Below are 111,698 nucleotides of genomic sequence, written 5' to 3'. Positions count from 1 at the left end.
TGGGAATGACGGAACAGATTATGCAGACGATGGCCCGCAACGGGCTGCGCATTACCGAGCAGCGCAAGACGCTGGTCAAGTTGTTCGATAGCGCCTCGGGGTACTTGACGCCAAAAGAAGTGTACGAGCATATGCATCGGGTGTACCCGGGCCTTAGCTTCGATACGGTGTATCGGAATTTGCGGCTGCTGCTGGACATGGACGTGGTGGAGCAGGTCATGTTCGAGGACGGCGTCAAGTTCAGGCTGAGCTGCGGGGAGCAGCATCACCATCATCATATGATTTGCCTGCAGTGCGAGAAGACGCTCCCGATCCGGTTCTGCCCGTTGTCGGAGACCGACGTGCCGGGAGATTTCGAGGTCGTCAAGCACAAATTCGAAGTGTTCGGCTATTGCGGAGATTGCAGGGAAGCGGCTGCCAGCGACGCTCCGGAAGTCCGATGAAGGCGGCTCGCCGGGCGCTGCAGGCGCCGATCCGCGTATATCGCAAGTTCATTTCACCGTTGAAGCCGCCTACGTGCCGCTTCCTGCCGACGTGTTCGGCCTACGCGCTGGAGGCGATCGAGGTGCACGGAGCGGCGAAGGGCTCGTATTTGGCGATCAAAAGAATCTGCAAATGCCATCCGTTCCATCCCGGCGGCTTCGATCCGGTTCCGGAGAGAAAGCCGGGACGGCAGGAACGGGATCGCGCCGACGCGGCGGAGAAGAGCGGGGCGACTTGACACGGCGGCCTTCGTTCGGGTATATTTTGCGGGAAGAGTCATATAACGTTTCCGATGAAGGGATAAGTACAGGGAACCGACTATCGCAGAGAGCCGGGAAAGCTGCGAACCGGCATAGGGCGGCCTTGGAAGATGGTCCTGGAGGAATCGCTTTTGAGTCGGGCGCGGCGAAGTGCCGGGCAGGCAAGGGAGCGACGCGGAGATCGGCGTTACCGGATCGGCTTAATGAGCTTTCGCGGGCATCTCCCGCGGGAGGAATTTGGGTGGTACCACGTGAGTCTGAGCTCTCGTCCCATACGGACGGGAGCTTTATGTTTTTTAAAACGACGAAGGAGATGAAGACTGTGACGAATACGGAAAAAACGTTCTACATTACGTCGCCGATCTACTATCCGAGCGACAAGCTGCACATCGGCCATGCGTACACGACGGTGGCGGGCGACGCGATGGCCCGCTACAAGCGGCTTCGGGGATACAGCGTGCGCTATTTGACAGGCACCGACGAGCATGGGCAGAAGATCGAAAGGAAGGCTCAGGAGGCGGGCAAAACGCCTCAGCAATTCGTCGACGACATCGTCGCCGGAATTCAGGAGCTGTGGAGAAAGCTGGAAATTTCCAACGACGACTTTATCCGCACGACCGAGCCGCGACATACGAAGGTCGTTCAGGACATCTTTGCGAAGCTGCTGGCCCAGGGCGATATCTACAAAGGGGAGTACGAGGGCTGGTACAGCATCCCGGACGAAACCTATTACACGGAATCGCAATTGGTCGACGTCGAGCGCAGCGCCGACGGAGCGGTGATCGGCGGGAAAAGCCCGGACAGCGGCCATCCGGTAGAGCTGGTCAAGGAAGAATGCTACTTCTTCCGGATGAGCCAATACGCCGACCGTCTGCTCCAATATTACGAGGACCACCCGGATTTCATCCAGCCGGAGTCCCGCAAGACGGAAATGATCAACAACTTCATCAAGCCCGGGCTGGAGGATCTGGCCGTCTCGCGGACGACGTTTAACTGGGGCGTTCCCGTTCCGGGCGATCCCAAGCACGTGATCTACGTCTGGATCGACGCGCTGTCCAATTATATTACCGCGCTCGGGTACGGCACGGACGCGGACGAAGCTTATCGCCGGTATTGGCCGGCCAACGTGCATCTTGTCGGCAAGGAAATCGTCCGCTTCCATACGATCTATTGGCCGATTATGCTGATGGCGCTTGGTCTTCCGTTGCCGCAAAAGGTGTTCGCCCATGGCTGGCTGCTCATGAAGGACGGGAAAATGTCCAAGTCCAAGGGCAATGTCGTCGATCCGGTGAAGCTGATCGATCGCTACGGGCTGGACGCCGTCCGCTATTATCTGCTGCGGGAGGTGCCGTTCGGCGCGGACGGAGCGTTTACGCCGGAAAATTTCGTCGAGCGGATCAATTACGATCTGGCGAACGATCTCGGCAATCTGTTGAACCGAACGGTGGCGATGATCGACAAGTATTTCGGCGGCGAAGTGCCGCCGTTCGGGCTGGGCGTCACGGAATTCGACGAGGACCTGGAGCGGACGGCGCTGGCCACTGTCGACAAGGTGGAGGCGGCGCTGGAAAATATGGAGTTTTCGGTCGCGCTGGCCGCCGTCTGGACGCTGGTCGGACGGACGAACAAGTACATCGACGAGACGAAGCCATGGACGCTGGCGAAGGAAGAGGCGGATCGGGCGGCGCTCGGCTCTGTCATGGGGCATCTGGCGGAAAGTTTGCGCTTCGTGTCGATTCTGATCCAGCCGTTCCTGACGCATTCGCCGCGCCGGATATGGGCGCAGCTGGGCGTGGCGGAAGGAGAGCTGACCGGGTGGGAGAGCCTGCGGACGTTCGGAGGGAAGCTGGCCGGCACGAAGATCAGCAAGGGCGATCCGATTTTCCCGCGTCTGGAGCTGGCCGAAGAGGTTGCCTGGATATCCGGCTCGATGGGCGGGGCAGCGCCTGCGGCGGGCGCCGCGGACGCGGCGAATGCCGCTGCTTCCGGCAAGCAGGCAGAGGCTGGTGCGGAGGAAGCGCCGGAGCTCGCCCCGGAAATTACGATCGACGAATTTATGAAAGTCGAGCTGCGCGTGGCGCAGGTGCTTGCCTGCGAGCCGGTTCCGAAGGCCGACAAGCTGCTTAAGCTCCAGCTCGATCTCGGCTTCGAGCGGCGCCAGGTCGTCTCCGGCATCGCCAAGTTTTATAAGCCGGAGGAGCTTGTCGGGCGCAAGGTCATCTGCGTGACGAACCTGAAGCCTGTCAAGCTGAGAGGCGAGCTGTCGCAGGGCATGATCCTCGCCGCCTCGCAGGGCGATCAATTGACGCTGGCCACCGTTCCGGACGGCATGCCCAACGGCGCGATCGTCAAATAAGACCCGGAAGCTCGTTCCCGCCGGGGGCTTCGGCAGAACGGCCGAACTGAAGTTGAAGCGAGCAGCGACATCTATCTTCCCGTCCTCGCGCGGCGGGAGATAGATGTTTTTGTCGTGGGCGCCCTAATGGGCGGATCCAAGAAAAACAAACGGTCGGCGCGGTGCGGCGAAGTCGAGGCGCGCCGTCTCGGTCGCGTCTCCGATTGCGTTGGTTGACAGAGGGCGGTCTGAAGCCTATAATCGATCTGTTAATAAAAGTGATTACGATTAAGGGAGTCTGCCATCATGAAATTAATACGATCGCGCAAGACGTTGTTGAGGATAGCGTTGGCCGCGACTATAGCTGCGCTGGCCGGATGCGGCCAAAACGGTTCGAATACGCAGGAAGAGGGCAAGGTGAACGTCGTGACGAGCTTCTACCCGCTCTACTTCTTCGCCAAGGAGATCGGCGGCGAGCACGCGAACGTTGTCAATCTGATCGCTGCGGGAGTCGAGCCGCACGAATGGACGCCGAAAAGCCGGGACCTCGACGCCGCCTCCAACGCCCAGCTGTTTCTCTACAACGGGGCCGGACTGGAGGGCTGGGTCGACAATTTCCTGAACGGGCTCGGCTCGGGAAGCCAGGTGCTGACCGTGGAGGCGAGCAAGGGCATCGAACTGATACAAGGCAATCCGGAGCATGGCCATGATCACGGAGATCATTCGGATGAGAATGCAGACGAGCACGCGGATGAGCATGCAGACGAGCACGCGGATGAACATGCAGACGAGCATGCGGACGAGAACGGCGAGGAAGGCGGCCACAGCCACTCCGGCCTGGACGTCGATCCGCATACCTGGACCAGCCCCCGGTCGGCGCTGGTGATGGCGGCTAACATTCGGGACGCGTTCGTGAAGGTGGATCCCGCCAACGAGTCCGCATACGAAAGCCGATATTCCGAATTGGAGAAAAAGCTTAAAGAACTGGACGATCAATTCACGCAAGGGCTGGCCGGCTACGAGCGCCGCGACATCGTCGTCTCCCATCAGGCGTTCGGCTACCTGTGCCGGGATTACCATCTGAATCAGATCGCGATTATGGGCCTGTCCCCGGAAGCGGAGCCGAGAGCGCAGGATCTGCTGGAGATCGCCAAGTTCGTGAAGGAGAACGGCATTCCGTATATTTTCTTCGAGGAGCTGGTGTCCGAGCAGCTCGCCGAAACGCTGGCTCGAGAGGCGAAGGTGGATACGCTCGTCCTGAATCCGATTGAAGGGCTGACCCCGGAGCAGGAGAAGGCGGGAGAGAATTATTTCACGCTCATGGAGCGCAATCTCGAGAACTTGCAGAAGGCGCTCCAGTAAACTAACATAAAGAGATTGGGAGCATCATCATTCGTGAAGGGAGGGTGTTCGAATGGACGCCGCGGCAAGCATAAACGAGACGAGCTGCCATCAGGAGATCGTAAGGCTGAACGGCGTGTCTTTCTCGTACGACAACCAGCCGATCTTGCAGGATGTGAGCTTTCGCATCATGGAACGGGATTTCGTCGGACTGATCGGCTCCAACGGCGCGGGCAAAACGACGCTGCTGCGGATGATCGTCGGCTTGACCCGTCCTCAGAAAGGGACGATCTCGCTGTTCGGAACGCCGGCCTCCCGATTCAAGGAGTGGAACCTGATCGGCTACGTGCCGCAGAGAAGCCACTTCAACCCGCTGTTTCCGGCTACGGTGAGAGAGGTCGTCCAGTCCGGAATGTTCGGCAGGAAGAAGCTGTTCCGCCGCATGTCGAAGGAGGATGTCGTCCGCTGCGAGGACGCGCTCCGGGCGCTGAAGATCGAGGATCTCGCCGACAAACGGATCGGAGCGCTGTCCGGCGGTCAGCAGCAGCGGGTGTTTCTGGCGCGCGCGCTGATCAACAACCCGAAGCTGCTTATTCTGGACGAGCCTCTCACCGGCATCGACATCGAGACGCAGCAGAACTTTTTTCACATGATCAAGCATATGCACCAGAGGCACAACATTACGTTCCTGATGGTGTCCCACGACATGGACATGGTGCGCTCGTACTTGGGCGAGGAGCCCAAGGAGCGAAGCGGGAAGCTCAGCTTCTATATTCGGCATTCGCACGACCTGGAGGACTGCCAAGGCACGGATTTGCTGCATTCGCTGCGGAAAGAAGGGTAACCGGGATTGGAACTTTTATCGGCTGAATTTTTTCAGAGAGCGTTGATCGGGGGCGCCCTGATCGCGATAACGGCTCCGCTTATGGGGCTGTTTCTCGTTCTCAGGCGGCTGGCGATGATCGGGGATACGCTCGCCCATGTGAGCATCGCGGGGGTGGCGCTCGGCTTTCTCATGAACGTCTATCCGGTCGCGATCGGCCTGCTGTTCGCGATTGCCGCTTCGTTCGCGATCGAGCTGCTGCGCCGGACTTACCGGACGTACGCGGAGCTGTCGATCGCGATTATTATGTCGGGGGGGATCGCGCTCGCCTCGCTTCTGTTCACGATGGGAAAAGGGTTTAATCTGAGCGTAACCTCCTACTTGTTCGGCAGCATCTATACGCTGACCGATACGGACATCTTCGTCATCCTCGGCGTGACGGCCATCGTGCTGTCGATGGTGCTGATTCACAAAAAGGAGCTGTTCCTGCTCACCTTCGACGAGGACGCCGCGGCGGTGAGCGGTTTGCCTCTGAAGTATTTTAATATTATGCTTAGTATATTGACCGCTCTCGTCATCAGCGCGGCGATCAAGATCGTCGGCGCCCTGCTCGTGTCGGCCCTGCTGACGATTCCGGCCGCGTGCAGTCTGGCGCTGTCCCGCAGCTTTAAGCAGGCCGTAATTCTTGTCGTCGTCATCGGAGAAGCGGCGGTGCTGGCCGGGCTGTGGATCGCCGGCGTCGCCAATCTCGCCCCGGGCGGAACGATCGTGCTGCTGCTTATCGCCGTTCTCGCGGTGTCCGTCGCATCGACGAAGCTAATTAGAACCTAGGTTCAGGAGGGATACGCAATGGCGGACTTAAACGTCGGGATCGCTTTCGCCGCTGGCTTGGCCTCATTTATTTCTCCTTGCTGCCTGCCCTTGTACCCGGCATATTTATCTTACATAACCGGCGTATCCGTCAATCAGATCAAGACGGATACGAGCCGAAGCATGCGGATGAAAACGATGAGCCATACGCTGTTCTTCATTCTCGGCTTTTCCGTCGTTTTCTTTGCTCTGGCCTACGGCGCCAACGCCTTTACCGATCTTTTCCGGGACTATCAGGATACGATCCGCAAGGTCTCGGCCATTTTTATCGTCCTGATGGGCTTGTTCCTGATGGGCATCTTCCAGCCGCAGCTGCTAATGAAGGAGCGCAAGCTGAACATGAAGTGGAAGCCGGGCGGCTATCTCGGCTCGTTCGTATTCGGCATCGGCTTCTCCGCCGGGTGGTCGCCTTGCGTCGGCCCGATTCTCGGTTCGATCCTGCTGCTTGCCGCCAGCAATCCCGGCACATGGGTCGGCCTTACGACGGCTTATTCGCTGGGCTTCGCTCTACCGTTCTTCATTCTCGCCTTTTTCCTGGGCACCGCGAGATGGATTCTGAAATATTCCAACGCGTTAATGAAGATCGGCGGCGCCATGATGATTTTGATGGGCGTGCTGCTGTTCACCGACCGAATGACGAAAATTACGATTTGGCTGCAGAGCATTACGCCGAAATGGCTGTTCGACATCATGTGAGGCTCCTCTCCGGAGCTTCAGGGGACCGTTCCGGCCGGCGCTCCGGGTCATCTTCCCGGAGCGCTTCCTTCTGCCGTGCGGAGGTCGTCCACGCGGCCACTTCGGACTTGCTCGGTTTGCGTCAAACGGTGTATGATATGGAAGGAAAGGGGGACTAGCGTTGCCTACCCCAAGTATGGAAGATTATTTGGAGAGGATATACCGCTTGATCGACGAGAAGGGCTACGCCCGCGTCTCCGACATCGCCGAAGGGCTGGAAGTGCATCCTTCTTCAGTGACAAAGATGATCCAGAAGCTGGACAAGGACAACTATTTGATTTACGAGAAATACAGGGGGCTTGTCCTGACGAACAAGGGCAAGAAGATCGGCAAGAGGCTGGTCGACCGGCATCATCTCCTGGAAACTTTCCTGACGCTCATCGGCGTTCAGGAGGATAAAATTTACGCCGACGTGGAAGGAATCGAGCACCATCTGAGCTGGGATTCCATCACGTGCATCGAATCGCTCGTCGAATATTTCAACCGCGATCCTTCCCGGGCGGAAGAGCTGGGGAAGATCAGGGCCGAGATGGACAGCGATTGATCGGCAGCGAGAATAGCGTATCCCGAGCGCGGCGCCCGCCGCCGCGCCCGGACCGAGCAGCCGCACCTGCGAACGGGGCGGCTGTTTTTCGATTGGCGCATCGCCGTCCTCCGGTGTTAGCGCCGCCGCCGGCCGCATATGGATGAATGGTGAGGCCGGCACGCTGCGGCGCGACTCGGCCGGCAGTCCGCGGGGAGGCGATGCGGTTGGAGACGATCGAGGTCAATGCGGTGTTCGAGGGCGGAGGCGTAAGGGGGATTGCGCTGGCGGGAGCGGTCCGTTCCGCCGAGAAGCGCGGCATCGTCTTCCGGCAAGTGGCGGGGACGTCGTCGGGGAGCATCGTGGCTGCGCTTCTGGCCGCCGGATACACCGCCGACGAGATGAAGTCGGCGATCGAGCAGACGCCGCTGCGCTCTCTTCTGTACAGAAGCCGATTGTTCGATCTGAAGCTCGTCGGACCGGCCTCGCGGATTTTCTGGCGCAAGGGGCTGTACTCCAGCAAGAAGCTGGAACAGTGGGTCGCCGGTCTGCTCGCGGTCAAAGGGGTTCGCACGTTCGGGGATTTGCCGGGAGGAAAGCTGCGAATTATCGCGTCGGACATTACGAACGGCCGATTGCTCGTTCTCCCCGGCGACATCGCCCAGTACGGCGTCTCTCCGGGCCGGTTTTCCGTCGCGAGGGCCGTTCGGATGAGCACAAGCATTCCCTACTTCTTCGATCCGGTCATTTTGCGCCAGCCTCACAAGCATCGCAAGCGGCAAGCGTCGCCCTCCAGGTTTTCCTATATCGTCGACGGCGGACTGCTCAGCAACTTTCCGCTATGGCTGTTCGAGAACGAGGCTTCGCCGGAAGCCGACGTCCCCGTCATCGGCTTCCAGCTGGTCGGCCGCTCCGACGCCCATCCTCGCCGGATCAGCGGCCCGATCTCGATGTTTCAAGCGATGTTCGAGACGATGCTCAGCGCGCACGACGAAAGATATATCGAGAGAAACAAGGAAATACGCACGATTAAAATTCCGACTATAGGGGTCGGCAGCACGCAGTTCCATCTTTCGCCGGAGAAAAGCGAGGCGCTGTACCGTTCGGGCCTGGAGGCGGGAGACCGCTTCTTCGGCAGCTGGGATCGCAAGCTCGGAACGCTGAAGATCACGATCGCGAGAAGATAGGGGGGAGCTCCCCCGGGGCACCGAAAAAAAGCCGCCGCAGCGGGCCGGAGCGCAAGTCTCCGGCCGCTGCGGCGGCTTTCGTTCAATGATAGCGCGGCGGCTCGTCGTCTCGGTTCTTCCGTCCTTCAATGACGGTGAACGGGGACGGCCGGCGCCGCTCCGTCTTGGAAGCGGCGCTGCGGAAATCCGGACGCGGCCGCTTAACGGGAGGCCGGCTGGGGCGGCCCGGCTTTCTCCACCTGTTCGGCGGAAATTTGTACAGCAGAAACACGATCGCCACGAGTCCCAAGGGAATCGCCCAGGATTCGACGGAACCCTGCAGGAGCGACGTAATCACACCGATCGCCATCAGCGCCAGCACGATGGCGAACCCAAACTGGATTCGGTTTCTCATGCGTCATCCTCCTCCCTTACGTCTTGTGCAGCACGAGCGGAGCAATCGTCAAGCCTGCTTGGCCAGCGCGATACGAGGATTGCCGAACTCGTTGTCGAGCTCTCTCATTCGGTTGAACGACGCGATGGACACGGCGACCTGCTCGTCGCTCGGCTCCTTCGTCGTCAGGAGCTGAAGCCATAAGCCCGGCGCTCCCAGCCATTTCAAGAAGGGAACGTCCCTCAGCGCGTTCGTCCATCTCAGCACCTCGTAAGAGACGCCGAGCACGACCGGAAGCAGCAGAATGCGCTGAAAAATACGCTCGGCCATCGAATCCCACGTGAAGAGGGAATAGATAACAACGCCGACGATTACCGTGAAAATGATAAAGCTGCTGCCGCATCTGTAGTGAAGCCGGCTGAACTTCTGAACGGCTTCGACGGTGAGCTCGGAGCCCGCTTCGTACGCGCTGATCACCTTGTGCTCCGCGCCATGGTACTGAAACAGCCTCTTGATCATCGGCGTCTGGGACATGAACCACAGATAGGCCAGCAGGAAAACGATTTTGATGACGCCTTCAAGCAGGTTGTGCATTATCTTATTCTCGAAGGCTTGACTAAAGATCAGCCCTTCGAGTAAAGCCGGCACAACCGTAAAAATTAATTTGCCTACGATAAAAGATAGTATGCCCACAACGGCGACGCCTAAAATCATCGTCAGATTCCAGCGGTCCTTTTCTTTTTCCTTCTCCTTCTGCTTCGCGGCCTCTTCCGGACCGGCTTCGTCCTCGGCGTAGGCTTCGGCGGAGTAGGTCAAATGCTGCGAGCCTTTGGCGGCCGATTCGACAATGCCGACGATGCCCCGGATAAACGGGATTTTCTTGATCTTGTTCAACGTCGGCGTCGGCTTCTTGGGCACTTCGAGAAACGTGATCTGCTGATCCTTCCGGCGGACCGCAGTCACGTGAACGTGCTTGCCGGCGAACATGACGCCTTCTATGACGGCCTGTCCTCCATAGATCGAGGGAGTTTCCTTTGACATGACGGTTCACCTGCTTTACGAATAACTCTGGGGGCAAGACAATTCAGGCCCCAAGTACTTCTATTTTACAGGATCGGGGCATAGAAAGCCACTGGGAATGGGAGCTTGACGGCGAGTAGCCCGGCTTGAGCGAGGCTATACTAACTCGGTATCCGGTCAACGAGGAGGAGATGAGACGTCATGACGTCCGGCCGCGAGCTTGAACATCGTCGGAGGGATCGGACCAGCGGGCCGGCTCCGACAAACCCGATCTTGTTCAGTCTGAAAATCGGCTTTTATGCCGGGATCATCTGGGGGCTGCTGCGCTGGCTGGCGACAGGGCTTCGCTTTACGAGCGTGGCGAACGCTTTCCTGCTCGACCCGTTCGTTCCTCGCGCCTGGCTCCATGGCTTTTACTGGCAGCTGGGGGGCTGGGCCGCTTTCGTCGCGATGTCGATATTGGCAGCGCTCGTCTATGTCGCGATTCTGGGCAGGCTGCAGGGGCCGTGGCCGGGGCTGGCGTTCGGAGCGGTCTGGTGGGCGCTCGTCTACGCTGCGGCGGGCCCTTACGTCGGAGCGCTTCCTCCGCTCAGCCGGATCGGCTGGGGCAGCATCGTCACCGACTTCTGCCTGTTCCTGCTGTGGGGGCTGTTTATCGGATATAGCATCGCGTTTGAGCTTCATAACGAAGCGGCCCGGGAGCCGGCCGAGCGCCGGTCTCCGCTGCCGTCCTCCTGACCTCCGCCGCCTCGGGCTTTCGCCGCCATTCGTCGATTTCCCGATCGTTGCGAATATGGTACAATGTCTGTTGTACTTTGGGTCAAGTCGGCCGTCTGGCCGACGCCGAGGAGCGGGAGGAGCTGGAACGGATGGCAAGCCTGTTAGTATTGAACGGCCCGAATTTGAACATGCTCGGCGTTCGCGAGCCGGGCGTCTACGGCGTCGCGACGCTGGCCGACATCGAGGAAAGGCTGAGGAAGCTGGGCGCTTCTATGGGCGTGGAGCTGAGCTTCTTCCAATCGAATCACGAAGGCGCCCTGCTCGATGAGATTCATGCCGCTTACGGCAAGCACGACGGCATTCTAATCAACCCGGGAGCGCTGACCCATACGAGCTATGCGCTGCGAGACGGATTGGCGGCCGTAGGACTTCCCGTCGTCGAGGTTCATCTCTCCAACATTCACAAGCGGGAGGCGTTCCGTCACACCTCGGTCACGGCGGCGGTGGCGCTCGGGCAGATCGCGGGATTCGGGCCGGACAGCTACGAGCTGGGGCTGCTGGCGCTATGTCGTCATCTACAGGGAGGAGTCCACAATGCCTAACTCGAGAGTGGTGCGGCTGAGAGAAGCGATCGCCGCAGCCGGAGCGTCTGCGCTTCTCGTCACGAACCGCCGCAACGTGCGTTACTTGACCGGGTTTACCGGGACGTCCGGAGCGGCGCTCATTACGGCGGATCAGGCCGCGCTCGTCACCGACTTCCGCTATACCGAGCAAGCGGCGCAGCAGGCGCAAGGCTTCCGAATCGTCAAGCATGGCGCGGACATGAACGTTACGATCGCCGAAATGCTGCGAGAGCGGAACGCGGAGCGGCTGCTGATCGAAGAGCAGGACGTTACATATGCGGCCTATCGGAAAATGGAAGACGCGTTCCGTCCGGTCGAGCTGCTGCCATCGGACGGCGTCGTCGAGAAGCTGAGAATGACGAAGGACGAGGGCGAGCTGGCGATTCTGCAGGAGGCGGCCGATCTGGCGGATCGCACCTTCGAGCATATTTTGGGCTATCTGAAGCCCGGCGCGACGGAGAGGTCGATCGCCCTGGAGATGGAGATGTTCATGCGCGCTCACGGCGCGGCCAGCTCCTCCTTCGACACGATCGTCGCGTCCGGCGAGCGCTCGGCTCTGCCGCACGGAGTTGCCAGCGACAAGGAGATCGGCAGGAACGAATTCGTCACGCTCGATTTCGGCGCGTACTACAAAGGGTACTGCTCCGACCTGACGCGCACCGTCGTCGTCGGCAAAGCTAGCGACAAGCATAAGGAAATCTACTCGATCGTGCGGGAAGCGCAGCAGCATGCGCTCGATCATCTGCGTCCGGGCATGACCGGCAAGGAAGGCGACGCCTTGACGAGAGATATCATCACACGGTATGGTTATGGGGAATATTTCGGTCACGGTACGGGACACGGAATCGGATTGGAGATTCACGAAGCGCCGCGGCTTTCGCTTACCGGCGATCTTGTGCTGGCGCCCGGCATGGTCGTCACGGTCGAGCCCGGCATCTATCTGCCCGGCTTCGGCGGGGTTCGAATCGAGGACGACGTCGTGATCACCGATCGCGGTATCCGCATTCTGACGAGCTCGCCCAAGCAGCTGATCGAGTTGGACTAATCAAGAGCAATGTCTCTACAGGAGGAGTATCGAAGTGATTTCTGTCAACGATTTTAAAACAGGCTTGACCATCGAACTGGACGGCGCCCCGTGCACCGTCATCGACTTCCAGCACGTCAAACCGGGCAAAGGCGCCGCCTTCGTGCGCTCCAAGCTCAAAAACCTGCGCAACGGCAACGTCGTCGAGAAAACGTTCCGCGCCGGCGAAACGGTCGTTCGCGCCCATGTCGAAAACCGCGCTGTGCAATATCTGTACAACTCCGGCAACGATTACACGTTTATGGACAACGAGACGTTCGATCAATTCGAGCTGTCCAAGTCGCAGCTGGAATGGGAAATCAACTTCCTGACGGAGAACATGACGGTCAACATCGCCAGCTACCAAGGCGAGATGATCGGCATCACGCTTCCGAACAGCGTCGATCTGAAAGTGGTGGAGACCGAACCGGGCATTAAAGGCAACACCGCGACCGGCGCGACGAAGAACGCCAAGCTGGAAACCGGCTTTAACGTGCAGGTTCCGCTGTTCATCAACGAGGGCGACGTATTGACGATCGATACCCGCGAAGGCAAATACGTATCCCGCGCATAAGCTGCGCGACGGTCCGAGATCCCCGATCCCGCCATCCGGCGATTCGGGGATTTTGATTTTTGTCGTCTTTTTTTGTCCTTTTTGGGCCAATGGACTTATGTTATAATATAATGCTGTATGCAGTTGTTCACTTATTAGCTAGGAAAGTTAACTGGGGGAGTGGCTACCGGTGTCATTGATAGTGATGAAATTCGGCGGAAGTTCCGTAGGCACGACGGAGCGGATGGGCCGGGTGGCGCAGCGGATCGTGGACAAAAAGCTGCAGGGCGACCGGGTCGTCGTCGTCGTGTCGGCGATGGGAGATACGACGGACGATCTGATCGATAAAGCGAACGACATTAACGCCAATCCGCCTGCGCGCGAGATGGATATGCTGCTGACGACGGGAGAGCAAATCTCCGTCGCCTTGTTGGCGATGGCGATTCATAAGCTCGGACATAGCGCCAAGTCCTACACGGGGTGGCAGGCCGGCATCGTGACCGAGCCGACCCACGGCAAAGCGAAGATCGCCGATATTTCTCCGGAGCGGATTTTCTCCTCGCTCGACGAAGGCCATATCGTGATCGTCGCCGGGTTCCAGGGAAGGACGGAGGACGGCGAGATTACGACGCTTGGCCGAGGCGGCTCGGATACGACCGCGGTCGCGCTGGCTGCGGCGCTGAAAGCCGATGTGTGCGAAATCTACACGGACGTGGACGGAATCTACTCGACCGATCCTCGCGTCGTGAAATGCGCGAGAAAGCTGGACGAGATTTCGTACGACGAGATGCTGGAGCTGGCCCATCTGGGAGCGGCCGTGCTTCATCCGCGCGCCGTCGAGTATGCGAAGCATTACAAGGTCAACCTGGTCGTACGTTCGAGCTTTACGAATAACGAAGGCACGCTCGTGAGGGAGGAAGCGCAAATGGAGCAAGGGATCGTCGTAAGAGGAATCGCATCGGAGAAAAACGTGGCCCGCATCAGCGTGATGGGCGTCGAGGACGTGCCGGGCGTGCTGGCGAAAATGTTCGGGGCGCTGGCCGACCACGGCATCGACGTGGACATTATCGTTCAAAGCGGCGTGCAGGACGGCAAAGCCGACTTCTCGTTCACGGTGTCGATGGCCGACCGGGCGAAGGCGCTCGACGTGCTGGCCGGCATCAAGGCGCAGGTGCCGTACCGCGATACGACGTACGAGGAAGGTCTGGTCAAAGTGTCGATCGTCGGAGCCGGCATGGTGTCCAATCCGGGCGTGGCCGCGCAAATGTTCGAGGCGATCTCGAGCGTCGGCGTGAGCATCAAAATGGTGAGCACTTCGGAGATCAAGGTGTCCTGCATCATCGCCGCGGAGTCGGTGCAAGAGGTCATCCGCGCGCTTCATACCGCATACGGGCTGGATACGACGGATACCGCATTCGTCGGCGGGCCGTCCGAGCGCCGTTAATCGCAGAGCTGTTAGGGTTGTTCCGAGGAGGAGCAGCCCTTTTTTTATTTCCCCGCCAGCAGCTGCACCAGCTTGACGATGACGGCGGTAATGCCGGCGGCCATGAGCGGACCGACGGGGATGCCGCGCAGCAGCACGACGCCTGCGATCGAGCCGATGACGATGCCGACGATCAGCTGCGGATCGGCCTTCAGCGTGTCGAGCCCCCTGCTGTTCAAGTAGGCGCCGATCGCGCCGCCGATCAGCGCCACCCAGCCGAGCCAGCCGGAGAAGGCTTCGAGGATGTCCTTGGGCTGAATTCGGCCGGAAGCGAAGGGTACGAGAACGGCGAGCGTCAGGAAGAGCAGTCCGAGCTCGATTCCTCTTCTTTCGATGGCGGGAAGATAGCGGTCGAGGTGAGTGAGCTTGACGATCAGCAGAATGCAGGCGGCCGTCGTAATGATCGACGAGCGGCCGATCAGCCCGATCACGATGAGCGCGACGAGCACCAATTCTCCGTATATCACCCGGGTCACGCTCCCACATAAGTCAGATGGTACACGATATGGAACAAGCCTCGCGTTTAGAACGCGAGGCTTGTTTGTCGTCGCCGATCAAGGGCGGCGTCAGATCATGTAATCGAGGTAGGGAGTCTTGTGCAGCTCGAACGTATCGGAACGGAGTCCCCGGCGCATCGTTTCGAGCGCGAGAACGTCCTGAATCGGGACGTTGCCGAGGTTGACGCCCGGGCCGATCGCCTTGAGCAGGGCGACTTGCTGCTCCTTCAGCGGAGCCTCCCACAAAATCCGATCCTGATTGGGCATCGCCTGCCGAATGCGGGCCAGATCCTCCTCCCGGCAAGCGCCGTTCTCGTCGAACAGCCCAACGCCGATGCCGGATTCCCTCGCCTCCACGGTGACCAGATCCGCCCCGCATTCGAAATCCTGTTCGGCGGTGGCGGCCAGGTCGTCGCAGTCGATTCGCGAGCCGGACTGCTTTTTGCCGTACTCCGTGAATACCTGCAGGCCGAGGCTTTTCGCTTCGCGGATCAGGTCGCTCCGCAAGCCGCGCTCCAGGTCGATCGTGCCGTCCGACACCTCAATTCCGGTAAACCGCATGGCCAGCACCTGGCGAAAAAAGCCCGGAACGACGTCGAGCTTCACCGCAGCCTCCAGCAAGGTGCCCCCCGGTATAACCGAGATTCCGTATTGCGCGGCCATGTCGATCTTCCGCTTCAGAATCGGCAGGGGATACAGCGGAGACGTGCCGAAGCCGAATTTGACGATATCGATATAATCTCCCGACAGACTTAGCAGATCTTCGAAGGCGTTCAGGCCCAAGCCTTTGTCCAGCACCATCGTGCGGCCCGTCAGGCGGGGCTTGGCGGCTCTTCGCCCGCTGGGATCGGTCAACAGAACGGGCCACTCCGACGGTAAGGTCGTATTCCGCATACTCAACTCTCCTCGTTCGCAGCAAGGTTTAATACCCGAGTAATATATGCGTTCGCCCAGAAAAGGGTGACGCTCCCGATTCTCCCAACTCTTTCAAAAATGTCTGCCGGATTGCCAACGAAAGAGACAAGTTATCGGGGAGGCCGGCATAAAGATAGTAGCGCGAAGACGACCGCGACTCGGCAAGGCAACGATAAGGAGGAATGTTCTGTGGACAAGGCGGCATTCAGCATGGCGATGCTGCGGGTGCTATCCGGCAGCGTCGAATTGATCGCCGCGATTATTATGCTTCGGCTTAACGACGTGCAGAAGGCGCTGGCGGTCAATTCGATGCTCGCGCTGGTCGGCCCGCTCATTCTGATCTCGACGACGACGATCGGCCTGGTCGGCTTGGCGGACAAGCTCTCGCCTTCCAAATTCGTCTGGATTCTCGCAGGCGTCGGCTGTTTGTTAATAGGAATCCTCAGAAAATGAGGCCTGCCGGAGCGTCGGCCAAGCAGGCATAATCCGGCGGTCCAAGCATACATATGAACAAGCAATAATCGATTACCGGCGAAGAGGGGGGTCAACTTGCCGCAACCGATCATGGAGCTGTTTCCGACTGCCTTGCGCTCGGTGCTGGAACGAATGCCCGAGCTCGCCAAGGAGTCGCTGGAAGAGATTCGCATTCGCGAGAGCCGGCCGCTGGAGGTCGGCTACGGAAACCGTTATTCGTTCGTCCGGGAGGACGGCTCGTTGACGGATCGCAGCGGGGAAGCCTATCTCCCGGGAAGGGACCCGTGCCGCGCGCTGCTGGAGCGAATTACGAACCATTCTATCTACGCAGCGGAGGAGGAGCTGCGCCGGGGGTACATGACCGTCTCCGGGGGCCATCGCATCGGCTTGGTCGGCCGCGCCGTGCTGGACGGAGGCGCCGTCTCCCATCTGAAGGATATCGCCGGCTTCAACGTCCGGATTGCGCGGGCGCGCGCCGGCTTCGGCGGGCAGGTGCTGCCCGGATTGCTGGATATGCGGGCCAGAACGATACGCCACACGCTGATCGTCTCCCCGCCCCAACAGGGCAAGACAACGCTGATCCGCGATCTGGCCCGCTGCATCAGCTCGGGGAGCTGGCATCATCCTGCCGCGCAAGGCTGGGGTAGCCGCAAAGTCGGCATCGTGGACGAGCGTTCGGAGATCGCCGCATGCGAGCGGGGGGTGCCGACCTTCGACCTGGGTCCCCGCTGCGACGTTCTGGACGCCTGTCCGAAGGCGGAAGGCATGATGATGATGCTCCGCTCGATGTCGCCGGAAGTGCTCGTCGTCGACGAGATCGGCAGGGCGGAGGACGCGGAGGCGATCCGCGAGGCGATCCATGCCGGGGTGCGCGTGCTGGCGACCGCCCATGCGGCCGATTTGGCCGACGTGCTGGCCAGGCCGGCGCTCGGCAAGCTGGCGGCGGAAGGGGTTTTCGGCGCTTACGTGTTCTTGTCCAAGTCGGGAGGCGGCGTGAAGCATCGGATCGTCCTGTCGCAGGAGGCGGAGCGCGAGGCTGTTCGCAACGGTTCGAGAACGGGCGCATCGCTGCCGAGAGACGCTCCCGTACGCGAAGCCGAACCGTCGGAGCGGGACAACGAGGGAGGGGCGCGGGGGGCGACGGCCCAGATGACGGTGAAGCCGCGTCCGATGCCGGTGATCCGATCCCCGAACGAAGGAAGGAGAGAGGGAGGCGGCCATGTTTAAGTTCATCGGCGTACTGCTCGTCCTGTTCGCAGGAACGATGATCGGGCTCGTGCAATCCGCCCGGTACTCGGCCAGGCCGCGGCAGATCCGCGAGCTGCTTCACGCGCTGCAGCGTCTGGAGACGGAGATCGGCTACGGCAGAACCCCGCTGCCCGAAGCGCTGGATCGAATCGCCGCCGCCGTTCCTAAGCCGCTGTCCGCGATGTTCGCGAGAATCTCGGGCTCGCTCTCGGGAGAGGAGGCGCGATCCGGGGAAACGGTGCGGGACTGCTGGGAGAAGGCGATCCACGAGTTCTGGCCGGCCACGGCGATGAAGCTCCCGGAGAAGGAAGCGGCGCTCAGACTCGGCGCGTCGCTCGGGGGGAGCGGCCGGGAGGATCAGCTCAAGCATCTGAGGCTCGCCTTCCATCAACTGCAGGCGGAGGAAGCGGCCGCCCGGGAGGATCAGCGCAAATACGAGAAGCTGAGCCGCAGCCTCGGCATGCTGGGGGCGGCGCTGGTCGTCATTCTGATGATTTAGACGGAGCGGGCAATTCCGGCCTGAAGCATTTCGTTGGAGAATTAGGAGGCCATAGCGATGAACATCGATATCAGCACCATCTTTCAAATCGCCGGCATCGGCATTATCGTGGCGATGATCCATACGGTGTTGAAGCAGATGGGCAAGGAAGATATGGCGCACTGGGTGACGCTGATCGGGTTCGTCGTCGTGCTGTTCATGGTCGTACGCATGCTTAACGACTTGTTTCAGGAAATCAAGACCATTTTCCTGTTCCAGTAGGTGGGATGGATGGACATACTTCAGATCGTCGGGATCGGCTTTCTGGCGACCGTGCTGATTCTAGTCATCCGCGAACAGAAGCCGATGTTCGCCTATCTGCTCGCCGCCTTCGTGGGGGTCGGGATCTTCCTCGCTTTCGTGGGAAAGATCGACGACGTCATCTCCGTGCTTGAGGAGCTTGCCGATCGGTCGGGCATTCCTTCGGTCTATCTGAAGACGATGCTGAAAATTATCGGCATCGCGTACGTCGCGGAATTCGGCGCCCAGATCGTCCGCGATGCGGGGCTGGAAAGCATCGCGACGAAAATTGAATTTGCCGGAAAAATGCTCATTCTCGTCATGGCGGTACCCATCATCAGCGTCATCGTCGAAACGGTGCTGAATCTGCTGCCGGCTTGACGGATGCCGATAGGGGAGGACAACGGGATGAGGCGAACGGGAAAGGGACTCGCGCTGTTGCTGCCGATGATGACGCTGCTCGTGTTCCTGTTCGCAGAAGCCGCGGTCGCCATGGCAAGCGCGGGGACGTCCGCGACCGGGGGGCAGCCGGCGGTCGAGGAGCCGGAACGGCTGTCCGACGATCTGGCGCGCCGACAGAGCGAGGAGCTTGAGCTGGGGCGCATTCAGCAGTACTGGAACAATCTGAAGTCGGAATACGGCGGATATTTTCCCGAGGGCAAGCTGCCGGAGCTGAAGCAGCTGATGTTTCCCGAAGGGGAAGGCATGAGCGTCGGACAGGTGCTGTCCGGCCTGGCGAAATTTTTCCTGCACGAGGTGCTTTACAGCGGGAAGCTGCTCGTGACGATCGTCCTGCTGACCGTGTTCACGATGCTGCTCGAGACGATGCAGAGCGCGTTCGAGCGGAACGCCGTCAGCAAGGTCGCCTACGGCATCGCTTATCTGGTCGTCATCATCCTGGCGGTGAACAGCTTCCGAACGGCGATCGTCTACGCGGCCGAGGCGATCGGCAACATGGTGCAGTTCATGCTGGCCATGGTGCCGCTGCTGCTGACGCTGCTGGCGGGCACCGGGGGGGTAACTTCGGTCGCCGTGCTCCACCCGCTTATCGTCTTCATGATTCATACGATCGGAACGCTTGTGCATCTGGTCGTGTTCCCGCTGCTGTTCTTCTCGGCGGTGCTTCATCTCGTGAGCGCGATGACCGAGAGGTACAAGGCGACGCAGCTTGCCAATCTGCTCCGCAATGCGGGCGTCGGGCTGCTCGGCATTCTGCTGACCGTCTTCCTCGGCGTGCTGTCGGTTCAGGGAGCGACCGGAGCGGTCGCGGACGGCGTGGCGCTCCGCACGGCGAAATTCGTTACCGGCAATTTCGTGCCGGTCGTCGGCAAGATGTTCTCCGACGCGACGGATACCGTCATGTCGGCCAGCCTGCTCGTCAAGAACGCAGTCGGGCTGGCGGGAGTCATCGTTCTGATCTTCCTGTGCGCTTTCCCCGCCTTGAAGATTCTGACGCTCGCGGTGATCTACAACCTGGCGGGGGCGGTCATGCAGCCGCTGGGCGATACGCCGATCGTTCACTGCCTGCAGACGATCGGCAAGACGCTGATCTACGTTTTCGCCGCGCTCGCCTCCGTCGGACTGATGTTTTTCCTGGCGGTGACGATCATTCTGACGGCGGGCAACGCCGCCCTGATGATTCGATGAGGAGGGAGGCGACCGCGGGATGGATATGATGGAGGGGTTGTCGGGCTGGCTCAGGCAAGTGATCGCGGTTATTCTGCTCGCATCGCTCATCGACTTGCTGCTGCCGAACCGGACGATGCAGCGCTACGTGAGGCTCGTCGCCGGACTGTTCATTCTGCTGACGGTGGCGACTCCGGTGATCCAATGGATCAAAGGAGATTTCGGCAGCAAGCTGTCGGAAGGACTGCAGGCGGTCGAGAGCACGCCGGCAGGCGCGCCAAGACAGCTGGCCATGATCGAGGCGGAAGGAGCGAAGCTGCGCGAGAGCCGGCTGGCGCAAGCGGCCGATCTGGCCGCCGCCAGGCTCGAGTCCGAGATCCGGAGCGAGGTGGAGCGGACGGGAGAACGAGCGGTTCGCCGGGTCGACGTCGATCTGGAGAAAGTGTCCGACGGCTCTCTGGCGGTCGCGAAGGTCTCGATCGAGCTGGAGCCGGACGCCGCGGCGCAAGCTGCGGAAGCCGGCGCGTCCGGCGCCGGCGGCGATCCGATCCGGGAGGTGGAAGTGGAAGCGGTGGCGGACGTCGAGATCGAAGTCGAGGTCGGGGGGGCGAAGACGCGGGGAGACGAGCCCAACCGCACCGTCATGGCCGGCGAAAACGGCGCCGACGGGGAGCTGGACCGGGCGACTCGAATGAGCGTCAAGTCGCTCGTATCGGAACGGTTCGGGCTCGCGCCGGGAATCGTCGAAGTCAAGCTGCCGGGCGAAGTCTAAGCTGCGCGGCAGACAGGTGAGGAGTGGTCTGTGACATGGCGAATTGGCTGGAGCGGCTCGAAGCCTACATTGGCGGAGGCTCGGGGGGCGCACGGAGAGTCAAGACGTTCCGCTGGCTAGTGCTGGTCGGGCTGATCGGCGCCGCCATGATGCTCGCGGCTTCCCTGATGAACATCAAGACGGTGGATCCCTCCAAGGCTCCGGACTTCTCGCCTCCGAGGGACGAGGATGTTCCGCAGCAGGAGACGTTCCTCGGAGGGGGGGACGACAAGGGCCTCACGACGTTCGCCGATATCGAAGCGGAGTTCGAGAGCCGGCTGAAAGGAATGCTGGAAAAAATCGTCGGAGTCGGCACCGTCGACATTCTCGTCACGGTCGATTCGACGGAAGAGACGGTCGTGCAGCTGAACGAGAAGCAGATGCAGACGATTACGGACGAGACAGACCGCAACGGCGCCAAACGGCACATTACGGACATTTCCAAGGACGGTCAGGTCGTGCTGTACGAGGTCTCGTCCGGCGTTCAGTCTCCGATCGTCGTGAAGAAGATCAAGCCGCGGATTCGCGGGGTGATGATCGTCGCCAAAGGCGCGGAGAACATCACGGTCAAGAAGCTGATCGCGGAGGCGGTATCCAGCGGGCTTGACGTGCCGATTCATCGCGTGTCCGTCGTCCCCCGCAAAACGTAACGTTCGCGTAACGAGTCCACAAAATATCGAAAAACCCGGGAGGAATGGAACAATGAACAACAAACGCCAAACGATCTGGCTCGTATCGATGCTTAGCCTGATGGTCATCCTGTCCGCCTATTATTTATTCAGCGAGGACGTTCCGTCCGCGAACAATGCCGCCGGCGGAACGAGCGGGATCGTCGAAGACGCCGGCAACACGCCCGTCATCGATCCGGACGGCGTCACGGTGACGCAGGTCGATCAGCTGACCGGGGATTCGGCCGACGCCGAGACGGGAGCGGCCGGATCGGACGGCGAGCTGTCGCCGGAGGATCAGGAGGTCATCCGGGGCATCGCCAACGCCGCCGGCAACGACCGGCTGGAGCAAATCGCCTACGAGCGCTTGAACAAGGTCAGCCAACGGGCGGAGGAGCTCAGCGCGATTATCGGCAATACGAAGGCGAGCCAGGAAGAGGCGACGGCCGCCGCCGAGGAGCTCGATCGTCTGGAGGACCTCGACGCCCGGATTACGAGCCTGCAGGAGAAGCTGCTTCAAGACTTCGACAACGCCGTCGTCGACGAGGTCGATTCCAAATTCAAAGTGATCGTGCTCAGCGACAAGCTCGAGAAGAAGCAGGCGATCGGCATTATCGACATGGCGACGAAAGAGCTTAACGTCGGACCCGAGCGGATCAGCGTCCAGTACGTGGATTGATCCGGAGATTGTCGCGGCAGGGAACTATAACGGAGGCAGGGCTGCCTCGGAAGCGGATCTCCGATCTGTTTTCCGGCAGCCCTCTTCGCGCTTGAGAGGGGCTTGGCGATCTGGGCCGGCGCGCCGCTGACCGGGGGCAAACCGCTGACCCTTTCCATTTCTAACGTTTATGGTATAATAATCCCGTTGTGGGCTCGAATAAGATTAGCTTACGAAGATACGTTCTTCAGACGGGGAAATTCCCGAATCAAGGAGTGACCAAGATGTTTAAGCTGAGCGAAATCAAAGAATTGATCAAATTGGTAGACCAAACGACCGTACAAGAATTGGAAATCGAAAACGAGGGCATGCGTCTGTCGATCCGCAAACCGGGCCGGACCGAAGTCGTCAACGTGCAAGCGCCTTCCTACCCTCCTACATATCTTCCTCAGACTCCGGTGGCGCAGACGGCTCCGGCTGCGGCGCACCCCGCGCCAGCCGAGGAGGCCAAAGCGGCCCCGGCGGCCGACACCTCCAATCTGCATCGGATCGTCTCGCCGATGGTCGGCACGTTCTATCGTTCGCCGTCGCCGGAAGCTCCGCCTTTCGTGAACATCGGCGACAAGGTCTCCGAGAAGACGGTCGTGTGCATTCTGGAAGCGATGAAGCTGATGAATCCTCTGGAAGCGGAAGTCAAAGGAGAAATCGTGGACATTCTCGTGGAGAACGGACAGCTTGTCGAGTTCGGCCAACCGCTATTCCTAGTAAAGCCGGAATAATCCCGAGGAGGACTTCGCTTTGAAATTTAACAAAATATTGGTTGCCAATCGCGGCGAGATCGCGGTGAGGATCATTCGCGCGTGCCGGGAGCTGGGCATTACGGCGGTCGCGGTTTATTCCGAAGCCGATCGGGAGTCTCTGCACGTGAGACTGGCCGACGAGGCGTATTGCATCGGCCCGACCGCGACCAAGGACAGCTACCTGAATTTGACGAATATTATGAGCGTGGCCACGTTGACAGAGTGCGACGCCATTCATCCGGGCTACGGATTTCTTTCGGAAAACGCCGATTTCGCGGAGATCTGCGAGTCGTGCAATATTACGTTCATCGGGCCTTCCTCCGAGGCGATCAGCCGCATGGGGGACAAGTCCGTCGCCAAGCAGACGATGAAGGACGCCGACGTTCCCGTCATTCCCGGCTCCGACGGCCTGCTGGAAGATCTGGACGACGCTATTCGCGTCGCCCGCGAGATCGGGTACCCGGTCATCATCAAGGCGACCGCCGGAGGCGGCGGGCGCGGCATCCGCATCGCGGAGAACGAGGAGACGCTGATTCGGGAAATCACGACCGCGCAGCAGGAGGCGGAAAAGGCGTTCGGCAACGCCGGCGTCTATCTGGAGAAGTATTTGACGGGGATGAAGCACGTCGAGATCCAGATTATCGCCGACAAGCACGGCAATGTGGCGCACCTCGGCGAGCGGGACTGCTCGGTGCAGCGCCGCCGCCAGAAGCTCGTCGAGGAAGCTCCGTGCGCGATTATGACGCCGGAGCTGCGCGAGCGCATGGGCCAGGCGTCCGTCCGCGCGGCGCGCGCCGTGAATTATTCCGGGGCCGGGACGATCGAATATTTGCTCGGACCGGACGGCAGCTTCTACTTTATGGAGATGAATACCCGCATCCAGGTCGAGCATCCCGTGACGGAGATGATTACCGGCATCGACTTGATCAAGGAAATGATCTCGATCGCCGAAGGTCATCCGCTCTCCTTCAAGCAGGAGGACGTGCGGCTCGACGGATGGTCGATCGAATGCCGGATTAACGCGGAGGACCCGGAACGCAACTTCATGCCATCCGCGGGCCGCGTCGGTTTCTATCTCCCGCCGGGAGGACCGGGCGTACGGGTGGACAGCGCGGTTTATCCGCAATACGTCATATCGCCGCATTACGATTCGATGGTCGCCAAGCTGATCGTCTGGGCGCCGACGCGCGAGGAAGCGATCGCGAGAACCCGACGCGCGCTGAGCGAATTCATCGTCGAGGGCGTGAAGACGACGATTCCGTTCCATCTGAAGCTGATGAATCACCCGCTCTTCAACAAAGGCACCTTCGACATCAAGTTCCTGGAGGAGCACGATCTGAATCTCGAACCTTGACCTGAGGATGTTGTCCTTCCGCTCTCGCGGAACAAAAAATCGGGCCAAGCGTTTGTCATAATAATCCGGGAATGCTATATTTATAAGTAGTGAAGGCGGACGCTCGGACTTACGCGAATAGGTCCGGGATATGGAGGTGGAACTGCGAAATGGAAATGATAGCCCCGGATTACGAAAAGACCGATCTCGGCACGATCGAGATCGCGCCGGAGGTCATCGAGGTGATCGCCGGATTGGCCACCGTAGAAGTGGACGGCGTCGCCGGCATGAGCGGGGGCCTGTCGTCCGGCATAGCTGAATTGCTCGGACGCAAAAACCTGTCCAAAGGCGTCAGGGTGGAGGTCGGGCAGCGCGAAGCTGCCGTAGACGTCTCGATCATCGTGCACTACGGCCGCAAAATTCCGGAAATTTCAAGCGAAATTCAACGGAACGTCAAGCGCTCGATCGAATCGATGACGGGATTGAACGTCGTGGAGGTCAACGTACATATTCATGACGTTCACTTCAAGACGAGCGAGAAACCAGAAGAAGAAGAAGCCCATGCACGTGTCCGATAACGGCTAGCCGCTCCTGTTGGTCAGCGGCGACGGGCAGCAGCTCCGATCTGCGGAAGACGGCCCTCTGACGAGAGTACCTGCGGGACAACTCTCGCAGAGGCCTTTTCGCGATCACGGAGCGCATCATTGTATCCGGGAACAGGGAGGGCTCATTCGTTGACTAAAGTGCTGGACAGGCTGCTTCTGTTATTGTACAGTTTGGCGATCGGCGTCGCTTCGATCGTGGCGATCGTAGCGGCTAGCGGGGGATTTTCCGAGGCGTGGCTCCGGGAGGTCGTATCCGATTTTACCGGCGGCGTACGGGCGGTACAGTGGACGGTGATCGCGGTGTCGATCCTGCTTCTGATCGTCAGTCTCCGCTTCCTGATCGTATCGGTTCGCAGAGACGGACATACCGCTCCGTCAATCAATCAACGGACGGAGCATGGAGATATTCGCATCTCGGTGGAGACGGTCGAGAATCTGGCGCTGAAGGCCGCGTCGCGGACGCGGGGCGTCAAGGATTTGCGCGCGCGCGTCAGAGTGTCCGAAGCGGGACTGGGCATTATGATTCGGGCTTTCGTGGACGGCGAAGGGTCGATCCCGGCATTGTCCGAGGAGATGCAGCGCACGGTCGCCCAGCAGGTGGAAGAGGCGACAGGGATTCCCATTGCCGAGGTATCGGTCTTTATCGCGAACGTGACGCAGGCGCCTGCTACCTTTAAGAGCCGCGTGGAATAGGAGGGTGGACCGCCTATGTGGAAAGCTTGGTTGGAAACCTACGGCGGCAGAATCGCAGGAATAGCGGCGGGTCTCTTGTTCGGCGTCATCTACTTGATCAGCGGATTTTGGGATATGCTGTTTTGCGCATTGCTCATTGGCATCGGTTATTGGATTGGCAAACAGAAGGATGAACGGCGGGGTCCGATCTTTCCGATCGAGAGATTGACGGAATGGATGTCCGACCGTTGGCCCTGGTCGCGATAATCCCTGCGAATGCATGGGATTTTTTGCACATTTACGGAAAAAATGTGAAGGCAGGGCGAACAGGGCTTCAACGACACGAAACATTCGGGAGGACTCATGAAGCGCAGACTGGCAAGGGAAATCGCGGTACAGAGCCTGTACCTGATCGAAATGAACGGAGTAACCGGGCTGGAAGCCGTGAACACGGTAATGGACGAAGCCCGTCAGGACAACGAAATCGGGACCGATGTGACGGAGCTCGGCAGCATCGACGCCTTTACGAGAGAGCTCGTTCAAGGCGTTCAGGACAAGCTGCAGGTGATCGATCAGCATCTGGCTGTCTATTTGACCGGATGGCAGGTGGACAGGCTTTCGCGGGTCGACCGGCAGATTTTGCGCCTCGCCGCTTACGAGATGCTGTACCGGGAGGACGTTCCTCCTAAAGTCGTCATCAACGAAGCGATCGAGCTGGCCAAGCATTTCGGCCGAGAAGAGAACGGCAAGTTCGTCAACGGGGTTCTCGGTCGGATGATGAAAGAGAGAGAAGCTAACAAATCCGAGGAGAGTGACCGGAAGTGAGCGCACAATTGATCGAAGGCAAAAAAATATCCGATTCGATCCGCGAGGAGATCAAGGCGGAGGCGGAGCGGCTGAAGGGAGAGGGCGTAACTCCGGGCCTCGTCGTCATCCTCGTCGGCGAGGATCCGGCTTCGCAAGTGTATGTCCGCAATAAGGCGAAAGCTTGCGAGCAGCTCGGGTATTATTCCGAGGTCGTCCGGCTGCCTGCCGAGACGACCCAGCAGGAGCTTCTGAGCTTAATCGCCCGCTACAACGAAGAGGCCAAGGTTCACGGCATTCTGGTGCAGCTTCCGCTGCCGAAGCATATCGAGGAGAAGGCGATCATCGACGCGATCGCGGTGGAGAAGGATGTGGACGGCTTTCATCCGGAGAGCGTCGGCAACCTGATGATCGGGGACGACACGCTGCTGCCCTGTACGCCCGCCGGCGTAATCGAGCTGCTCAAGCGGACGGGCAACGATCCGGCCGGCAAGCATGCCGTCGTTATCGGCCGCAGCAACATCGTCGGCAAGCCGGTCGCGATGCTGCTGCTTCGCGAGAACGCCACGGTGACGATCTGTCACTCGCGGACGCCGAATTTGCCGGAGATTTCCAGTCAGGCGGACATTCTGGTCGCAGCTGTCGGCGTGCCGAAGCTGGTGAAGAAGGAATGGATCAAGCCGGGCGCTGTCGTCATTGACGTCGGCGTCAACCGGCTTCCCGACGGCAAGCTGTGCGGCGACGTCGACTTCGACGACGCATTGCAGCGGGCGGGATGGATTACGCCGGTGCCGGGCGGCGTCGGACCGATGACGATTACGATGCTGATGGCCAACACGCTGAGGGCAGCCAAGCGCTCCCTCGCATAGGGGGCTTGCGGATGAGAGAACCGGCGCAAGCGTACACGATACGCGAGATTACCCGACGGATCAAGAGCAAGCTGGAAGGCGATTCCGGCCTGCAGGACGTCTGGCTGAGGGGCGAGATATCGAATTTCACGCTGCATTCCAGCGGTCATATGTATTTTACGCTGAAGGACGACGGAGCTCGCTTAAAATGCATTATGTTCGCGTCCTACAACCAGCGGCTGCCCTTTGCTCCCAAGAACGGCACGAAGGTGCTGGCTCGGGGAGGCATATCGGTCTACGAGCGGGACGGCCAATATCAGTTTTATGTCACTGCGATGCAGCCGGACGGCATCGGCAGCCTGTATCTCGCCTTCGAGCAGCTTAAGCGCAAGCTCGAGGAGGAAGGGCTGTTCCATCCGGAGAAGAAGCGGCCGCTGCCCCGATATCCGCGCACAGTCGGCGTTATTACTTCGCCTACGGGAGCTGCGGTCCGGGACATTCTGATTACGCTGGAACGGCGCAACCCCGGCGTGCATGTGCTGCTGTACCCGGTATCCGTCCAGGGAACCGGTGCGGCGCCTTCCATCGTCAGAGCCATTCAGGCGATGAACGAGCTGGGAGAGGCGGATCTGCTGATCGTCGGACGCGGAGGGGGATCGCTGGAGGAGCTGTGGGCGTTTAACGAGGAAGCGGTCGCCCGGGCCATCCGGGCTTCCGGCATCCCGGTCATCTCCGCGGTCGGCCACGAGACGGATTATACGATTTCGGACTTCGCCGCGGACGTGCGCGCCGCGACGCCAACCGCCGCCGCCGAGATCGCGGTTCGGCATATCGGTGAGCTGAGGCAGGAGCTGTCTCATCAGGAGCGGCGGATGGCCGGAGCGCTCCGAAGCCGGCTCGCTGCGGCCCGGGAGCGGTGGCAGCACGCGGCGCGGTCGCCTTATTTTACCCAGCCCCGGCGCAGCTTACTCGCCCAGGCGGAGAGGCTGGATCGGCTGAAGGAAGCGCTGCGTTACCGGATGAGGGCTGTGCAGAGCCGGGCGCAGGAGAGATGGACGCGGCTCGAGGGAAGTCTGCAGGCGGTCCGTCCGCGGCAGCAGGCCGTCCAGGCTCGCCAGAGGCTGACGGCTGCCTCGAAGGGGCTGGAGCTGGCCATGAACGCGATCGTTCGCGACAGAGCGGGCCGTTACGGCTCTGCGCTCAGGCAGCTGGATGCGCTCAGCCCGCTTAAGGTCATGGTTCGCGGCTACAGTCTGGCTTACGACGAGCAGGAGAAGAAGCTGATTCGGTCGATTCGCGAGGTACAACCGGGCGACCTCCTTCATCTTCGTCTATCCGACGGAAAATTGGATTGTCAAATATGGGGAATACACGGAGAGGAGCAAACGAATGGCTGACAACGGCGCAGAGAAAGCGGCAGCCGCGGAGAGCGGCGCTGCGGACATGTCGTTCGAGCTGGCCATGGAGAAGCTCGAGACGATCGTAGCCAAGCTGGAGAGCGGAGACGTGCCGTTGGAGACGGCGATCGAGCTGTTCCAGGAAGGAATGACGCTGTCCCGCCTGTGCGGGCAGAAGCTCGAGCAGGTCGAGCGCCGGATCGAAATGCTGGTGGAAGGCGATGCCGGCTGGCAGCGCAAGCCGTTCTCCGCAGGCAAGGAAGAGTAAGCTGCGGGCACGATTCGACTACAGACGCGTTGAAGAGCAGAGGGGTTATGACGTGAAGACTTCAGTGGAATTGCACACTTATTTGCAGGAGCAGCGGGAAAGGGTGGAAGCCGCGCTGCGGAGCGTCTTTCCGGCGAACTGGCCCGTCCCGGGCCGGCTGCGCGAAGCGATGGAGTATTCCTTGCTGGCCGGAGGCAAGCGGCTCCGGCCGATTCTGGCGCTGGCCGCCGCTGAAGCGGTGTCGGGCATGGAGGAGACGTCCGGCAAGGCGATGGCTTTCGCATGCGCGGTCGAGATGATTCATACCTATTCGCTCATTCATGACGATCTGCCCGCTATGGACAACGACGACTATCGTCGGGGCAGACCGACGAATCATAAAGTGTTCGGCGAGGCTATGGCGATTCTTGCCGGGGACGGCCTGCTTACGCACGCTTTTCACGTCGTCTCCCAGGCATCGGAAGCCGGCGTGCCCGCGGAGCGGGTGCTCGCCGTCGTCCGGGAGCTGTCCCGCTATGCGGGGCTGTCGGGCATGGTCGGCGGACAGGTGTCGGATATGCTCGGCGAGCAGGGGATAACGTCGCTTGATCAGCTCGAGCATATCCATCTGCACAAGACGAGCGACCTGATCGCCTTCTCGCTGCGTTCCGGCGGACATGCGGCGGAGGCCAACGAGCGCCAGCTGGAAGCGCTTGGCCGCTTCGGCCGCAATGTCGGCCTGGCGTTCCAGATCCAGGACGACATTCTCGACTTGACGGGGTCGGAGGAGAAGCTGGGCAAGCCGGTGAAGAGCGACGAGCGTCAGCAGAAGGTGACGTATCCGTACTTGCTCGGGCTGGACGAGAGCCGCAGACGCGTCTCCGAGCTGACGAGCGAGGCGGCCGACGCTCTGCTTCAAGCGGGACTGGCCAAGCCGGACCGGCTGCTGGAGATCGCGGGTTATTTGCTGAACCGGGACCACTGAATATGCGGATGCGAAAGCTCCGACCGGGAAGAACGCCAGGCGAGGCGCGATCTTCCGGTCGGGGCTTTTGGCTTTGTATGGCGGCTTGCGCCGCCAACGAGGAATTTGGGCATTGAATCGGGGTTATGGTATAATAGGTCTAATTATGGATGTGGGGAAAGCGGGGAACATGACTTGCTGCTCGAGCAAATCGACAGTCCGGATGACTTGAAAAAACTAGCGATACCCGAGCTTCCTCAGCTGGCGGAAGAAATTCGGCATTTTCTCATTCGGAAGCTGAGCGCGACCGGCGGGCATCTGGCGCCGAATCTCGGCGTCGTGGAGCTTACGCTGGCGCTTCATTATCACTACAACAGTCCATTGGACAAATTCGTATTCGACGTCGGTCATCAGGCTTACGTGCACAAGATGCTGACCGGACGTCAAGACCGGTTCGACACGTTGCGCCAGAAGGGCGGACTTTGCGGCTTCGTGAAGCGCAATGAAAGCGAGCACGACGTATGGGAGGCCGGACACAGCAGCACGTCCTTGTCCGCAGCGATGGGGATGGCTTTGGCGCGCGACTTGAAGGGCGCCTCCAACCGTGTCATCGCGATTATTGGCGACGGAGCGCTGACCGGCGGAATGGCGCTGGAGGCTTTGAACCATATCGGCCACGAGAAACGCAAGCTCATGGTCGTGCTGAACGATAACGAGATGTCCATCGCTCCTAACGTGGGAGCGATCCATAATTATTTGGGCAAGGTCAGAACGGAGAAAATATACCGCAAAACGAAGGACGAGCTGGACTGGCTGCTGCGCAAGGTGCCGGCGATCGGGGGCAAGCTGGCCCGCACAGCGGATCGCGTCAAGGACAGCCTGAAATATTTGATTGCGCCGGAAGGCGTGCTGTTCGAGGAATTCGGCTTGAAGTACTTCGGTCCCGTGGACGGACACGACGTCGGCAAGCTGCTGGAAGCGTTCAAGCAGGCGGATCAGGTCGACGGCCCCGTGCTGGTTCACGTGCTGACGACGAAGGGAAAGGGCTACTCTCCGGCCGAAGCCGATTCCCATAAGTGGCACGGTGTCTCGGGAGCGTACAAAATCGAGTCCGGACAGGTCGTGAAGCCGGTCGGCCCTCCGATGTACACGGAGGTGTTCGGACATACGCTGATCGAGCTCGCGGAGCAGGATGCGCGCATCGTCGCCATTACGCCCGCGATGCCGGGCGGCTCCGGGCTGCTGAAGTTCGCCGAGAGGTTTCCGGACCGGATGTACGACGTCGGGATTGCCGAGCAGCATGCCGGCACGATGTCCGCGGCGCTGGCGATGGAGGGAATGAAGCCGGTATTCGCCGTCTATTCGACATTTTTGCAGCGCGCCTACGACCAGGTCGTACACGATATTTGCCGGCAGAACCTGAACGTAATATTCGCCATCGATAGAGCCGGCTTTGTCGGCGCGGACGGCGAGACCCACCAGGGTGTATACGACATCGCGTTCTTGCGGCATATTCCGAACATCGTCATTATGATGCCCAAGGACGAGAACGAGCTGAGAAATATGCTGCGCACCGCCGTCGACTATGACGACGGTCCGATTGCCGTCCGATACCCGCGCATCGAAGGCGTCGGCGTTCCTTACGACGAGCGAATGACTCCGATCGAGATCGGAACGTGGGAAACGGTGCGAGAAGGCGATTATGCGGCGGTGCTGGCGATCGGGCCGATGGTGCAGGTAGCCGAGGAGGCCGCCGACTTGCTCAAGCGCGAAGGGATAAATGTTCGCGTCGTGAACGCCCGGTTCGTCAAGCCGCTGGACAGCCAAATGCTGCTGTCGCTGGCTAAGGAACGGCTCCCGATCATGGTCGTCGAAGAGGGCGCCGTACAGGGCGGCCTGGGCAGCGCGATTCTGGAATTCTACGCGCTTCAGGGCGTTCAGCCCGCAGCCGTCCATCTCGCCGGCATTCCGGACGTGTTCGTGGAGCATGCGACGGTGAAGGAGCAGCGCGAGGAAGTCGGGCTGACGGCGGAACATATCGCGAAGCGGCTGTCTTCGCTCGCGGTGCGCAAGCGGCAAAGGGCAACCTGATGGAGAAGGCGCAGGCAACTAAGGAGCGGCTCGATCTTCTGCTTGTCGAGCAGGGGTATTTCGAAAGCCGGGAAAAAGCGAAAGCCGCCATAATGGCAGGTCTCGTGCTGATCGGGACGGAGCGGGTCGACAAGGCGGGAACGAAGGTGCCGCGGAATGCGGCGATTACCGTCAAAGGCTCCGTACATCCCTACGTCAGCCGCGGCGGCTTAAAGCTCGAGAAGGCGATTCGCCATTTCGGGCTGAGCCTGCAGGGAGCGGTCATGCTCGACATCGGCGCCTCAACGGGCGGATTTACCGACTGCGCCCTGCAGAACGGAGCGGCCCGCGTCTACGCGGTCGACGTCGGGTACAACCAGCTGGACTGGTCCCTCCGCCAGGACGAGCGGGTTCAAGTGCTCGAGCGGACGAATTTCCGTCATATGACTGCAGATCAGCTCGACGGCCCGCTGCCGGGCTTCGCGACGATCGACGTCTCGTTCATCTCGCTGAAGCTGATTCTGCCGGTGCTGACCGGTCTGCTGCAGAGCGGCGGACATGCGATCGCCCTGATCAAGCCGCAGTTCGAAGCCGGGCGGGAGCATGTCGGCAAGTCGGGGGTCATCCGGGATCCGGCCGTTCACGCTCAAGTGCTGAAGGACGTGCTGGGGACGGCTCGAGAGCTGGGCTATGCGCTGCAAGGCTTAACGTATTCTCCGATCACCGGAGGAGAAGGAAACATCGAGTTTCTGGCTTATTGGCGGCTTGATCCGGCTGCCGGATCCGTTCCGCCGGATGCCGAGGGCGCGGGCGGACGCGACGAGCGCATCTCGAGCACGGTGGAGGAGGCCCACCGCGTTTTTCGCCGCAGCTCTTCATAATTCAAGTCATAAGCCATTGCCCGGACGACCCGGAGCTGCCGAAGAACGGCCTGAGGAATCGATCCGGGCCTCCGCGCATCTCCGGGTTTTCGCTTCAAGAGAGGAAAATTGGCGGTCGATCACGAAAAGGTAACAGCAAACGGGGCACCAGGTCCAGACAGCGCAGCTCACCGTAACGGAACGTTCGGGAGGCGGTTATGGGTAGCGTCGGAGATTGGGTCATTATGCTGATTGCGGCGGCGATCATGGTTTGGTGGGTCATCAGAAGGTTGGATCGCTGGCTTCACGAGCCTCCGGATGCGCGTCTTCGCAAGCTGGCGGCCGCAGGCGGAGTCGAGGAGGACGAGCATGTCGCTTTGTTGAGAGAGCATGGATTCCAGGCGCTGTCGGGCAAGCACCGCATTTCGCTGGGCGTGTCTGTCGATAACGGGCCGGTTATGCCGACGCGTCTGTATTTCGATTATTTGGCCGTTAAAGACCATCAATACTACTTGGTGAAGCTCGAACGGGCAAGGCAGCCGCTGGAGTGGACGCCGAGCGCATTGCGCGAGCGGCTGCTCGTCTACGCGCTGCTGTTCCCGGACTGCTACGGCATCGTGATCGTGCCGGCCCAGGAACGTCAAATCAAAATCGTTCGATTCAAAGTGGAGGCTGGCGAGAAATGAAAGGACAACGTCAACGCAAAATCCGCGAGCTGATCGGCTCGAGGGAAGTCGAGACGCAAGAGGAGCTCGTCGAAGCGCTAGGCTTGGAAGGAATGCAGGTGACCCAGGCGACGGTCTCGCGCGACATCAAGGAAATGCAGTTGATTAAAGTTCCGCTCGAAGACGGGCGTTACAAATATTCGATGCCTCAAGACCAGCGCTACAATCCCGCGCAGAAGCTGAAACGGGCGCTGCTCGACCATTATTTGGGGGCGGAAGCGGCCGATAACCTCGTCGTCCTGAAGTGCTTGCCGGGAACGGCGGGTACGATTGCGGCGCTGATCGACGGGATGGATTGGCCTGAAATTATCGGAACGATCGGCGGAGACGATACGACGCTGATCATCAGCCGAACGAAGAGCGACGGAGAAGCCTTGCTAAAGCGAATCAACGAGATGATGCAGTGACGAAACCAGTCGAGTCCAAGGGGGCTTATTATGCTGCGGGAATTAACGATTCATAATTTGGCTGTCATCGAGAACGTGTCTGTCGCCTTTCACGACGGGTTCCATGTTCTAACCGGGGAGACGGGCGCGGGAAAATCGATCGTCATAGACGCGCTGACTTTGGCCGCTGGCGGACGCGGCTCCGCCGAGATGATCCGCCACGGCTGCGACAAGGCGGATATCGAAGCGGTGTTCGATCTGGCGCCCGGGCATCCGGTGTGGGAGACGCTGAGCCGCTTGGGCATCGAGGCGGACCGGGAAGAGACGCTGTTGATTCGACGGGAGCTGCTTGCGCACGGCAAGTCGACGGCGAGAATTAACGGCCAGAGCGTCACGCTGACGATGCTGAAGGAGGTGGGCGAGCATCTCGTCAACATTCACGGTCAGCACGAGCACCAGTCGCTTCTGAAGACGGAGAAGCATCTAGAATGGCTCGATCTGTTCGCCGGAGAGGACATCCGCGGGGAGAAGACGGCTTATCGTCAGCTTTATCAGCAGTATGTAAGCGTCGGACGGGAGCGGCGCGAACTGGAGGAGAAGTCCAGGCAAGGCATACAGATGCTCGACCTGTACCGGTTCCAGCTGGAGGAGATCGCTGCGGCGCGGTTAAAGCCGGGCGAGGATGAATCCTTGACCGACGAGAGGCGCAAACTAGCCCATGCGGAGAAGCTGGCCGAAGCGGCGACGGAGGCTTACGACCTGCTGTACGGCGCGAAAGGGTTGTCGGCGCTGTCTCGGTCCTTGAGCCGTCTGCAGGACATTGTCAAGTTCGACCCCGAGGCGCTCCAGCCGATGATCGATCAACTGCAGAACGCCTACTACACCGCCGAGGACAGCGCTTATCAGCTTCGGGATTACAAGGAAAACATCGAATTTAATCCCGAGCGGCTCGCGGAGATCGAGCAGAGGCTCGACGTTCTGCACGGGTTAAAGCGCAAGTACGGCGAGACGATCGAGGATATTTTGAGCTATCGCGATAAAATTCAGGCCGAAGCGGAGCAGCTCGACCATCGCGAGGAGAGGCTCGAGAAGCTGTCTGAAGAGGAAGCCCGCCTCCGCAGCGAGCTGCAGGAACGGGCCGAGAAGCTGTCGGCGATTCGCAGAAGCGCGGCCAGAGTGCTGGCCGATCAGATCGAGCAGGAATTGGCCGAGCTGCAGATGGAGCGGTCCGTGTTCGAGGTCAAGCTCGGAACGACGGAGTTGACGGCTGCAGGCTTGGACACCGCCGAATTCGTGCTGTCGACGAATCCGGGCGAACCGCCGAAGCCGCTGGCGAAAATTGCGTCAGGAGGCGAAATGTCGCGCGTCATGCTGGCGCTGAAAGCGATATTCGCTCGCATCGACGAAATTCCGGTGCTCGTATTCGACGAAGTGGACACTGGCGTCAGCGGAAGAGCGGCGCAAGCGATCGCGGAGAAGCTGAGCTTGCTGTCTCGCCATTGTCAGGTGTTCGCCATTACCCATCTGCCTCAAGTGGCCTGTATGGCCGATCACCAATACGAGATCCGCAAGCAGGTAAACGAACAGTCCCGGACGCGCACGTCGGTCGCCGAGCTATCGCCGGAGCAGCGGGTCGAAGAGCTGGCGCGGATGCTCGGCGGAGTGGAAGTGACGGAAAAAACCCGGCATCACGCACAAGAAATGCTTAGTCTGGCGGAGATCCGAAAAAACGCGTAACGACGCGAAAAATCGATCGGGTAGGAAGCTTTTTGAGAACATAAAAGGGGCATGCCACGGTTACCTTATAGGTACGTTATCGGCGACATACAGAGAGCCGATTCAGACTGTAAGGGAGCGTGAGATCTTGTACCAGCAACACTCCAGAAGACGCCGCCGCATCGGTCTTGTAGTCGTTCTAATGCTGATCATCGCCGTCTGCTCGACCCCGTTTCAGCATTTCGCGGAGTTTCCGAATCGGGTCAGACTTTTTCAAGGACAGCCGGTTTCGCTGCATTACGCCATGCCCGTGCATGCCCAAGTCAGCCTGAATCCGCAAGTGGCCGCAGTTAACGGCAGCGAAGACGCATCGGTCCAAGTCGATCTCAGGCAGCCTTTATCCATTCAACCCAAATCGAGCGGCGTTACCCATCTGAAAATGAAGCTGTTCGGCAAAATCCCGTTCAAGACGGTTCGGCTTCAGGTCATTCCGGATTTGCGCGTTGTGCCTGGCGGTCAGACGATCGGCGTCAAGGTCAAATCCGCAGGCATCATGATCGTCGGCCATCATCTGGTCCATACGAAGAGCAGCTCGAAGGTGTCGCCGGGTGAAGAGGCTAAGCTAAGGCTCGGTGACCTGATCGTCGAGATTAACGGACAGCTCTGCGACGACATTTCCAAAATCGCCGCCTATTCGGAGGAAGCCGGACGCAGCGGAGAGCCACTGAAGCTGTTGGTGCAAAGAGGGAAGGAAAGATTCAGAACGACGATTACCCCCGCATACGACGAAGAGGATAAAGCGTGGCGGCTCGGTCTGTACATTCGGGACTCGGCGGCCGGCGTCGGAACGTTAACGTTCTACGCCCCGGATCAGGGCGTCTACGGCGCGCTCGGTCACGTCATTACCGATATGGATACGCAGACGCCGATCGTCGTCGGCAGCGGAGAAATTTTGCAGTCGAGCGTCTCCTCGATCAACAAAAGCCAAAACGGCGAGCCCGGCGAGAAAAGAGCGCATTTTCTGAAGGAAGGCCGCACATTGGGCAGTGTGGAGCGCAATACGCGCTTCGGTATTTTCGGCAAGATGAAGCAGCTTCCCGAGCACTCGTACCATCCGGAGCCGATCTCGGTCGCCTTTGCCGAGGAAGTAAAGGAAGGTCCGGCGCAGATTCTGACGGTGGTGGAGAAGCAGAAGGTCGAGAAGTTCGATATTCAGATCGTTCATGTGTCCAAGCAGTCGTCGCCGGCTACGAAAGGAATGGTCATCAAAATTACCGACCCGAAGCTGCTGGAAAGAACGGGAGGCATCGTGCAGGGCATGAGCGGCAGCCCGATTATCCAGAATGGCAAGCTGGTCGGAGCGGTCACCCACGTATTCGTCAACGATCCGTCTTCCGGGTACGGCTGCTTTATCGAATGGATGCTGCAGGACGCGGGCATTATGCTCGATCCCGAACAAACGATTTCTAAGGCGGTCTGACGCCTTAGATTTTGTTTGTTTGATCTAAAATCCGAACGATTGTCGAAAATGTACGAAACGAATCATCATTTGACGCGTTTTGACACAAATTATTAATTATATTCGATTTTCAATAATAAATAAAGAAAAATTTTTTAATCCAGAAGGAATACGCCGAGGGGATGTCGAAATTGGATTAACAGAGAAACGGTGAGCGTTTTTCGTCAATTTATTCTCGCATAGAGGAAAGGGAGGACCAGACATTGCCACGTATTGAAGTGTTCTTAGCAGACGACAACCGAGAATTTACAAACTTGTTATCGGAGTACATCCAAGAGCAGGATGATATGACGGTCATCGGTGTGGCGTACAACGGAGAAGAGGTCATCCGTCAGCTGGAAGAAACACGAATCGTACCGGATGTCATGATCCTTGATATTATTATGCCGCATCTGGACGGACTAGGCGTCCTGGAAAAGCTGCGGGATATGAATTTGTCCCCGATGCCCAAAATCATCATGCTCACAGCTTTCGGACAAGAGAACATTACGCAGCGTGCGGTGCAACTTGGCGCTTCTTACTACATACTCAAACCGTTCGATATGGATGTTCTGGCGAACCGGATCCGTCAGCTGGCCGGCAACGCAGCCGCTTCGTCGATCACGACGTCTTCCGTCCCCAGCGGAAGCGCAAGCCGCTCCAACGTCGTCCAGATCGGCAAGCCGAAAAATCTCGACGCCAACATCACGAGCATCATTCACGAAATCGGCGTTCCCGCGCACATTAAAGGGTATCAATATTTGCGGGAAGCGATCACGATGGTGTACAACAACATCGAAATTCTCGGCGCCATCACGAAGACGCTGTATCCGGCTATCGCCGAGAAGTTCAAGACGACGCCGAGCCGGGTTGAACGCGCCATCCGCCATGCGATTGAAGTCGCCTGGACGCGCGGCAACATCGACAGCATCAGCCACCTGTTCGGCTACACGATCAACATCGCGAAGTCGAAGCCGACCAATAGCGAATTCATCGCGATGGTCGCGGACAAGCTGCGGATCGAGCATAAGGTGAGCTGAACGTAGGCGCCGTAAGGAAAGGTCATTCAAACGCAGAGGAGCCGTGCGGCTAACACGACTCCCCGCAACAGCCGCTTTTTACGGGTGGTAGGCTCAATAGGCAATCCGGCGCAAATAAACCGATTCCTTGGTGAGGGCGGTTTATTTGCGTTTAAAGGACAGTATCGTAACGATCAGCGAACCGAACGTTAGCATAAGTATTAGTGCTTCAAATACTGTCACGGGCAGAGCGGCGATTGTGTCGCTCTTTTTGTTTTCCACGCGCGCTTTTTTTATGCCCGCAATAAGGGATTTACTCTGTGACTCTACTCTCGAGAACGGTCTCTGGCTGCCTTTTTTACGGAAGAGGAGTTTTCTTTATCTTAATTTAAAGTAGAAATATGAAAATTTATGTAGTAATTTGTCGAAGAATGTCGTACAACTGTGATTGTAGGCAGGTTTTTTTATGATCCGTTACGGCAAAGGGGTGGATAGGGAATCGCGGTTTCGTTTAAGGGGAGGCGCATTCTTTTTTTGGGATGAGGATGAGGAAGGGCAAAGCATCTCAACCGTTAAAGGAAAGGGGGCGACAGGATGAATCCGACTGCTCGGGAGCAGTATATCGAATTTGGCATCGGCGAGGAGTTTTACGCCATTCGCATTTCCGACATTCACGAAATTATTAAAATGCAGGAGATTACAGAAATCCCTCATTGCCGGGACTACGTGCAAGGTGTCATCAACCTGCGAGGGAAGATTATTCCGGTGATCAGTTTGCGGAGTCTGTTCGGACTGGCTCCCCAATCCGTCACGAAATCGACCCGAATTATCGTCGTTGCGCATTTCGAAGAGTCTGTCGGCATCATCGTGGACAAGGTGAGCAAGGTGGCCACTTTCGCCGATATTCAAGATCCTCCGGATCGGGTCGGCGGTTTGGACGGAGGCTACTTCACCGGAATCGGCATCGCGGATTCCCGACTGGTCGGCATTCTCAAGCTGGACGAAGTGCTCCTGAGAGAATAAGTGGAGGAGCGAATGTCTGACATGCTGGAGGACAAAGAGCTTGATTCGGCAAAGAGCAAGGGACAGAGCGTGCGCGTCAACGTAGACAAGCTTGAGCAGATGATGAATAGGGTCGGAGAGCTCGTCATCGATCAGACCCGCATCCGGCAGTTGGAGGCGGATATTCGGCGACAGGAAGGGGCAAGCGACGCCATCGAGGAGTTGAGACACCTCGCCGGCCGCTTGACGAGAGTGATCGGCGATCTCCAGAATACCGTCATGAGAATTCGTATGATTCCGCTGGACCAGTTGTTCAGCCGATTCCCTCGAATGGTGAGGGACTTGGCCCGCGCTTCGGGCAAGGAGGTCGAACTGATCGTCGAGGGAGGCGAGACGGAACTGGACCGTACGCTGCTCGAAGAGATCGGAGATCCGTTCTTCCGCTTGATTCGTCACGCGATTGAGAAGGGGATCGAGATTCCGGAGAAGCGTCTGGCTGCCGGGAAGCCGGCCAAGGGCGCGCTTCGCATTCGCGCGGGTTATGAGGACAATCAGGTGGTCGTCATCGTTGAGGATGACGGCGCGGGCCTCGATCCGGACCGATTAAAGCGGATGGCGGTCGAGCAAGGACTCCTTGCCGAGGAAGGCGCGGCAGGTCTTGGCGAGCACGAAGCGCTGGAGCTGATCTTCCATCCGGGCCTGACCACGGCTTCGCTGAGCGGCGACGAAGCGCCGGGCGGAAGCCAGGGGTTGGACAGCGTCAGGGCCGGGATCGAAAGGATCAACGGGAAGGTCCAGGTCGACTCGAGGCGCGGAGTTGGAACCAAATTCAGCGTGAGGCTGCCGATTACGCTCACGATTATTCAGGGGCTGCTGGTGGAGGTCGCCGACCGGCCTTATGTCGTTCCGATGAATCAGGTATCGGAAATTGTGCGCATCCAGGCCGAATCCGTCGTCACGGTCCAAGGCCTGCCGGTCATCACGCTGCGCAATAAGGTCGTTCCGCTCGTATGGCTGCACGACTATTTGGGCTTTGCCCGCGATTCCTTGCGCGGCCGGCAGATGTCGGTTTTAGTCGTCGGACATGCGGCGGAACGGGTAGCTGTCGTCGTGGACAGGTTAAACGGCAATCAGGATGTCGTCGTCAAAACGCTGGGCGCGTTCATCGGTCAGCCGGAAGGCGTAGCCGGGGCGACTCTACTCGGCAACGGGAAAGTGGCCTTTATTCTCGATCTGGAGGATGTTGTCGCACAGCTCGGTTTCTACCGGTAATTCCGATTGTATTAAAGACCATTCAACTTATGAGGTGACCGTCATGAAATGGTTCTACAACCTGAAGACAAGCGTCAAACTGATATCGGCCTTTCTCGTGATCGCGGCTATCATGGCTTTCATCGGCTTTTACGGCTTAAACAATCTGGGCAAAATCAACAATCGGCTGAACGATATGTACAGCAACCAACTCGTTGCCGTTAAATCTCTCGTGGAGGCGCAAGCTAATCTGAACGAGATGAGAAATAGCCTTCGAAAGCTGTATATGGTGGATAGGGCAGACCAGATCGATCAGGCTAAGGCGACGGTCAATAGCGCTATGGAGGCGGTCAAGAGCAGCATAGAGACGTTTCGTCAAACCGAGCTGACCACGAATTCGCAGGAGGCGCTTCGGCCGTATGATGCAGCCTGGCAAGATTACGTTAATCTGTTCATGCAGACCGTGGAGCTTAAGGATGCGAATCGTCTGGAGGATATGGAGATTCTAATCGACGGCGACTTAACGGTCGAATCGCTCGAGCTTCAGGCCACATTGAAAAAACTGATCGATATCAACATCAAGGAAGCGGAGCAAGCGCGTTCCAACGGGCAAGAGGTTTACTCTTCGTCAAGTACGGTCACAATCATTATCGTGGTCGCCGCCACGATTCTCAGCATTCTATTCGGTTACGCCATATCGCAAGTAATCGCCAGACCGCTCCGGAAGGTCGTTAACCTGGTCACGCAGGTGGCGGACGGCGATCTGCGCAACACGATCAACTTGCAGACCAAGGATGAGATCGGAGCTTTGAGCGGGTCGATCGATCAGATGGTGATCAACCTTCGCGGAATTGCAACGAACATCACCAATCACTCTCACAGTCTGTCTGCCGCCGCTCAGCAAATCTCCGCAAGCACGGAGGAAATTGCCAGCAGCAGCTCCAATCAGGCAAGCTCGGCGCAGATGATCAGCGAGCTGTTCAACGAGCTGTCGATCGCCATTCATTCCGTCGCCCAAAATACGGATCAGGCGTCCGATCTGTCGGAGAAGACGATGAGAGTCGCCAGCGAAGGAAATGAAATTATCCGCTCCTCGATGGAGAGCATGAATGAAGTCAGCGGTAAAATGTCTCGCCTGGAGGACGACTCCCAGCGCATCGGGGAAATCATCGAAGTGATAGAGGACATCGCCGATCAGACGAATCTGTTGGCCCTTAATGCGGCGATCGAAGCGGCTCGGGCAGGAGAGCAAGGGAGAGGCTTCGCGGTCGTGGCCGACGAGGTGCGCAAGCTGGCGGAGCGAAGCGCGGAAGCGACCAAACAGATCACCGGAATTATTCGCGTGATGCAGGAGAATACGCAGAAGAGCGTCCAAGCGGTCGAGGAAAGCGTGAATTACTCCAAGAGAACGGGAGAATCGTTCATGCAGATCGCCAGCATGGTCAACGAAGCCGGGCAGAAGGTGTCCGAGATCGCGGCTGCGAGCGAAGAACAAGCGGCGCAATCGTCCACCGTGCTAACTTCCGTCGAGAGCATCTCGGCCGCTACGGAAGAAGCGGCGGCGGCAAGCCAAGAGACGGCGGCGACCGCTCAATCGCTCACTCATCTGGCGAGCGACCTGCAGGCGTCGGTATCGATTTTCAAAATAGACTAAGGCGGAACGCAAGGACTGTCCTGAAGGGTTATCATTTCCCTTCGGACAGTCCTGCGATGCTTTTAAGGCTGCAGCATTTTCACGATTTCGTCCATCTGCTGACTGATGGCGAGCATGAGGAAGTAGGGGAGAAGTCCCTGAGCGGTAATCCGCTGAGGGCACAAGCTCAAACACATGACGCTTGCGGTTGAAATAGACATTGGCTCTGCCCTCGGTGTAGAGCAGCAGGGCGCACTCGGTTTTGACCGTAACGGGGCAACTGAGAACGGACGCTCCGAAGGAGCGGGATGCAGGGCTAATCGCTCAGCCGAATGACGACCGAGTCGCCGCTGGACGGAACGATCCGCATCCCCAGTTCCGTCGCTTCCGCTTGCCCGTCTTCGACGGAAGCGACTGCGGAAATTCCCCGCAAGACGAGACTCCAGCCTTTCGCTTTTCCCTCCGACTCAAGCTTGATTTCATTTCCCCGGCGGCTGGCCGAGACGGAAAAACGGATTTTACCTTCTGTATCCGGAACTAATGCCGATGCTGTCGATCTGTCCTGCAGCGCAAACAAGTGCAGAGTTACTCCGTCCGTATAATCGTAGTCCGGACGCGTATCCTCGCTGCCGACCGGAATGAGGCGGTTCTCTCGGACGTACAAGGGGAGGCTGAAATAATCGTAGCGTTCGTTTCTCCAGCCTCCTCCCTGTACCTGCTCGCCGCTCAAGAAATGAGTCCACGTCCCCCGGGGCAAGTAGTAGAAGGATTGACCTTCCGAATTAAAGATCGGCGCGACCAGCAGCGAATCTCCGAGCATATATTGGCGATCGAGATAGTCGCAGGCCGGATCGTCGCCGAATTCGAGCACCATCGCCCTCATCAGCGGAAGACCGGCTTCGGAAGTCGAAGCCGCCTGTCCGAACAAATACGGCATCAGTCGAAGCTTCAGCTTGGTGAAGAAGCGAAGGACGTCGACGGCTTCTTCGTCATAGAGCCAAGGAACGCGATAGGACGTGCTTCCGTGAAGCCGGCTATGGCTGGATAACAAGCCGAATTGCACCCATCGCTTATACAAATCCGGAGATGAGCTTTGCTCGAAGCCGCCGATGTCGTGGCTCCAGAAGCCGAAGCCGGACAGGCCGAGCGACAACCCTCCGCGCAAGCTCTCGGCCATCGATTCGTAAGTCGCCTCGCAATCTCCGCCCCAGTGGACGGGGAAGCGCTGCCCGCCCGCCGTAGCCGAGCGGGCGAACAGGACGGCCTCCCCTTTGCCGCGCTTCTCCTCGAGCAGCTCGAAGACGGTCTGATTGTAGAGCTGGGTATAATAGTTGTGCATCTGCATCGGATCGGAGCCGTCGGAATAGACGACATCGGTCGGGATGCGCTCGCCGAAGTCGGTCTTGAAGCTGTCCACGCCCATGTCGAGCAGAGCGGCGAGCTTGTCTTGGAACCATCGGCGGGCTGCCGGGTTCGTAAAATCGACGATGCCCATGCCATACTGCCATAGATCCCACTGCCATACGCTGCCGTCGGGACGCTTCAGCAAATAGCCGCCAGCCATGCCTTCGTCGAACAAGGCGGAGCGCTGAGCGATATAGGGGTTAATCCAGACGCAGATATTCAAACCGCGGGCTTTCAGCCGACTGAGCATGCCCGCCGGGTCCGGGAAGACGCGTTCGTCCCACTCGAAGCTGCACCATTCGTATTCCTTCATCCAGAAGCAGTCGAAATGAAAGACGGCAAGCGGCAAATCCCTGGCCGCCATCCCTTCGACGAAGCCCGTCACAGTCTTCTCGTCGTAATCGGTCGTAAACGACGTCGTCAGCCACAGGCCGTAGGACCAGGCGGGGGGAAGCGCCGGTTTGCCCGTGAGCGAGGTATAGTTGCCGAGCACAGCTTTGAGGGTATCCCCGCCGATCAGGTAATATTCCAGCTGTTCGCCCTGGACGCTGAATTGCGCCTTCGATACCGCCTCCGAACCGATCTCGAAAGAGACGAGCTCCGGATGATTGACGAAGACGCCGTATCCCCGGTTGGTGACGTAGAAAGGAACGTTCTTATAAGCCTGCTCGGAAGCCGTTCCTCCATCCTCGTTCCAGATTTCCACGACTTGGCCGTTTTTCACAAAGGGCGTGAATCTTTCCCCCAGCCCGTACACCGTCTCTCCTACAGCCAGGGAAAGCTGCTCCCGGAAATAGTGGACGCCGTCCTCGGCCTGAACGTAGGCGGTGGAACGGGTTCCGCTGCCCGTCAGCTTCTTGCTTCGATAAGCGTAAGTAATCTGAACCGGGTGCCGCTTCGTAACGGTAACGGTCGTGTCCCCGCTTGTCAGACTGACGAAGCGGTCGTTGTTCTCGATGCGGACGTCGGCGTTGCCCGTATGCAGCAGGTCGAAGGAAGAAGGCCCCTGACGGAGCTTCCCTTTATGATGATAGAACTTCGCCCGAATGACGTCGGCCATCGGAGAGGAGAACTCCATCGTCATCAGCGGCTCGTTCAGCGTGTTGCCGCGGTTTTCGAGCTTGCGGTGGGTGGCGTAAACGGTAATCGATCGGGCCCCGACGCGCACGTCGTGAACTTCATAAGGACTAAGCAGCCGATAGCCTTTTCTTGTCATCCAGTAGCCGTCCGTAAATTTCATTCGATCATCTCCTTGTTCAAGCTCGCAAGGTATAGAGTTCAATAACATTTTAATGATATTATAGTTAGTAATCTTGCAATATTATGCTTAAAACTAACAATATTATGATATGGGGTGCGAAAATGGATCTGAAGCTGCTGAAGGAAGACCGCCGGCACGGAACGCCCCCTTTTCCGTTTGCGACTTACGCGATGGATCGTCAGGCCGACGGAACGGTGTTGGACAACCACTGGCATGAAGAATCCGAGTTTTTGTGGGTGGTGAGCGGACAGGCCGTTTTCCAGATCGGCCTTGCCACCTTCGAGCTTCATGAGGGAGAGGCTATGTTCGTCCCCGGAGGAGAGGTGCACGGGGGATTCTCGGAGACGAATGGCCCGTGCAGCTACCGCGCCGCCGTCTTTCACCTGGACTGGTTGGCCGAAGGCGGCGACGACATCGCGGCACGCTTCATCCGGCCGCTGAGCAAAGGGGAGGCGTCGATTCCTATGTATTACGACAGGTCAACCGGCTGGGGGAGACGGGTGCTGGCCCGGTTAAACCGGATGTACCGGACGTTCGAGTCGGGAACCGAGACGAGAGAGCTGCGCATCAAGGCCGGTCTGTATGCTCTGTTCGCCGATCTGATCGATGCCGGCCAGTGGAGGCGCGCCGTGCCGGGCAGCACGGTTAACTCGCAGACGGTGGAGCGCTTGAAAGCCGCCGTCACCTATATGGAGGCGCACTTCTCCCAGCCGCTGTCCGTTCCCGCACTGGCGGAAATGGCGGGCATGAGCGCCGGCCACTTTAGCCGAATGTTCAAAATCGTCATGCGCAAGACGCCGATGGACTATCTTAACCATTATCGGATCCGGCACGCCGCCTACCTGCTGCAAAATACGGATTGGTCCGTTGCAGAAGTGGCTCTGGAGACGGGACTGCCCCATTTCAGCTACTTCAGCAAAAAATTCAGTGCGGTTTACGGACGAACGCCGTCCCAATTTCGCAAAAAATTTAGGAGTCTTTAAGGTTTATTTCTGAAATTCTGGTATAGTGAATGAATGGCTGTCCATAAAACGAGGGGGAATTGCAAAGATGGCTGAACATAACGAAAAGGATGTTCAAAATAAGGAAGATCAAGTGACGAATGAAGCGATCGAGAAGGAGCTGGAGGAGGCAAACGCGCCGCACTCGCCGATCGAGCTCGACAAGACGGCCGGCGCTGCTGCAGCCGGGAGTGCAGCAGCGCCGCGAGGCTCCTCCGCGGCGGCGATCGTTCCTTGGGCGATCGCGGTTATTGCGGTTGCCGCGCTCGTGTTCGTGTTGATCCGGAATCCTTCGGGCGCAGAGAGCAATGAAGCGCTGGGGGAGATGGAAGGCTATACGATCAAGAAGACCGACGTCTACGAAGAGGTGAAGAGCAAGCTGGGCGCAGATCAGATGGCGGCTCTGGTCGACGAGATCGCTCAGTCCAAGATCATCGAATTGGAGTCTGAGAAAGCCGGCATTGCCGTAAGCGAAGCGGACGTTCAGCGCGAGCTCGACAATTTCAAGAAGATGTACGGCTTTGAGACGGACGAAGATATGTCGATGGCGCTCATGCAGGCCGGAATCACGCTGGAGGATCTTAAGGAGACGCAGATCCTTCCAAATCTGAAGATTAAGCTTCTGTTCGAGAACAAGCACCCGGTGACGGAGGACGAGCTGAAGGCTTATTTCGAAGAGAACAAGGATTCGACTTTCGCCACGACTCCGAAAGAGGTTCAGGCTTCTCACATCCTGGTGGAAACGCAGGAAGAAGCCGAGGCGGTATTGGCCGAGCTGAACAACGGCGGAGATTTCGCCGAGCTGGCCAAGGAGAAGTCGATGGATCCGGGCTCCAAGGAACAGGGCGGAGATCTCGGGTTTTTCGGCCGCGGCGTCATGAATCAACGCTTCGAGACCGCGGCTTTCGCTCTGGCCAAGGGCGAGACGAGCGATGTCGTCGAGGCGGACAACGGGTTCCATATCATTAAGGTGACCGACATTAAGGAAGCGGTCGTTCCCGAGTACGATACGGTGAAGGACGATGTCCGTCAGGCGTTCTACGACGAGAAGTTGGGGATGGAAGCCGCAGCCTGGCTCGACACCCTGAAGTCGGACCGAAACTACAAAAATTTGATCGAAAAGGCAGATGAGGCGCCGGCCGCATCGGCGCCGGCCTCTCCGGAAGCTTCGCCGTCGGCGGAATAAGCGAATCTGCACTTGAGACAGCAGCCCTTCCTTCGCAGGGGGGCGCTGTCTTTTTTAGTGTTTCAAACTTAAAAATTACCTTAAGCCTTTCTTAAGAAGTGTAAAACCTGAGGCGAACATAGGACAGGAAGCGAACGGATGCGGTATAGTGGGAAAGATAAGGGCGATGATGCATCGCGAAGTGAGAAACGAAGGAGCCGTCCGAACGATGTCCAAATCCATCCTTATTGTTGACGACGACCACGAAATTGCCAATCTGATCGATATTTATTTGCGCAACGAAGGCTTCGACACCGAACAGGCGCATGACGGGGAAGAGGCTTTGAGCAAGCTGAAAAACCGGGACTTCCATCTGCTCGTGCTGGATATTATGATGCCCAGAATGGACGGGATGGAAGTGTGCAGGCGCGTTCGCGAGACGGCGTCCATCCCGATTTTGATGGTGAGCGCCAAGGCTGAAGATATGGACAAAATTCTCGGACTGATGACGGGGGCCGACGACTACCTCGTCAAACCGTTTAATCCGCTGGAACTGGTCGTACGGGTGAAGACGCTGCTGCGGAGAGCCTATCAGTACGGGGCTCAGTCCGCTGCCCCGGCAGCGGAGAACGACGGCGTGATTAAAATCAACGAGCTGACGATCAACAGATCGACACATTCCGCCGAAGTGGACGGACGAGCGATTCACCTGACGTCGACGGAGTTCGGCATTTTGTATTTGCTGGCGAGCAATCCCGGTCGCGTATTCTCGGCCGAAGATATTTTTCAGCAGGTATGGAAGGAAAAATATTTCGAGTCGAACAATACCGTTATGGTTCATATCAGCAAATTAAGGGACAAGCTCGAACAGGAGATGGGACGCAAGCTGATCACGACCGTGTGGGGGGTTGGCTACAAAATTGAGATCTAGCATCGCGGCGCGCATGGCTTGGAGGCTGGTCTGGCAAATTGGCGTCAGCGCGATTCTCGCCGTCGTGACCGGCTATATGTCGATCATCATTTTGGAGAGAATGACGCGCGACAACTATAGCCAGCGTTCGTTTATCCGCAGCTTGTATTACACCTTCGGCGAAACTCCGCTTATTTTTTTCGGCTGCTTTGTTCTGTTTATCGTATACATGGTGCTCTTCAACTGGAGACGCTTCAGCTATTACGACAAGCTGAGCCGTTCCGTGGAACATATCGCGCTGAAAGGGAATTTTGAGGATCAAGTTCCCGTCAAGATGAACAATGAAGTGTCCTTGCTGGCCCACAACGTGAATTTGCTCGTCATGGAGCTGAAGCGATCGTTGGACGAGGAGCGGAAGGCGGAGCAGACGAAAAACGAGCTGATCACGAACGTCTCGCATGATCTCCGCACACCGCTTACTTCAATTATCGGGTATTTGGGGTTGATCGAGCAGGACCGTTACCGGGACGAGGTGGAGCTTCGCCACTACGTTCAGGTCGCCTATGCCAAATCGGAGCGTTTAAACGTGCTGATTCAGGATTTGTTCGAATATACCCGGATGAGGCACGACGTGATTCCGTTAAGACGGCAAACGTTTAATCTTGTCGAAATGATGAATCAACTGCTCGTTCATTATCGGTTGTCGCTGGAGACGGCCAAGATGACCGGCAAATTGATTACAAGCGTTGGCGAGCTGCAGATTGAGGGCGATCCCGACAAGCTGGTGCGCGTATTCGAGAATTTATTGTCCAATGCGATTAACTACGGAGCGACCGGAGGCAAGGTAGACATCTACCTTAACAAGCTGAACGAGGCGGTCGTCATCGAGATCGTCAATTATGGGGAAGCGATCCCGGCTGCGGATTTGCCGCATTTGTTCGATCGGTTCTATCGTGTGGACAAGTCGCGAACCGAGAATAAGGGGGGCTCGGGGCTGGGATTGGCCATTGCCAAAGGGCTCGTGGACAAGCACGGCGGCACGATAACGGTAACGAGCGACGGCGACAGCACCAACTTCCGGGTAAGACTTCCGTTAAAGCAGCCTCCGGCAGCCGAACAAATTTAAGAGAATCTTATGATTTGTTTTTCAATTATTTAAAAAGTTTCCTATACAATGAACAAGGTGAGGTGATTCGGCGGACGCCCAAGGCCCGACCCGGACAGAGATGAAAAAATGCGGCTGGATGAGGCAAAAGGAGAACGAAGGATGAAGGACTACGGTCATCGAGTGGAAGCGTTGAGAGCGGTCGAAGCGCTTTGTTATTCGCTTTGCATCCATATTCTGGTTGAAGAATCGCTTGCTTGGAACGCAGCCCGAATGACCTTAATCGATTTGTTCGAGGACGAGCAGTATTGGCAGTCGGATTCGGAAGAGCAGAAGCGTCTTGTCCGCAAAAAAGCGATAGCAAGAGCGCTTGAGCAGGCGGCCAAGAAAGCGGCAAGCTGACGAGAGGAATTGTATCTATAGATGACGAAGGCATAGGCTCTGTCGCCCATAGGGGATAGAGCCTGTGTATGCATGGCGGTCGCATTCCGTTATTGTTCGGAGCCGGTGTCCCGCGATTGGCTTTCGCTGCTTTGCGGCGGTCTTGGAGGGCGCGGCACTTTCGTGCGAAAACGCGGAGACAAGTAATTGTGCTTCCGATCTCGGAAGAAAATCCAACCCCCAATAAAACCGATGCCAATCAGGAAAAGTATCGCTCCGCCGATAAACTTTCCCCATGTGAAGTCCGGGGAAACGACGTTAATATCGCCAATCTTCGCGAAGTAGTCGTAGACGGCATCCTTCATAAGCAAGAAGCCGTAGGCGGCTGCAATACCGGGAATCACCAGCAAAAGAATGGCGATTAGCCGCTGAATGAGCAGTTTCATAGGACGATGAAGCCCTCCTTCCCATCTCCTAATCATACCGGGTTTCTAGGGGTTTGTCCATGAATTCCGGTATCCCCTGTATCCCCTTCGGTCAGGAGCTTGGGAAAGCAGGTTGACACATTTCTCGCTTTGTCGGTATCCCATTCGCTCAGGAAAGGGGGAGGGGGGGGTGATCCGCTCCGCGGGCTCCCCTCTCCTACTCACACCCTATCCGACTCACTCCCTCTCCTGCTCGCCCCTCACTCGATCCCCTTTTTTTCCCAAGTAATAGAAATCCCATTGGCTCAGGAGAAGATCATGCCTGAAGCAGATATCGCAAATGAAGCTCGTTGGTGATGGGACAGTCAAGACGAGACGGAATAGCCGCCGCGTACGACTTGAGAAAGTGCGGTGGTCAGCCCGACTGAAGGGACTGAGCTCTCGGGGCGCGCGGCAATCTGTTGGAACGTAACCCCCTAGCTGATTTGGTCAGTTCGGGGTATGTCAAGGTCGGAGAAGCGATACAATCGGCGAGCAACTGAACGTAGAGCGAAGATTGGCTGCGATTATAGTAGTAACAAAATTGATAGAGATACGCTTGGAGATGTTTGGGCCCGACACCGAGAAACAGGCGTCCGATCCACCAGGTTACCGTATAGCCCATCGAGGCCAACTTTTTGTGAGCGTCACGCCCGTAACGTCTGGTCACAATCGTGTTTTTGGCGTCAGTCGGATTCACATGATCGCGAATAAACGGAGCGGTATCCGGGCGAGCGTATTTGTCTTTGAGAGGCGCTTTCGATTGAAGTCGGATCACAATCGGGCCAAGCGCGCCGTTGTCGGACTCCGTAGCCCCGACAAGTAAAGGCTGCTCTTGCTTGTGCCAGTCGAAGGAAGGAGTCAGACGCTTGCAGTAGATCGTATCCGAAACCCGAACGATTCCCGACAGCAGTCTGTTCGACTCCTTTCCGGTCATTGCATGTCGAATTTTATGACAAATAAGCCAAGCGGTCTTATAGGTAACCCCGATGGCCTCGGAGAGCTGGCGAGCATTCACGCGGAGCGGTCGGGCATGGAGAAATATAGCCTGGAACCAACGGTGAAGAGGCGTGCGACTGCCTTCCATAATGGTGCCGGCGATTAACGATGTTTGAGCATGACAGGATTGGCATTCATACAGAGGGATCCGACGCGTCGAAATGAGATAATAGTTAGGGTGACCGCAGCGCGGGCAGCGAAAGCCGTCGGGCCACTTCAACCGGAACAAATAAGGGAAGCAATCCGCCTCTTCCTGAAACATAGCGCAAAACTTCCGGAATTTCTCCGCAGCTTCCTTCAGACACATACGAATCCCCCTTTTCGCATCAGAACATCCGTTCTTATTTTTATTATACCAAACATTTGTTCTCATTTAAATAGGTTTATTCTGAAAAAATTTTAGAAAAAATAGTGAAGGTTTCGTGAGGCTCACGACGGATTCCCGCAACGGTAGGCTGCCTGTGTCACCACTCCTATAGCCCGGCAGCTGCCTGCAAAAATATACCCTTCTGAAGCAACGGGATACCGGCAAAGGGGACCAGAAGAGGGTATGTCAGGCGGGCGACCTGAGGGAAGGGGATACCGGCAAAGGGGCTGAAAAAGCGCTACAGCGGCGAGAAGAGAACCTGACCCAAGGGGATACCTGCAAAGGGACACGAAGCCGCCTTTGTTCCGTCCGCGAAAAAAAGGTACAATGATAGACAGGAGCTACATACGGAATACGGAGGGGAAACTATGCCAATCGAAGTCGATGTCGCCGTTCTGGGCGGAGGGCCGGGAGGCTATACGGCTGCGGTGAAGGCGGCGCAAGCCGGGCTTAGCGTCGTCGTGATCGAGAAGGACAAGCTTGGAGGAACTTGCCTGCACAGGGGGTGCATTCCAAGCAAGTCTCTGCTTAGAAGCGCGGAAGTATACGCGACGATAGGGGATGCCGCATCTTACGGCATTCAATTGCCGGAAGGCGATGCATCGATAGATTGGAATGCGGTGATGGGCCGTAAGGACAGCATTGTAGAGCAGCTGCATAAGGGACTGAACGCTTTGATGAAGCAGCATCGCATAGAGGTCGTAAAAGGGAACGGCCGCATTATCGGCCCCTCGATTTTCTCGCCTAAAAGCGGAGCGATCGCCGTTGAGCTGGAAAGCGGGGATGCGGAAACGGTCGTGCCCAAGAACGTCATTATCGCGACAGGGTCCCGCCCGCGCAAGCTGGACGGGCTGCGTTATGACGGCGAACGTATTGCGACAAGCGACGAGGCGCTCGTCTGGAAAAGCCGTCCTTCCTCCATCGTGATCGTAGGCGGGGGAGTGATCGGCGTGGAATGGGCGTCGATGCTCAGCGACTTCGGAACGAAGGTGACGCTCGTCGAGGCTGCGGGAAGGCTTCTGCCGACCGAGGATCGGGACATCGGCGCGGAAATAGAGAAGGCGCTGTCCAGAAGAGGGGTGGTCGTCCACACCGGCGTTGCTCTCCGGACGGACGACTGCCGCTTGACGGCGAACGGAGTTGAGCTGACAGCGACGGACGCCAACGGCAAGGAGCTGGCTCTGTCGGCGGAGAGAATGCTCGTATCCGTCGGCCGAATCGGCAACGTCGAATCGCTCGGGCTGGAGAACACCGACGTTAAGGCGGAGCAGGGCTTTATTCAAGTCAATTCCGCGACGCTGCAGACGGGGGAACCCCATATTTACGCGATCGGGGACTGCATCGGAGGCGTGCAGCTTGCGCATGCGGCTATGCACGAAGCGGCGACAGCGATCGAGCATCTGACCGGAAGCAAGCCGTCACGGGCGGCGGACCGGGACATTCCCCGCTGCATCTACTCCCGTCCGGAGGCGGCAGCCGTCGGCTGGACGGAAGAGAACGCCAGGGCGGAAGGCTATCAAGTTAAAACCGCTAAGCTGCCTTTGCGGATTTTAGGCAAAGCGCTCGTATACGGGGAAAGCGAAGGCTTTGCCAAAGTAATCGCCGACTCGGCGACGGGAGATCTGCTGGGCGTTCACCTGGTCGGCGCGCATGCGACGGAGCTGATCGCCGAAGCGTCGCTCGCCAAGCTGCTGGACGCGATTCCGTGGGAGGTGGGTCGAACGATCCATCCTCATCCGACGCTGTCCGAAGCGCTGCAGGAAACGATGCTAGCGCTGGAGGGAGCCGCCGGACACGGCTGACCTCTCGCCTAATAGATGGCTCAACCCGGAGGATTCCGAATCCTTCCGGCGCCGGAGAACGATCCCGCTGGGGGAATTTGTTCGGCGCGACGGGTTGGGCGTTTCTTTTTGCCTGCAAGGGGAGTATAATAGAAATTAACTCCAAGTATTAAGACCAGGTTATAAAACTAAACCAAAATCAGGAGGACGCGCCCATGATGCAAACCGGTTCCGTCCAGCGAACGCTTCGTCATGCCGAGCTTGGCCTTACGGACGAACGCGCAATCGACATGTACAAGACGATGATGCTTGCCCGGCGTTTTGACGAGCGCGGGCAGTTGCTGCAGCGCGCAGGCAAAATCAACTTTCATATCTCCGGCATTAACCAGGAGGCTTCCCAGGTGGCGATGGGTTTCGCGATGGACCGGGAACGCGATTGGTTTCTCCCTTATTACCGCGACTACGGGTTCGTGCTTTCGATCGGCATGACGGTTAAGGAACTGATGCTGTCGCTGTTCGCCAAAGCGGAGGATCCGAACAGCGGCGGCCGTCAGCTGCCGGGACACTTCGGCTGCAAAAGGTTAAGGATCGTGACGGGATCGAGTCCGGTTACGACCCAGGTGCCGCATGCCGTCGGATTTGCGCTGGCGGCCAAGATGCGGGGGGAGGCTTCCGTCTCAATCGTCACTTTCGGGGAAGGCTCCAGCAACCAGGGCGATTTCCATGAAGGGTGCAACTTCGCGGGGGTGCATCAGCTTCCGGTGATTTTCGTGTGCGAAAACAACCAATATGCGATCTCTACGCCGATTGCCAAGCAAACTCGGGGACGCATCAGCGATCGTGCGCTGGGTTACGGGTTTCCGGGCGTTCAAGTCGACGGGAGCAATCCGCTGGAGGTATATCGCGTCTTCAAGGAAGCGCGAGAGCGCGCCATCGCGGGCGAGGGACCGACGCTGATCGAGATTTTGACTTACCGGGTTACAGGACACTCGAATACGGACAACGATATGACGTACCGGACGAAGGACGAAGTGGAGCTTCACAGGGGCAAGGACGGATTGCCTGCGTTCCGGCAGTATTTGGACGAAGCGGGCTTGTGGTCGGAGGAGAAGGAAGCGGCGTTCCAGGCAGAAGTCCGCGCGATCGTCGACGAGGCGACCGAATATGCGGAGAGGGCTCCGTTCCAGTCGACGGAGGACACTTTCCGTTACGTATACGCTGAGGAGAACGGGGAGGGCTGACGATGCCGGTAATGGAATATATCGAAGCGATCAGGCTGGCGATGAAGGAAGAGATGGAGCGGGACAGCGACGTATTCATAATGGGAGAAGACGTCGGGCTGAAAGGGGGAGTGTTCGGTACGACGAAGGGGCTGCAGCAGCAGTTCGGAGAGCTTCGCGCGCTGGACGCTCCTCTGGCGGAGTCGGCGATCGCCGGAGTAGCGATCGGCGCGGCGATGGCCGGGATGAAGCCCGTAGCCGAAATGCAGTACTCGGATTTCATGTTCCCCGCAACCAACCAGATCATCAGCGAAGCGGCCAAAATCCGCTATCGCTCCAATAACGATTGGGACTGCCCCGTCGTCATTCGGGCTCCGATCGGCGCGGGCGTATTCGGGGGGCTCTATCATTCGCAGTGTCCGGAGTCGGTCTTCTTCGGAACGCCGGGACTTAAGATTGTGGCTCCGGCCACGGCATATGATGCGAAAGGGCTGCTGAAGGCGGCTATTCGAGATCCGGATCCGGTGCTCTTCTTCGAGAACAAGAAGTGCTACCGGCTCATCACCGATGAAGTGCCGGACGGAGATTACGTCGTCCCGATCGGGAAAGCGAAAGTGATGCGGGAAGGAAGCGACTTGACGGTCATCGGATATAGCATGCCGCTCCACTTCGCGATGCAGGCGGCCGAGGAGCTGTCTCGGGAGAACGGGATCGAGGCTCATATTCTCGACTTGCGGACGATTCAGCCGTTGGATCGCGAAGCCATTCTCGAGGCCGCTTCCCGGACGGGCAAAGTGCTGATCGTCCACGAAGACAACAAAACGGGAGGCGTCGGAGCGGAAGTCGGCGCGATAATCGCCGAAGAGCTGCTCTACGATCTGGACGCTCCGATCCGCCGCTTGTGCGGTCCGGACGTGCCGGCTACGACGTATCATTCGCCGGGCGAGAAGCATTTTATGCTGAATAAGGAAAAGCTGAAGGCCGCCATGCTCGAACTTGCGCGCTACTAAGCCGACCACCGGATTAGGAGAGGGGAACTGCATCTCATGGCAAAGAAAATAGTGGAAATTACGATGCCGAAACTCGCGGAATCTCTGGTGTCGGCAACCGTCGATCGATGGTTGAAGCAGCCGGGAGACCTGATGGATAAATACGAGCCGATCTGCGAGCTCATTACCGATAAAGTGAATGCGGAGCTTCCGTCCACGGTGAAAGGAAAGCTCGTCAAGCATCTGATCGGGGCGGGAGAGACGGTCGAGGTAGGCGCCGCGATCTGCCTCGTGGAGGTGGAAGCGGAAACCGAAACGGAAGCTGAAGCCGAGAACGCGGCGTCCGCCGGAGGGCCGGCTTTAGACGGATCGGCATCGCCGAGCCGCCATTCGGGGGCGACGCGCCCTGCTCCGGCGGTTCCGCCAGCGGCCGGCTTCGACGCCGACGCTCCGATGCGCCACCGCTACTCCCCGGCCGTTCAGAGATTGGCCGCGGAGCACGGCATCGATCTGGCCCATGTCCGCGGAACCGGAGAAGGCGGACGAATTACCCGCAAGGACGTGCTGGAAGCGGCAGCGTCCGGGAACGCCGTTCCGGCCGGTTCGGGACAGGCTCCGGCCTCCGCTCCTGCGGCGATGCCGATCGAGCCGATGGATCCGAAGGTTCCGGTGCGCTCGTCCGGCATTCACTTGTCCCAGTCTCCGCGCATTCCCTCCATCGAGGTGGAAGGACAGGAGCTGCCGGGCCGCGGCGAATATTTTATCGACGTGACGCCTGTCCGCAATACGATCGCGACGCGGATGCGGCAAAGCGTCAGCGAAATTCCGCACGGCTGGATGATGATCGAGGTCGACGTAAGCAATCTCGTCCTGCTTCGCAACCGGCTGAAGGACGATTTCCGCAAGCGCGAGGGCATCAACCTGACCTATATGCCGTTCATGATCAAGGCCGTCGTCAACGCAATTAAGGACTATCCGATTATGAACTCGGTATGGGCGGTGGACAAGATTATCGTCAAGCGAGACATCAATATCTCGCTGTCCGTCGGGACGGAGGATTCGGTCGTCACCCCCGTCATCCGCCACGCGGACCAGAAAAATGTATCGGGGCTTGCTCACGAGATCGACGATCTTGCCCGGCGTACGCGCGAAAAGAAGCTGAAGCTGGACGATATGCAGGGCGGCACGTTTACGGTGAACAATACGGGATCGTTCGGCTCGATTCTGACCCAGCCGATCATCAATTACCCCCAGGCCGCGATCATTACCTTCGAGTCGATCGTCAAGCGCCCCGTCGTCATCAACGACATGATCGGCGTTCGTTCGATGGTGAATCTGTGCTTGTCGCTCGATCACCGGATTTTGGACGGCGTCATCTGCGGGCGTTTCCTGCAGCGGGTGAAGGAAAATCTGGAGAGCTACGATTTGGAAACGAAGGTCTATTAACGCGGAACGGCCCGGCTCATTGCGCTTCAGCGCGGTGCGCCGGGTTTTCTTGATCGGTGAGATCGGCTACAATAAGGGAGGAGTTAGGTAGGAGGTTGGTTTCAGCTTATGAAGGAACTGAATATGGAGTGGCTGTCCAGGCTGAACTACGGAGATGCCTGGGAGCTGCAGAAAAAGCTCGTCAAGGAAATCGACCGCCAGGAGCGGAGCGAATCGTTATTGCTGCTCGAGCATTCTCCCACCTACACGATCGGCACGGATCGTCATCCCGAGCATCTGCTGTACGGCAAGGAAGAGCTTGCCCGGCGGGGAATCGAGGTGTACGAGATCGATCGCGGGGGAGACATTACCTATCACGGCCCGGGACAGTTGGTCGGCTACCCCCTGCTTTATTTGGATGCGGCGGGACTCGACCTGCATCAATACCTAAGAAATCTGGAGGAAGCGATCATCAGGCTGCTGGCGGAGTTCGGCATTCCAGGCGAGAGGAAGCCGGAGTATACCGGCGTATGGGTTGGCGATCGGAAGATCGCCGCGATCGGGGTCAAATTCAACAAAGCCCGGACGCGGAGAGGCTTCGTCACGAGCCATGGTTTTGCGTTTAACGTGAAGAAGCACGTAGAAGAAGACGGCTTCCAGGGCATCGTGCCATGCGGAATCGCGGAATACGGCGTTACGTCCTTGGAGAGCCTGACCGGCGAGGAATATTCGGTGGAGGAAATCGGATCGAGAATCGTTCCCTTCTTCGCCGAAGTGTTCGGCTTTTCTTCCGTTACTGCAGCAGGGACACGCCCATTAACAAAGTCGTAACGACCATAGCGAACAACGTGACGTAGATGACGATTTTGAACCAGCGTCTATTCATCTCAAGCATCCTTTCTTATCGCTTATTTCTACCCTTATTGTAACGAATACGACCTCAGGAGGAAAGATCATGGTTCAGAAAGACAGACTCGTGGCCGAGTTTATGGAATTGGTGCAGATCGACAGCGAGACAAGACACGAAGCCGAGATCAGCAAAGTATTGAAGGCGAAGTTCGAGGCGCTGGGCTTGGAGGTGTCGGAGGACGACGTGGCCGGGAAAATCGGCCATGGCGCGGGCAATTTGTTTGCCTGGCTTCCGCCTTCCACCGGGCAGGAGTCCGTTCCGGCCATTCTGTTCACTTCCCATATGGACACCGTTTCTCCGGGCAAAGGAGTCCAGCCCCGCCTGGACGACGACGGCTATATTCGCAGCGACGGGACGACGATTCTGGGGGCGGACGACAAGGCGGGATTGGCGGCGATGTTCGAGGCGCTGCGAGTGATCCGCGAGCAGAAGCTTGCACACGGGGGCGTTCAGTTCGTCATCACGACTGGCGAAGAGTCGGGCTTGGTCGGTTCCCGGGCAATGGACGGCTCCCGCCTGCGGGCCAAGTTCGGTTATGCGCTTGATTCCAACGGCGAGATCGGAGCGATCGCCGTCTCCGCGCCGACGAATTCTCGTCAGTACATTACGATTCGGGGAAAAGCGGCTCATGCGGGCGTAAATCCGGAGGACGGCATCAGCGCGATTCAGGTGGCGTCCAAGGCGGTGTCGCGGATGAAGCTCGGGAGAATCGACAGCGAGACAACGGCGAACATCGGCCGCTTCGAAGGCGGGGGCGAAGTGAATATCGTCGTGGATACGATTAAGATTTACGCGGAAGCCCGCAGCCAGGTGCAGGAGAAAATGGACGCTCAGGTTCGGTCGATGCGCGAAGCGGTCGCAAGCGCGGCAAGCGAGTGCGGGGCGGAGTTCGACTTCGAATCGGTGACGATCTATCCGGCGTATTCTCATGACGACAGCACGGAAGTCGTTCAAGTCGCCAAGGCGGCGATCGAGGCGATCGGGCTGACGCCGCGCACCTTCTCCTCCGGCGGCGGCAGCGATGCGAACATGTTTAACGGCAACGGCGTGCCGACCGTTAATCTGGCCGTCGGTTACGAGCATATCCACACGACGAAGGAGCAGATCAAGGCCGGCGATCTCGTGAAGGCGTCCGAGCTTGTGCTGGCGATCGTAAATGAAACGCTGAAACGTTAAACGAAGCAACGCGGCCAAGGGCGGCGCCTCGGCTTGTCGGCTAAGGACGCCGCTCTTGCTATGCCTTGGCCCGCTTGCGCAGCAGCGGGACCGCTCTTTTGCTTAATTCCGGCAGGGAGACGCGCGTCCGCCCGCGAGCAGAGAGGCAAGCGGCGTGCGGCCTCCGCGCAGCTTCTGCTCCCGGCGAAGCGCGCAGCGGATTTCCCAAGCTTTCCCGACGAGCTGCAAGCGGTCAGGGGCCACATATTTTTTCAGCACGGCATGTCCTCCTCGTATCGGCTGCGTCTCCCGTCGAAGGGGACGAGCCTCCTTATACGTTGAAGGTATGCTCGCAAGAACGAGAATAGGACTGGGGGATTCCTCATGAACGAAAAAAAAGAAGCGTCATTCCATCCGTTCTACGAAAGAACGGTGGAAAGCAAGCCGATTTTCGAAGGGAGGATGATCTCCCTGCAGGTGGATACGGTTACGCTGCCGAACGGGGAGACGGCCACGAGGGAGATCGTCCGTCATCCGGGAGCGGTAGCGGTATTGGCGCTGTTGGACGGCAGAATGCTCGTCGTGGAGCAATTCCGCAAGCCGCTTGAAAAGGTCCAGGTCGAGATTCCGGCCGGCAAGCTGGATCCGGGGGAACAGCCGGAGGCGGCGGCGATCCGAGAGCTGGAGGAGGAGACGGGGTACCGGGCGAGAAGCATCCGCCATCTCCATTCGTTCTCCACCTCTCCGGGCTTCGCGGAGGAGGTGCTGCATCTGTACGTGACCGAAGATCTGGAGCCGGGAGAAGCGCATCTGGACGAGGAAGAGTTTCTAACCTGCGAAGCGGTCACGCTGGAGCAAGCGCTGGCTTATATTGCGGAAGGGCGAATTTGCGACGCCAAGACGCTGCTCGCCGTCTACGCCTGGCGCCTGCGCGAGTTGACGGGGTCGTTCTGAAGATGGTCGACAAGCGTGCGAACGTGCCGGTCGGACGGCTGGCCCCTTATTTCGCGGATCTTCATGTGCATATCGGCCGAACCCGGGACGGACAGCCGGTCAAAATTAGCGGAAGCCGCAATCTGACTTTTCGCCGGATCGCCGAGGAAGCGTCCGAGCGTAAAGGCATCGAGCTGATCGGAGTCATCGATTGTCATTCTCCGGCCGTCCAGAAGGAGATTCTCGAATGTCTACATGCCGGAGAGATGGAGGAGACGCCCGGCGGGGGGATCAGATACCGGAATACGACGCTGCTGCTGGGCGCGGAGATGGAAGTTCGGGAAGAGGGAGGCGGCCCGTTCCATCTGCTCGGCTATCTGCCCACCCTGCAGGCGATGCAGGAGTGGACCGAATGGATGATGCCCCGCGTCGCCAACATCCGGCTGAGCTCGCAGCGAATCCGCGTCTCGGCCCGGGAGCTGCAGGCCGAGCTGATCGCCAGGGGCGGGCTGCTTATTCCGGCCCATGTGTTCACGCCTCACAGAGGATTGCTGGGCTGCTCGGCGGACCGCCTGGCAGACCGGCTCGATCCCGGCGGCATCGCGGCGGTGGAGCTCGGACTGAGCGCGGATTCCGATATGGCCGGACGGCTCTCGGAGCTCGACCGCTATCCGTTCCTGACCAATTCCGACGCTCATTCTCCCGGCATGATCGGCCGGGAGTGCAATGAGCTGTCGCTGATGACCCCTTCTTTTGCCGAATTCGCGAAAGCGCTCAAAGGCGAGGACGGGCGCCGCATATTGGCCAACTACGGGCTGCACCCCGAGCTCGGCAAGTATCACGAAACCTCGTGCGCCGCCTGCCGCCGCACCGTTCCCGAAACGGAAGGCGAGATCGCCGCCTGCCCTTATTGCGGGAGCGCGCGGCTGACCCGCGGCGTATCGGGACGTATCGCCCAGCTGGCGGACCGCGAGCGCCCCGCGCATCCGAAGGGCAGGCCGCCCTATCGTCCGCAGGTGCCGCTGTCGTTCTTCCCCGGCATCGGGCAGGCCAAGCGCGAAAGGCTGTTCGCCGAGGTCGGGACGGAGATGGACGTGCTTCATCGCATAGCTCCCGAGGCAATCTCGGCGGTTACCGGCGAGAAAATCGCGGAGCTGATCGTTCGGGCGCGAGAAGGCCAGCTTGCGTTCACGTCCGGGAGCGGCGGCAGCTACGGACGCATCCGGCAATCATAATCGGGACTTGTCCGTCATACAATTAGGCACATGATCTGCCTGGAAGATGGACAAGGGGGTGGCCGCCGTGAACTTCCGTTTATGGAATTTGTCGGCTCGCGACAATTTGAATTTATACGTGTTTTTGGGCGTGCTCGTTCTGGTCGGGGCGATCTTCGGGGCGATGGTCGTTCATTCGTTCACGCTGGATCAGCAGCAGGAGCTTGCCGACGCGATCGGCGTATACTTGACCCAAGCCGGCAGTCAGGGCGAGGGATCGGCCGTCTCGCCGGCTTTGGCGTTCCGGGAGAGCTTCTTCTTTTACGGGAAATGGCTGCTGCTGATCTGGTTTCTCGGCTTGTCGGTGATCGGATTGCCCTTCGTCTTCGTTCTGGATTTTCTGAAAGGCGTCCTGATCGGATTTGCGGCGGCCGTCCTGGCCCAGCAGTTCGCCTGGAAGGGCGTGCTGTTTTTCCTGCTGGCTACGGGACCGAGGAACGCCTTGGTCGTACCCGCTCTTATGATCGCCAGCCTGTCGGCGGCGAAATTCGCTTATTTCGTCGTTCGCGAGCGGCTGTTCCGACGGAAGGGCCAGCTGCTGCCGCCTTTTCTGGCGCATACGGCCGTAGCGGCGGCGATGCTGCTCGTGCTCTGCGTCGCTTCGCTGTACGAAGCGTTCCTTTCGCCGAATTTGCTGGACCGGATCGCGCCTTCCGTCTCTGCTCAAGAAGTTTCCACCTTATCTTCTAAATTTTGATATGAGGTTTGACTAATTGAATAGGCTCATCCTATAATGAAGGGAAGTGCATCAGCGACCGGAGGGGAAACCATGGAAGCCCGCATTGAAAAAATTAAACAACAGTTGCAGTCCCAGGGCTACAAGCTGACTCCGCAGCGAGAGGCGACGGTACGGGTGCTGCTCGAGAACGAAGAGGATCATCTCAGCGCGGAGGACGTCTTTATGCTCGTTAAGGATAAAGCGCCCGAGATCGGTCTGGCAACCGTCTATCGCACGCTGGAGCTGCTGAGCGAAATGCACGTCGTGGAAAAAATGAACTTCGGCGACGGAGTGGCGCGCTACGATCTGCGCACGGAAAGCAACAAGCACCATCACCATCATCTGATTTGCGTCAAATGCGGATCCATGTCGGAAATTATGGAAGACTGGCTCGGACCGCTGGAGGAACGGCTGGAGAAGGAATATCGTTTCAGCGTGCTGGATCACCGTTTGGATTTTCAAGGCGTCTGCGCCAAGTGCCAAGCGAAAGAATCCGGCGACAATTAAACGAGCGACCGCAAAAGGCAGCTCCCGCATACGTCGGGGAGCCGCCTTTTTTCGATATCGGGACACTTGTTCCTGCGTCAAAGCAGCTTTCGAATGTGGGCCTCTATTCGTTCCGGAGCGACGGCGGGAGAGAAGCGCTTGACGACTTGGCCGTTGCGGTCGACAAGAAATTTGGTGAAGTTCCATTTGATGCTTCTAAGTCCAAGGAAGCCGGGAGCCGCTTTCGTGAGATGACGGTACAGCGGGTGAATTCCGTCTCCTTTAACATCAATCTTGGCGTACAAGGGAAATGTAACTCCATGGTTCAGTTGACAGTGCTCGGCCAGCGCGTCGCCCTCGAGTGGCTCCTGATTGGCGAACTGGTTGCTCGGGAAGGCGAGGACGGCCAGCCCTTGGTCGGCATAGGCTTCATGCAGCTTCTGCAGGCCGCCGAATTGCGGGGCGAACCCGCACTTGCTCGCCGTATTCACGATCAGCATCACCTTTCCTTTGTACTCGGACAGCGTAGTTTCCGCTCCTCTGGCGGTCGCGACGGGGATGTCGTATACGGACATATCGAGAGCCTCCTTGAAATAGAAATTTCACTCGCTAATACATCATTCTAAATTGAATTGTATACAATATAATGAAGAAGTCAACTCTTTGACAGAAAAAAACGCAAATGCTATAGTTAGATCGATTAAATTGCATACAATCGTTTCCGGCGATCCGGCGGCGGAAAGGAGAAGGGAATGGACAACGACTCGTCGCTTCAATTGGACAACCAGCTGTGCTTTGCCATCTATGCCTGCGCCAGAGAAATGACGAAGCTGTATCATCCGCTTCTGAGGAAGCTCGGGCTTACTTATACGCAGTACATTGCGCTTCTCGTCTTGTGGGAGGAAGGAAGGGTGACCGTCAAACGGTTAGGCCAGCGGCTGTATCTCGATTCCGGAACGCTGACGCCGCTTCTTAAGAAGCTGGAGCAAATGGGCCTCATAACCCGGACAAGAGATCCGCAGGACGAGCGCAGCGTAATCGCGGAATTGACCGATGCGGGAGTCCGGCTTAAGGAAAAAGCGCGGGAAATTCCGGAGCAGCTATTCTGCCGGGCGGGCGTCTCCCCCGGAGAAGCGAACAGGCTGCGCGAACAGATCACCGGTTTGCTTCGCAAGGCGCAAGGCGCGGCATTGCCGCCATCACCGATAGGAGGAGTTCATGATGAGCATTTATGATTATTCGACGCGGACGGCCGGAGGCGAAGCCGTCTCGCTGCGGCAGTACGAGAACCGGGTATTGCTTATCGTCAACACGGCCAGCGAATGCGGCTTTACCCCTCAGTACGCCGGACTGCAAAGCTTGTACGAAGCGTACAAGGACAGGGGGGTTGTCGTGCTCGGTTTCCCGTGCAACCAGTTCGGAGGTCAGGAGCCCGGCACCTCGAGCGAGGTCGAAGCGTTCTGCAGTCTCCAATACGGAGTCACCTTCCCGGTGATGGAGAAGCTGGAGGTTACAGGTCCGAATGCCGATCCGCTCTTCGCCTACTTGACCTCGGCAACGGGCGGAGAGATTCGATGGAATTTTACGAAGTTTCTCGTCGATCGCAGCGGCATGCCGGTCAAGCATTACGAGTCGGCGGTGCAGCCGCAGGACATCGGGCCGGATATCGAGAAGCTGTTGATCTAACGACGAGAGGCATGCATCCCGCCCGCTGCAGCCGGGGGACGGATGCATGCCTTTTTTTCTAGCTCCCGAACGCTTCGTCCGCCCACTCGCGCACGGCGACCGACGGGACGATGGCGTATTCGTCCTCCAGCATTTTGCAGAGCTGCTCGTACTTGAGCTTGGCCATTCCCGACTCGCCGTTATCCACATAGAACTTCATCATCAGGAAATAAACCTCTTCGGAAAAAGGAAATCTAAGCTGCATCATCTCGTACGTTTCGAGCGTTTCCTTGCGACAGCCCGCGGTTTTCCACATTTCGCTCAAGGCGTAGGCGTGCTTGTACCACAGATCGCGCAGCCGCTTGCGCTCCCCCTCCGCCCAGACGTAATCGGTTTCCGACAAATAATCGCCTTCATAGCTTTCCAGCCAGGCGAGATGCTCCGCTGCTGTCTCTGGAGACAGATCGGGCAGCAGCAGCCGGCCATTCTCCCACTCCTGCACGTCGTAGCGATTGTTGCCCAAGTCCAGATAATAGTCGCTTCCGCTGTTTGTAAGCCGTATGGTCAGGCCGGCCGCCTCGATGGATTTGCGGATCTGGTATACGGTTGTGTACAACTGGGTAAACGCCTTTTTGTATTCCGTATCCGGCCAGAGCAGATCCAGCAATATATCTTTGCGGACGGGCTGATTGCGCTTGTACACCATGTAGGCGAACAGCTCCTGAGCCCGCGCGGTTCGCCAAGAGAACGGCTCGGACTTGCCGTATTCGATGTTCAGCCGCCTGAAGCAGCTGATCTTGGCCACGGGCGATTCGTTCGTGCGAGGACGGGACGGAACGCGCTGCTTCAGTCTTTGAATCGTCTGTGCGAGTCTGGCCGTATTAATCGGCTTGAGCACATAGTCCAGTGCGGCAAGCTCGAACGCCTTGATCGCATACTCGTGGTAGGCCGTAATAAACACGATTTCGATTTCTTCGTTGATTTTATGGATTTTCTCGGCGGCTTCCAGTCCGGAAATCTCGGGCATATCAATGTCGAGGAAGGCGACATCGGGGCGAAGCTCCTCGATCTGCTGCAGAGCTTCCGCCGCATTCTGGAATTTCCCCGCAATCTCGATGCCGCCAATTTTATTCAACTGCCGCTCCAGGTCCTTCAGAGCCAGTCCTTCATCATCTACAAGAATAGCTTTCATAGGGCATACCTAATCTCCTTGACTTGGAATACGACGACAGTTAACCGTCAGCTATAGATTGTATATTCCAGCAACTATTTATATATATCGGCAATTCAGGACTGGAAAATAAGTCGATCAGCGAGTTGCCGGCTCGATTTGCAGCAGCCCGTGTCCGACCGCCCGTTTGCCTCCGGGAATCCGCAGAGTTGCCGCTTTTAATCTGCGGGCGACCTCCGCCGCGCTCAGGCTCGGGCGAACGCTTCTGAGCAGTGCGGCACCTCCGGTCACGTGAGGAGCCGACATCGACGTTCCGGACTCCCTGCGATAGGTTCCGTTGAGCCAGGTGGACAGGATACTGACTCCCGGCGCGGCGATATCGATGCCCGCTCCCCGACTGGAGAAGCTGGCCGCGCGGTTTCCCCGCGTCGTTGCCGCCACCGCGATCGCCTCCGGGTAGCGCGCTGGCGCATCGATCCGGGGGAGGGAGGAACCGCTGTTGCCGGCGGATGCGACGATGACCGCGCCTCTGCGCTTTGCTCGCCGTATCGCGTTTCTGAGCAGGGCGCTATCTCCGGCCAGGCCGAAGCTCATGTTCATAATCCGGATGTCTCGCGCCAGACACCATTCGATGCCTTCCACAATGTCGGAGATGTAGCCGGAGCCGTTCTCGTCCAGCACCTTAACGGCGTACAGTTCGACTTTGGGAGCGACGCCGGCGATTTTTCTTCGTCCGGTCGCGGCGGCAATGCCGGCGACGTGCGTGCCGTGACCGTTGTCGTCGGCGAACGATTTGCCCGTGATCGTATTCACGCCGCCCGCGATGGAGAGGTCGGGGTGACGGGCAATGCCGGTATCGAGAATGGCAACCTTAACCGAGGAGCCGAAGCCGGCGACCGGCCAGGCGGGCGGGGCCTTCACTCGATTGACATTCCAGGGGATGCGACTTTTGGCGATGGCCGCAGCGTAGGGCAGGCGAGGAAGGGCCAGGCCGTGGGCTTTAACTTTGCGATCCCGTTCGACAAGCGCGATGCGCGGATGACTGCTCAGCCGTTTCCAATCGGCTCCTTGATCGCACCGGCAGCAGATCATGCGCATCGAATCGACTTTCTTCAGCGGCCGGATGCCTGCCGCAGAAAGCTGCTTGACGCAGTCGCGATAGTCCTGCGCCCGGCGGAATACGATGTTTCTTCGCTCCGTGCGGGAAGTCGGCTTGCGCTTCAATGCCAGGCCGAGCTGCTTTGCCAATGGATTCATAGGATCCCCTCCTGGGTGGATCGTAACCGTGCTTGAGACCGTATTCTGTAGTAGGGTATGGAAGTTTCCCGTACGAGGTGCATGGAGGCGGAGCCGCACATATTTTCGTTCGACGGGGAGACTGTAAGGGAAGGAAAGGCGAGATTGACGCAGGGAGGAACATCGTATGATTGTCGGGCTGCCCAAGGAGATTAAGAAGCAGGAATATCGCGTGGCGCTTACGCCCGCCGGCTGCGAGATGCTGGTCAGACAGGGCCACGAGGTCGTCGCGCAGCAAGGCGCCGGAGAAGGGAGCGGCTTCGCCGACGACGAGTATGCGGCCGCAGGCGCTCGGCTGGCCGCAAGCGCGGCGGAAGTATGGGCGGCCGCCGAGCTGATCGTCAAGGTCAAGGAACCGCTGCCGGAGGAGTTCGCGTATTTCCGGGAAGACCAAATTCTGTTCGCCTATTTGCATCTGGCCGCCGCTCCGGAGCTGGCCCGGGCGCTGGCGGACCGGCGCGTGACCGCGATTGCGTACGAGACGATACAGGCTCCCAACGGAAGCCTCCCGCTGCTGACGCCGATGAGCGAGGTCGCCGGCCGGATGTCGGTTCAGGAGGGCGCCAAATACTTGGAGGCGTTCCAGGGCGGAAGAGGCGTTCTGCTTGGCGGCGTCCCGGGCGTGCCTCCGGCGGAGGTCATCATTATCGGCGGAGGGATCGTCGGGACGAATGCGGCGAAGATGGCGCTCGGTCTCGGAGCCGAGGTCGTCGTGCTGGAGAAGAGCGCGGATCGGATGCGCTATTTGGACGACGTTTTTCAGGGACGATTGCGCACGCTTACGAGCAACCCTTACAATATCGCCAATGCGGTTCGCCGGGCCGATCTTCTGATCGGAGCCGTGCTCGTCCCCGGCGCGCGGGCTCCCCGGCTCGTGACCGAGGAGATGGTGAAGACGATGAAGAAGGGCGCGGTCATCGTCGACGTGGCCGTCGATCAAGGCGGATCGATCGCCACGATCGACCGGGCGACGACGCATGAGGCTCCGATCTACGAGAAGTTCGGCGTCATTCACTATGCGGTCGCCAATATGCCCGGAGCCGTGCCTCGCACGTCGACGCTCGCGCTGACGAACGTGACGATCGATTACGTGATGCAGCTGGCGTTCAGCGGATTCGAGAATACGGTGAAAAACAATTTGACGCTTGCGCCGGGCGTCAACGCCTATCGCGGCGCGATCACTCATCCCCAGGTGGCCGAGGCCGTAGGCCTGCCTTATACGAGCTTGGAAAGCTTGTGGCCGCAGGCATGAACGGCGCCTCTTCTTCATACCGTGGAGTATGGGCGGGACAAGAAGGGGAGATGAGCGATGAAGGATCCGTTAAACAGATGGTGGGAGCGGCTGCAGGTGACGCTCCTTTTTCTCGCGCTCACGATCGTCGCGCACGGCTTCTTCGGATGGTTCCATGCTTGGCTCCGTCCGGAGGACCCGTACAGAGTGCCGGAAGGAAGAGCGTTTAAAGTGTTCAAAACGGGAGAGGGGAACGACCCGAACGTCTCGCCGGGAGACCGTCTGCGCTTGTTTTATTGGATGGGGGAGTAGCGTTCGGGAGGAAATGGGCCGCTTCGCGTTGAAGTAAATGGAGTCCGGCAACTGCGGACGAGGCAGGGCAAGGGAAAGGAATTCATCATGGAATTGAGGAACCGGTTAAGCGAATATCTCGTAGATCTGAAGGAGCGGAGGCGGGTCTCCAGCGGGACGGAGCGGAGCTACCTTGCCGATCTGACCGATTTTCTGAGTTTTCTGGAACGGCACGGCGTGGACAGCGCGGAAGCGTTGAAAGCCCGGCATCTGACCGCATACATCAACGCGATGCGGGCGCAGGGCCGATCGTCCTCGACGATCGCCCGGCGGATCGTGGCGCTTCGTTCGTTCTGCAAGTATCTCGTCCTTCAGCGAGCTGTGGAGACGGACCCGACCCTTCATCTGGAAGCGCCCAGAGCGGAGAAGAAGCCGCCCAAGACGATTCGAGCGGGAGAGATGGACAAGCTGCTGGAGCTTCCCGACGTCGGCCAGCCGACCGGGATCCGCGACAGAGCGATGCTGGAGCTGCTGTATGCCACCGGCTTGAGGGTGTCGGAATTGGCGGCGCTGGATGTCGATCACGTTAGACTGGACATGGGATTTTTGCTATGCTTAGGAACGGGCGGCAGGGAAAGAATGGTGCCGGTGGGCGCCGGAGGAAACCGATGGGTTTCCAAATACGTACAAGAAGTGAGACCGATCCTGCTCCGCAAGAGTCATCCGGATGGCGCCTTGTTTCTGAATCAGCATGGAGCGCGCCTTACCCGACAGGGAATTTGGAAGGTGCTAAAAAAATACGCCGGCCAACTGGGAATGGATGCGACGCCGCATACGTTTCGGCATTCGTTTGCTTCCCATTTGCTGGAGAACGGCGCCGATCTGAGAGCGGTCCAGGAGATGCTGGGGGTTGCCAGCGCGGCTTCGCTGCAGCCTTATTTGACTTCTGTGAAGCCGAGAATTACCGATGTGTACGAACGCAATCACCCCCGCGCCGGGGCGAAGCCCGGCACCTAAAGAGACATCGCTTTCGAAGAGAGGGATTGACAAGATGAGATATGAACGGATTTCGGTGGTTGTGCTGGACAGCGTGGGCATTGGAGAGCTGCCGGACGCCAAGCAATACGGAGACGAGGGGGCGCATACGCTCGGTCATGTTGTAGAGAAGACGCCGGGGCTGGCGCTGCCCCATCTGCGCAAGCTGGGTCTGGCCAATATTGCGCCGCTGGGGGACTGGCAGCCTGAATCCGCGCCGAACGGCTACTTCGGCAAAATGGCGGAAGTGTCGGTAGGCAAGGATACGATGACCGGACATTGGGAGTTGGCGGGACTGCGCATCGATAAGCCCTTCCGGACGTTTCCCGACGGATTTCCGGCGGCTCTGATCCAGCAATTCGAAGACGAGACGGGTAGGCCGGTCATCGGCAACAAGCCGGCTTCCGGCACGGAAATTCTCGATGAACTGGGCCCGGAGCAGATGAGAAGCGGCGCCTGGATCGTCTATACCTCCGCGGACAGCGTATTCCAATTGGCTGCGCATGAGGACGTCATTCCGTTGGAGGAGCTGTACAACGCTTGCCGGGTCGCCCGCAGACTGACGACGAAGGACGAGTTCTCGGTCGGAAGAGTGATCGCCAGACCGTACGTGGGTAAGCCGGGCGCGTTCCAGCGGACGCCGAACCGACACGACTACGCCGTGAAGCCGCCTCATCCGACGGTGCTGAACGCATTGAAGGACGGAGGGGTCGAGGTCGTATCCGTCGGAAAAATCAATGACATATTCAGCGGCGAGGGCATTACGAGAGCAGAATCGACAAAGAGCAACGCGCACGGCATTGAAGTAACGATCAAGGAGCTAAGCCGGAACTTCCGCGGCCTTCTCTTTACCAATCTGGTCGACTTCGATTCCCTCTACGGCCATCGGCGCGATCCGGAAGGCTACGGGAGAGCGCTGGAGGAGTTCGATCGCGCGCTTCCCGAGCTGATGGGCGCCATGAAGGAAACCGACCTGCTGCTGATAACGGCCGATCACGGCAATGACCCCGTTCACGCCGGAACCGACCATACGCGCGAATATGTGCCGCTGCTGGCTTGGAGCCCGAGTCATACGGGGAGCGGCCTGCTGGCGGACCGGGCGACCTTCGCCGACGTCGCAGCTACGGTTGCAGACAATTTCGGGATCGAATTCAAGACGCACGGCACAAGCTTTCTCGAATTGCTGAAATAATCGAAGGAACAGAGGAGAGATTCATCTCATGCAGGCCATTACGAAAACGATGATCGAAGAGGCCGCGTCGTTTATCCGCAGGACGACCGACGTGCGCCCAGAGATCGGCTTGATTCTCGGCTCCGGCTTGGGCGTTCTTGGCGAAGAGCTGGAGGATGCGGTAACGATTCCGTACGAGGATATTCCCCATTTTCCGGTCTCGACGGTGGAGGGCCACGCCGGGGAACTGCTGATCGGCCAACTGCAGGGGCGCAATGTTATGCTGATGCGCGGCAGATTTCATATGTACGAAGGCTACGAGCCGGAGCGTACGGCGCTGCCCGTGCGGGTCATGAAGGCGCTCGGAGTGGACAAGCTGCTCGTCACGAATGCGGCTGGAGGCATCAATCTGGACTTCGCGGCGGGGAATCTGATGCTCATCTCCGACCATATCAATCTGACGGGCAGAAATCCGCTGATCGGTCCGAACGACAACGCGCTCGGCGTCCGGTTCCCCGATATGTCCGAAGCGTACAGCAGAAGACTTCGCGGCATCGCGAAGGAAACCGCCAAAGAGCTCGGCTTCGAGCTTAAAGAGGGAGTATACGTCGGCCTGCTCGGGCCGAACTACGAAACGCCGGCCGAAATCCGCATGCTGCGGACGCTTGGCGCCGATGCGGTGGGCATGTCCACCGTATCCGAGGTCATTGTCGCCCGGCACTCGGGAATCGAGGTTCTCGGCATTTCGTGCATCAGCAACGCGGCGGCGGGCATTCTGGATCAGCCGCTCTCCCACGAAGAGGTGGTGGAGACGACGGAGCGGGTGAAGGAGCAGTTTTTATCGCTCGTACTGTCGGTTCTTCCGAAAATGTAAACACGGCAAACGAAAAAGGAGCTCGCCTTCGGGTGCGGCTCCTTCGTTATGTGAAGGGATTATTTGAGAATATGCCTCTTGAGTACGTGGATATCGTGATCGTGCTGGGTCGACTTGTCTATGAGATAGAGGATGGAGTCGTTGAAGCGGGTCTGCTCGGTTCCTACTCTCTCCAAACGCTCGTCCACTCTAATTAATACTTGTTTTATCCCATCGATCTCCTGCTTAACCTCGCCAATTTCCTGCTTAACTTCACCAATTTCCTGCTTAACATCACCAATTTCCTGCTTAACATCACCAATTTCCTGCTTAACACCGCCAACTTCCTGCTTAACTCCGCCAATTTCCTGTTTCATCCCGTTCAATTCTTGCCGCATGTCATGTTGTTCGCTTAAAACCTTCCCCACCATGCCGATTAGCTGCCCCATCATATCCTCCAGCCTGGCCAGACGCTCTTCGGACATTGGCAGCCCCCTCTCGCGATTGATTTACTAAATGTTAGCAAACATGTGTTCGGATGTCAAGATTCGAGAACTTTTTCAGAAGTTGTTCAGGCGACCTTGCTAATATTCAGCTATGTGCTTTTTTGCATGCGGGAAACCCGGGTTAACAGAATCGACATGAACAGCAGAGGTCCGAATGCAGCTGCAACACTCCATTTGAGAAAGGAAGGATTTTGTGAGAGTCAGCAGGGTCAGAGTGAGCAAGAACAGAGCTCGACAAGCCAAGCAGAAGCTGGCAATATTCGTCGCGCTCGCCTTGGTGCTTCAGTTGGCGACGCAGTTGTTTGTGGCGCCATCGTCGCATGCGGCCGAGGGAACGCTTAGCAGCAAAATGGTCATTCAGAAGGTTTCGCTTTACGATGCGAAGCCTGATTTCTCAAGCGGTGTAATTCAGTACGTTGGGAACAGTTTGGCTATTCCGAACAGACCTGATCTGGACAACTTCGCTGCAGTCATCTATGAATGGAATCTGCCAGCCGGGACTTACAGCGAAAATGAAACCTATATATTCGATCTCCCTCCGCAGCTTGATGCTGCAATGATATCGCCTAAGACGGGTACGCTAAGCGGCGATTTCGGAACTTATCAGGTCGATTCGAATGGCAAGGTAACGTTAACTTTTAATGAGGAAATCGTTGACCTTACGCAAGATACTACGGTTTACTTCGCTGCTTGGACAATGTTCAAGGCGAGCGAGTTCGAAGATGGTTTGAAGCAGAATATCGACTTCAGTTCGGTTGGTCACGCGCCTATCGGGGTTCACTTCGCAAGCGAAATTCCGGACAAAATTACAAAGACGGGTAAGGACAACAAGAATGGTCGCAACTCGGACAAGATCGAATGGGTAGTAGAATTCAATCAGGCGGAAAATGAAATCTTGAACGCCAAGCTCGAAGATACGCTTCCGGCTGGTGTGACTTTGGACGCCGACAGCGTGCTCGTGTGTGAACTGGAGCAGAACCTTTCCAACAAGAATTTTGAAGAAGAAACATGTGCTCCGATTGACCCGAATAAGATTGCTTCGACAGCAGAGGGGTTCGATTTGGATCTCGGTACCGTCATCAAGGCGACCAGAATAATGTACACTACGACAGTCACTCCGGTAACTGATGGTCAGTTTAAAGGCGAGTACACAAACCACGTGGAGTTGACTGGTGACTCCTCTTCCTTGCCGCAACAGACCCAGAGCAATAAAGTTACGGTTCAATTCAACAAGCCTTTGGAAAAGGAAGCTGTCAGCTACAATGATTCGACGCAGACGATCAAATGGAAAATCAAGTACAACTACAACCAGCAAACGATAGCGGCTGGATCCGGAATACTTGACGATGTATTTGATACGAGTAAATATGAATTGGTTGCCGGCTCACTTAATGTCAGCCAAGTTACACTTAACTCGTCAGGCTTGTATCAAAGCAGTGTTCCGTACGCTTCTGGCAATTATAAGTTCGACGATACTCAGCCCAACGGATTCAAGCTTACGTTTAAGAATGCAATCAGCGATGCTTTCGACATTGAATACGAGACAAAACTGAAAGATGCTCTTCGGATTTACGAGGGTGCAACGGTAACAAACAGTGTATACTCCGGTGGTCAAAATGCTTCTGCCACACAGAATGTTCGCCAGGTTATTTTAGAAAAGAGCGTGGTAAAAGCAGATTTCGACAAGAAAGAAATTACGTGGAAGCTTGTTGTTAACCGTGACAAGAAAACGATGACGAATCTCATCATCAAGGATAATTACGCTGAGCGCAACATGACTTTGTTGGATTCTGACCCTTCGAAAATTGTTGTAACTGGACTGAATGCAGGAGATTATACAATTATTCCTGATCCTGATTATGATAAGGGTTTCCAAATTACCGTGCCGGGACAGATCAATGAAGAAATTTCATTCACGTATACGACAAAGTTTGAACCGACGAAGCCTTTACACTCCGACGGAAAATATAAAAACGTGGCTAGGTTGGATTGGGATGAAAACGTAAGAAAACCTGATCTTATGGTTGAAGATGCTGAAGTCATTCCTCAAAGCTACACGTTAGAGAACGGTCATAAGAGGGGCGATTATAACGCCAAAGAAAAAGAAATTACATGGACGATTTATCTGAACTACAATTTGCACACAATCAACAAAGCAGTTGTTACAGATAATTATTCAGCAAATCAAACTTTTGTTCCTGGCTCGTTGGAAGTAAAACATCTGACGTTGAAACCTGGTAACAATGTGATTGAGGAAGGAGCAACTGTTCCGGTTGAGGAGAAAGACCCCGATTTTGTGCTGAATGGGTCAGGCTTTACGCTGAAACTGGGCCCTATTAATTCTGCTTATCAGATTAAGTACAAAACAAAGTTGGGAGAGTCTTCTCCTATCGAAGGCACATATTCAAATGATGCTAAGCTATTCGATGAGGATACACCGGGCACTAATCTATTTGGTAAGAAAGCCTTTGTAACACCAGCGCACGAAGGGGAATACGTCAGCAAAACAGGCAAGCAGGTTGGTACCTCCGATGTTGCCGAATGGACAGTGGTCATCAATCCGAGCCAATCTTATATTGGAGCCAATTCGACGTTAACGGATACCTTGGTAGGAGATCAGATACTACTTGCGAACTCGTTTGAGTTGTACAAGACGAAGATCGAAGCGAATAATGACGGTGATATAAGTGGAATAGAAGGAACTAAGTTGGATCTAGAAGATAAGGCATTGTATGATCTTGTTGTTACAGACAACACATATTCTCTAACATTTAGGGAACCGCTGACGACCGCCTACACTTTGCGTTACAAGTCATATATTACAGCGGACAATGGCCAAGAAATCGGCAATAAAGCCGAATTTGAAGGACAGTCTTCGTCTGCGGTTACGGACAGCGAGATTAAGAAAATCGTTGTTTCCCTAGGAGGAGCGATCGCCGGAGCTTCCACTGGAAAGCAGAAGCTTAAAATTGTCAAGTCGGACGATGAAGGTAACCCGCTTGCCGATGCTCAATTCGAGCTGTGGAACTCCGCTAAAACGGTGCTTCTGGAGACGCTGGTAACGGGTTCGGACGGAACCGCCGAAACGGTTAAAGATTATCGATACAATGATACCAATGGATTGCCATATCTAATTGTAGAGACTGCAGCGCCGAACGGGCATGTTCGGGATTCGCAATTCGCAACCGGTAAAATCGTTAACTTTAAGGGAAATGCTGTTCCGATCGAAATTGAAAACAAGAAAATTCGTCAGGGCTTCCAGCTAATCAAGGTCGATTCCGCGAATACCTCGATTAAATTGGAAGGCGCCGAGTTTAAACTGCTTGATTCGAATGGCAATCAGGTTGGAGATCTGTTGACGACGGATGGCAATGGACAAATTGCTGCGAGGGATTTGGCCCCAGGCACCTACAAGCTGGAGGAAGTGAAGGCTCCGTTGTTCTATTCGTTGGATCCGACGCCGATCCAGTTGGACATTGCGGCCAATCAGACTGAGATTGTCGAACTCGAAGCAAAGAATTCGAAAGGCACGGGCGGCGAGCTTGTGGTCATTAAGGTAAATGCTAAGACGGAAGAAAAATTGAAAGATATTAAGTTTCAACTGAAAGATGCCAATGGCACTGTTGTGGGTGAAGATCGAACGGACGTCAATGGCGTAATTAGGTTTACAGGCTTGGATTATGGAAACTATACGTTGGAGGAAATGGAAGCTGAAGGTTTCGTAATCGAACAAGCCGAGACCGCGATTGTGATTACACAGCCAACGACGATAATCACGATAGAGAACAAGGCGAACGATCGTTCCGTCCGATTGACGAAGTACAATGCGAGCAAAACTCTGGTTCTCGGCGGAGCCGTCTTCGAACTGCAAGAACAGACGACGGCAATGGATCTGGAAGGTAACCCGATCTTCAAGCCAGTTTCCGGCATCGACGCATCCAAGCTGACGACTGATTCGAACGGTCAACTTTTCCTTGAAGATTTGCCGGCGAACAAGTATCGGCTGATCGAGGTGAAAGCTCCTAACGACTATCGTCTGAACGCGGATCCGGTCGAATTCGAGATTACGACGAATCAGACGTCGACGGTTCTGGTAGAAAAAACAAACGAGAGAATTCCGAGCTCGGGCGGCGGAGGTTGGACGCCTCCTCCGGAGACGCCGAAGCCAACGGAGGAGCCTGAGCCTACGGAATCTCCAGAACCTACGGAGTCTCCGAAGCCTACTGAATCTCCAGAGCCTTCCGAAACGCCGGGACCGACGGATCCGACAGATCCGACAGATCCGGAGGAACCGAAGCAGCCGGAAACGAAGATTGAAGAGAAAACGACGAACGACAAGCCGGTGGAAGGAAAAACGGAAGTTCCGGAAGGCGGCAAGGTGAGAGTCGGCGAAGAGCCGGAGCACGGTACGGTCCGCATTACGCCGGACGGCAAATGGGAATACACGCCTGACAAAGACTACAAAGGCAAAGATTCCTTCACCATCGTCATTACCGATTCGGATGGCAACGAACAAGAAATTCTCGTCGAGATCGACGTGGAAGACGTTCCACGCGGCGGGGTATCTGACGAGGAACAAGCTCCGGGCAGCACCAAGACTTTGCCGAAAACCGGCGAGAACAGTTCGCTGCCGCTTCAGCTGGCCGGTGTGGCGCTTATCGCTGCAGGAGCGTTCCTCATGAATCGCAATCGTATTTTCCGTATGAAGAAAAACTAGAGAGATAGAGAAATAGAGAGAAAAAATCAAAGTCGAATTAGAGAAAATAGCGAAAAACCTGCCGATTGACTGGCAGGTTTTTCCTTGCAAATTCGACGAAAATTCGCTATAATTTAATTACAAAAGCAAGCTCGATAACGGCAAACCTGTCGAAAGACAGCGACGCAAAGCTAGAGGGTCTTCCCTTCCGCAGGAAGGATGACAGCCAGCTACCGAAGGACTCGGCTTTTTTTGTTTTATTCGGACAAGCTTCACGATAATGGCAAACCTGTCGAAAGGCAGTGGCGCAAAGCTAGAGGGTCTTCCCTTCCGCAAGAAGGATGACAGCCAGCTACCGAAAGGAGTTTATCCATGTTCAGATATGCTCGACTGCTCTTGTCGGCGCTTGTTCTCTTCGCCGCAATTCCGGCTGTCGCCTATGGAAGCGCGGGAGCGAACAAGGCGACTCTGGACACGTCCCAATTGGACAAGGGGACGATCGGCATTCGGTTGGCGTACAAGCCTTCCGTGAACACGAAAGCGAAAATATCGAAGGGAAGCGCAAGCTATATCTATACGCTGACCCCAGAGGCGAAAGGACAGACGACTTGGCTGCCGCTGCAGATGGGGAACGGGCAATACGAGGTTGCCGTGCTGGAGAACGTATCCGGTACGAAGTACCGCGTCCTTTCCTCGGAGAAGATCGACGTCGCCGTTGCGAGAACGACCGATGTTTATCTGAATTCCACTCAAAATATCGGTTGGAAGGACGCGGAGGAGGCGCTTGCCAAAGCGAAGGAATTGACTCGCAACGCAACCACCGACGAAGAGAAGGCCAAAGCGGTCTACGAATATATCGTTCAAAATGTGAGCTACGATAAGGAACTGGCGCGCAAGGTCACTGCGGACTACTTGCCGGATATAGACGAGACGCTGGCATCGGGACAAGCGATCTGTTACGGGTATGCGACTTTGTACGCGGCAATGCTGCGCAGCGCGGGCATCCCGACCAAGCTGGCGATGGGAACTTCGACGCATGTGGCGGAATACCATGCATGGAACGAAGTCTATCTGAACGGCAAGTGGGTCGTCGTGGACACGACAGTGGACGCAGGCCTTGGCAAAAACAAGAAAAACGCAGCGTTCGCCAAAAAGGGAAGCGACTATACGGCAATCAAATATTATTAGATTTTCAGAAGAAACAGGCCGGAATCGTCATCGATTCCGGCCTGTTTTGCATTGTTGCGGGCGTTCTCAAGCATCCTCTTCGATAAGCTCGGCGTGGACGATGAGCCGATGCGTAGGATTAACGAGCGGGTCGCACGTAATCAAGGTCAGAATCGCTTTGTTTCCGTCCGCGTTCAGTACGGAGAGATCGGTCGGAACGACGACTTTGATGTCCGTCACGCGGTAGGCGATGCTCCTGTCCCTCAGCCGAATATCGATTCGATCTCCGATCTCCATCTCGTCAAGCCGGTTAAACATTCGCCCCTTCGTTCTTGCGCGGTGGGCGGCGACCGCCGCATTGCCGACCTCGCCGAGCGGGGCCGTCTCCGTCATATGAGCGGCGCCGACTTTCATATTTTTCTGCGTCGCTCCCGCCAGAATCGGCAGCTTCAGATCGATTTTGTCAATCTGAATGATGGCGATCGTCTTGTCGTCCATAGGCACCGATTCTTCATCGGGCGCATTGGACTCGACGGGTCCTTCGATTCCTCGATCGAGCACTTCGGAAAGCTGAACGAATTCCTGCTGCAAGGCGTATGAGCGCGTCGGATCGACGGTAGACAACGACCTTTCCATTTCGCTTAGCAGCCGCTTCTGCTCCCGGTCATCGACATATTCGCGGACGAAGGGGAAGGCGACCAGAATAAGCCCGGCGGCGATCAAAGCGTAGGCTATTTTTTTCATTCACGTCCTCCTGGCGTTGCAAGTGCTTTATCGTTAAGCTTGCGCGTTCTAACAGGGAGATGCCCCCGACTATAAAATCATAAATGATCCGGCTGAACAAAAACTGTACAGCGTATCCGAATCAGTTAACTCTCGGCGGAGAACGGGCTGACCGGATGGAATATATTTCTTCCCCGAAGGACAGACTAAGGGGAAGAAATCATAGGCCGACAAACGGCCTTCAGGAGGGGGAGCCACTTTTGGCTTGTAAAGAGACACGAACACCGTCCAACAAACGGCCTTACGCCTGGCTGCTTGCCGGGCTCTTGACGGCTGCCTTGATCGCGCCGCCCGCGGCTGCGGCCAAGGAGCCGTCGGTCCAGCCGCCGGCCACGGATCTGGCCGCCAGCGCCAAATCCGCGATTCTGATGGATGCGGACAGCGGCACGGTCATCTACGAGAAAAACAGCACGTTAGCTCTGCCCCCTGCCAGCATCACGAAGATTATGACGATGCTGCTCGTTATGGAAGCGATCGACGAAGGAAGGCTGAAGCTGACGGACAAGGTGACGACGAGCGAGTACGCCGCCTCGATGGGCGGATCGCAAATCTTCCTGGAGCCCGGAGAAGAGATGACCGTGGAGGAGATGCTGAAGGGGGTCGCTCTCGCTTCCGGCAACGACGCCTCCGTGGCGCTCGCCGAGAAGCTGGGCGGGAGCGAGCAGCAGTTCGTGGCGATGATGAACGAGAAGGCCGCCGAGCTCGGAATGAAAAATACGAAGTTCGTCAACTGCAACGGTCTGCCGGCAGAGGGCCATGTTTCTTCGGCGCGGGATATCGCGTTAATGTCGCGGGAACTGCTCAAATACGACGCCATTACGAAATATACGGGGTTGTACCAGGATTACTTGCGCAAAGGCAGTCCTAAACCGTTCTGGCTTGTGAACACGAACAAGCTTGTCCGTTTCTACAGCGGGGCGGACGGGCTGAAGACGGGGTATACGAGCGAGGCGAAGTTCTGTCTGTCCGCGACGGCCAGGCGCGACAATCTGCGTCTGATCGCCGTCGTGATGGGCGAGCCGAACACGAAGACGCGCAATGCGGAAGTGTCGCATCTGTTCGACTATGCGTTCGCCCAGTACACGAACGTTCCGATCTACAAAAAAGGCGATCCGATCGGCACGCTGTCGGTGGAGAAAGGCAAGATCGCGAAAGTTCCGCTGACGGCGAAGCATTCGTACAGCGTTCTGCTGAAGAAGGGCGACGCCGGGCAGGGCATACGGCACGAGCTTGTGCTCGAGCCGAACGTGAAGGCGCCGGTCGAGATCGGACAGCGGGTCGGCAGGCTGGTCGTCTACCGGGGCGGCGACGTAGTAACCGAGTTTCCGGTGGAATCGCCGGTTGCGGTCGAGCGCGCGGGCTGGTGGGCGCTGCTGCGAAGAACGACAGGACATCTGTTCTTCTCGGATTCGGATTGAACCCGGAGGAAGGCGGCACGACGTAGAGAGCGTCGCCGCCTCTTTCGCGCGCTCTGTCGAATCGGGAGGGCTGGCTTCTAGTTTTGTCGTCGGGCAGGAATGGGAGAGCGCTTCGTAGAATTGGTGACGAGGCAAGCAGGTTATGGGGAAGGGGAAATGAACATGAGCTTACAGGTCGAGCTGGAGCAGCAGCGCAACATCTTGATCGTTCGCTTGAGAGGGGAACTGGATCATCACACCGCGGATGTCGTCCGCTTCAAGATGGAGGATGCCATCCTTCGCGGACGGTGCGATCACGTCGTTCTTAGCCTGAAGAATCTGCAATTTATGGACAGCTCGGGACTCGGCGTCATTCTCGGTCGCTACAAGCTGATCAAGAGCCGCGGAGGCAAGATGGTCGTGTGCGACATTCAGCCGAGCGTCAACCGGTTGTTCGAGCTGTCGGGGCTGTTCAAAATTTTAACGTTCTACGATACGGAGCGTTCGGCGGTCGCCGGTCTGGAGGTCGTCTCATGAGCGGGCATAACCATATGAAGCTTTCGTTCGCCAGCCGTTCCGAGAACGAGTCGTTCGCCAGAGTCGCCGTCGCCGCTTTCGTCTCCCAGCTCGATCCGACGCTCGAGCAGCTGGACGAGATTAAGACGGTCGTATCGGAGGCGGTCACCAATGCGATTATTCACGGCTACGAAGGAAGAACGGACGGCATCGTCACGGTAGAGGCGGAGATCGACGGAGACACGGTCTCGCTGTCGGTCGCCGACGAGGGCAAGGGCATCGAGGATCTGGATCTGGCCAGACAGCCGCTCTACACGTCCCGTCCCGAGCTTGAGCGTTCGGGCATGGGCTTTACGATCATGGAAAACTTTATGGACGAATTCGATGTCGTCAGCTCGGAAGCGGGCGGCACGTCTCTCCGGATGAAAAAGCGGATCGAGTCGAAAAAGGCGTTGTTTAACTAAAACCGTGCGGCAGGGGTTGGAGGCATGGAAGCGGAATGGAAACGATCGTCCCCGCCGGCATACTTGGATGACAGCGAGGTTAAGCGCCTCATTGCGCTGAGTCAATCCGGAGATACGACCGCGCGGGATACGCTCGTCAATAGCAATATTCGTTTGGTGTGGTCCGTCGTTCAGCGGTTCGCCAATCGCGGCTACGACAGCGACGACCTGTTTCAGATCGGCTGCATCGGGCTTCTGAAATCGGTGGACAAGTTCGATCTGTCCTACGACGTGAAATTCTCGACCTATGCCGTCCCGATGATTATCGGGGAAATTCAGAGATTTCTAAGGGACGACGGGACGCTTAAGGTAAGCCGATCGTTGAAGGAAATGGCCAATCGCGTCCGCAAGGTGAAGGACGAGCTGTCGAAGAGATACGGACGGGCTCCGACGATCGGGGAAGTGGCCGAGGAGCTTGGCGTAACGCCGGAGGAAATCGTATTCGCCCAGGAAGCGAACAAGCCGCCGACGTCCATTCACGAGACAGTGTTCGAGAACGACGGAGATCCGATTACGCTGATGGACCAGATCGCCGACGAGTCCCAGGAGCGCTGGTTCGACAAGCTGGCGTTGACGGAGGCGATTCAGGGGCTGAGCGAACGGGAGAGGCTGATCATCTACTTGCGGTACTTTCGCGATCAGACTCAGTCCGAAGTGGCCGGAAGGCTGGGCATCTCTCAAGTTCAAGTGAGTCGGCTGGAGAAAAAAATATTGCAGAACATTAAAGATCAGATCGCCCAATAGGCCCCCTATAGAGCCGATCGATCGAGAAGAGGCGCGCGCCGGCATCCGTCGCGCGCCTCTTCTTTTTTCCGGAAATGCGGTTAAGCGGAGCTTTTCCATTCCATACTAAGCGAAATGCCGACCGGGAGGGGGTTGCGATGGGTCGTTCCGAAGAGGAGTCCAGTGTCGTCTATGTCCGCATGCGCAGAAGAGCCGTCGTTCGTCCGGGGGCCGTCGTCCGGCTGGGCGACGTCGCAAGGCTCGTGGCGGAGCCGGCGCAGCAGAGCCGACTGGAGAAGCTTCCTCTGCACAAGGTGAGCTCCGGAGACGGCAATCTGCTGCTGATCGACATGCTTCAGGTCGTCCAGGCGATACGGAAAGCGGAGCCGGGCATGGTCATCGAGACGTTCGGGGAGCCTCACGTGCTGCTGGAGATTTCGCCGGGAGGGAGCGTCAAGCCGCGCAGAGTCGTGCTGACGCTCGCTTGGCTGCTGCTGTTCTTCGGATCGGGGATGGCGATGATGAACTTCCATGCCGACGTGAACATGCCGGCCGTACAGCGCAGAGTGACCGAATTGATTACCGGGAAGGAGGGCGCCCATCCCTGGCTGTTCCAGATTCCCTATTCGATCGGAGTCGGAATGGGCATGCTGCTGTTCTTTAACCGGCTCCTGCGCAAGCGGCTGAACGACGAGCCCAATCCGCTGGAGGTGGAGATGTTCATGTATCAGGAAAACGTAAACCACTATGTCATTACCGAGGAGTATCGCAAAAAGCACGAGGAGAGGGCGGGAAACGAAGGTGGCTGACGGCCTCCGGAGCTTGCTGCTCGGCGCCGTAAGCCTGGCTGGAGGCTTCACCGTCGGGAGCGCCTTCGTCGCGCTGCTGATCGTGCTGGACCTGATCCCCAGGCTGGTGCAGCTGACAAGGGCATACCGCCGTTCCGCCGTATTCGAATCCGCCATCCTGATCGGTTCGCTGTACTGGATCTGCGCGGACCTGTTCGACTGGACCTTCCGTCTGTCAGCCCGATTCCTGCTCGTCCCGGCAGCCTTTCAGGGCCTGTTCGTCGGCATGTTCGCGGCCGCGCTGACGGAGGTGCTGAACGTGATTCCCATCGTCGCCAAGAGACTTAAGCTTAAACCCTACTTACTTCCGCTGCTGATGGCCATTGTGCTGGGCAAGGTGACGGGTTCCCTCGTCGACTGGCTATGGCTTCAGCCGTAAGGAGCGTGAACGTGATGGAAACGACCGAACACGGCAGCATGGAGTTGGAGCCTGCAAGCCGGCCCAGAGATTTGTCGGAACATCTGGACGAAGAGAGAGAAAGCGGGGAGCGCCGCGCGCGAGACCGCTCGGATGGAGGCGGGAGGAGGCCGGAGGGACGTTCGAAGGAGAGGAAGGAGCTGATCAAGCCGTCCGCTTCGGAGACGGCCCGCAAGTCGCAGCAGGACATTCCCGACGATCTGGAGCGGTGGAAGGAGCTGCTGACCGCCGCGATCGGGCTGGATAAGAGCTTCGAGGTTCAAGTGCGGGAGATGACGTTCGGCGGCCGGAAGGCGGCAATGCTGTTTCTCAGCGTGTTCGCCAAGGACGCTTCGTTAACCGAAATCATTAAAAGACTGACCTATCTGGACCCTGACAGTCTGATCGACTCCGACGCTTTGCAGTCTTTTCTGGAATGCTACGTCCCTGCGGTGCAGATTAAGAAGACGACTTCGTTTCCGCAGATGATCGACGAGGTGCTGATCGGCAATACCGCTTTGTACGTCGACGGGCAGCCCGCCGCTCTGATGATCGATGCGAAATCTTTTCCGGCGAGAAACCCGGAGCAGCCGTCGCTGGAAAAGGTGGTGAGAGGAAGCCAGGACGGCTTTACCGAGACGCTGCTGACGAACGTTGCGCTCGTCCGGCGCCGGCTGCGCGATCCGAACCTGCGCTTCGAGATAATGAAGGTCGGCCGCCGTACGCAGACCGATGTCTGCGTCGGGTACATCGACGACATCGCGAACGCGGAGCTGGTAGAGTCGATTCGGGACAAAATCCGGGCGATCGATATCGACGGCCTTCCGCTGGCCGACAAGCAGCTGGAGGAAATGACGGTGAGCAACGGCTGGAGTCCGTTTCCCACCGTTAGATATACGGAGCGCCCCGACGTCGTCGCGGCGCAGCTGCTGGACGGCAGCGTCACCATTCTCGTCGACACGTCTCCGAGCGCCATTTTGCTGCCGACGACCTATTTTGACCTGGTCCAGCACGCCGAGGAGAACCGCCAAAATCCGTTTATGGGCTCCTATATGAGATGGGTAAGGTATGTAGGCATTCTCGCTTCCCTCGTTCTGATGCCGCTGTGGTTTCTGTACAACGAGAACCCCGCCCTGCGTCCCGCCTGGCTCTGGTTTGTCGGAACCGACCAGTCGGGAGACATTCCGCTTATTCTGCAGTTTGTCGTCGCCGAGATCGGCGTCGACCTGCTCCGGCTCGCGGCCGTGCATACGCCGGCGCCGCTCGTGACGGCCATGACGCTGCTGTCGGCCATTCTGATCGGAGAAATCGCGGTCAAGACCGGGCTGTTCATTAACGAAGTGATCCTGTACATGTCCGTGTCGGCGATCGGCATGTTCGCGACGCCGAGCTACGAGCTGGGACTGGCGAACCGGGTCGTCCGACTGGGCTTGCTGATCGCCGTCTTCTTCTTCCAGGAGATCGGATTCGTCGTGCTGTCGACGGCCGTCCTGCTGTTCCTGACGTTTAAGAGGTCGTTCAATTCTCCGTACCTGTGGCCGTTCCTGCCCTTTAACGCCGCCGCGTTCCGCAGCATTCTGTTCCGAATGCCGCTCTCCGCGAACAAGAAGCGGCTGTCGATCTTCCGGACGAAGAAAAACCGCAAGCAGCCGGTCTGACGATCGCGCCGACCGAAGGGAAGGGAACGCCGCCTCCCGTTTTGCCTCCGATCTTGAAGGTTAATGCAAATGTTGTGGCAAATCCTCCATATCCCCTTGCCCCGTTTTCCGTTATACTGTTTGTTAAAGTGCAAACAACCGGGGGAGTCGAATGAGCGCGAGCCCGGAATATTCGCCAAAGGGGAAAATGGTTATGTTCTTGCATGGTACGAGCACCATAAATAGCAAAGGTCATCTTGAGATCGGAGGCTGCGACGTTACGGATTTGGCGAAGCAGTTCGGCACTCCGCTTTATATCGTGGACGAGGAGCTGGTACGCCGGCGCGCCCGCGAATTTATGGAGGCGTTCCGCTCGACAGGGCTTCGCCACCAGGTCGCTTACGCCTCCAAGGCGTTTTGCGTGATGGCGATGTGCCGCGTGGCGGAGGAAGAGGGCATGAGTCTGGACGTCGTCTCCGACGGCGAGCTGTACACGGCGCTGCAGGCGGGCTTCCCGGCCGAGCGCATTCATTTCCACGGCAACAACAAGACGCCCGAAGAAATTCTGATGGCGCTGGAGGCGAACATCGGCTGCTTCGTCGTCGACAATTTTAACGAGCTTCATCTGCTGAACGCCTTGGCCGGAGAGCAGGGCAAGCGCGTGAACGTGCTGCTGCGCATTACGCCGGGAGTCGAGGCCCATACGCACGACTATATTTCGACGGGTCAGCAGGATTCCAAATTCGGCTTCGACCTGGGCAACGGCACGGCGTTCCGGGCGATCGAAACGGCGATCTCCTTGCCGAATCTTCAAGTTCTCGGCGTTCACTCCCATATCGGATCGCAGATTTTCGAGGTCGAAGGCTTCCGGATGGCGGTCGAGAAAGTGTCGGCCTTCGCGGTCGAGATCCGCGACAGGCTGAACCATACGTTCACGGTTCTGAACCTCGGCGGAGGCTTCGGCATCCGCTATGTCGAGGGAGACCAGCCGCTGCCGCTCGGCACCTACGTGCAGGCGATCGCCGACGCGGTCCGCACGACCTGCGAGAAGGCGAGCTTCCCGCTTCCGGAAGTCTGGATCGAGCCCGGCCGCAGCATCGTCGGTGACGCAGGTACGACGCTCTACACGGTCGGGACAAGCAAAGACATTCCCGGCGTGCGCAAATATATCGCAGTGGACGGCGGCATGACCGACAACCCGCGGCCGGCTCTGTACGAATCCAAGTACGAGGCGATTCTCGCCAACCGCGCGAACGACACGGCAGAGGAAGTCGTCTCCGTCGCCGGCAAGTGCTGCGAGAGCGGCGACATGCTGATCTGGGATTTGAATCTGCCTGCGGTCCGGTCCGGCGATCTGCTTGCCGTGTTCTGCACCGGAGCCTATAACTACGCCATGGCGAGCAACTACAATCGCATTCGCCGGCCGGCGGTCGTCTTCGTTAAGGACGGTCAGGCGGATCTGGTCGTAGCCCGCGAGTCGTACGAGAATATCGTCGGCAACGACGTCATTCCTCGTCGCCTGCAGAAGCCGGCCGTCGCCAAGTAAGCCTCGCGCTTCCGCACCGCGTTCCGAATCCGGGGCGCGGTGTCTGCGTGAATAAAAGGATAATCCTTGCTTTTTTTCGGATCTAGTGGTACTATTCCAATCAACGTTGGTGGATCCACCGCCAACTCAAGTTGCTTATCCTTCGGGGCGGGGCGCAATTCCCCACCGACGGTGATCGGCAGCGTCTCGGCCATCGATCGCATCGAAGCCGATTGCGCCGCCGTCAGTCCGTGACCCGTCATCGCTTCTACCGGTCGAACCGGCGGCAGCTTTGCGGTGGACCCGGTGAAATTCCGGGACCGACAGTAACAGTCTGGATGGGAGAAGGAAGCACAGCGGCCGAGCCGTGTCCATGGAAAGCGTCGCAACTGCGGGATGACGGACATTCCGGCGTTTGCCGGGCTTAGTTGTTCTTTTTTTCACAAAACAGTGAGAAAATCTGCGCCTGCGACGGGCTGTTTCAGTATGCTTGCCTGCGCTTTGACGAAGCTGCTGTTTCCCCATGCTTTTCGGGACATGACCTGAAGGCCTGTTTATCGCTGTGCATTTACCGCCCCCGGGATGACTATCGCCCGGGGGCTTTTTGTCTGTTCGACGGCAGGAGAGGAGGAGACGGATGGAAATTCTGAATGACGAATACTATATGCGGCTCGCCTTGAATATGGCCGGCGGAGCTTCCGGACAAACCGGCGTGAACCCGGTCGTCGGCTGCGTCCTTGTGAAAGACGGCCGGATCGTCGGCATGGGAGCGCACTTGAAGCGCGGCGAAGGCCACGCGGAGGTGCACGCGCTTGACATGGCCGGCGAGCGGGCGCGCGGGGCGACCGCCTACGTGACGCTTGAACCGTGCAGCCATTACGGCCAGACGCCGCCCTGCTGCGAGCGGCTCATCCGGGAGGGCGTGTCCCGCGTCGTCGTCGCTGCGGTCGATCCGAACCCGCTCGTCGCCGGCCGGGGCATCGCCAGACTGAGGGAAGCGGGCGTCGAGGTGTCGACCGGCTTGCTGGAGCCGGAGGCCGTCCGGCTGAACGAGGCGTTCAACAAGTATATCCGCACCGGCCTGCCGTTCGTTACGCTGAAGACGGCGCTCAGCCTCGACGGGCGGATCGCTACGCGCACCGGCCACAGCCGCTGGATCACCGGTTCGGAAGCCCGGGAAGCGGTGCATACGCTGCGTCACCGCCATAGCGGCATTATGGTCGGTCTGCAGACGGTGCTGGCTGACGATCCGGAGCTGACGACCCGGCTGAGCGTACCGGCGCTGCACCCGGCCCGCATCGTCGTCGATTCGCGGCTGAGCCTTCCCGAGACGGCAAGAGTGCTGAACGACGCGGCCCCGACCATCGTTCTGACGACGCTCCGGGCGGACGAGAGCAAGGCCGAGCGCCTCAGAAGGCTAGGCGCAGAGGTGCTGCGCTGCGGAGACGGCGAGCGCGTCGATCTCCCGGCGGCGATGCGGGCTCTCGGTCAGAAGGGCATCGGCTCCGTGCTGCTCGAGGGCGGAGGCGTGCTGAACGGCGCGATGCTGGAAGCGGATCTCGTCGATAAAATGATGCTGTTCTACGCCCCGATTATCGTCGGCGGGGAAGGAGCGCCGGCCGCCTTCTCGCATGCCGGCCCGAGCGAGATGTCTGCGGCGCTGCGTCTCACCTGCGTATCGACGCAAAGCTACGGCGACGACTGGTGCGTGACCGGCTATCCCGAACGGCGGCCTGAAGACCCGCCGGGAGCGGCGGAGTCGCCGGTCCGCGCCGGCAAGGAGGAAGGCTAATGTTTACGGGACTTATTGAAGAAATGGGCATTCTGCGCTCGGTGCAGCGCCAAGGGGAAGCGATGATCCTCGGCATCTCGGCGTCCAAGGTGCTGGAGGACGTCAAGCGGGGAGACAGCATCGCGGTGAACGGCGTATGCCTGACCGTGGTCGAGTTCGACCGCGGCGGCTTCGCGGTGGACGTCATGCCGGAAACGTACCGCCATACGAATCTGCGCGAGCTGAAGCCGGGAGCTCCATTGAATCTGGAGCGGGCGATGCAGGCCGGCGGTCGCTTCGGCGGCCATCTGGTGCAGGGACATGTGGACGGCACGGGAACGATCCGGACTCGAACGAACGAGGCCAACGCCGTCGTGTTTGCCGTCGAGCCCGACGATCCCGCCCTTCTCCGTTATGTCATTCCGCAAGGCTCGATTACGCTGGACGGCATCAGCTTGACGGTCGTCTCGGCGGATCGCGGCAGCGGCCTAATCACGGTATCGATTATTCCCCACACCTTGCGCGAAACGGTGCTGCAGCACAAGCAGCCCGGCGCCAGCTTGAATATCGAATGCGACATTCTCGGCAAATACGTCGAGCACCTGCTCGGCTTGCGCGATCAGGCGCCATCCGCCCGCCGAGCGGGCGGGCTGACCGAATCGATCTTAAGAGACAACGGATTTATGTGAAGGGGGCCATCACGATGGAACAGCAGCTATTCGACCGAATCGAGGACGCGATCGAAGATTTGAAGCAGGGCAAAGTCGTCGTCGTCGTCGACGACGAAGACAGGGAGAACGAAGGAGATCTGATCGCACTGGCCGACAAGGCGACGCCGGAGGTCATCAACTTCATGATCAAGGAAGCCAGAGGACTGCTCTGCGTTCCGATTACGCAGGAGAGGGCCGAGGCGCTTGACTTGCCGCCGATGGTCAATCACAATACGGATTATCACGGCACGGCGTTTACCGTATCGGTCGACCACGTATCGACGACGACGGGCATATCGGCTCACGAGCGCTCTCTGACGGTGCAGGCGCTTATCGACCCGGCAGCCAGGCCGAGCGACTTCCGCCGTCCGGGCCACATTTTCCCGCTGATCGCGAAGGACGGAGGCGTGCTCCGGCGGGCCGGACATACCGAGGCGGCGATCGATCTGGCCAGAATGAGCGGCTCCGCGCCGGCCGCCGTCATCTGCGAGGTGATCAAGGAAGACGGCACGATGGCGAGACTGCCCGATCTTCAGACGTTCGCCCGGGAGCGCGGCTTGAAGCTGATTACGATCAAGGACTTGATTCATTACCGCAACGAGAAGGAGAAGCTCGTCAAGCGGGAGGTGTCCGTCCGCCTGCCGACCGATTTCGGCACGTTCCAGGCGATCGCCTACACGAACGAGGTCGATCAGAAAGAGCATGTCGCCTTCGTCAAAGGAGAGCTGGACGGCACCAAGCCGGTGCTCGTGCGCGTTCACTCGGAATGTCTGACGGGAGACGTGTTCCACTCTCACCGCTGCGATTGCGGACCGCAGCTGGAAGCTGCGCTCAGGCAGATCGACGAAGCCGGCAGCGGCGTGCTTCTGTATATGCGCCAGGAGGGGCGGGGCATCGGCCTGATCAACAAACTGCGCGCTTACGAGCTGCAGGAGCAGGGATTGGACACGGTGGACGCGAATATTCGATTAGGGTTCGCGCCCGATCTCCGGGACTACGGCATCGGGGCGCAAATCTTGAAGGACCTCGGCATTCGCGACATTCGCTTGCTGACGAACAACCCGCGCAAGATTAAAGGGCTGGAGGGCTACGGCCTGAACGTCGTCGAGCGCGTCCCGATCCAGATGCAGGAGAACGAAGACAACACCCGGTACCTGCATGCCAAAAAAGCGAAGCTAGGCCACCTGCTGTCGTTCCAGGACAATCCCGACTACACTATATGATTTGAGAGGATGAACGTACATGTCTATCGTATATGAAGGTCAACTCGTATCCAAAGGATTAAAATACGCGATCGTCGTCGGAAGGTTTAACGAGTTTATCTCGTCCAAGCTGCTCGGAGGAGCGCTCGACGCGCTGAAGCGCCACGGCGCGGAGGACGGAGAGATCGAGATCGCCTGGGTTCCCGGCGCTTTCGAAATTCCGCTGATCGCCCAGAAGCTGGCCGAAAGCGGGAAATACGACGCGGTCATTACGCTCGGCGCCGTCATTCGCGGCTCCACTCCGCATTTCGACTACGTCTGCAGCGAAGTGGCCAAGGGCGTCGCCGCCATTTCGCTGAAGACGGGCGTGCCGACGATCTTCGGCGTCCTGACGACCGACAGCATCGAGCAGGCGGTGGAGCGCGCGGGCACGAAAGCCGGCAATAAAGGCTGGGACGCCGCGACGACGGCGATCGAGATGGCGAATTTGACGCGGGCGATCTCCGGCTGATAAGATTTCATTCTAGAGACGCCGGGAAGATGCGAGCAGGCAGGAGGAGAAGCCCTCGTGGCAATGCTGTACAAGCTGGAGACGTTCGAAGGTCCGCTCGATTTGCTGCTCCACCTGATCGACAAGGCGGAAATCGACATCCAGGACATTTCGATCAGCGACATTACCGATCAATATATGGAATATTTGGCGGCGATGCAGGAGCTCGAGCTTGACATTACGAGCGAGTTTCTCGTCATGGCGGCGACGCTGCTCTCCATGAAGAGCAGGCAGCTGCTGCCGAAGCCTCCGGTAACCGACGAGCCTTGGCTGATGACGGTCGAGGAGGACGAGGAGCTCGATCCGCGCGAGGAGCTGATCCGCAGGCTGATCGAGTACCGCAAGTTCAAGTCGGTAGCCGGGCAGCTTAGGGAGAAGGAATGGGATCGAAGCCAGGTGTACACGCGGGAGCCCGCGGATCTGACGCCTTACGAGAAGGCGATCCGGACCAACCCTGTGGAAGGCTTGCACGTGAACGATCTGGTGAGCGCTTTTCAGAAAGCGATGAGAAGGCTGGCCGGGAGAACCCGGGTGTCTTCGATTCGCAAGGACGAGATTTCGGTCAAGGACCGGATTCTCGATATTATCGATACGCTCAAGAGCCGGTCCGGCGAAGGGAAGCTGCTGTTTTCCCAGCTGCTTCGGGAGGAGGACGATCGCGAGGAGATCGTCGTCACGTTCCTGGCGATTCTCGAGCTGATGAAGCGAAAATGGATTTCCTGCCATCAGAACGCACTGTTCGATGAAATCGTGTTGTCGTGGACGGGGAGAGAGGATAACGATGGATTACTCGACATTGAAATCGGTACTTGAAGGTCTGCTGTTCGTCTCCGGAGACGAGGGCATCAGCGCGAAGACGGCTGCGGAAGTGGTCGAGACGGACGTGGAGGTCGTCAAGGACGTCCTGAAGGATCTGCAGAAGGAGTTCGTCAAAAAAAACCGCGGCCTTCGCATTGCCGAGGTGGCCGGAGGCTACCGGCTGACGACCGTCATCGAACACGCGCCTTTCTTCGAGAAGCTGGCGTATTCACCTTCCCGTTCGACGCTGTCGCAAGCCGCCCTTGAGACGCTGGCCATTATCGCTTACAAGCAGCCGATAACCCGAATCGAGATCGAGGAGATCCGGGGAGTGAAGGCAGACCGGCCGATCCATCATCTCGTCAACAAGGATCTGATCGAAGAGAAGGGCAGGGCGGAGGCGCTCGGAAGACCGATTCTGTACGGCACGACGAAGGCGTTCCTCGACTATTTCGGCCTGCCGAGCATCCAAAGCTTGCCCGAGCCGACCCTGGCGGACGGCGACGACGAGCTGGAAGAACGAACGAAGCTGCTGTTCGACCGAATCGAGGGCAGGCAGCTTTCCCTGGAAGATTTGGACCGGCAATTGGATACGGACTCATAAGCTTGGCGAATATGGAATGAACGATAGCCAGAAGGTCATACTACCCCTATGGAAAGGCGGGGGAGGTATGGCCTTCTGGCATTGGATCGCTTCGGCGGTCGTCGCGGCGGCATTGGCCGCCGCCTGGATGTCGCGAGTCAAAATTCGCATCCGCTACTCGCGCAGCGGCAGATTGGATCAGCTGGTGATCATCGTTCGGGCTTTGTTCGGCCTGTTTCACTATCAGATCCTGATGCCTTCCATCTTCATCCGAAGCTGGAACGTCGTGTATCGCGAGCGGAGGGAAGGCGGGCTGGCCGGTCGGGAAAAGTCGAACCGGTTCAGCCGTTCGCTCGGCAGGCGAACGGTGCGGCGCTACATAAGGGCCTACAAGTCGGTGCTCGGATCGACCAAGCGGTTCAAGCAGTGGGCGAGACGTACGCTGAAAAAGGTGGAATGTACGCGATGGAGGCTCGATTTTCGCGTGGGCACTGGAGACGCGGCGTCGACGGCCGTCGCCTCCGGACTGCTGTGGACCGTGTCCGGCTGCGCCACCGGAATGGCGAGCCATTGGATTTCTTTCCGCACGTCCCCGCATGGCGAGGTAAAGCCGAACTATTCCGATTCCGAATTCACCGCTGTCTGGGAGGCGGATTTTCGCATCCGGCTTGGAACGCTGATCTGGGCCATGCTTAAGCTGGGGACGAGAACGATCCGCATCGGCAAAGCGATCAAAGCGTGGCGAAGCTGGCTGGCTCCGCCCAACGAAGGGGTAAGCTGACCGGCCTGGCAGAGGAGAGATCGCCCCGCGACGCATAAAGGCGGCCGGGTTTCGGGCAAATTAGGTACACGAAAGGAGGAGTTGAAGATGTCCCAGCATCCGATTAACGGCTTAATGCAAACCGCTATGGAAAATATCAAGGATATGGTTGACGTCAATACGATTGTCGGAGAACCGGTGCAGACGCCTGACGGCAGCGTCATTCTGCCGATTTCCAAGGTCGGCTTCGGCTTTGCGGCGGGAGGAAGCGAATTTGCCGCGATGGACGAAGCGTCCGGCGACTCCGGGCATTCCCACGCGGGCGGTCAAGACGGCCATAACGCGTCGGTGGCTTTGCCGTTCGGCGGCGGCAGCGGCGGCGGCGTATCGATTACCCCGATCGCCTTTCTCGTCGTTGGGTCGCATGGCGTCAAAGTCGTACCGCTTGACAATCAGACGCATCTGTTGGAGCGGCTGATCGACGCCGCGCCGGAATGGGTCGACAAGCTGAAGACCGCCTTCATGCGCAATCCGAACACGACGGAGACGATTCGAACGGTCGAAACGAAAAGCTCGAACGATTCCTCGCTCATGTAGTCGAGACGCCTACCGCCACGCGCGCCGATGCTTCGGCGCGCGTTATTCGTGCGCGGACAACTCCCTTCACATACTTTGGGACATGCAGACATAAAATGGAGTCAGAGAGCGCCGCGCCACATCGGCGGCGCCCGATCGTCTAGACCGAGGAGGATCGGCATGCAGCACCGGTTGTTTCGTAACCCTGTTCGTCCTGTCTGTGTTCTGTTCGTCAGCCTGGCCTTGGCGTCCGCGCCGGGGCCGGCAGGCGCGGAGACGGCCGCGATGGCCGCGCGGGCTCCGGCTCCGCCCGCGAACCAGGCCAAGGCGGCGGCGCTGGCCGACGTCGCGTCGGGGCGGATTCTATACAGTCAGCGCGGCGACGAGCCGATGAAGATCGCCAGCCTGACGAAGATTATGACGGCCATCGTGGCGATCGAGCAGGGGGATCTGGACGGCACCCTGAAGGTCAGCCGGCAGGCGGCCGGGAAGGAAGGGTCTTCGCTGTACTTGAAAGCCGGAGAGGAAATTACGCTGCGCAACGCGCTGTACGGCCTCATGCTGCGATCCGGCAACGACGCCGCGACGGCGATCGCCGAGCACGTCGGGGGCTCGGTCGAAGGCTTCGCGTATCTGATGAATCGGAAAGCGGAGGAGCTGGGGCTGGAGAACAGCCAATTCAGGAATCCGCACGGACTGGACGAGCCCGGCCACTATTCTTCCGCCAACGACCTGGCCAAGCTGACCGTCTATGCGCTGCACAACCCGGAATTCAAGAGAATCGTCGCTACGGAAGTGCGGACCGCGCCCAATCCAAACGACTCCTGGAATTACAAATGGGTGAACAAAAATAAAATGCTGCGGCTGTACGAAGGGGCGGACGGCGTCAAGACGGGTTATACGAAGCAGGCGCTGCGAACGCTTGTCAGCTCCGCGACCCGGGGCGGGCAGCAGCTCGTCGCCGTTACGCTCAACGACCGCGACGATTGGAACGATCACGCCAAGCTGCTCGATTACGGGTTTGCCCGTTATCCGCTTGCGAGCGTCGTTAAGCTTGGAGAGCCTCTGAAAGACTATCCGTACAGAACGGCGGGCTCCTTCGCTTATCCGTTCGCCGAGGGCGAGAGGGAGCGTCTGGAGACCCGGCTCGCCCCGCTCCTGCCGGAGTCGGTTCACTATCGCTTCGGCTATCGGGGGCAGCTCAGATTCGTGCTCGACGGCCGCCAGATCGGCGCCGTCGCTCTCGTCGCCGACGCTGCGCGGGAACGGCAAGCCTGGCAGGGCGGGACGGCGTCTTCCGAGGCCGATCGGCCGACCTCGTCTGGCCCCGGCCGGTCGGCAGGCTTCGCCGCCGCCATCCGAACGGCTGTTAAAGCACTGCTTCTGCAAGGAGGAGAGTCGCGATGGTGAACTGGATATGGATGGGCATGATCGTGTTCAGCGTCATCTACGGCGCCGCCAACGGCAAGATGGAGGCCGTGGCGGAGGCGGCCTTCGGCGGCGCCCAAACCGGCGTAACCGTCTGTCTCGGCTTGATCAGCATCCTCGTCTTCTGGATGGGATTGATGAGAATCGCCGAAGTGGCGGGACTTGTGCGCAAGCTATCGGATCTGCTGGCCCCCGTCGTCCGCAGGCTGTTCCCCGACGTCCCGAGCGATCATCCGGCGATGGGCTACATTCTGTCCAATATGAGCGCGAATCTGCTCGGCCTGGGCAATGCGGCCACGCCGATGGGCATCAAGGCGATGCAGGAGCTCCAGAAGCTGAATCCCGAGCCGACCGTCGCCACGCCGGCGATGTGCACGCTGCTGGCGCTGAATACGGCCAGCATTACGCTTGTGCCGACGACGATTATCGCCATTCGGATGAACTTCGGCGCCGTTCATCCGGCGGACATTGTGGCGCCGACGCTGCTGGCGACGCTCGTCGCCACCTGCGCGGCGATAGCGGCGGACAGATGGTATCGCAGCAGAAACAAGCTTCCGCCCGCATATAAGGCCCGGAACGGCGCGGGAGAGGGCTCGCCCCTCCGTCCGCCCTCCGCGTCTGCGGGAGGGGGCTGAGCGCATTGCTCTCGATGATTCAGATCGTCTCGACTTGGACGATTCCCGCTCTTATCGCTTTTATTCCGCTCTATGCTTCGCTGCGCAAGGTGCCGGTCTACGAAACGTTCATCGACGGCGCCAAGGACGGCTTCGGAACGGCGATCGGCATCATTCCCCACCTGGTCGGCATGATGACGGCGATCGGCATGTTCAGAGCTTCGGGAGCGATGGAGGCTCTTGTCGGCGCCATCCGGCCCGCGCTGGAATGGATCGGCATACCGGGCGACGTGCTTCCGCTGGCGCTGCTCCGGCCGATCACCGGAGCCGGATCGCTCGCCTTCGTCTCCGATCTGATCAAGGAGCAGGGGCCGGACTCTTTCGCCGCCAGAGTGGCTTCGACGATTCAAGGGAGCACCGATACGACGCTGTACGTGCTGACCGTCTACTTCGGCGCAGTCGGCATCCGCAATGCCCGCTATGCGCTCAAGGTGGGGCTGTTCTCCGATCTGGTCGGTTTTTTCGCCGCCGTCGCCGCTTGCTGGTTATTGTTCGGATTGGTATGATGGGGTAGAGGTGAACAGAGCGTGGAGGAAAGATTGCAGAAAGTTCTCGCGAATGCGGGAGTCGCTTCCCGGCGCAAGTGCGAAGATCTGATCGCGGCCGGCAAAGTAACGGTTAACGGGAAGGTCGTGACCGAGCTGGGAGCGAAAGCGGACCCGTCCGTCGACGCGATTGCGGTGTCGGGCAGGCCGATTAAGAAAGAGACCAAAATGTATATTATGTTCAATAAACCGAAAGGGGTCATCACCAGCGTCTCGGATCCGAAAGGCCGCAGCGTGGTGACCGATTACTTGAAGGACGTGAAGGAGCGGCTGTATCCGGTCGGGCGTCTCGACTACGACTCGGAAGGGCTGCTGCTGCTGACCAACGACGGGGATCTGGCCCACAAGCTGACGCATCCGAGCCACCACGTTCCGAAAACGTATCACGCGACGGTCGAGAGAGTTCCTCATGGCAGCGCGCTCGAGAAGCTGGCCAAGGGCATCAAGCTGGAGGACGGGATGACCGCTCCCGCTGAGGTGGAGTACCACGACATCGACCCCGACGGCAAGTACGCCACCATCGCCATCACGATCCACGAAGGCCGCAACCGCCAGGTTCGCCGCATGTTCGACGCGATTCACCATCCGGTCACAAGGCTCAAGCGCATAGCCTTCGGCGGATTGTTCCTGAACAATCTGCAGAGAGGCAAGCATCGCAAGCTGACGGAGGACGAGCTCGGAATGCTTCGCGAGATTGCGGATTCGGTCATGCCCGACCCCCGCTAGCCAGCGGGAACCGCAGCGGCGCTCCTTCATAAGAACGACGCGACTCGATATCGATCGGGCTCGGCGTCGTTTTTTTTCTCGTGCGGACGCGCGCGGCAATTGTACCAATTTTGACAAACAAACTCGCCAAAGCTCTTGCAATTTCCACGTATACTGGAAGGGGTCGATTGCTGCCGGACAAACAATCCGATACAATGGAATTAACGGAAATACAGGTGGTGTTCACGGAATATGGGACGTTATCGGAAACCGATTCAATATGTGATATTAGCCGTCGTGCTGCTGATCGGAGGCTACGCGATCGGCAATTCGTTGTTCTCCAAAAGCGTCGTGCTTGCGAAGGGCGACATGCCGCCGGATTTTCGGCTGGCAGACCTGAACAACGAGGTGCACGAGATGAAGGATTACGCAGGCAAGCCGCTCATCATTAATTTCTGGGGAACGTTCTGTCCGCCGTGCCGCAACGAGATGCCGGCTCTGCAGAGTCAGTACGACAAATGGAAGGGCCAAGGGCTGGAGCTCGTCGGCATTAACCTGAGCGAGGACAGGCTGACCGCAGAAAGCTTCATTCGCCAGGTCGGCGTTCATTTCCCGATCTTGCTCGACAAGGACAAAAAAACCGAAAGGCAGTACGGGCTTAAGCAGTATCCGACGACGTTCTTCATCGCGCCTACCGGCGAAATTCAGGAGGTCGTTATCGGCGGAGTGCTGACGGAGGAAGAGATCGAGGAGCGGATCGTACGGCTCATTCAGACGAAGTCGTGACGTCAGTCAGGGGGATTAACCGTTGCTTCAAAACACCAAGTGCGAGTGCGGACATCAAAATCCGGTCGGAACCGTCCTGTGCGAGTCGTGCGGCAAGCCGCTCGACGAGGCGCTGCTGAAGGACAAGGATGCGCTGCTGGAGATGAGATACGACGGGGTTGCGCGCCGATCGCAGAAAGCGAATCCGCAGCTCGTCGATCGGATATGGAATTTCTTTTCGTCGGTCAAGATTGCCGTTTATTTGATCGTCATTACGTTGATCGGAGCCGCATTCGGCACGATCCTCCCGCAGGAAAATACGTTTATCAACTTGACGGAGCGCTCCGAATTTGCCGCGTACTACAAAGAGAACCACGGCACGTTCGGCGTCATTTACCATGCGCTCGGATTGTCGAGAACCTACGAATCCTGGTGGTTTATCGCGCTTCTCGTCATGATCGGAACTTCGCTGGTCGTCTGCAGCCTGGACCGGGTTTTGCCGCTGTACCGGGCGCTTTCCAAGCAGCAGATCCGCAAGCATCCGCAGTTTATCGGCCGTCAGCATGTCGTCTATTCCGGAGAGCTGCAGCAGGATGCGCGGCAATGGCTCGAAAGCTTCGGGCGCGAGCTGAAGCGCAAACGCTATCGCGTCTGGCAGGAGGACGGCGCGCTGCTGGCGGAGAAAAACCGTTTCAGCCGCTGGGGGCCTTACATCAATCATATCGGCCTGATCGTCTTCCTGCTGGCGGTGCTCGGCCGGAGCATTCCGGCTTGGCATATGGATCAGTACCTCGCTCTCTACGAAGGAGAGACGCGGCAAATTCCGGGCACGAACTATTACTTAAAGAACGAGAAGTTCACCGTCGACTATTATCCGGACGAAGAACTGGCCAGCAACCAGAAGGGGAAGAAGGTCGCCAAGCTGTACGAGACGCAAGCACGGCTGTACGAGTGTGTCGACGCATGCGACGACCCGTCGCGCGCCCCGGTGCTGGAGGAGGTCAAGCAGCACGACATTCGCGTGAATAGCGCTCTGTCGCACCAAGGTCTGAAAGTCTACCAGAACAGCTTTCAGGAGCGGGTGCGTTTTATATCCGTGCATGCGACGCTGAAGGATGCCGGCGCCGGAACGATCGGCAGCTTCGACCTGCGGATGGATCAGCCCGAGAGAGATTACCGGGTGGGCGAATACGAGCTCAGATTGATCGACTATTACCCGGACTTCGGCCTCGACGAACAGACCCGGCCGATGACGAAGTCTCGCGAGCCGAACAATCCGGCGTTCGTCTTTCGGATTACGGGTCCCGGCGTTCAGGATACGGGAGAGGTGCACATCTACTTCCCGATGCCGAACGAGAGGAGCCAATATTACGAGACGATTCTGAACGAGAGCTTCAAGCAGCGCGGGGACAGCACGGGACGCTTCTCCATCGCCGTCGAGAATCCGATCGTAGACGGACAGATGAACAATATCGAATATTCCGCCTATACGACGTTCCTGAACATTCGGATGGACAAGGCGATGCCCTACGTATGGGTAGGCGCGGCGATCTCTATGATCGGACTGATTATGGGCTTCTACTGGCAGCATAGACGGATATGGCTTCGGATCGACGGCGGCAAGCTGCTGCTGGGAGGCCATACGAACAAGAACACCTACGGCCTGAGAGCCGACGTTGCGGGGGCGCTGGGAAAAACCGGGATCGCGGTGGAGCCCAAGGCGCTCGATAACAGGAGGAATGTACGTTGAAATGGTGGTTGGATTTCAGCAGTGACGCATTTATCGTTGCTTTTTTTCTGTATTGCGCGTCCTTCATCAGCTATGCGATCGCAGTCGCCGGCAAAAAGTGGAGCAACCGCAAGCCGGAGGACCATACGGCCCGCTGGGGCAAAATCGCCTTCGGTCTGGCCGTGCTCGGCTGGCTGGCCCATCTGACGTTCTTCTTTACCCGGTGGTACGGCGGAGGCCATATCCCGACAAGCAATATGTACGAGTTCATGACGTTCCTGGGCATGGCGATCATGTTCGCGTTTATCGTCATTCATGTCATCTACCGCAACTTGATGCTAGGCGCGTTCACGCTGCCTCTGGTCATTATTATTATCGCGTATGCGTCGGTGTTTCCGTCCGAGGTTCAGCCGCTAATTCCTCCGCTGCAGAGCGTCTGGCTGAAAATCCACGTCACGATGGCCGCCGCCGGCGAAGCATTCTTCGCGATCGGATTCGCGGCGGCGCTCGTGCAGCTGATCCGCGTCGTCGATTTCACCCGCACCGACAAGGCCGGACGCCGGGCGCAGTTCTGGACGGAATTCTCCTTGTACGTCATCATCGTGCTGGTCGGTTTTATTGTCGCCGTGTTCGCGTTCCGCGGCGCGGGCTACGAGGCGAGCTTCACCCAGGAGACGATCGAGATCGACGATGCGGGCAATGCGCATTCGAGCGTCCAGGAGGTGCAGTACAGTCTTCCGCCGCTCGTAGCGCCTTACAACAGCGAGACGGTCTCGTTCCCCTCCTTCCTCGGCATACAGCAACCGCTGTTCGAAGCGCCGTCCTGGATGAACGGAGTGAACGCGGGCCGCAAGCTCAATACGATCGTCTGGTCGGTGATCGCCGGCTCGCTGCTCTACGGCCTTCTGAGATTGATCGCCCGCAAGAAGCTGACGGCGGCGATCAACCCGCACTTGTCGGACATTGATCCCGACGATCTGGAAGAGATCAGCTACCGCTCCATCGCGATCGGATTCCCGGTGTTTACGCTCGGGGCGCTCATCTTCGCCATGATCTGGGCGGAGATCGCCTGGTCCAGATTCTGGGGCTGGGATCCGAAGGAAGTGTGGGCGCTCATTACGTGGCTGTTCTACAGCGCATACTTGCATCTGCGCCTGTCGAGAGGATGGCAGGGCACGAAGTCGGCCTGGCTGGCGGTAATCGGTTTTCTCATCGTGATGTTTACGCTGGTTGGCGTCAATCTCGTCATTGCTGGATTGCATTCGTATGCCGGGGTATAATGGGGCACATAAGGGTTTAAGAGGCCGAGAGGAGCGTTGAGGCATGAATACGGGAAGCCGGATTTTGGTCGTGGACGACGAGGAGCGCATTCGCCGTTTGTTGAAGATGTATCTGGAAAAAGAGGGATACGAGATCGAAGAGGCGGAGGACGGGGAGTCGGCTCTGCGCAAAGCCCAGGACGAGGATTACGACCTGATCGTGCTTGATCTGATGCTTCCGGGGATCGACGGCATCGAGGTATGCTCCCGGCTGCGCCAGCAGAAGGCGACTCCCGTGCTGATGCTGACGGCCAAAGGCGAGGAAGTGAATCGCGTGCAAGGGTTCGAGGTGGGCGCAGACGACTATGTCGTCAAGCCGTTCAGCCCCCGGGAGGTCATCTTCCGGATCAAAGCGATCTTGAGACGGTCGTCCGCGACGGCCTTCCTGTCCAAGGAGCTGAATACGAGCAACAATATCGTCTTTCCCCATCTGGTCATCGAGCACGACGCGCACCGCGTAACCGCAAGCGGGCAGGAAGTGAACCTGACGCCGAAGGAGTACGAGCTGCTGCATTATTTGGCCAGCACGCCGGACAAGGTGTTTTCTCGCGAGGAACTGCTGAAGGACGTATGGAACTATGACTTCTTCGGCGATCTGCGAACGGTCGACACCCATGTCAAAAGGCTGAGAGAGAAGCTGAACCGCGTCTCTACCGAAGCCGCCTCGATGATCACGACCGTGTGGGGCGTCGGCTACAAGCTGGAGGCGACGAAGTAGCGGATGGCCATCTTGAGGACCGTCGTCGGCAAAATGTGGCTGACGATCATGGGGCTGGTCGGCGTCGTTATTGTGACCATCGGTTTGTTTCTGCTCGAATATATCGATATCACCTTTGCGGATTCGGTCAAGATCAAGCATCTGTTCATCTATTCCGGAATTGTCGGCTTTCTGCTGACGACGTTTTTCGCCTTTTTTCTGCTGACGAAAATTACGAATCCGCTTCGAGAGATGAAGGACGCGGCCAACCGCGTTGCCCAGGGCGACTATTCGACGCGCGTGGCGATCCGCTCCACCGACGAGATCGGCGAGCTGGCCAACACGTTTAACCAGATGGCTTCCGAGCTGCATACGCTCATTCGCGACATTCAGCACGAACGGGACCATCTGAGCAGCGTGCTTAGAAGCATGACCGACTCGGTCATCTCGTTCGATTCCGAAGGGGGAGTCATTCTGACCAATCCCCAAGGTCAGCACCTGCTGGAGGAGTGGCAGACGGTCGATTGGGCGGAGGAGGACGACGGAATGCCGCCGGACGGCAACGTTCCCGGCCCGCTGCGGGAGACGTTCCGCAACGTTATCGCCGGCGGCAGGGAGCTGACCGTGAAAGTCCACGTCAAAAGCGGAGTCTGGTCCGTCGTCATGACGCCGCTGGCTTCCACCGATTCGGTGCGCGGAGCCGTTGCGGTGCTGCGAAACGTGACCGAGGAATTCCGCGTCGACAAGATGAGGAAGGACTTCGTCGCCAACGTGTCTCACGAGATCCGTACCCCTCTGTCGATGGTTCAGGGCTACAGCGAGGCTCTGATGGACGATATCGCGTCTTCTCCCGAGGAGCGGAGAGAGCTTGCGCAGGTCATTCACGACGAATCGCTCCGGATGGGCCGGCTGGTGAAGGACCTGCTCGATCTGGCGAGGATGGAGGCCGGCTACCTGGAGATGAATTTCCAGCCGGTCGACGTCAATGCGCTGATCTCCCGGGTGTACCGGAAATTCGCCGCGCTGGCGAAGGAACGCCAGATTCAGCTGACGAGATCGGCCGACGATCCGACGCTGACGCTCGAAGAGGGAGATGCGGATCGGCTGGAGCAGGTGCTGACGAACCTGATGGACAACGCGCTTCGCCATACGCCCGCCGGAGCTTCCATCGCCTTGGAAGCCGCCCGGATCGCGGCGTTGAAGGGGGAGTGGCTCGAGCTTAAGGTGATTGATCAAGGGCACGGCATCCCGTACGAGGATCTCCCTTACGTATTCGAGCGCTTCTATAAGGCGGACAAGGCGCGCAAGCGGGAAACGACCGGCGGAGGCACCGGACTGGGACTGGCTATCGCCAAAAACCTGATCGTCGCTCACGGGGGAACGATTAACGTGGCCAGCGAACCGGGCGCGGGAACGACGTTTACGATTTGGCTGCCTACGGGGACGGGGCGAAGAGCGGACGAAGAACCGGTACGGCATTGAAGAGGGGAACGGGACGGATATGAATCTGCGGTTCAATTTCAATGGGCTATTCCGCCGCGCGGCGCAAGGCGATTCGGAGACTCGGCTATCGACCGAGGCTCGGGTCGCTTTGTTTATCCACGGCTGTTTTCAATTCGGGGCGTCGATGTCGGGTCTTTTTCTGAATTTGTACCTGTGGCGACTAACCGAGGATTTGACGATCAACGGAATGTTTAATCTTATCGTATACGGAGTTACGCCCGCCGCGTTCGCGGTCGGCGGGTGGATCGCGAAGAAGAAGGACCGGATGGTTACGTATCGCTTAGGCATTGCGTCGATCACGGTCTTTTTTCTTGTCGTCATTTTCGCGCAGGAAAATGTCGTCGTCTACTATCCGTTGTTTGGGGTGCTGAACGGATTCGCGTTAGGTCTTTATTGGACCGGGTACATCGTGCTGATGTACGACGTCACCACCATCCGCAATCGTTCGCGGTTTATGGGCGTTAATATGATCGTCTTTAACTCGGCCGGCCTGGCCGGGCCGGCGCTGTCCGGCTTTCTGATCGGCTTGTTCGAAGGGCTGAGCGGCTACTTGCTTATCTTCGGCTTTGCGTCGGCTCTGTTCGGCCTCGCGTCGCTCTTCAGCCTGAAGATCAGGGCGGTTCCGGCTCATCATCGCAGCTATTACCTGAGCTTCGCCGGACCGATGATGAAGAAGAGCCGGCTCTGGCTGAAGTCGCTGATCGCCTTTTTTCTGCTCGGCTTATCTCAGGGACTGATGCTGTTTTTGCCGAACATTCTTATGTTCCAGACGGTGGGAAGAGAGGATCAGGTCGGCTATTTGACGGTGTTTTTCGCGCTGCTGACGATTGCGACCGGCTATGCGATCTCGCGCAGGAGGAAGCCGGTGCGGATCCGGCGGGAGCTGACGGCGGCCTCGCTCTGCATCGTGGCCGGCGCGGCCGTCCTGTTTGTCGACATCAAGCTGTGGACCGTCGTCCTGTTTATGTCGATTTATTCGATCATGGCTCCGTTTATCGTCAACATGCTGACGACGTACTATTACTCGGTAATGGACGAACTTCCTTTGAAGGGGCTGTTTCGAATCGAGTCGGTCGTCGTTCGCGAGCTGTTCCTGAACGTCGGGCGGGTGCTGTCCATTCTGACGCTGATTCTGTTCGTGAAGGAAGCTAATTCTCCGATGCTGCCGACGATTGTCGTGGTCACTTCGCTGACGCTTGGGGCAATGGCGCTGTTCGTGCGGAGCCGGAAGGAAATCTTGTAGAGGCGGGCGAATGGCGGAAGCGAATCAACGAGAATCGGGCAGTCCCGAATGCTTGCCAACGGGACTGCCCGATTTCCATTAATACAGATGAACTTCTTTGGCGTTGTTCAAATCCGGCAGGGCGGAAATTTCGTTCAGCACTTCCTTCGTGACGCCCTTGTCGACGCCCAGCACCATGACGGCTTCTCCTCCGACGATTTTCCGTCCGACCTGCATCGTGGCGATGTTGATGTCCTTCGTACCGAGCAAGGTGCCTACGCGGCCGATGAGCCCCGGCTTATCGTGATGTGAGATGAGCAGAATATGGCCTTGCGGCTCGACGTCCACCGGAAATTTGTCGACCTGCGTAATGCGCGGTCCGAAGCCGTTGAGCAGCGTTCCCGCGACGAGGCGCTCCTCCTTGTCCGTGCGGAGGGTGACGCTTACCTGATTCGTAAAGCCTTTGGTCGCATGAGATTTCGTGACGACGATGTTGACGCCGCGGTTTTTCGCCAGATGCATCGCGTTAACGACGTTGACCTGGTCGGAGCCGAGGTGATAGGCGAGTACGCCTTCGACCACTCTGCGGGTCAGCGGCTGCGTGTCGACGTCCGCCAGCTCGCCGGCATAGGCGACGGCGATTTCCTTAACCGCGCCGGATGCGACCTGGGCCGCGAAGCTGCCCAGCTTCTTGCCGAGCTGGAAGTACGGCTCCAGCTTGCTGAGCACATCGGCCGCGACGGGAGGCATGTTCACCGCGTTCTTGAACGGCTCGTTGCGCAGAATGTGCAGCAGCTGCTCCGAGACGTCTATTGCGACGTTCTCCTGCGCCTCTACCGTGGAAGCTCCGAGGTGCGGGGTGACGATAATTTTCGGATGCTTCAGGAACGGATGGTCCGGAGCCGGAGGCTCTTCCTCGAAGACGTCGAATGCCGCTCCGGCCACTTTGCCGGCGTCGATCGCTTCAACGAGCGCCAGCTCGTCGATGATGCCGCCGCGAGCGCAGTTGACGATGCGCACGCCCGGCTTGATTTTCTCGAACTGCTCCCTGCCGATCATATGGCGCGTTTCGGGCGTAAGCGGAGTGTGAACGGTAATGAAATCCGCTTCCGCGATAATGTCGTCCACCGACGCTTTGCGCACGCCGAGCTTGTCCGCCCGCTCCTCGGTCAGGAACGGATCGTAGCCGAGCACGTTCATGCCGAACGCCTTGGCGCGGGAAGCGACTTCGCTGCCGATCCGGCCCATGCCGAGCACGCCGAGCGTCTTGTTGCGAAGCTCGACGCCCACGAACGATTTGCGGTCCCAGACGCCGCCGACGGTTTTCTGGTAAGCTTGCGGAATATGCCGAGCGACGGCCATCATCATGGCGAAGGTGTGCTCGCAAGTCGTGATCGTGTTTCCGTCCGGAGCGTTGATGACGATAATGCCTCGTTTCGTAGCGGCTTCCAGATCGATGTTGTCGACGCCGACTCCGGCGCGTCCAATCACTTTGAGCTGCTTGGCGGCATTCATAATGCGCTCTGTTACGCGCGTCTGGCTGCGCACGAGCAGAGCGTCGTATTCGCCAATGATGTCGACCAGCTCGTCCTCGCTGAGACCCGGTTTCTTGTCGATGGCGATATCGGACGCTTCGACCAGGAGCGAGATGCCCAAATCGCTGATCGGATCCGATACGAGTACTTTGTACATGGTGGAACCCTCCTTCAAAAATAGAGAAAACACCCTCAACCGCCGATCCTCCGCTTAGGGCGGATTAACGGTGCGTAGAGGGTGACTCCGCAAGGTCACTGCTTGAATGATCGTCTTACGCACGAGCTTGATTCCAATTGCCTTTCCTATTTTATAGCAATAGGGCGGACAAATGCAATGACGAATGTGGCACAATTGACGCTGTATAGCGATAAAGGGTTAAAAATCTACTTGCCCGTCGAAAAAAACGGCAATTGAGGCAGCTGCTCGTTTTCGTAAAATCTCGACTTGACCTCGTTGAAGTAGCCGCCGGTTACCGCTTCGGTGCTGATCAGCAGCTCGGCGACGGCGTTAAAGCTTTTGATCTTCCTTTTGTCGGCTTGTCCGGAGGAGATGAACTGATCGACCTTGGCGGTCAGATCGTGCGGCAAATATTCGGTAAGCATCGCCTGCCCGGACAAGTAATCGGAGGATACTTTAAACTTGACGACAAGCGGAAGCTCCTTCCATTCGTCGATCGAAATGACGTTCTGTCCGTCCAGGCCGCTGGAAATGTCCGCGTGGACCGATTCCGCCCACTTCAGCATGGAGCCGTAATAATCCTTCTGTCCGGCGAGCGCGAAATTCAGCGCCTCTTTATAATAAGAATTGGAAGCGACCTTATCCAGCGCCGCTTGCGCGGAGCCTTCGTTCACGCTTGCGGCCAGCTCGGTGAAGCCTTCTTCGAACAGCTTCAAGCTTTTCACATAATTCGATTGGGCGGCTCTGAGCTGCGGCGACACCGGCGCAACATAAACCCCCTTAACCTCGTCATATTTTTGCTTGGCGCTTTTGGAGAGCTGCTTCAGAGCGGAGGAGCGATCGGCGTTCGAGTCGCTCAGCCATTTGTTTTGGGCGTCGAGCCAGTCGTTTTGAAATTCACGGTAAGACAAAAATACGGTATGATAGAAGGAAACCAAATCCTGCTGCTGATAAGCGTTCAGCTGCGGCGATGAGGTCGCCTCTACCGTTTGCTCGGAAGCGCTGCCCGATTGGGCGCGGTCGGTGCCCACCTTGACCCCGTAGAAAAAAGCGCCGATCGCGATAACGAGCATGAGAAGAAAGGCAAGGGAAAACATAAGATCAGAACGGTTTAGACGCTTTTCCATCGGTTGCTCCTTTGAGTTGATAAAGGTCGTTAGAGTGTTCGGTAGTCCTAGTATAGAAAAAAACGCACTTCTTGAACATACAAAAATTAGCATATATCGAGGAATCATGAGAAAATTCGACATTCGCAACATCAAGGTTCGCAAAGTCACGGTCGACCAGTTGAACGATCGGATGCTGCTGGCCAATTTGTATTTCACTCAGGCGCTTACTCTTATTATCGGATTGGTATGGATTTTATTTCAGCGCAGAAATCCGCTGGAGCTGCTTATTTTACCGCGAACGTACGAATTCGCTTTGTGGGGCGGGGGGCTGGCGCTGCTCGTCCTTCTGCTGGATTTGTCCATCTCCCGGTTCGTTCCCGAGGAAGCGGCGGACGACGGAGGGGTGAACGAACGGATTTTCAGAACGAGGCCGGTATGGCATATCGCGGTCATCTCCTTCGTCGTGGCGATGTGCGAAGAGATCTTGTTTCGCGGCGCCGTTCAGCATGCGTTCGGACCGTATTGGACCAGCATCTTGTTTGCGGCTATCCACGTTCGGTATTTGCGCCATTGGGTTCCGACGGGGATGGTGTTCGCGATCAGCTACGGACTGGGCTGGATTCTAGACGTCTCGGGCACGCTGTGGGCGCCGATCGCGGCGCATTTTCTCGTCGACTTTATCATGGGCTGCATCATTCGTTTTCGGAGGGGAGATTCATGAAGGAAGACCAGGCGTCTTCTTTATCTGCATGGGAGCGTTACGTATCGGCGAAGAGAGCCGCATTCGAAGAGCCTGAGGAGGAGCTCACGATCGATCAGCTGGAGGAAGCGATCGCCCGGGCCGCGGCGGAAGCGGGCATACCGGAAACCGGGATGCCCCCTCGCGCGGAAGTTCACCCTGTGAAGCGAAGTCAGCTGTCGAAATGGTTTTATTTAACGCTCGTCGTGCTGTTCTCTTTTCTAGTCGTCGGCTTGCTGTGGTGGGGAAGGCAGCAGCAGATCGACCCCTAGCGAGGAACGCCGGTCGCGGCTTACAGCTCGATGTCGATCGCGTTCGGGTCGACGAAGGCGTACCCTTTTTCCTCCAGCTGCGTCAGCAAGTCGTCCAGCGCCTTGGCCGTCCATGGAAGCTCGTGCATCAGAATGTTGCTGCCGGAATGCAGCTGATCCATGACGTTGTCGATGACCGCTTGCGGCCGCTTGTCTTCGGCGATCTTGCCCATATCCCAGTCGAGGGAGCCGTTGGACCAGGTCATGAACAGCAGTCCGTTGTCCTTGGCGATCTGTTTAACGGCGTCGTTGGACGAGCCGTGTGGCGGACGAAAGAACACCGGGGCACGGCCCGTAACGTCCTTGACGATCTCCTGCACGCTTTCGATCTGCTCTTTGATTTTCGGAGCCTGCTCTTTCTTCAGATCGATGTGGTCCCACGAGTGGTTGCCGATCACTTGGCCGCGCTCGTCGATTTTCTTCAGCAGCTCGGGATTCGCTTTGACGCGGTAGCCGTTCACGAAGAAGATGGCTTTCGCCTGGTGCTTGTCCAGCGTGTCGAGAAGAGGATCGAGCGTTTCCGGCGCTTTCGGGCCGTCGTCGAACGTCAGGAGAACGACTTTGCCGTTCGTCTGCTCCTTGTCGATCGGGACGATGAAGTAGTTGGCGTTCATCCGGTACGCCTTTACGGTTTCTTCGGGCTCCGGCGCGGAGGACGTCTGCGGCTCCTCCGGGGTAGCTCCGGACTCCGTCAGAGCCGGGTCGGGCGAGGGCGAGGCAGGCGGGGACGACTCCGCTGCGGTCGGCGACTCGACGGACGCCTGGGGAGATGAGCCGCTGCCCGGGGACGTCCCGCCTCCGCAGGCCGAGACCAGAGCGGCCATAATCGATAAAGCAGCGCAAAAAGCGATGATTCGACGACGATCCATGTAGAAATTCCTCCGTTTTTCTTCGTAAGCTGGTTCGATTGTATCATAAAAGGACCGGCGCTTCGACAGGAGTCCCGCTTTCCTTAATTTGCTCGGCATGACCCCGGTCGGCCAAGCCACACTAAGAGCAATAAGGAGGTGGCAAACTTGAAAATCGGAGCTTTCGTCATCGGAGGATTGGCGGGAATGGCGCTTGTCATGTGGCTGCAGCGGAATCCCAACCTGTCCATGGCCGCCGTGAGTATGGGAAGCAACGTCAAGGATCGCATGCGCGATCTGAAGGACGAAGCCGTCGAGAAGGCGATGAATTCGAAGCTCGCGAACGGCTTGCGCCGAGTCGGCGCCGAAAACCGGGAAGAGCAGTCTTCCCCGCATTCCCGTTCCGTCGGAGACAGCGGAAAGGACCAGATTCGCAAGCTGATCTCGCAGGATCCGGAAGTCGGCAAAGCGGTCAACGACATTCTCGAGCAGAACGGACATCCTCATAATTAGGGCAAGCCAGTCGAATGTTGACGGCATCCTTCTTCCGTACGCAGGGGGAATGATGCCGTTTTTTTGCAATTCGAGGGTTTTCCCTAGTGCATTTCGGCTGGAGAAATGATAACATGGTTTCAAGAAAGTTTCATTCACGCATTATATGCTTAATCATAAGCTGTTATCACCGGCAGAAGGAGGATCCTGTCATGAGGATGGAGCGGCTTAGCCAGGACAAAATTCGGATTTTCCTCACGTTCGACGATTTGACGGAGCGCGGGATCCAGAAGGAAGATATGTGGCGCGAAATTCCGAAGGTGCACGAACTGTTCAGCGAGATGATGGATCAGGCTTATAACGAGCTGGGGTTCGACGCATCGGGACCGCTTGCCGTCGAAGTGTTCGCAATGCCGGCCCAAGGCATGGTCGTGATCGTCACCCGCGGGAAGATGGAGCGGGACGCGGAATCCGCCGTCGAGGACGAAGAAGAAGTATATGAACTGGAAGTGACGCTTGAACAGAGCGAAGCTATCATATATCGTTTCAAGGATATCGAGGACGCGATCGGCGCCGCGAAGACGCTGTTCGGCCGTCAGACGGACGAAGGAAGAATGTACCGCTACCAGAACCAGTGGGTGCTTGTCTTCGATCCGGCCGGCTTGGAGAACTCGAGCTATCACGCGCTGATTGCCGTACTGGCGGAATACGGAGAGGCCACCACCATCACGCCTGCGATTCTGGAGGAGTACGGGAAGCTGATTATCGACTCCCATGCGATCCGAGTATTGGCGGAGCATTTCGCGAATTGAATATCCGTTCGTCAGGAAGGAGTCTCCCGCCGCGCGGGCAGACTCCTTTGTTGGTGATTCGCAAAGTAGCAAATTCGCAATCGAAGCCGATTACGGATGAAAAAATGAACTCATTTCACGAAATGTTCCGTTTTTGAACCGTTATTTTTACTGTTATAATGAGGTGAAGGAAGGGGGGAGACGACTGAATGCTGCTCGTGTCGGTGTTGGCGGCCGCCATCGTGCCCGGCTTTGCGTTATTGGCCTATTTTTACTGGAAGGACCGCTACGACACCGAACCGATCTCTATGGTGCTGAAAATGTTCATGTTCGGCGTATTGATCGTTCTCCCGATTATGATCGTGCAGCGAAGCTTCGTTCTGTGGTGGGGAGAATCTCCCTTCGTCTACTCCTTCATCATTTCGTCCTTAGTGGAAGAGTTTTTCAAATGGTTCGTGCTTTACCATATCATTTATAATCATACGGAATTCGACGAGCCCTACGACGGCATCGTCTACGCCGTCGCCGTCTCGCTGGGCTTCGCCACTCTGGAGAACGTTCTGTACGCCTTCCTTCAGCCGGCGACATTCGGAGCCTTGTTCCTGAGAGCGCTGCTGCCGGTTTCCGGACATGCTTTATTCGGCGTTATGATGGGATACTCCTTGGGCAAGGCCAGGTTCTCCGTAGGCAGGAGCGTCCGAACTCATCTATGGCTGTCCCTGCTCGTCCCGGTCGTCTGGCACGGCATCTACGACTATATGCTGCTGAAGTTTCCGCCCGGTTGGCATTGGGTGGCGGTGCCGTTCATGTTCCTGCTCTGGTTTATCAGCATGCGGATGGTGAACAGCGCCAACGCGGTATCGCCCTTCCGTTTCCTTAAGCGCGAGGAAGAGATTAAATTTTGACTCATCCGTCCATACTGGGGGAGGGAATATCCGGTATGAAGGGGAGAACAGATTTTGTCGCAGCGGCTTAGAGTGACGATCAGATGCAGGCGGTGCAACGAAAAATTCATTTTGCGCGGACGCAAGGAGCGGGGAAAAGTGGACACCGGCTTTAAAATGTGTTTGTGCAGCAACGCGGAAGATTTCGAGATCGAAGAGGAAGCGCTCGTGTGAGGGGCGGCTTTCTCTTTTTCCGTTTCGGCATCCGCGCATAATGTAGAGCCCTTCTTCCCACAATAACGGCATCACCATGGGAATGAAAGGGGTCGGCTTTTCATGTATGCACGTTTGAGCTCCATTATGTTTCCGATCGCCACGCTTTTGTTCGTCGGGGCGATCGTGTGGGGGTATCAGGAGCATCAGGAGAAAAACTCGATACTGATCAAGGCGGAGAACCAGTATCAAAGGGCTTTTCACGATCTGAGCCACCATATGGGAAGGCTGCACGACCAGCTCGGAGAGACGCTTGCGGTGTCCTCGACCTCTCACGGCATGCAGCGCAAAGGTCTCGTTAACGTCTGGCGGCTGACGAGCCAGGCGCAGAACGAGATCAACCAGCTTCCGCTGGCTATGCTGCCTTTTAACAAGGCCGAGCAATTTTTGTCGCGAATTTCGAATTTCGCTTACCGGACGGCCGTTCGCGACTTGTCGAAGCAGCCGCTGACGCCCGAGGAAATCAAATTGATGAAATCGCTGTACAAGACTTCCGATTCGATTAACCAGGAGCTGGGCAACGTACAGAACGCGGTTCTGCAAGAACGGCTCCGCTGGATGGACGTCGAAGTAGCGATGGCGAGCGAGAACGGGCCGCACGACAACACGATCATCGACGGCTTCAAGGCGCTGGACAAGCAGATGGGCGCGTATCCCGAATCCGATTGGGGACCTTCGGCCATGTCCACCGATCGCAAGCTGAGCTCCGCCGGATTGGAAGGCAGAATGATGACGGCGGAGGAGATCGGCCGCAAGGCGATGGAATTTCTGGGAAGCCAGGCTCGCGGAAGCGAGGTGACCGTTAGCGAGGACGGGAGCGATACCGACTTGCCCGCCTATACCGTGTCCGTCAAAGGCTCGGGAGGCGCGCAGATTCAGCTCGATTACACGCGCAAGGGCGGCCATCTGCTCTGGTTTATGAATCCGAGAGACGTGACCGCGCGCAAAATCAATTTTGACACGGCCCGCAACAAGGGCTCCCAGTTCCTGGTCCGGCACGGCTACAAGAGCATGACCCCGATCGCTTATGACGAGTACGATCATGTCGCGGTCTTCACGTACGCCCGCACCGTCGACGGGGTGAAAATTTATCCGGACAAGGTGACGGTGCGGGTCGCGCTGGACAACGGGGAAGTCGTCGGGCTGCAGGCGAGGGATCACGTGTTCGCGAAAAAGCTGCTTACGCCGGGCAAGCCGAAGATGACCAAAGAGCAGGCCCAGAAGGGACTGAATCCCGATTTCCGGATCGAGAACCATGCCTTGGCCGTCATCGAGAACGATATGAGAGAGCCGACGCTCTGTCATGAATTCGTGGGCAGAGTCAACGATCATCGGTACCGGATTTATCTGAATGCGGAAACCGGTCTCGAGGAGAACATCGAGCAGCTTCCCGACGCCGAGAAGTCGCTGTTCAGCTAATATGGAGCCCTGCGCCAGCTTCCGTCCCGGGAGTTGGCGCATTGTCATTCCCGAATCCCTGCACCCGTGATATAATGTGGCAGTACGGAACAAAGTCTCTGAACATGCCTATGTGGAGGGTTACGGGTGCTTCCGAAAATCAATCAAACGATGTACTTACAGACCGAAACCGAGTCCGAGCCGGTAACGCTTCGCTCTCGCGTGGCCGACATGGACGAAGGGAGTATCTACATCGAAATTCCCTTGAACGAGAAGAACCGCCGGCTCTACCGCGCGAGCGTCGGGGAACGGCTGCAGGTCTACTATTTCACTCAGGACGGGGTTCG

120 protein-coding genes and 3 riboswitches (1 of these 123 cut by a window edge) are annotated in these 111,698 nt (G+C 58.0%); of the genes, 101 read left to right on the top strand and 19 right to left on the bottom strand.

Going from position 1 to position 111,698, the window contains the following annotated elements; translation table 11 throughout:
• Positions 1 to 5 precede the first annotated feature (5 nt).
• The 9 genes from ACFO3S_RS13305 to ACFO3S_RS13265 all read left to right on the top strand — a co-directional run bounded on the left by ACFO3S_RS13305 (position 6) and on the right by ACFO3S_RS13265 (position 8,557).
• Entirely contained in the window at positions 6 to 443 is a 438-nt protein-coding gene (locus ACFO3S_RS13305) for a Fur family transcriptional regulator (RefSeq protein ID WP_378096749.1), read from the top strand.
• Positions 440 to 721, top strand: a complete 282-nt coding sequence (gene yidD, locus ACFO3S_RS13300; protein ID WP_378096590.1) for a membrane protein insertion efficiency factor YidD — start codon at positions 440 to 442, stop codon at positions 719 to 721. Before ACFO3S_RS13305 ends, yidD begins: the two co-directional genes overlap by 4 nt.
• Before the next feature lie 344 nt (positions 722 to 1,065).
• Entirely contained in the window at positions 1,066 to 3,099 is a 2,034-nt protein-coding gene (metG, locus tag ACFO3S_RS13295) for a methionine--tRNA ligase (protein WP_378096587.1), read from the top strand.
• Between the two features lie 285 nt (positions 3,100 to 3,384).
• The gene (locus ACFO3S_RS13290; protein WP_378096583.1) at positions 3,385 to 4,440 is read left to right on the top strand and encodes a metal ABC transporter solute-binding protein, Zn/Mn family; all 1,056 of its coding nucleotides are present in this window, start codon (positions 3,385 to 3,387) and stop codon (positions 4,438 to 4,440) included.
• Positions 4,441 to 4,492: 52 nt separating this feature from the next.
• Positions 4,493 to 5,263: a metal ABC transporter ATP-binding protein gene (locus ACFO3S_RS13285; RefSeq protein ID WP_378096580.1), complete on the top strand. Its 771-nt coding sequence runs from the start codon at positions 4,493 to 4,495 to the stop codon at positions 5,261 to 5,263.
• Between the two features lie 6 nt (positions 5,264 to 5,269).
• Positions 5,270 to 6,073 carry a metal ABC transporter permease gene (locus ACFO3S_RS13280; protein WP_378096577.1) on the top strand — a complete coding sequence of 268 codons (804 nt, stop codon included), beginning with the start codon at positions 5,270 to 5,272 and terminating at the stop codon, positions 6,071 to 6,073.
• An 18-nt stretch (positions 6,074 to 6,091) separates the two neighbouring features.
• Positions 6,092 to 6,808 (top strand): cytochrome c biogenesis CcdA family protein, encoded by a 717-nt coding sequence (locus ACFO3S_RS13275; protein WP_378096574.1) that lies wholly within the window; start codon positions 6,092 to 6,094, stop codon positions 6,806 to 6,808.
• Between the two features lie 160 nt (positions 6,809 to 6,968).
• Positions 6,969 to 7,391 carry a transcriptional regulator MntR gene (gene mntR, locus ACFO3S_RS13270; protein WP_378096571.1) on the top strand — a complete coding sequence of 141 codons (423 nt, stop codon included), beginning with the start codon at positions 6,969 to 6,971 and terminating at the stop codon, positions 7,389 to 7,391.
• A gap of 215 nt (positions 7,392 to 7,606) precedes the next feature.
• Positions 7,607 to 8,557 (top strand): patatin-like phospholipase family protein, encoded by a 951-nt coding sequence (locus tag ACFO3S_RS13265; RefSeq protein ID WP_378096746.1) that lies wholly within the window; start codon positions 7,607 to 7,609, stop codon positions 8,555 to 8,557.
• 82 nt (positions 8,558 to 8,639) lie between these two features.
• Here ACFO3S_RS13265 and ACFO3S_RS13260 read toward each other — a convergent pair whose 3' ends face one another.
• Entirely contained in the window at positions 8,640 to 8,951 is a 312-nt protein-coding gene (locus ACFO3S_RS13260) for a hypothetical protein (protein ID WP_378096569.1), read from the bottom strand.
• A gap of 48 nt (positions 8,952 to 8,999) precedes the next feature.
• Positions 9,000 to 9,971 (bottom strand): DUF1385 domain-containing protein, encoded by a 972-nt coding sequence (locus ACFO3S_RS13255; protein WP_378096566.1) that lies wholly within the window; start codon positions 9,969 to 9,971, stop codon positions 9,000 to 9,002.
• 180 nt (positions 9,972 to 10,151) lie between these two features.
• Here ACFO3S_RS13255 and ACFO3S_RS13250 point away from each other — a divergent pair, with 180 nt between their 5' ends.
• The 5 genes from ACFO3S_RS13250 (at position 10,152) to ACFO3S_RS13230 (ending at position 14,353) form a co-directional block, all read left to right on the top strand.
• Positions 10,152 to 10,688, top strand: a complete 537-nt coding sequence (locus ACFO3S_RS13250) for a YqhR family membrane protein (protein ID WP_378096563.1) — start codon at positions 10,152 to 10,154, stop codon at positions 10,686 to 10,688.
• 131 nt (positions 10,689 to 10,819) lie between these two features.
• Positions 10,820 to 11,272 carry a type II 3-dehydroquinate dehydratase gene (gene aroQ / locus ACFO3S_RS13245; protein ID WP_378096560.1) on the top strand — a complete coding sequence of 151 codons (453 nt, stop codon included), beginning with the start codon at positions 10,820 to 10,822 and terminating at the stop codon, positions 11,270 to 11,272.
• Positions 11,265 to 12,338 carry an aminopeptidase P family protein gene (locus tag ACFO3S_RS13240; RefSeq protein ID WP_378096557.1) on the top strand — a complete coding sequence of 358 codons (1,074 nt, stop codon included), beginning with the start codon at positions 11,265 to 11,267 and terminating at the stop codon, positions 12,336 to 12,338. Before aroQ ends, ACFO3S_RS13240 begins: the two co-directional genes overlap by 8 nt.
• 34 nt (positions 12,339 to 12,372) lie before the next feature.
• Positions 12,373 to 12,930: an elongation factor P gene (efp, locus tag ACFO3S_RS13235; protein ID WP_378096554.1), complete on the top strand. Its 558-nt coding sequence runs from the start codon at positions 12,373 to 12,375 to the stop codon at positions 12,928 to 12,930.
• A gap of 169 nt (positions 12,931 to 13,099) precedes the next feature.
• The gene (locus ACFO3S_RS13230) at positions 13,100 to 14,353 is read left to right on the top strand and encodes an aspartate kinase (RefSeq protein WP_378096551.1); all 1,254 of its coding nucleotides are present in this window, start codon (positions 13,100 to 13,102) and stop codon (positions 14,351 to 14,353) included.
• A 44-nt stretch (positions 14,354 to 14,397) separates the two neighbouring features.
• On the opposite strand, the gene ACFO3S_RS13225 is transcribed toward ACFO3S_RS13230, so the two are convergent.
• Entirely contained in the window at positions 14,398 to 14,856 is a 459-nt protein-coding gene (locus tag ACFO3S_RS13225; RefSeq protein ID WP_378096743.1) for a DUF441 domain-containing protein, read from the bottom strand.
• Positions 14,857 to 14,958: 102 nt separating this feature from the next.
• Positions 14,959 to 15,783, bottom strand: coding sequence for a phosphosulfolactate synthase (gene comA, locus ACFO3S_RS13220; RefSeq protein ID WP_378096548.1), 825 nt, complete (start codon positions 15,781 to 15,783; stop codon positions 14,959 to 14,961).
• A 210-nt stretch (positions 15,784 to 15,993) separates the two neighbouring features.
• Between comA and ACFO3S_RS13215 the strand changes: the two genes are divergently transcribed.
• From ACFO3S_RS13215 to spo0A, 26 genes are all read left to right on the top strand, one after another.
• Positions 15,994 to 16,257 carry a YqhV family protein gene (locus ACFO3S_RS13215; protein WP_378096545.1) on the top strand — a complete coding sequence of 88 codons (264 nt, stop codon included), beginning with the start codon at positions 15,994 to 15,996 and terminating at the stop codon, positions 16,255 to 16,257.
• 96 nt (positions 16,258 to 16,353) lie between these two features.
• On the top strand, positions 16,354 to 17,505 hold the full coding sequence (gene spoIIIAA / locus ACFO3S_RS13210) for a stage III sporulation protein AA (protein ID WP_378096542.1): 1,152 nt from the start codon (positions 16,354 to 16,356) through the stop codon (positions 17,503 to 17,505).
• Entirely contained in the window at positions 17,498 to 18,025 is a 528-nt protein-coding gene (spoIIIAB, locus tag ACFO3S_RS13205; RefSeq protein ID WP_378096539.1) for a stage III sporulation protein SpoIIIAB, read from the top strand. Before spoIIIAA ends, spoIIIAB begins: the two co-directional genes overlap by 8 nt.
• 57 nt (positions 18,026 to 18,082) lie before the next feature.
• Entirely contained in the window at positions 18,083 to 18,286 is a 204-nt protein-coding gene (spoIIIAC, locus tag ACFO3S_RS13200; protein ID WP_094050916.1) for a stage III sporulation protein AC, read from the top strand.
• Between the two features lie 9 nt (positions 18,287 to 18,295).
• Entirely contained in the window at positions 18,296 to 18,685 is a 390-nt protein-coding gene (spoIIIAD, locus tag ACFO3S_RS13195; RefSeq protein ID WP_378096536.1) for a stage III sporulation protein AD, read from the top strand.
• Positions 18,686 to 18,712: 27 nt separating this feature from the next.
• Positions 18,713 to 19,951, top strand: a complete 1,239-nt coding sequence (spoIIIAE, locus tag ACFO3S_RS13190; RefSeq protein WP_378096533.1) for a stage III sporulation protein AE — start codon at positions 18,713 to 18,715, stop codon at positions 19,949 to 19,951.
• A 19-nt stretch (positions 19,952 to 19,970) separates the two neighbouring features.
• Positions 19,971 to 20,702 carry a stage III sporulation protein AF gene (locus ACFO3S_RS13185; RefSeq protein ID WP_378096530.1) on the top strand — a complete coding sequence of 244 codons (732 nt, stop codon included), beginning with the start codon at positions 19,971 to 19,973 and terminating at the stop codon, positions 20,700 to 20,702.
• A 35-nt stretch (positions 20,703 to 20,737) separates the two neighbouring features.
• Entirely contained in the window at positions 20,738 to 21,391 is a 654-nt protein-coding gene (gene spoIIIAG, locus ACFO3S_RS13180) for a stage III sporulation protein AG (protein WP_378096527.1), read from the top strand.
• 52 nt (positions 21,392 to 21,443) lie between these two features.
• Positions 21,444 to 22,088 (top strand): SpoIIIAH-like family protein, encoded by a 645-nt coding sequence (locus ACFO3S_RS13175; protein WP_378096524.1) that lies wholly within the window; start codon positions 21,444 to 21,446, stop codon positions 22,086 to 22,088.
• 263 nt (positions 22,089 to 22,351) lie between these two features.
• Positions 22,352 to 22,846: an acetyl-CoA carboxylase biotin carboxyl carrier protein gene (accB, locus tag ACFO3S_RS13170; RefSeq protein WP_378096521.1), complete on the top strand. Its 495-nt coding sequence runs from the start codon at positions 22,352 to 22,354 to the stop codon at positions 22,844 to 22,846.
• A 19-nt stretch (positions 22,847 to 22,865) separates the two neighbouring features.
• Entirely contained in the window at positions 22,866 to 24,221 is a 1,356-nt protein-coding gene (gene accC / locus ACFO3S_RS13165) for an acetyl-CoA carboxylase biotin carboxylase subunit (RefSeq protein ID WP_378096519.1), read from the top strand.
• Between the two features lie 149 nt (positions 24,222 to 24,370).
• A complete protein-coding gene (locus tag ACFO3S_RS13160; RefSeq protein WP_378096516.1) occupies positions 24,371 to 24,778 on the top strand; it encodes an Asp23/Gls24 family envelope stress response protein in 408 nt (135 codons plus the stop codon).
• A gap of 156 nt (positions 24,779 to 24,934) precedes the next feature.
• Entirely contained in the window at positions 24,935 to 25,498 is a 564-nt protein-coding gene (gene amaP, locus ACFO3S_RS13155; protein WP_378096513.1) for an alkaline shock response membrane anchor protein AmaP, read from the top strand.
• A gap of 15 nt (positions 25,499 to 25,513) precedes the next feature.
• A complete protein-coding gene (locus ACFO3S_RS13150) occupies positions 25,514 to 25,744 on the top strand; it encodes a DUF2273 domain-containing protein (protein WP_378096510.1) in 231 nt (76 codons plus the stop codon).
• A gap of 96 nt (positions 25,745 to 25,840) precedes the next feature.
• Complete coding sequence (nusB, locus tag ACFO3S_RS13145) at positions 25,841 to 26,302, top strand: transcription antitermination factor NusB (protein ID WP_378096507.1); 462 nt, start codon at positions 25,841 to 25,843, stop codon at positions 26,300 to 26,302.
• The gene (gene folD, locus ACFO3S_RS13140; protein ID WP_378096504.1) at positions 26,299 to 27,150 is read left to right on the top strand and encodes a bifunctional methylenetetrahydrofolate dehydrogenase/methenyltetrahydrofolate cyclohydrolase FolD; all 852 of its coding nucleotides are present in this window, start codon (positions 26,299 to 26,301) and stop codon (positions 27,148 to 27,150) included. Before nusB ends, folD begins: the two co-directional genes overlap by 4 nt.
• Positions 27,151 to 27,161: 11 nt before the next feature.
• Positions 27,162 to 28,526, top strand: a complete 1,365-nt coding sequence (gene xseA, locus ACFO3S_RS13135) for an exodeoxyribonuclease VII large subunit (RefSeq protein WP_378096501.1) — start codon at positions 27,162 to 27,164, stop codon at positions 28,524 to 28,526.
• A complete protein-coding gene (gene xseB / locus ACFO3S_RS13130; RefSeq protein WP_378096498.1) occupies positions 28,519 to 28,794 on the top strand; it encodes an exodeoxyribonuclease VII small subunit in 276 nt (91 codons plus the stop codon). The genes xseA and xseB overlap by 8 nt, the downstream gene beginning before the upstream one ends.
• A gap of 52 nt (positions 28,795 to 28,846) precedes the next feature.
• Positions 28,847 to 29,758 (top strand): polyprenyl synthetase family protein, encoded by a 912-nt coding sequence (locus ACFO3S_RS13125; RefSeq protein WP_378096495.1) that lies wholly within the window; start codon positions 28,847 to 28,849, stop codon positions 29,756 to 29,758.
• A 174-nt stretch (positions 29,759 to 29,932) separates the two neighbouring features.
• On the top strand, positions 29,933 to 31,828 hold the full coding sequence (gene dxs, locus ACFO3S_RS13120) for a 1-deoxy-D-xylulose-5-phosphate synthase (protein ID WP_378096492.1): 1,896 nt from the start codon (positions 29,933 to 29,935) through the stop codon (positions 31,826 to 31,828).
• A complete protein-coding gene (locus tag ACFO3S_RS13115; RefSeq protein WP_378096489.1) occupies positions 31,828 to 32,688 on the top strand; it encodes a TlyA family RNA methyltransferase in 861 nt (286 codons plus the stop codon). The genes dxs and ACFO3S_RS13115 overlap by 1 nt, the downstream gene beginning before the upstream one ends.
• A gap of 197 nt (positions 32,689 to 32,885) precedes the next feature.
• Positions 32,886 to 33,353: a hypothetical protein gene (locus ACFO3S_RS13110; protein WP_378096486.1), complete on the top strand. Its 468-nt coding sequence runs from the start codon at positions 32,886 to 32,888 to the stop codon at positions 33,351 to 33,353.
• The gene (gene ahrC / locus ACFO3S_RS13105) at positions 33,350 to 33,799 is read left to right on the top strand and encodes a transcriptional regulator AhrC/ArgR (RefSeq protein WP_378096483.1); all 450 of its coding nucleotides are present in this window, start codon (positions 33,350 to 33,352) and stop codon (positions 33,797 to 33,799) included. Before ACFO3S_RS13110 ends, ahrC begins: the two co-directional genes overlap by 4 nt.
• A gap of 30 nt (positions 33,800 to 33,829) precedes the next feature.
• Positions 33,830 to 35,515, top strand: coding sequence for a DNA repair protein RecN (gene recN, locus ACFO3S_RS13100; RefSeq protein WP_378096480.1), 1,686 nt, complete (start codon positions 33,830 to 33,832; stop codon positions 35,513 to 35,515).
• A gap of 127 nt (positions 35,516 to 35,642) precedes the next feature.
• Positions 35,643 to 36,974, top strand: coding sequence for a SpoIVB peptidase (gene spoIVB, locus ACFO3S_RS13095; protein ID WP_378096477.1), 1,332 nt, complete (start codon positions 35,643 to 35,645; stop codon positions 36,972 to 36,974).
• A 242-nt stretch (positions 36,975 to 37,216) separates the two neighbouring features.
• Positions 37,217 to 38,032, top strand: coding sequence for a sporulation transcription factor Spo0A (gene spo0A / locus ACFO3S_RS13090; RefSeq protein WP_378096474.1), 816 nt, complete (start codon positions 37,217 to 37,219; stop codon positions 38,030 to 38,032).
• A gap of 141 nt (positions 38,033 to 38,173) precedes the next feature.
• Here spo0A and ACFO3S_RS13085 read toward each other — a convergent pair whose 3' ends face one another.
• A complete protein-coding gene (locus ACFO3S_RS13085) occupies positions 38,174 to 38,254 on the bottom strand; it encodes a putative holin-like toxin (RefSeq protein ID WP_378096741.1) in 81 nt (26 codons plus the stop codon).
• Between the two features lie 351 nt (positions 38,255 to 38,605).
• Between ACFO3S_RS13085 and ACFO3S_RS13080 the strand changes: the two genes are divergently transcribed.
• Genes ACFO3S_RS13080 through ACFO3S_RS13070 form a run of 3 tightly spaced genes read left to right on the top strand, consistent with a single transcriptional unit; the run spans position 38,606 to position 41,918 of the window.
• Positions 38,606 to 39,034: a chemotaxis protein CheW gene (locus ACFO3S_RS13080; protein ID WP_378096472.1), complete on the top strand. Its 429-nt coding sequence runs from the start codon at positions 38,606 to 38,608 to the stop codon at positions 39,032 to 39,034.
• A gap of 12 nt (positions 39,035 to 39,046) precedes the next feature.
• Entirely contained in the window at positions 39,047 to 40,285 is a 1,239-nt protein-coding gene (locus tag ACFO3S_RS13075; RefSeq protein WP_378096469.1) for a chemotaxis protein CheA, read from the top strand.
• 43 nt (positions 40,286 to 40,328) lie between these two features.
• Complete coding sequence (locus tag ACFO3S_RS13070; RefSeq protein WP_378096466.1) at positions 40,329 to 41,918, top strand: methyl-accepting chemotaxis protein; 1,590 nt, start codon at positions 40,329 to 40,331, stop codon at positions 41,916 to 41,918.
• Between the two features lie 62 nt (positions 41,919 to 41,980).
• On the opposite strand, the gene ACFO3S_RS13065 is transcribed toward ACFO3S_RS13070, so the two are convergent.
• Complete coding sequence (locus tag ACFO3S_RS13065) at positions 41,981 to 42,118, bottom strand: hypothetical protein (protein WP_378096463.1); 138 nt, start codon at positions 42,116 to 42,118, stop codon at positions 41,981 to 41,983.
• A gap of 95 nt (positions 42,119 to 42,213) precedes the next feature.
• Positions 42,214 to 44,541: an alpha-xylosidase gene (gene yicI / locus ACFO3S_RS13060; protein ID WP_378096460.1), complete on the bottom strand. Its 2,328-nt coding sequence runs from the start codon at positions 44,539 to 44,541 to the stop codon at positions 42,214 to 42,216.
• Between the two features lie 122 nt (positions 44,542 to 44,663).
• On the opposite strand from yicI, the gene ACFO3S_RS13055 reads away from it, so the two are divergent.
• The 5 genes from ACFO3S_RS13055 (at position 44,664) to ACFO3S_RS13035 (ending at position 49,145) form a co-directional block, all read left to right on the top strand.
• Positions 44,664 to 45,545: a helix-turn-helix domain-containing protein gene (locus tag ACFO3S_RS13055; RefSeq protein WP_378096457.1), complete on the top strand. Its 882-nt coding sequence runs from the start codon at positions 44,664 to 44,666 to the stop codon at positions 45,543 to 45,545.
• A gap of 67 nt (positions 45,546 to 45,612) precedes the next feature.
• Positions 45,613 to 46,749, top strand: coding sequence for a peptidylprolyl isomerase (locus ACFO3S_RS13050; RefSeq protein WP_378096455.1), 1,137 nt, complete (start codon positions 45,613 to 45,615; stop codon positions 46,747 to 46,749).
• 208 nt (positions 46,750 to 46,957) lie between these two features.
• On the top strand, positions 46,958 to 47,659 hold the full coding sequence (locus ACFO3S_RS13045; protein WP_378096452.1) for a response regulator transcription factor: 702 nt from the start codon (positions 46,958 to 46,960) through the stop codon (positions 47,657 to 47,659).
• Positions 47,649 to 48,764 carry a sensor histidine kinase gene (locus ACFO3S_RS13040; RefSeq protein ID WP_378096449.1) on the top strand — a complete coding sequence of 372 codons (1,116 nt, stop codon included), beginning with the start codon at positions 47,649 to 47,651 and terminating at the stop codon, positions 48,762 to 48,764. The genes ACFO3S_RS13045 and ACFO3S_RS13040 overlap by 11 nt, the downstream gene beginning before the upstream one ends.
• Positions 48,765 to 48,905: 141 nt before the next feature.
• Positions 48,906 to 49,145, top strand: a complete 240-nt coding sequence (locus tag ACFO3S_RS13035; protein WP_378096447.1) for a hypothetical protein — start codon at positions 48,906 to 48,908, stop codon at positions 49,143 to 49,145.
• 89 nt (positions 49,146 to 49,234) lie between these two features.
• Here ACFO3S_RS13035 and ACFO3S_RS13030 read toward each other — a convergent pair whose 3' ends face one another.
• Together ACFO3S_RS13030 and ACFO3S_RS13025 are read right to left on the bottom strand one after the other, a co-directional pair.
• A complete protein-coding gene (locus tag ACFO3S_RS13030; protein WP_378096444.1) occupies positions 49,235 to 49,570 on the bottom strand; it encodes a DUF2627 family protein in 336 nt (111 codons plus the stop codon).
• Positions 49,571 to 49,964: 394 nt separating this feature from the next.
• Positions 49,965 to 50,894 (bottom strand): transposase, encoded by a 930-nt coding sequence (locus ACFO3S_RS13025; RefSeq protein WP_378096441.1) that lies wholly within the window; start codon positions 50,892 to 50,894, stop codon positions 49,965 to 49,967.
• 428 nt (positions 50,895 to 51,322) lie between these two features.
• On the opposite strand from ACFO3S_RS13025, the gene lpdA reads away from it, so the two are divergent.
• The 5 genes from lpdA to lipB all read left to right on the top strand — a co-directional run bounded on the left by lpdA (position 51,323) and on the right by lipB (position 57,200).
• The gene (gene lpdA / locus ACFO3S_RS13020) at positions 51,323 to 52,756 is read left to right on the top strand and encodes a dihydrolipoyl dehydrogenase (protein WP_378096438.1); all 1,434 of its coding nucleotides are present in this window, start codon (positions 51,323 to 51,325) and stop codon (positions 52,754 to 52,756) included.
• 194 nt (positions 52,757 to 52,950) lie between these two features.
• Positions 52,951 to 53,976 (top strand): thiamine pyrophosphate-dependent dehydrogenase E1 component subunit alpha, encoded by a 1,026-nt coding sequence (locus ACFO3S_RS13015; RefSeq protein WP_378096435.1) that lies wholly within the window; start codon positions 52,951 to 52,953, stop codon positions 53,974 to 53,976.
• A gap of 2 nt (positions 53,977 to 53,978) precedes the next feature.
• Positions 53,979 to 54,965 carry an alpha-ketoacid dehydrogenase subunit beta gene (locus tag ACFO3S_RS13010; RefSeq protein ID WP_378096432.1) on the top strand — a complete coding sequence of 329 codons (987 nt, stop codon included), beginning with the start codon at positions 53,979 to 53,981 and terminating at the stop codon, positions 54,963 to 54,965.
• 36 nt (positions 54,966 to 55,001) lie between these two features.
• On the top strand, positions 55,002 to 56,390 hold the full coding sequence (locus tag ACFO3S_RS13005) for a dihydrolipoamide acetyltransferase family protein (protein WP_378096429.1): 1,389 nt from the start codon (positions 55,002 to 55,004) through the stop codon (positions 56,388 to 56,390).
• Between the two features lie 108 nt (positions 56,391 to 56,498).
• Complete coding sequence (gene lipB, locus ACFO3S_RS13000; RefSeq protein ID WP_378096426.1) at positions 56,499 to 57,200, top strand: lipoyl(octanoyl) transferase LipB; 702 nt, start codon at positions 56,499 to 56,501, stop codon at positions 57,198 to 57,200.
• On the opposite strand, the gene prli42 is transcribed toward lipB, so the two are convergent.
• Positions 57,163 to 57,255 carry a stressosome-associated protein Prli42 gene (gene prli42, locus ACFO3S_RS12995; protein ID WP_378096423.1) on the bottom strand — a complete coding sequence of 31 codons (93 nt, stop codon included), beginning with the start codon at positions 57,253 to 57,255 and terminating at the stop codon, positions 57,163 to 57,165. The genes lipB and prli42 overlap by 38 nt on opposite strands.
• Positions 57,256 to 57,324: 69 nt before the next feature.
• Here prli42 and ACFO3S_RS12990 point away from each other — a divergent pair, with 69 nt between their 5' ends.
• Positions 57,325 to 58,455 (top strand): M20/M25/M40 family metallo-hydrolase, encoded by a 1,131-nt coding sequence (locus tag ACFO3S_RS12990; protein WP_378096420.1) that lies wholly within the window; start codon positions 57,325 to 57,327, stop codon positions 58,453 to 58,455.
• Between the two features lie 102 nt (positions 58,456 to 58,557).
• Here ACFO3S_RS12990 and mciZ read toward each other — a convergent pair whose 3' ends face one another.
• Positions 58,558 to 58,713: a Z-ring formation inhibitor MciZ gene (gene mciZ / locus ACFO3S_RS12985; RefSeq protein ID WP_378096418.1), complete on the bottom strand. Its 156-nt coding sequence runs from the start codon at positions 58,711 to 58,713 to the stop codon at positions 58,558 to 58,560.
• A 105-nt stretch (positions 58,714 to 58,818) separates the two neighbouring features.
• Here mciZ and ACFO3S_RS12980 point away from each other — a divergent pair, with 105 nt between their 5' ends.
• The 4 genes from ACFO3S_RS12980 to fur all read left to right on the top strand — a co-directional run bounded on the left by ACFO3S_RS12980 (position 58,819) and on the right by fur (position 61,866).
• The gene (locus tag ACFO3S_RS12980) at positions 58,819 to 59,388 is read left to right on the top strand and encodes an NUDIX domain-containing protein (RefSeq protein ID WP_378096415.1); all 570 of its coding nucleotides are present in this window, start codon (positions 58,819 to 58,821) and stop codon (positions 59,386 to 59,388) included.
• A gap of 2 nt (positions 59,389 to 59,390) precedes the next feature.
• Positions 59,391 to 60,602: an endonuclease Q family protein gene (locus ACFO3S_RS12975; protein WP_378096413.1), complete on the top strand. Its 1,212-nt coding sequence runs from the start codon at positions 59,391 to 59,393 to the stop codon at positions 60,600 to 60,602.
• 67 nt (positions 60,603 to 60,669) lie between these two features.
• The gene (gene spoIIM, locus ACFO3S_RS12970; RefSeq protein WP_378096410.1) at positions 60,670 to 61,338 is read left to right on the top strand and encodes a stage II sporulation protein M; all 669 of its coding nucleotides are present in this window, start codon (positions 60,670 to 60,672) and stop codon (positions 61,336 to 61,338) included.
• Positions 61,339 to 61,410: 72 nt separating this feature from the next.
• Complete coding sequence (fur, locus tag ACFO3S_RS12965) at positions 61,411 to 61,866, top strand: ferric iron uptake transcriptional regulator (protein ID WP_378096407.1); 456 nt, start codon at positions 61,411 to 61,413, stop codon at positions 61,864 to 61,866.
• 77 nt (positions 61,867 to 61,943) lie between these two features.
• Here the strand turns inward: fur and ACFO3S_RS12960 are convergent, their stop codons facing one another.
• Positions 61,944 to 62,420 (bottom strand): glutathione peroxidase, encoded by a 477-nt coding sequence (locus ACFO3S_RS12960; RefSeq protein ID WP_378096404.1) that lies wholly within the window; start codon positions 62,418 to 62,420, stop codon positions 61,944 to 61,946.
• A gap of 177 nt (positions 62,421 to 62,597) precedes the next feature.
• Between ACFO3S_RS12960 and ACFO3S_RS12955 the strand changes: the two genes are divergently transcribed.
• Both ACFO3S_RS12955 and ACFO3S_RS12950 read left to right on the top strand, forming a co-directional pair.
• On the top strand, positions 62,598 to 63,080 hold the full coding sequence (locus ACFO3S_RS12955) for a MarR family winged helix-turn-helix transcriptional regulator (RefSeq protein WP_378096401.1): 483 nt from the start codon (positions 62,598 to 62,600) through the stop codon (positions 63,078 to 63,080).
• The gene (locus ACFO3S_RS12950; protein WP_378096398.1) at positions 63,067 to 63,531 is read left to right on the top strand and encodes a glutathione peroxidase; all 465 of its coding nucleotides are present in this window, start codon (positions 63,067 to 63,069) and stop codon (positions 63,529 to 63,531) included. Before ACFO3S_RS12955 ends, ACFO3S_RS12950 begins: the two co-directional genes overlap by 14 nt.
• A 58-nt stretch (positions 63,532 to 63,589) precedes the next feature.
• On the opposite strand, the gene ACFO3S_RS12945 is transcribed toward ACFO3S_RS12950, so the two are convergent.
• Positions 63,590 to 64,702 carry a response regulator gene (locus ACFO3S_RS12945; protein ID WP_378096396.1) on the bottom strand — a complete coding sequence of 371 codons (1,113 nt, stop codon included), beginning with the start codon at positions 64,700 to 64,702 and terminating at the stop codon, positions 63,590 to 63,592.
• Between the two features lie 117 nt (positions 64,703 to 64,819).
• A complete protein-coding gene (locus ACFO3S_RS12940; RefSeq protein ID WP_378096393.1) occupies positions 64,820 to 65,938 on the bottom strand; it encodes a S8 family peptidase in 1,119 nt (372 codons plus the stop codon).
• A 166-nt stretch (positions 65,939 to 66,104) separates the two neighbouring features.
• Here ACFO3S_RS12940 and ald point away from each other — a divergent pair, with 166 nt between their 5' ends.
• The 5 genes from ald to ACFO3S_RS12915 all read left to right on the top strand — a co-directional run bounded on the left by ald (position 66,105) and on the right by ACFO3S_RS12915 (position 70,579).
• Positions 66,105 to 67,229 carry an alanine dehydrogenase gene (gene ald, locus ACFO3S_RS12935; RefSeq protein ID WP_378096390.1) on the top strand — a complete coding sequence of 375 codons (1,125 nt, stop codon included), beginning with the start codon at positions 66,105 to 66,107 and terminating at the stop codon, positions 67,227 to 67,229.
• A 57-nt stretch (positions 67,230 to 67,286) separates the two neighbouring features.
• Positions 67,287 to 67,520 carry a DUF4227 family protein gene (locus ACFO3S_RS12930; protein WP_378096387.1) on the top strand — a complete coding sequence of 78 codons (234 nt, stop codon included), beginning with the start codon at positions 67,287 to 67,289 and terminating at the stop codon, positions 67,518 to 67,520.
• 87 nt (positions 67,521 to 67,607) lie between these two features.
• Positions 67,608 to 68,516 carry a tyrosine recombinase gene (locus tag ACFO3S_RS12925; RefSeq protein WP_378096384.1) on the top strand — a complete coding sequence of 303 codons (909 nt, stop codon included), beginning with the start codon at positions 67,608 to 67,610 and terminating at the stop codon, positions 68,514 to 68,516.
• A gap of 34 nt (positions 68,517 to 68,550) precedes the next feature.
• Positions 68,551 to 69,726 (top strand): phosphopentomutase, encoded by a 1,176-nt coding sequence (locus ACFO3S_RS12920; protein ID WP_378096381.1) that lies wholly within the window; start codon positions 68,551 to 68,553, stop codon positions 69,724 to 69,726.
• Positions 69,727 to 69,754: 28 nt separating this feature from the next.
• Positions 69,755 to 70,579, top strand: a complete 825-nt coding sequence (locus ACFO3S_RS12915; protein WP_378096378.1) for a purine-nucleoside phosphorylase — start codon at positions 69,755 to 69,757, stop codon at positions 70,577 to 70,579.
• Between the two features lie 59 nt (positions 70,580 to 70,638).
• Here ACFO3S_RS12915 and ACFO3S_RS12910 read toward each other — a convergent pair whose 3' ends face one another.
• Positions 70,639 to 71,043, bottom strand: coding sequence for a hypothetical protein (locus ACFO3S_RS12910; protein WP_378096375.1), 405 nt, complete (start codon positions 71,041 to 71,043; stop codon positions 70,639 to 70,641).
• Positions 71,044 to 71,278: 235 nt separating this feature from the next.
• Between ACFO3S_RS12910 and ACFO3S_RS12905 the strand changes: the two genes are divergently transcribed.
• Positions 71,279 to 75,781, top strand: a complete 4,503-nt coding sequence (locus ACFO3S_RS12905) for a collagen binding domain-containing protein (protein WP_378096372.1) — start codon at positions 71,279 to 71,281, stop codon at positions 75,779 to 75,781.
• 129 nt (positions 75,782 to 75,910) lie between these two features.
• Positions 75,911 to 75,998: riboswitch (cyclic di-GMP riboswitch) on the top strand.
• A 34-nt stretch (positions 75,999 to 76,032) separates the two neighbouring features.
• A riboswitch (cyclic di-GMP riboswitch) is annotated at positions 76,033 to 76,120 on the top strand.
• Between the two features lie 12 nt (positions 76,121 to 76,132).
• Positions 76,133 to 76,948 (top strand): transglutaminase-like domain-containing protein, encoded by an 816-nt coding sequence (locus ACFO3S_RS12900; protein ID WP_378096369.1) that lies wholly within the window; start codon positions 76,133 to 76,135, stop codon positions 76,946 to 76,948.
• Positions 76,949 to 77,014: 66 nt separating this feature from the next.
• Here ACFO3S_RS12900 and ACFO3S_RS12895 read toward each other — a convergent pair whose 3' ends face one another.
• Complete coding sequence (locus ACFO3S_RS12895) at positions 77,015 to 77,671, bottom strand: class D sortase (protein WP_378096366.1); 657 nt, start codon at positions 77,669 to 77,671, stop codon at positions 77,015 to 77,017.
• Between the two features lie 290 nt (positions 77,672 to 77,961).
• Between ACFO3S_RS12895 and ACFO3S_RS12890 the strand changes: the two genes are divergently transcribed.
• The 26 genes from ACFO3S_RS12890 (at position 77,962) to ACFO3S_RS12765 (ending at position 102,814) form a co-directional block, all read left to right on the top strand.
• Entirely contained in the window at positions 77,962 to 79,128 is a 1,167-nt protein-coding gene (locus ACFO3S_RS12890) for a D-alanyl-D-alanine carboxypeptidase family protein (protein ID WP_378096738.1), read from the top strand.
• A gap of 162 nt (positions 79,129 to 79,290) precedes the next feature.
• Positions 79,291 to 79,644, top strand: coding sequence for an anti-sigma F factor antagonist (gene spoIIAA, locus ACFO3S_RS12885; protein ID WP_378096363.1), 354 nt, complete (start codon positions 79,291 to 79,293; stop codon positions 79,642 to 79,644).
• Positions 79,641 to 80,087, top strand: coding sequence for an anti-sigma F factor (gene spoIIAB / locus ACFO3S_RS12880; RefSeq protein ID WP_378096361.1), 447 nt, complete (start codon positions 79,641 to 79,643; stop codon positions 80,085 to 80,087). Before spoIIAA ends, spoIIAB begins: the two co-directional genes overlap by 4 nt.
• Before the next feature lie 24 nt (positions 80,088 to 80,111).
• Entirely contained in the window at positions 80,112 to 80,870 is a 759-nt protein-coding gene (gene sigF, locus ACFO3S_RS12875; protein ID WP_378096358.1) for an RNA polymerase sporulation sigma factor SigF, read from the top strand.
• A 137-nt stretch (positions 80,871 to 81,007) separates the two neighbouring features.
• On the top strand, positions 81,008 to 81,658 hold the full coding sequence (locus ACFO3S_RS12870) for a stage V sporulation protein AA (RefSeq protein WP_378096355.1): 651 nt from the start codon (positions 81,008 to 81,010) through the stop codon (positions 81,656 to 81,658).
• Complete coding sequence (locus tag ACFO3S_RS12865) at positions 81,651 to 82,076, top strand: stage V sporulation protein AB (protein WP_378096352.1); 426 nt, start codon at positions 81,651 to 81,653, stop codon at positions 82,074 to 82,076. The genes ACFO3S_RS12870 and ACFO3S_RS12865 overlap by 8 nt, the downstream gene beginning before the upstream one ends.
• A 14-nt stretch (positions 82,077 to 82,090) precedes the next feature.
• Positions 82,091 to 83,752, top strand: a complete 1,662-nt coding sequence (locus ACFO3S_RS12860) for a spore germination protein (protein ID WP_378096349.1) — start codon at positions 82,091 to 82,093, stop codon at positions 83,750 to 83,752.
• A gap of 193 nt (positions 83,753 to 83,945) precedes the next feature.
• Complete coding sequence (gene lysA / locus ACFO3S_RS12855; RefSeq protein WP_378096346.1) at positions 83,946 to 85,277, top strand: diaminopimelate decarboxylase; 1,332 nt, start codon at positions 83,946 to 83,948, stop codon at positions 85,275 to 85,277.
• A 134-nt stretch (positions 85,278 to 85,411) separates the two neighbouring features.
• Positions 85,412 to 85,610, top strand: a riboswitch (FMN riboswitch).
• A 283-nt stretch (positions 85,611 to 85,893) separates the two neighbouring features.
• On the top strand, positions 85,894 to 87,048 hold the full coding sequence (ribD, locus tag ACFO3S_RS12850) for a bifunctional diaminohydroxyphosphoribosylaminopyrimidine deaminase/5-amino-6-(5-phosphoribosylamino)uracil reductase RibD (protein ID WP_378096343.1): 1,155 nt from the start codon (positions 85,894 to 85,896) through the stop codon (positions 87,046 to 87,048).
• Complete coding sequence (locus ACFO3S_RS12845; RefSeq protein ID WP_378096341.1) at positions 87,048 to 87,716, top strand: riboflavin synthase; 669 nt, start codon at positions 87,048 to 87,050, stop codon at positions 87,714 to 87,716. Before ribD ends, ACFO3S_RS12845 begins: the two co-directional genes overlap by 1 nt.
• 14 nt (positions 87,717 to 87,730) lie before the next feature.
• Positions 87,731 to 88,960, top strand: a complete 1,230-nt coding sequence (locus ACFO3S_RS12840; protein WP_378096338.1) for a bifunctional 3,4-dihydroxy-2-butanone-4-phosphate synthase/GTP cyclohydrolase II — start codon at positions 87,731 to 87,733, stop codon at positions 88,958 to 88,960.
• 19 nt (positions 88,961 to 88,979) lie between these two features.
• A complete protein-coding gene (gene ribH / locus ACFO3S_RS12835) occupies positions 88,980 to 89,450 on the top strand; it encodes a 6,7-dimethyl-8-ribityllumazine synthase (protein WP_378096335.1) in 471 nt (156 codons plus the stop codon).
• 57 nt (positions 89,451 to 89,507) lie between these two features.
• On the top strand, positions 89,508 to 90,302 hold the full coding sequence (locus tag ACFO3S_RS12830) for a segregation and condensation protein A (RefSeq protein WP_378096332.1): 795 nt from the start codon (positions 89,508 to 89,510) through the stop codon (positions 90,300 to 90,302).
• The gene (gene scpB / locus ACFO3S_RS12825) at positions 90,271 to 90,891 is read left to right on the top strand and encodes an SMC-Scp complex subunit ScpB (RefSeq protein WP_378096330.1); all 621 of its coding nucleotides are present in this window, start codon (positions 90,271 to 90,273) and stop codon (positions 90,889 to 90,891) included. The genes ACFO3S_RS12830 and scpB overlap by 32 nt, the downstream gene beginning before the upstream one ends.
• Positions 90,892 to 90,958: 67 nt before the next feature.
• Positions 90,959 to 91,651 carry a DUF2953 domain-containing protein gene (locus ACFO3S_RS12820; protein WP_378096328.1) on the top strand — a complete coding sequence of 231 codons (693 nt, stop codon included), beginning with the start codon at positions 90,959 to 90,961 and terminating at the stop codon, positions 91,649 to 91,651.
• Positions 91,652 to 91,738: 87 nt separating this feature from the next.
• Positions 91,739 to 92,227 carry a GerW family sporulation protein gene (gene ytfJ / locus ACFO3S_RS12815; protein ID WP_378096325.1) on the top strand — a complete coding sequence of 163 codons (489 nt, stop codon included), beginning with the start codon at positions 91,739 to 91,741 and terminating at the stop codon, positions 92,225 to 92,227.
• Positions 92,228 to 92,386: 159 nt separating this feature from the next.
• A complete protein-coding gene (locus tag ACFO3S_RS12810; RefSeq protein WP_378096322.1) occupies positions 92,387 to 93,616 on the top strand; it encodes a D-alanyl-D-alanine carboxypeptidase family protein in 1,230 nt (409 codons plus the stop codon).
• Positions 93,610 to 94,269: a nucleoside recognition domain-containing protein gene (locus tag ACFO3S_RS12805; protein WP_378096319.1), complete on the top strand. Its 660-nt coding sequence runs from the start codon at positions 93,610 to 93,612 to the stop codon at positions 94,267 to 94,269. The genes ACFO3S_RS12810 and ACFO3S_RS12805 overlap by 7 nt, the downstream gene beginning before the upstream one ends.
• A gap of 5 nt (positions 94,270 to 94,274) precedes the next feature.
• Positions 94,275 to 94,814: a spore maturation protein gene (locus tag ACFO3S_RS12800; protein WP_378096316.1), complete on the top strand. Its 540-nt coding sequence runs from the start codon at positions 94,275 to 94,277 to the stop codon at positions 94,812 to 94,814.
• A gap of 21 nt (positions 94,815 to 94,835) precedes the next feature.
• On the top strand, positions 94,836 to 95,579 hold the full coding sequence (locus tag ACFO3S_RS12795) for a pseudouridine synthase (RefSeq protein ID WP_378096313.1): 744 nt from the start codon (positions 94,836 to 94,838) through the stop codon (positions 95,577 to 95,579).
• A gap of 231 nt (positions 95,580 to 95,810) precedes the next feature.
• The gene (locus ACFO3S_RS12790) at positions 95,811 to 96,344 is read left to right on the top strand and encodes a redoxin domain-containing protein (protein ID WP_378096310.1); all 534 of its coding nucleotides are present in this window, start codon (positions 95,811 to 95,813) and stop codon (positions 96,342 to 96,344) included.
• 22 nt (positions 96,345 to 96,366) lie between these two features.
• Positions 96,367 to 98,073: a cytochrome c biogenesis protein ResB gene (gene resB / locus ACFO3S_RS12785; RefSeq protein ID WP_378096307.1), complete on the top strand. Its 1,707-nt coding sequence runs from the start codon at positions 96,367 to 96,369 to the stop codon at positions 98,071 to 98,073.
• Entirely contained in the window at positions 98,070 to 99,332 is a 1,263-nt protein-coding gene (gene ccsA, locus ACFO3S_RS12780; RefSeq protein ID WP_378096304.1) for a cytochrome c biogenesis protein CcsA, read from the top strand. Before resB ends, ccsA begins: the two co-directional genes overlap by 4 nt.
• Before the next feature lie 43 nt (positions 99,333 to 99,375).
• Positions 99,376 to 100,089 (top strand): response regulator transcription factor, encoded by a 714-nt coding sequence (locus ACFO3S_RS12775; protein WP_378096301.1) that lies wholly within the window; start codon positions 99,376 to 99,378, stop codon positions 100,087 to 100,089.
• Between the two features lie 3 nt (positions 100,090 to 100,092).
• On the top strand, positions 100,093 to 101,550 hold the full coding sequence (locus tag ACFO3S_RS12770) for a HAMP domain-containing sensor histidine kinase (protein ID WP_378096298.1): 1,458 nt from the start codon (positions 100,093 to 100,095) through the stop codon (positions 101,548 to 101,550).
• Between the two features lie 19 nt (positions 101,551 to 101,569).
• Positions 101,570 to 102,814, top strand: a complete 1,245-nt coding sequence (locus ACFO3S_RS12765; protein WP_378096295.1) for an MFS transporter — start codon at positions 101,570 to 101,572, stop codon at positions 102,812 to 102,814.
• Positions 102,815 to 102,892: 78 nt separating this feature from the next.
• On the opposite strand, the gene serA is transcribed toward ACFO3S_RS12765, so the two are convergent.
• Both serA and ACFO3S_RS12755 read right to left on the bottom strand, forming a co-directional pair.
• Positions 102,893 to 104,485: a phosphoglycerate dehydrogenase gene (serA, locus tag ACFO3S_RS12760; RefSeq protein WP_378096292.1), complete on the bottom strand. Its 1,593-nt coding sequence runs from the start codon at positions 104,483 to 104,485 to the stop codon at positions 102,893 to 102,895.
• A 227-nt stretch (positions 104,486 to 104,712) separates the two neighbouring features.
• The gene (locus tag ACFO3S_RS12755; RefSeq protein WP_378096290.1) at positions 104,713 to 105,633 is read right to left on the bottom strand and encodes a hypothetical protein; all 921 of its coding nucleotides are present in this window, start codon (positions 105,631 to 105,633) and stop codon (positions 104,713 to 104,715) included.
• 106 nt (positions 105,634 to 105,739) lie between these two features.
• On the opposite strand from ACFO3S_RS12755, the gene ACFO3S_RS12750 reads away from it, so the two are divergent.
• Together ACFO3S_RS12750 and ACFO3S_RS12745 are read left to right on the top strand one after the other, a co-directional pair.
• The gene (locus tag ACFO3S_RS12750; RefSeq protein ID WP_378096287.1) at positions 105,740 to 106,336 is read left to right on the top strand and encodes a CPBP family intramembrane glutamic endopeptidase; all 597 of its coding nucleotides are present in this window, start codon (positions 105,740 to 105,742) and stop codon (positions 106,334 to 106,336) included.
• Positions 106,333 to 106,626, top strand: a complete 294-nt coding sequence (locus tag ACFO3S_RS12745; protein WP_378096284.1) for a hypothetical protein — start codon at positions 106,333 to 106,335, stop codon at positions 106,624 to 106,626. The genes ACFO3S_RS12750 and ACFO3S_RS12745 overlap by 4 nt, the downstream gene beginning before the upstream one ends.
• Before the next feature lie 20 nt (positions 106,627 to 106,646).
• On the opposite strand, the gene ACFO3S_RS12740 is transcribed toward ACFO3S_RS12745, so the two are convergent.
• Positions 106,647 to 107,534: a polysaccharide deacetylase family protein gene (locus ACFO3S_RS12740; RefSeq protein WP_378096281.1), complete on the bottom strand. Its 888-nt coding sequence runs from the start codon at positions 107,532 to 107,534 to the stop codon at positions 106,647 to 106,649.
• Positions 107,535 to 107,681: 147 nt separating this feature from the next.
• On the opposite strand from ACFO3S_RS12740, the gene ACFO3S_RS12735 reads away from it, so the two are divergent.
• The 6 genes from ACFO3S_RS12735 to ACFO3S_RS12710 form a co-directional block, all read left to right on the top strand.
• Complete coding sequence (locus ACFO3S_RS12735) at positions 107,682 to 108,026, top strand: hypothetical protein (RefSeq protein ID WP_378096278.1); 345 nt, start codon at positions 107,682 to 107,684, stop codon at positions 108,024 to 108,026.
• A 191-nt stretch (positions 108,027 to 108,217) separates the two neighbouring features.
• On the top strand, positions 108,218 to 108,817 hold the full coding sequence (locus ACFO3S_RS12730) for a genetic competence negative regulator (protein ID WP_378096275.1): 600 nt from the start codon (positions 108,218 to 108,220) through the stop codon (positions 108,815 to 108,817).
• A 188-nt stretch (positions 108,818 to 109,005) separates the two neighbouring features.
• Positions 109,006 to 109,701, top strand: coding sequence for a glutamic-type intramembrane protease PrsW (prsW, locus tag ACFO3S_RS12725; RefSeq protein ID WP_378096272.1), 696 nt, complete (start codon positions 109,006 to 109,008; stop codon positions 109,699 to 109,701).
• Between the two features lie 54 nt (positions 109,702 to 109,755).
• Positions 109,756 to 109,914 carry a hypothetical protein gene (locus ACFO3S_RS12720; protein WP_378096269.1) on the top strand — a complete coding sequence of 53 codons (159 nt, stop codon included), beginning with the start codon at positions 109,756 to 109,758 and terminating at the stop codon, positions 109,912 to 109,914.
• A 102-nt stretch (positions 109,915 to 110,016) separates the two neighbouring features.
• Positions 110,017 to 111,372, top strand: a complete 1,356-nt coding sequence (ypeB, locus tag ACFO3S_RS12715) for a germination protein YpeB (RefSeq protein ID WP_378096266.1) — start codon at positions 110,017 to 110,019, stop codon at positions 111,370 to 111,372.
• A 126-nt stretch (positions 111,373 to 111,498) separates the two neighbouring features.
• Positions 111,499 to 111,698, top strand: the 5' end (the start) of a protein-coding gene (locus ACFO3S_RS12710; RefSeq protein ID WP_378096263.1) for a flagellar brake protein. 445 nt of this gene lie beyond the right edge of the window; the window shows 200 of its 645 coding nt (coding positions 1-200); it begins with the start codon at positions 111,499 to 111,501; its stop codon lies beyond the right edge, outside the window.

The organism is Cohnella hongkongensis (assembly GCF_042654645.1).
GTDB lineage: Bacteria > Bacillota > Bacilli > Paenibacillales > Paenibacillaceae > Cohnella > Cohnella hongkongensis.
This window is presented reverse-complemented; position numbering and strand designations above follow the sequence as displayed.

Coding starts and splice junctions, on each gene's coding strand:
- ACFO3S_RS12925 (WP_378096384.1), top strand. CDS start 67,608: ATGGAATTGAGGAACCGGTTAAGCGAATATCTCGTAGATCTGAAGGAG.
- ACFO3S_RS13110 (WP_378096486.1), top strand. CDS start 32,886: ATGGGTAGCGTCGGAGATTGGGTCATTATGCTGATTGCGGCGGCGATC.
- spoIIIAE (WP_378096533.1), top strand. CDS start 18,713: ATGAGGCGAACGGGAAAGGGACTCGCGCTGTTGCTGCCGATGATGACG.
- ACFO3S_RS12790 (WP_378096310.1), top strand. CDS start 95,811: ATGGGACGTTATCGGAAACCGATTCAATATGTGATATTAGCCGTCGTG.
- ACFO3S_RS13005 (WP_378096429.1), top strand. CDS start 55,002: ATGGCAAAGAAAATAGTGGAAATTACGATGCCGAAACTCGCGGAATCT.
- lpdA (WP_378096438.1), top strand. CDS start 51,323: ATGCCAATCGAAGTCGATGTCGCCGTTCTGGGCGGAGGGCCGGGAGGC.
- ACFO3S_RS13055 (WP_378096457.1), top strand. CDS start 44,664: ATGGATCTGAAGCTGCTGAAGGAAGACCGCCGGCACGGAACGCCCCCT.
- ACFO3S_RS12745 (WP_378096284.1), top strand. CDS start 106,333: ATGAAGGAAGACCAGGCGTCTTCTTTATCTGCATGGGAGCGTTACGTA.
- prli42 (WP_378096423.1), bottom strand. CDS start 57,255: ATGAATAGACGCTGGTTCAAAATCGTCATCTACGTCACGTTGTTCGCT.
- ACFO3S_RS12920 (WP_378096381.1), top strand. CDS start 68,551: ATGAGATATGAACGGATTTCGGTGGTTGTGCTGGACAGCGTGGGCATT.
- serA (WP_378096292.1), bottom strand. CDS start 104,485: ATGTACAAAGTACTCGTATCGGATCCGATCAGCGATTTGGGCATCTCG.
- ACFO3S_RS12860 (WP_378096349.1), top strand. CDS start 82,091: ATGGAAACGACCGAACACGGCAGCATGGAGTTGGAGCCTGCAAGCCGG.
- ACFO3S_RS12755 (WP_378096290.1), bottom strand. CDS start 105,633: ATGGAAAAGCGTCTAAACCGTTCTGATCTTATGTTTTCCCTTGCCTTT.
- ypeB (WP_378096266.1), top strand. CDS start 110,017: ATGTATGCACGTTTGAGCTCCATTATGTTTCCGATCGCCACGCTTTTG.
- ACFO3S_RS12990 (WP_378096420.1), top strand. CDS start 57,325: ATGGTTCAGAAAGACAGACTCGTGGCCGAGTTTATGGAATTGGTGCAG.
- ACFO3S_RS12945 (WP_378096396.1), bottom strand. CDS start 64,702: ATGAAAGCTATTCTTGTAGATGATGAAGGACTGGCTCTGAAGGACCTG.
- aroQ (WP_378096560.1), top strand. CDS start 10,820: ATGGCAAGCCTGTTAGTATTGAACGGCCCGAATTTGAACATGCTCGGC.
- ald (WP_378096390.1), top strand. CDS start 66,105: ATGATTGTCGGGCTGCCCAAGGAGATTAAGAAGCAGGAATATCGCGTG.
- ahrC (WP_378096483.1), top strand. CDS start 33,350: ATGAAAGGACAACGTCAACGCAAAATCCGCGAGCTGATCGGCTCGAGG.
- ACFO3S_RS13115 (WP_378096489.1), top strand. CDS start 31,828: ATGGAGAAGGCGCAGGCAACTAAGGAGCGGCTCGATCTTCTGCTTGTC.
- ACFO3S_RS12870 (WP_378096355.1), top strand. CDS start 81,008: ATGGGTCGTTCCGAAGAGGAGTCCAGTGTCGTCTATGTCCGCATGCGC.
- ACFO3S_RS13160 (WP_378096516.1), top strand. CDS start 24,371: ATGGAAATGATAGCCCCGGATTACGAAAAGACCGATCTCGGCACGATC.
- ribH (WP_378096335.1), top strand. CDS start 88,980: ATGTCTATCGTATATGAAGGTCAACTCGTATCCAAAGGATTAAAATAC.
- ACFO3S_RS12805 (WP_378096319.1), top strand. CDS start 93,610: ATGGTGAACTGGATATGGATGGGCATGATCGTGTTCAGCGTCATCTAC.
- ACFO3S_RS12900 (WP_378096369.1), top strand. CDS start 76,133: ATGTTCAGATATGCTCGACTGCTCTTGTCGGCGCTTGTTCTCTTCGCC.
- comA (WP_378096548.1), bottom strand. CDS start 15,783: ATGCGGAATACGACCTTACCGTCGGAGTGGCCCGTTCTGTTGACCGAT.
- ACFO3S_RS13260 (WP_378096569.1), bottom strand. CDS start 8,951: ATGAGAAACCGAATCCAGTTTGGGTTCGCCATCGTGCTGGCGCTGATG.
- ACFO3S_RS12820 (WP_378096328.1), top strand. CDS start 90,959: ATGGCCTTCTGGCATTGGATCGCTTCGGCGGTCGTCGCGGCGGCATTG.
- ACFO3S_RS13175 (WP_378096524.1), top strand. CDS start 21,444: ATGAACAACAAACGCCAAACGATCTGGCTCGTATCGATGCTTAGCCTG.
- prsW (WP_378096272.1), top strand. CDS start 109,006: ATGCTGCTCGTGTCGGTGTTGGCGGCCGCCATCGTGCCCGGCTTTGCG.
- ribD (WP_378096343.1), top strand. CDS start 85,894: ATGGAAATTCTGAATGACGAATACTATATGCGGCTCGCCTTGAATATG.
- ACFO3S_RS12975 (WP_378096413.1), top strand. CDS start 59,391: ATGGTCGACAAGCGTGCGAACGTGCCGGTCGGACGGCTGGCCCCTTAT.
- ACFO3S_RS13080 (WP_378096472.1), top strand. CDS start 38,606: ATGAATCCGACTGCTCGGGAGCAGTATATCGAATTTGGCATCGGCGAG.
- ACFO3S_RS12770 (WP_378096298.1), top strand. CDS start 100,093: ATGGCCATCTTGAGGACCGTCGTCGGCAAAATGTGGCTGACGATCATG.
- ACFO3S_RS13010 (WP_378096432.1), top strand. CDS start 53,979: ATGCCGGTAATGGAATATATCGAAGCGATCAGGCTGGCGATGAAGGAA.
- ACFO3S_RS12765 (WP_378096295.1), top strand. CDS start 101,570: ATGAATCTGCGGTTCAATTTCAATGGGCTATTCCGCCGCGCGGCGCAA.
- ACFO3S_RS13030 (WP_378096444.1), bottom strand. CDS start 49,570: ATGAAACTGCTCATTCAGCGGCTAATCGCCATTCTTTTGCTGGTGATT.
- recN (WP_378096480.1), top strand. CDS start 33,830: ATGCTGCGGGAATTAACGATTCATAATTTGGCTGTCATCGAGAACGTG.
- nusB (WP_378096507.1), top strand. CDS start 25,841: ATGAAGCGCAGACTGGCAAGGGAAATCGCGGTACAGAGCCTGTACCTG.
- spoIIAB (WP_378096361.1), top strand. CDS start 79,641: ATGAGCGGGCATAACCATATGAAGCTTTCGTTCGCCAGCCGTTCCGAG.
- ACFO3S_RS13285 (WP_378096580.1), top strand. CDS start 4,493: ATGGACGCCGCGGCAAGCATAAACGAGACGAGCTGCCATCAGGAGATC.
- ACFO3S_RS12750 (WP_378096287.1), top strand. CDS start 105,740: ATGAGAAAATTCGACATTCGCAACATCAAGGTTCGCAAAGTCACGGTC.
- ACFO3S_RS12950 (WP_378096398.1), top strand. CDS start 63,067: ATGAGCATTTATGATTATTCGACGCGGACGGCCGGAGGCGAAGCCGTC.
- ACFO3S_RS12845 (WP_378096341.1), top strand. CDS start 87,048: ATGTTTACGGGACTTATTGAAGAAATGGGCATTCTGCGCTCGGTGCAG.
- ACFO3S_RS13185 (WP_378096530.1), top strand. CDS start 19,971: ATGGATATGATGGAGGGGTTGTCGGGCTGGCTCAGGCAAGTGATCGCG.
- ACFO3S_RS13035 (WP_378096447.1), top strand. CDS start 48,906: ATGAAGGACTACGGTCATCGAGTGGAAGCGTTGAGAGCGGTCGAAGCG.
- ACFO3S_RS13025 (WP_378096441.1), bottom strand. CDS start 50,894: ATGTGTCTGAAGGAAGCTGCGGAGAAATTCCGGAAGTTTTGCGCTATG.
- ACFO3S_RS12840 (WP_378096338.1), top strand. CDS start 87,731: ATGGAACAGCAGCTATTCGACCGAATCGAGGACGCGATCGAAGATTTG.
- ACFO3S_RS12960 (WP_378096404.1), bottom strand. CDS start 62,420: ATGTCCGTATACGACATCCCCGTCGCGACCGCCAGAGGAGCGGAAACT.
- ACFO3S_RS12980 (WP_378096415.1), top strand. CDS start 58,819: ATGAACGAAAAAAAAGAAGCGTCATTCCATCCGTTCTACGAAAGAACG.
- scpB (WP_378096330.1), top strand. CDS start 90,271: ATGGATTACTCGACATTGAAATCGGTACTTGAAGGTCTGCTGTTCGTC.
- ACFO3S_RS13255 (WP_378096566.1), bottom strand. CDS start 9,971: ATGTCAAAGGAAACTCCCTCGATCTATGGAGGACAGGCCGTCATAGAA.
- ACFO3S_RS13070 (WP_378096466.1), top strand. CDS start 40,329: ATGAAATGGTTCTACAACCTGAAGACAAGCGTCAAACTGATATCGGCC.
- accB (WP_378096521.1), top strand. CDS start 22,352: ATGTTTAAGCTGAGCGAAATCAAAGAATTGATCAAATTGGTAGACCAA.
- ACFO3S_RS12740 (WP_378096281.1), bottom strand. CDS start 107,534: ATGGATCGTCGTCGAATCATCGCTTTTTGCGCTGCTTTATCGATTATG.
- ACFO3S_RS12910 (WP_378096375.1), bottom strand. CDS start 71,043: ATGTCCGAAGAGCGTCTGGCCAGGCTGGAGGATATGATGGGGCAGCTA.
- xseA (WP_378096501.1), top strand. CDS start 27,162: ATGAGAGAACCGGCGCAAGCGTACACGATACGCGAGATTACCCGACGG.
- sigF (WP_378096358.1), top strand. CDS start 80,112: ATGGAAGCGGAATGGAAACGATCGTCCCCGCCGGCATACTTGGATGAC.
- yicI (WP_378096460.1), bottom strand. CDS start 44,541: ATGAAATTTACGGACGGCTACTGGATGACAAGAAAAGGCTATCGGCTG.
- ACFO3S_RS13305 (WP_378096749.1), top strand. CDS start 6: ATGACGGAACAGATTATGCAGACGATGGCCCGCAACGGGCTGCGCATT.
- lysA (WP_378096346.1), top strand. CDS start 83,946: ATGTTCTTGCATGGTACGAGCACCATAAATAGCAAAGGTCATCTTGAG.
- spoIIIAD (WP_378096536.1), top strand. CDS start 18,296: ATGGACATACTTCAGATCGTCGGGATCGGCTTTCTGGCGACCGTGCTG.
- ACFO3S_RS12940 (WP_378096393.1), bottom strand. CDS start 65,938: ATGAATCCATTGGCAAAGCAGCTCGGCCTGGCATTGAAGCGCAAGCCG.
- ACFO3S_RS12775 (WP_378096301.1), top strand. CDS start 99,376: ATGAATACGGGAAGCCGGATTTTGGTCGTGGACGACGAGGAGCGCATT.
- ytfJ (WP_378096325.1), top strand. CDS start 91,739: ATGTCCCAGCATCCGATTAACGGCTTAATGCAAACCGCTATGGAAAAT.
- yidD (WP_378096590.1), top strand. CDS start 440: ATGAAGGCGGCTCGCCGGGCGCTGCAGGCGCCGATCCGCGTATATCGC.
- ACFO3S_RS13290 (WP_378096583.1), top strand. CDS start 3,385: ATGAAATTAATACGATCGCGCAAGACGTTGTTGAGGATAGCGTTGGCC.
- ACFO3S_RS13240 (WP_378096557.1), top strand. CDS start 11,265: ATGCCTAACTCGAGAGTGGTGCGGCTGAGAGAAGCGATCGCCGCAGCC.
- ACFO3S_RS12730 (WP_378096275.1), top strand. CDS start 108,218: ATGAGGATGGAGCGGCTTAGCCAGGACAAAATTCGGATTTTCCTCACG.
- lipB (WP_378096426.1), top strand. CDS start 56,499: ATGAAGGAACTGAATATGGAGTGGCTGTCCAGGCTGAACTACGGAGAT.
- fur (WP_378096407.1), top strand. CDS start 61,411: ATGGAAGCCCGCATTGAAAAAATTAAACAACAGTTGCAGTCCCAGGGC.
- spoIIAA (WP_378096363.1), top strand. CDS start 79,291: ATGAGCTTACAGGTCGAGCTGGAGCAGCAGCGCAACATCTTGATCGTT.
- ACFO3S_RS13275 (WP_378096574.1), top strand. CDS start 6,092: ATGGCGGACTTAAACGTCGGGATCGCTTTCGCCGCTGGCTTGGCCTCA.
- spoIIIAG (WP_378096527.1), top strand. CDS start 20,738: ATGGCGAATTGGCTGGAGCGGCTCGAAGCCTACATTGGCGGAGGCTCG.
- ACFO3S_RS13045 (WP_378096452.1), top strand. CDS start 46,958: ATGTCCAAATCCATCCTTATTGTTGACGACGACCACGAAATTGCCAAT.
- ACFO3S_RS13250 (WP_378096563.1), top strand. CDS start 10,152: ATGACGTCCGGCCGCGAGCTTGAACATCGTCGGAGGGATCGGACCAGC.
- ACFO3S_RS12955 (WP_378096401.1), top strand. CDS start 62,598: ATGGACAACGACTCGTCGCTTCAATTGGACAACCAGCTGTGCTTTGCC.
- ACFO3S_RS13015 (WP_378096435.1), top strand. CDS start 52,951: ATGATGCAAACCGGTTCCGTCCAGCGAACGCTTCGTCATGCCGAGCTT.
- spoIIIAB (WP_378096539.1), top strand. CDS start 17,498: ATGTTTAAGTTCATCGGCGTACTGCTCGTCCTGTTCGCAGGAACGATG.
- spoIIIAC (WP_094050916.1), top strand. CDS start 18,083: ATGAACATCGATATCAGCACCATCTTTCAAATCGCCGGCATCGGCATT.
- ACFO3S_RS13050 (WP_378096455.1), top strand. CDS start 45,613: ATGGCTGAACATAACGAAAAGGATGTTCAAAATAAGGAAGATCAAGTG.
- ACFO3S_RS12810 (WP_378096322.1), top strand. CDS start 92,387: ATGCAGCACCGGTTGTTTCGTAACCCTGTTCGTCCTGTCTGTGTTCTG.
- ACFO3S_RS12915 (WP_378096378.1), top strand. CDS start 69,755: ATGCAGGCCATTACGAAAACGATGATCGAAGAGGCCGCGTCGTTTATC.
- ACFO3S_RS12895 (WP_378096366.1), bottom strand. CDS start 77,671: ATGAAAAAAATAGCCTACGCTTTGATCGCCGCCGGGCTTATTCTGGTC.
- ACFO3S_RS13065 (WP_378096463.1), bottom strand. CDS start 42,118: ATGTCTATTTCAACCGCAAGCGTCATGTGTTTGAGCTTGTGCCCTCAG.
- xseB (WP_378096498.1), top strand. CDS start 28,519: ATGGCTGACAACGGCGCAGAGAAAGCGGCAGCCGCGGAGAGCGGCGCT.
- ACFO3S_RS12930 (WP_378096387.1), top strand. CDS start 67,287: ATGAAGGATCCGTTAAACAGATGGTGGGAGCGGCTGCAGGTGACGCTC.
- ACFO3S_RS13150 (WP_378096510.1), top strand. CDS start 25,514: ATGTGGAAAGCTTGGTTGGAAACCTACGGCGGCAGAATCGCAGGAATA.
- ACFO3S_RS13075 (WP_378096469.1), top strand. CDS start 39,047: ATGTCTGACATGCTGGAGGACAAAGAGCTTGATTCGGCAAAGAGCAAG.